Origin of the sequence: Falsiroseomonas sp. E2-1-a20 (assembly GCF_051433195.1) — a bacterium.
Classification (GTDB): domain Bacteria; phylum Pseudomonadota; class Alphaproteobacteria; order Acetobacterales; family Acetobacteraceae; genus Falsiroseomonas.
In genome coordinates this window covers 1-109,218 of record NZ_JBHMFT010000017.1, presented here as the reverse complement: position 1 = coordinate 109,218, position 109,218 = coordinate 1, and the positions used below count along the sequence as shown (strand labels likewise).

Here is a 109,218-nt window from a genome sequence, read left to right as displayed (position 1 = left end):
ATCAGCACGCGGTCGGGGTAGGCATCCAGCACCGCGCGCATCTCGGCCACGACTTCATGGATCTCGGGCTGGTCGGCGGAATGCACCTGCAGCAGGCGGTCGATGCCGGCGTTGTGCGGCTGCCAGGCCGGGTTGGGCGGGTTGTCGCGGAACTGCGCGTCCTTGATGAGATGCCAGATGACATCGACGCGGAAGCCATCCACGCCGCGGTCCAGCCAGAAGCGCAGCGCGTCATGCATGGCATGGCGCACCTCCGGGTTGCGCCAGTTCAGGTCGGGCTGCTCCGGCAGGAAGGCGTGGTGGTAGTACTGGCCCGTCGCCGCATCGAGGGTCCAGGCGCTGCCGCCGAAATTGGCCAGCCAGTTGTTGGGCGGCCCGCCATCCGGCGCGGGGTCGCGCCAGATGTACCAGTCCCGCTTCGCACTGGCGCGCGACGCGCGGCTTTCGCGGAACCAAGGGTGCTGGTCCGAGCTGTGGTTCGGCACGAAGTCCAGGATGACCTTCAGCCCGCGCGCATGCGCCTCGGCCACCAGCCGGTCGAACTCGGCGAGCGAGCCGAAGATCGGGTCGATGCCGCAGAAATCCGCCACGTCGTAGCCGAAATCCGCCATCGGCGAGGGGTAGATCGGCGAGATCCAGATGGCATCGACGCCGAGCCAGGCCGGATGATCCAGGCGCCGGCGGATGCCGCGCAGATCGCCGATGCCGTCCCCGCTCTCGTCCTGGAAAGATCGTGGGTAGACCTGGTAGACGATCCCGTGCTTCCACCAGACGGCGTCGGCCATGCCTGCATCTCCTCGATTTGCGTCGTCGCGTGTATCGCGGATCAGCGAGGCCGGGCGTTCCGGGTTCCGCCGCTACTCCGGCTGCGTCGCGTTCGGGAAGAAAAGCTGCTCGCCGTTGATCCGGTAGGAGGCGATGGCGTCCTGGCCTGCGGGCGAGATGATCCAGTCGATGAAGCGCTGCCCCTCCGCCGCCTTCACATGCGGGTGCCGCTGCGGGCTGACCAGCATGACGCCGTAGTGGTTGAACAGCCGGGCATCGCCCTCGACCAGGATGCGCAGCCCCTGCCGGTTGCGGAAGCTGAGCCAGGTGCCGCGATCCGTCAGCGCATAGGCCTCCTGCGCGGCGGCGGTGTTCAGCGTCGGGCCCATGCCCTGGCCAACCTGGCGGTACCACGCACCGCGCCCGGCCACGGGATCGACGCCGGCCATCTGCCACAGGCGAAGCTCGGCGGCATGCGTGCCGCTGCGGTCGCCGCGGCTGATGAAGGGCGCACGGGCCTCGGCGATGCGGCGCAGCGCAGCGTTGGTATCGCGCAGGCCGGCGACACCGGCGGGGTCCGCGGCCGGACCGACCAGGACGAAGTCGTTGAACATCACATGCTGGCGTGGCCCGCCATGGCCGTCCCGCACGAAGCGCTGTTCCGCCACCCGGTCATGCACGAAGACCACGTCGGCATCGCCGCGGCGGCCGACATCCAGCGCCTGCCCGGTCCCGAGTGCGACGACGCGCACCGCGATACCGGTCTCCGCCTGGAAGCGCGGCAGGATATGGCGGAACAGGCCGGATTGCTCGGTGCTGGTGGTGGAGGCGACGGTGATGAAGCGGTCCTGCGCCTGCGCCGAGACCGGCAGCGCGACAGCCAGGGCCAGCAGAAGGCGTCGGGACATGGCGGAGTCCCGGTTCACCAGACCAGTTCGCCGCGCAGGAAGGCCGCGGCTTCGGGCGTGGCGGGCTGGTTGAAGAAGGCGTCCGCCGGCGTCTGCTCCCGCAGCCGCCCGCGATGCAGGAACAGCATCTCGCCGGCCAGGCGCCGTGCCTGGCCGAGGTCGTGCGTGGTCATGACGATCTTGGTGCCGCGTGCGGCCAGCGTCGCGACGATCGCCTCCACCGCACGGGTCGCGGCCGGATCCAGGCTGGCGCAGGGCTCATCGAGGAACAGCACCTCCGGCGCCAGCGCCGCGGCGCGCGCCAGGGCGAGCCGCTGCTGCTCCCCGCCCGAGAGGCTGCGCGCCGGCTGCTGGGCGAGGGCCGCAAGCCCCACCATCTCCAGCGCCGCCCGCGCGCGTGCCTCCCGCGAGGTGGCCGCCACGCCGGCAAGCTTCAGCGGGTAGATCGCATTGGCCAGCACGCTGCGGCGGAGCAGCACCGGCCGCTGGAACACCATGGCCTGCCGCCGCGCCGCCGCCGGCCCGGCCCAGACCACCCGGCCGGCGCTCGGCACCAGCAGGCCGTGCAGCAGCCGCAGCAGCACGGATTTGCCGGCGCCGTTGGGGCCAATGATCAGCGTCGGCGGCCCCGCCTCGATCTCCAGGGTGACCGCGGACAGGATCGGCGTGCCGGCTGCCGTGAAGCCCAGCCCCTCCGCGCGCAGCGGCAGGATGGTGTCGGGCGCGCGCATCAGGCCCCCCTCCGCGCGGCCACGTCGCGCAGCCCCTGCGCCAGCGCGTTCACCACCAGCACGATGGCCATCAGCACCATGCCGAGCGCCAGCGCCAGCGGCAGGTTGCCCGCGCTGGTCTCGAGTGCGATGGCCGTGGTCATCACCCGCGTGAAACCCTCGATGTTGCCGCCGACGATCATCACCGCGCCGACCTCCGCCGAGGCGCGGCCGAAGCCGGCCAGCAGCACGGTCAGCAGCGCGAAGCGGCCATCCCACAGCAGCGTCGGCACGGCGCGCGCCCGGCTGGCGCCGAAGGAGCGGAGCTGTTCGGCATATTCCTCCCACAGCCCCTCCAGCACCTGGCGCGACAGGGCGGCAAGGATGGGTGCGATCAGTACCGCCTGGGCGATCACCATGGCGGCCGGCGTGAACAGCAGCCCGAACGGGCCGAGCGGGCCGGAGCGCGACAGCAGCAGGTAGATCAGCAGCCCCGCCACCACCGGCGGCAGCCCCATCAGCGCGTTCAGGACCGCCAGGATCGCGCCGCGCCCCGGAAACCGCGCCACCGCCAGCAGCGCCCCCAGCGGCAGCCCGACCAGCGCCGCGATCAGCAGCGCCGAGAAGCTGATCCGCAGCGACAGCAGCACGATCTGCGCCACGGCCGGGTCGGCGGTGGCGACAAGCTGCAGGGCGGTGGTGGCGGCGGTGCCGAGATCGTTCAAGGCGGCTTCCTGGGGAGGGCTGCAAGCTGCGGATGGCAGCCACAGGGGTCAACCCGGTAATCCCTTGACGCAACGACGCCGTCTGCCGTTCCCTGCCGGCAGATGCCGGATGTCCTGACCCTGCGCGAGGCGGCCGCCTATCTCCGCCTGTCGGAGCGCTCGCTCTATGACCTGGCGCGGGCTCAGCGCCTGCCCTGCGTCCAGCTGGGCGGCAAGTGGCTGTTCCCCCGCACGAAGCTGGAGCATTGGCTGGCGGCCCAGGCCGAGGGTCCGGCAGGCGAGCACCGCCCGGACCCGCCGCCGATCCTGGCCGGAAGCCATGACCCGCTGCTGGACTGGGCCGTGCGGCAATCCGGCTGCGGCCTGGCGCTGCGGGCGGGCGGCAGCCTGGAGGGTCTTGCGGCCCTGGCGGCCGGCCAGGTGAGGGCCGCCGCGATGCACCTGCGCGACCCGGACACCGGCGCCTTCAACGAACCGGCGGTGCGGGAGGACCTGCCGGGCCGCCCCATGGTCGGCATCATCTGGGCCTGGCGCGCCCAGGGCCTGATCCTGCCCCCCGGCAACCCGCGCGGCCTCCACCGCATCGAGGACCTGGTGCAACCCGGCCTGCGCGTCGCCGGCCGGCAGAAGCGCGCCGGCAGCCATGTGCTGCTGGTGCACCTGCTGGGCGAGGCCGGCATCCGCCTGGAGCAGGTGGGCTTCCTGCCAACCCCGGCACTGGCCGAAGACGAGGTCGCCGCGGCGGTGCAGGAAGGCCGCGCCGATGTGGGCTTCGGGATCGGCGCCGAGGCCTCCGCCCGCGGCCTGCCCTTCGTGCCGCTGTTCCGGGAGCGCTTCGACCTGGTGATGGCCCGCCGGCACTTCTTCGCGCCGCCGATGCAGCACCTGCTGCGCTTCGCCCGCCACCCGGTTTTCGCCGCCCGCGCCGCGCGGCTCGGCGGCTACGAAGTGGCGGAGAACGGCGCCGTCGCGTTCAGCCTGTAGCCGCTACCAGCGCAGCGCGGACAGGGTGGCGACGGGGCGCACCCCCTCCGCCGCCGCTTCCGCCGCCAGGCGCTCCGGGTCCGGTGTGGCGCCATGGGCGTGCGCGACCAGCCCGGTCAGCGCCCAGACCGCATCGATGCCCGCCGCCTGCGCCCCGGCGAGGTCCGTATGCGGGCTGTCGCCGATGGCGACGATGCGGGACCGGTCGCTCAGCCCGAGCAGTTCCAGCACCGGCGGGTAGCAGGCCGGGTCCGGCTTGCCGATCTCGATCGCCGCCGGCCCGCCGAGCGCCACATACAGATCCGCCAGCGCCCCGGCGCACAGCACGCGCTGGTCCCCCACCATCACATGCCGGTCCGGGTTGACGCAGACCATCGGCAGGTGGCGCGCGGCGCAGGCGGTCAGCGCGGCGCGGTACGGCTCGATATCCGTGTTGCCGCGGGCGGGTTCCGGCCCGGTGTTCAGCACGAATTCCGCATCCTCGGCCCGGTCCACCAGCACCAGGCCGGTCTCCGCCGGCACGGACAGGTCGCGTTCCGGCCCGATGTGCAGCGCCCGCATGCCGAGTGCGGCGAAATCCGCCCGGTCCCGGTGCTTCAGGTGGCGCCAGGCGAGCTCGCCGGAGGTCATGGTGCCGTCCCACAGCGCGCGGTCCAGCCCCATCCCGGTCAGCAGCGCATCCACCACGAAGGACCGGCGCGGCGCGTTGGACAGGAAGGCGATGCGCTTGCCGGCCGCCTTCAGCCGGCCCAGCGCATCGGCGACCCCCGGATAGGGCTGGCGGCCATCATGCACCACGCCCCACAGGTCCAGGATGAAGCCGTCATAGCGCTCCGCCAGCGGGGCGACGCCGTCCAGCATCCTCATCGCACGTCGACTCCCACGGCCTCGGCCACATTGGCAAAACCCTCCCGCCGCAATGCGGCCGCGAGGTCGCGCTTCAGGCGCGGAATCAGCGCCGGCCCGCCATAGGCGAAGGCGGCGTACAGCTGGACCAGCGCGGCGCCGGCCTTGATCTTTTCCAGCGCCTCCGCCCCGGTCGAGACGCCGCCGCAGCCGATCAGCACCAGGTCGCGGCCGCGCACCAGCCCCGCCACCCGCCGCAGCAATTCCGTCGAGGCGGCGCGCAGCGGCGGGCCGGACAGGCCGCCGGCCTGCGCCTTCAAGGCGGAGCGCAAAGGCGCCGGCCGGGCGATGGTGGTGTTGGAGACGATGAGCCCCTGGATGCCATGGGCCACCGCCGCCTCCACGATCGGCTCCACCGCCGCCGGCGACAGGTCCGGCGCGATCTTTACCAGGATCGGCGGCCGCGGCCCGCTCAGCGCGGCACGGGCCTCCGCGACGGCGACCAGGATCTCCCGCAGTTGCGACTCGCCCTGCAGGTCGCGCAGGCCCGGCGTGTTGGGGGAGGAGACGTTGATGGCGACGTAGCCGGCATGCGGCGCCACCGCGGCATACAGCGCCGGATAATCCCGCAGCGGCGCCGCGCCATCCTTGTTGATGGCGATGTTCACGCCGAGCACGGCGGGCCGCTTGGCCGGAAGATGCGCCAGCCGGGCCAGGAAGGCGGGCAGGCCGGCATTGTTCATGCCCATGCGGTTGATCACCGCCCGGTCCTCCGCCAGCCGGAACAGGCGGGGCTTCGGGTTGCCGATCTGCGGCTTCGGCGTGACGGACCCGGCCTCGACGAAGCCGAAGCCCAGCCGCATCAGCGGCGCCAGCGCCATCGCGGATTTGTCGAAGCCGGCGGCCAGGCCGATCGGGTTGCGGAAATCGAGGCCCAGCGCGCGCGTCGCCAGCACCGGGTCATCCGGGGATCGGTCGGCGCCGGCCAGGCCGAAGCGCAGCGCGCGCAGCGCCAGGTCATGCGCGCGTTCGGGGTCCATGCCACGCATCAGCGGCATCAGGACGGAGGCGAGTTGCGGGGTCATGGAGGGCGGCTTTTGCACGGGATGCAGGTCAGTGGGAAGGTGGCGCCTCGGCATGGCCGCCCTGCGGTGGACATCGGGACGCGACGCCCCTCATATCTCGCCGCCGCGACGGCGCGGGGGAGGGGTTGATTTGCGCGGTCCCGCGCTGATGCTGGCCGGGATCGGCCTGTTCGGCCTGCTCGACGCCAACAGCAAGCTGCTGTCCGACGGCCATTCGGTCTGGCAGGTGCTGCTGGTGCGATTCGTGACGCTGCTGGTGGTGGTGCTGGCGATGCGCGCGCTGGTGCCAGGCTGGGGCGGCGCCCTGACCACGCGCTTCCCCCGGCTGCATGCGGCCCGCGCGCTGGTGATGCTCGGCAGCGCCATCTGCTTCTTCCAGGCCTTCAGCCGGCTGCCGCTGGCCGAGGGCTACCTGGTGTTCTTCACCTCCCCCTTCATCGTGCTGGCGCTGTCCGCGCTGTTCCTGCGGGAGACACCGGGCCGCGCCGCCTGGGGCTGGTGCGCGGTGGGGTTCGCCGGCGTGGCGGTGGGGCTGGCGCCGGGGCTTTCGGGCATGGCGGGGGGCGCGCCGGTGGCGGGGTACCTCTACGCGCTCGGCGGCACCTTCTGCTATTCGACGGTTTTCACCCTGAACCGGCAATTGCGCGGCGAGCCCGGCATCGCCCGCGTGCTGGTCTGGCCGTCCCTGCTCGGCCTGGCGGTGATGCTGCCGCTGGGGCTGGCGAACTGGTCCACGCCGAGCCTGCTGACCCTGGCACAGATGGTGGGCAACGGGCTGATCGTCGGCCTCGCCACCGTGGCCCTGGCCGAGGCGTTCCGGCACGCCTCCGCCAGCCGGCTGGCGCCCTTCGGCTATTCCGGCCTGGTCTGGTCGCTGACCTGGGACTTCGCCTTCTGGAGCCGCGTGCCCGGCGCCGCGATGCTGGCCGGCGCCGCCGTGGTGGTCTTCGCCTGCATCATGAGCGAACGCGCCGCATCACGCCGTTAAGCCCTCTCCCCCCACTACCGGGGGGAGAGGGTTGGGTGAGGGGGGCCGCCCTACCTCGGCAGGAAAGGATTGGTCCTACGCTCCTCCCCAAAGGTGGAGCCCGGCCCATGCCCGCACAAGAACCGCATCCCGTCCCCCAGCGGCAGCAGCTTGGTGACGATGCCCCGGATCAGCGCCTCGTGGTCGCCATACGGAAAATCCGTGCGGCCGATGGAGCCGCGGAACAGCACATCCCCCACCACCGCGAAGCCGAGCCCCACATTGGTGAACACCACATGGCCGGGCGCATGGCCGGGGCAGTGCAGCACGCCGAAATCCTGCCCCGCGATGCGGACCGTCTCGCCTTCCTCCAGCCAGCGATCCGGCGTGGCATTGGCGAGGTCCGGGATGCCGTATTGCCGCGCCTGGTCGGCGATGCCCGAGAGCAGGAATTCGTCGTCGCGATGCGGACCCTCGATGGGGGCGGGCGCGGCTTGCGCGGCGACCAGCGCATCCCGCAACGCCTCCGCCCCGCCGGCATGGTCCAGATGGCCATGGGTGAGCAGGATGTTGTCGATGGTGCAACCGGCCTTGGCGATGGCGGCAAGGATGCGCGGCACATCGCCGCCCGGGTCGATGACCGTGCCGCGCAGGGTCTCGGCATCCCAGATCAGGGCGCAGTTCTGCTGGAAGGGGGTGACGGGGATTTGGGCGGCTTGGAGCTTGGGCATGGGGGAGAGGTGGTGGAGGGGGAGGTGAGGAGAGTCAACCTCTCGGCTTTAGATCGGCACTAGCGGGCTGCATTAAGATAAGTGGCGACCAATATAACCGACTCGCACTCTGGGCGCTACGTCAACGATACCAAAATAAATTCTCACGCACATATCCGGCGAAGTTCCGTCGGATGGCTTGGCATGATATTCACATTCTACCATTTCCCCGTTTATGATCCTGGTCCGGAAAGCCCGGTCTGCTCTGTTCCGTCGCGACGTCTGTGAATCTATGCTGCAAGTTAATCCATTCTTGCCCAGCCAAATCGGAATAGTATCGCCCAGCGGTTGCCCGGATGCCAGCAAATTAGAAAGCCGGCCAAGAGTTCTCAAGTATCGCAATATTTTCTCAGGAGGGCCTGCTGTTTGATTTAAATTGAGCCACTCTTTTTCTGATTCTGGCGCGATCAGTAGCGAGCCGGCAAGATCCCGTCTTGCAATAGAAACGGCCTCACTAACTGTTTCTGGCGGAAGCTCACGATCCGCGACGCCAACTTGTTCAGATCCCGCTCTCTCCGCAATAATCAAAGCCTCGACGTTCTGTCGAAGATCTTCTATTTCTAGCTTTTGGTCGGCAACCTTTTTTCTAAGCGCGTCATTTTCGACTGCGTATGCATCGGCAAGAGCCTCAAAATTGCCCGAATTTGCGGCAGCGGCACCAGCAACTTCAGTTATTCTTCGCAAACGCACCGCTTCAAAATCGACCACCTGTCTGTCATCGGCCGTGAACGTTGATGCCTCGATCAGTTTTTGGCTTAAGAAGGCAACAAATCTATCGCGTGAAAGTGCTTCCGTTCGACCCTCGAAGAGAATTTGATCGAATGTCCAGAGGGGGTGTGTTCGAAAATTTTGGTCGGGCCGGAAGGGCCAGAAGAGCCGTACTGCGCCGTTGAAGCAGGACCATTCACGGCCCAAGCGGCGTGTTAATTCCCAAGATGCTTCCGTAGAAAGTCGGATTGTGTGGGCAAGGCCACAAGAAAAATTGCCGATTTGCTCGTGTAGGTCGCCTGCCAGCGTCTGTCCGTTGAGTTCAGACACAGCAACAATAGGCAGGCGTCTGTTCGGCGAAGTTAAAAGTTCTTCGAATTCTTCATAATCATTGACGTGAACAGGAAAATTTCGATTAAATACTCGCTCGCTTGTGTTGCTGACGCACCACGAATAAGGAAGAGAAATGATGTCTCGTATGAAACGAGGGGATCGAATTGAGATGTTCGGGGGACTCATGTCGCCGTTAGAGCCGACACTGAGTATGCACTGAAAGCTGATTTTGGTTGGACTTTCCAAAAGTCGAACTGTGGTCATAAGTTCACCACCGCTTACCGGTTCCAGAACTTTAATTTCCGTGAGCCGAAGATCGTCCAAATCTTCACTTTGTTGCTCAACTAAAGCCGGTACACCGCTCCGCAATATCGTAATGTCGCCATCTTTAGACTGAAGAAATTTCCGCTCCCGCCATTGATGGATTACGCGAAGAGCATTAACCTCAGCACCGTTTTCGGCAGAGCACTGAAATTGGAATTTGGCAACCGTGCGCATCTATCGATCCCAACACTACAATTGCTTGTGCGCCACAACTAGACGCCTCAGCATTCAATTGACCTTCGCCGATCTCGGAGATCAGACGCTATCCGTGCCTGAAAAGAACTAACCCAGGCGTGTGCGTGAACGCTATCTCACCTCCCCCGCCACCCGCTCAAACACCCCCCGCGCCTCCGCCGCCGAGGCGCGTGTCACCGCCCCGCCCCGCACATCCTCCCGGCTCCACATCCAGCTCCGCGCCGGGTCGTCCAGCATGTCCCAGTTCGGGAAAAGCCGCGCCGGCGCGTCGCCGACCCACACCAGCGAGACCTCCAGATGCCGGTCATCCCGCAGGATGCGGCCGAAGGTGGCGGTCACCTTGCTGCGCTCGCCTTCCAGCATCTGCATGAACAAATCGGCGCGGCAGATCAGCGCGCCGGTCAGCCCGTTCCGCTGGTTGTTGCGCCGGGCGGCCATCAGGATGTCGTCCAGCATGTCGCCGGAGAAGCCGAAGGGGCGGGAGGTGTAGATCAACTGCATCAGGGGCATCGGCGGCGCATCCATCCAGGGTTGGCGCCATCCTGCCCCGGATCAGCGCCGGCCGAACAGCCTCTCCAGCTCCGCCTTTCCGAAGCGCAGCACGGTGGGGCGGCCGTGGGAACAGGTGGCGGCGCGCGGCGTCGCCTCCATCTGGCGCAGCAGCGCCGCCATCTCCGCGGACCCGAGCCGCCGCCCGGCGCGGATGGATCCGTGGCAGGCCAGCCGCGCCACCGCCGCATCCAGCCGCGCCTCCAGCGCTAAGGCCTCGTCCATCTCGGCCAGTTCCTCGGCCAGGTCGCGCAGCAGCGGCGCCGGGTCGGGTGCACCGAGCAGCGCCGGCATGGCGCGCACCAGCACCGCGCCGGGGCCGAAACCCTCGATCTCCAGGCCGAGCCGCGCCAGCGCCGCCGCCTGGTCCAGCAGCCGCGCCGCATCGGCGGCCGGCATCTCCACCACCGCCGGCAGCAGCAGCGGCTGGGCGCGGACGCCGCCTTCCACCAGCTGCGCCCGCAGCGCCTCATGCGTCAGCCGTTCATGCGCCGCATGCTGGTCCACCAGCACCAGCGACCCATCCGCCGCCTCCGCCAGCACATAGGTCTCGAGAATCTGGCCCAGCGGCCGGCCGAGCGGGCCGTCCTGCGGGAAGTCGGGCAGTGGGGCGGGCAGCGGCGCGGCGGCGAAGCCGAGCGGCAGGGACGGCCCGCGCGGCCGCTGCGGCAGGGGCCCGGAAGGCGGCCGCCAGCCGGGGAAGATGCCAGGTGCCGCGGCCTCGGCGAAACCGGGCGGCGCCGCGAAGGCCCCGGCGCCGAGGTCCTCCGGCGCCGCCCCGGGCGCGCCCACCGCCACGGCGCGGCGCAGCGCGGAGATCATCAGGCCGCGCACCGACTCCGCATTGCGGAAGCGCAGCTCAGATTTCATCGGGTGGACGTTCACGTCCACGGTCTCCGGCGGCACCTCCAGGAACAGCGCCGCGGCCGGGAAGCGCTTGGCCGGCACCAGGTCGCGATAGGCGACGCGCAGCGCCGTGCGCAGCAGCGGGTCGCGCACCGGGCGGCGGTTCACCACCAGGTGCTGCGCGGCGGAGGTCGCGTGGTGATGCGTCGGCAGCCCGGCGAGGCCGGACAGGGTCGCGCCGTCGCGGGACGCCTCCACCGGCACCGCCGCGGCGGCGAAATCCGGCCCGAGCAGCCCCGCGATCCGCGCCGTGCGGTCGGCGGGGGGCAGGGACAGGGCGACGCGGCCCTCGACCTCGACCCGGAAGGCGACTTCCGGCCAGGCCATGGCGAGGCGCCGCACCGCCTCCACCGCCTGTTCCGCCTCGTGGCGGGGGCTCCGCAGGAAGGCGCGGCGGGCCGGGGTGGCGAAGAACAGGTCGCGCACTTCCACGCGCGTGCCGGGCGCGCCGGCGGCCGGCGCGACATCCCCCTTGCGGCCGCCCTCCACCTGGATCGCATGCGCGGCCGCGCCGCCAGGGCGGGAGGTGAGGGTGAGGCGGGAGACCGCGCCGATGGAGGGCAGGGCCTCCCCCCGGAAGCCGAGCGTCGCGATGCGGAACAGCATCGCCTCCTCCGCCAGCTTGGAGGTGGCGTGGCGATCCATCGCGAGGCTGAGGTCCGCGGCGTCCATGCCATGGCCGTCATCCTCCACCAGGATGCGGCCGATGCCGCCGTCTTCCAGCGTCACGGCGATGCGGGTGGCGCCGGCATCCAGCGCGTTCTCCACCAGCTCCTTCACCGCCGCGGCCGGGCGCTCCACCACCTCGCCGGCGGCGATGCGGTTGGCGGTGGTCTCGGACAGCAGGCGAATCCGGGGCGCGACGGCCATGCCATCGATGTGCGGCGGCAGCGGCGGGAAGTCCAGCATCGACCCAAACTCAGTGCTGGCGGCCCGCCACTCCGCGGGCCGAGGCCGCGAAGGCGGCCCGCGCCCAGACCAGCCGCGCCGCCGGGCCTGTCAGTGCAAGGCGCGCAGGCAAGGCCGCGGATGCGGCCGCCCGCCGCTTGAGGGCAAAAATCTACGCATGCCCGGCGCTGCCGGACAAGGCCGAGGGGTCGATGCCGAGCTTGGCCATCGCAGCCCGCCACAGGTCGCCCGGCTGTTCGGCGAACAGCAGGTCCTCATCCGCGGGCACGGACAGCCAGGCATTCTGCTGCAACTCGTTGTCGAGCTGCCCAGGCCCCCAGCCGGCATAGCCGAGCGCCAGCAGCCCCTCGCGCGGCCCGCCGCCGGTGGCGATGGCCTTCAGGATCTCGACGCTGGCGGTCAGCGCCAGGTCCGGCATCACCTTGAGGCTGCCCTCCGTCTCCCAATCCGCGGTGTGCAGCACGAAGCCGCGGCCGCCTTCCACCGGGCCGCCCTGGGTCAGGCGGATGCGGCGTGCCGGGGGCACCGGGTCCAGGCCGAGTTGGCCGAGCAATTCGTCGAAGGACAGATTGTCCAGCGGCTGGTTCAGCACCAGTCCCATCGCCCCATCCGCCGAATGCGCGCAGAGGCAGATGACGCTGCGGGTGAAGCGCGGATCGGCCATGCCCGGCATCGCGACCAGCAATTGCCCGGTCAGGTAGCCTTCGGCTTCGGTCGGTGGGTTGGGATCGCGGCTTACCATCGTGCCCATCTACATGGCGCCGTCGGCGGGCTCCCGCAAGCACGCCCCTGCATGGACGCCGTGGTCCTTCTTGATCTAATCAGGTCAAGGATTCAGGAGACCGCGTATGACCATCCAGCCAGGCGACAGCATCCCGGCCGCCACCCTCATGCAGGCCACCGCGGAGGGACCGAAGGAGGTCTCGACCGAGGCGCTTTTCAAGGGCAAGACCGTGGTGCTGTTCGGCGTCCCCGGCGCCTTCACGCCGACCTGCTCGGCGAAGCACCTGCCGGGCTTCGTGACCCAGGCGGATGCGCTGCGCGCCAAGGGCGTGGACACCATCGCCTGCATGTCGGTCAACGACGCCTTCGTGATGGGCGCCTGGGCCAAGGACCAGGGCATCACCGACCAGGTGGTGATGCTGGCCGATGGCTCCGCCGCCTTCACCCGCGCCATGGGCCTGGAATTCGACCTGACGGCGCGCGGCCTCGGCGTCCGCAGCCAGCGCTTCGTGCTGGTGGCGAAGGACGGCAAGGTGAGCCACGTGGCCGTCGAGGCGCCGGGCGCCTTCGAGGTCTCCAAGGCCGAAGCGGTGCTGGCCCACCTGTCGTGATGAACCCGGGCGCCTACGCGCTGTTCGCCTGGCAGGCGGGCTGGGTCTTCACGCTGCGCAGCATGCAGCTTGGCACCGATCCGGTCGGCGCCAGCGCGGCGCTGGCCGAGATGGTGGCGGAGAAGCAGAAGGCCTTCACCGATGGCGCCTTCGCCGCCGGCCGCGCCGCGCTGGGCGGCGCCTCGATGGATGCGGTGGCGGAAGCGGCGCTGCGCCCGGCCCGCCGGCGGGTCTCCGCCAACATGCGGGCGCTGCACCGCAAGCCGTAGGCGCCGCCGCGGATCGGTGCCGGACGACCAACGGCCGATCCGCCGCGGGCGGATCGGCCGGCGACACGCGCAGGGGGCGGGCATGGCACGGCATGATCGCGTTCAGGGGCTCATCGGCCAGCGGCTGCCGCAGCACCTGGACCTTCTGCGCGACTACCTGGCGATCCCGAGCACCCTGGGCGATGCGGCGGGCGTCAGGCGCGCCGCCGGGTTCCTCGCGGCGCAGTATCGCGAACTCGGCTGCCAAGTCGCGGAGGTGGTGGAAACACCGGGCCTGCCGGCGGTCTGGGCCCGCTACGATGCCGGCGCGGCGCGGACCCTCGCGGTCTATGGCTACCTCGATACCAACGGCCTCGGCAGTGGCTGGACGGTCGATCCCTACCAGGGCGTGGTGGCGGCGCATCCGGCCTTCCTGCGCGTGCTCTATGGGCGCGGGGCCGCCAGCAAGGGTGGCGCCCTGGCCTTCCTGCAGGCGCTGCACGCCATCCGCGATGCGGAGGGTGAATTGCCGGTCAACCTGCTGTTCCTGATCGAGGGGGAGGAGTTTCTCGGCAGCCCCTTCATGCCGGACCTGATCAGGCGCCACGAACCCCAGCTGGAGCGCGCCGACGCGGTGATCTGGCCCGGTCCCAGCCAGGCGGCGAATGGCGATGTGGCGCTGTTCCTCGGCAACAAGGGCCTGCTGAAGCTCGAGATCACCTGTTCCTCGGCGTCCTGGGGCAGGGGCCCGATCGGCGCGGCGGCGCATTCCTCGACCCAAGGCGTGCTGGATTCGCCGACCTGGCGGCTGATCCACGCGCTGGCCACGCTCTACGACGCGAAGACCGGGCGCATCCTCGTGGATGGTTTCGCCGAGGGGCTGAGCCCGCCGACGCCGGAGGAGGACGCGCTGCTCGACCAGCTCGCCGCGCTCTACCGGGGGCGGGAAGCCTCGGCCGTGCCCGGCATCGGCCCGCGCGCCACCGCGCCGCATTTCCTCGGCGACGCGGAGGGGCGCGAGGTGTTCCGCCGCTACTGCTTCGAGCCCACGATGAACATCGATGGGCTTGCGGCCGGCATGACGGGACCAGGCACGCCGGCCTGGACGCTGCCGGAGGTCGCGCGCTGCACCATCGACCATCGCCTGCCGCCGGACATCGACCCCGATGCGTGCCTCGCCCGGATCCGCGGCCACCTGGACTGCCACGGCTACCCCGACATCGGGCTCCGGGTCCTGGGCGCCGTCGGGTCGCAGAAGCTTCCGGTCGAACATGACCTGGTGCGCGCCGCCCGCGCGGCGCTGGCCCGCCAGGGCATCGCGCCCACGATCTGGCCCTGCCGGGGGACCAGCGGCCCGACCGGGCATTTCAGCGCCATCCTGGGCAAGGGCGTGCTCGGCGCCACGGGCCTGGGCTATGCGAGCGGGCACTCCGGCCCGGACGAGTTCCTGGTCATCGAGGGCGATGGGCGGGTCGGCGGCTGACGGAGCTGGTGGGGTCGCTCGCCGACCTCGTGCTGGACTACGCCGGCGGAGCCTGACGGCGGGCGCCGCTCCGCGCCTGCGCCAGAGGCGAATGTGGACGACTTGAAACGTTCGCGGGTTTCCCTATTTCAGAAATTCCTGAAATCACGGGAACGACATGAACCTCCCTCCGCTCGTCCAGGCCTTCGTGCTGCATTTCGGTGAGATGGGCAGCCGCTGGGGCATCAACCGGACCGTCGGGCAGATCTACGCCCTGCTGTATGTCTCGCCGGAGCCGCTGAACGCGGAGCAGATCGTCGACGCGCTCGGCGTCTCGCGGTCCAACGTCTCGATGGGGCTGAAGGAGCTCCAGGCCTGGAACCTGGCGATCCCGAAGCACATCCCGGACGACCGCCGCGACCATTTCACCACGCCCGACGACGTCTGGCAGATCCTTCGCACCCTGGCCGAGGAGCGCAAGAAGCGGGAGGTCGACCCGACCCTGTCCGTGCTGCGCGAATTGCTGATGCAGACCCCCGGCAGCGCCGAGGAACGCCACGCCCAGGCGCGGATGGCGGAGATGCACGGGCTGATCGAGCAACTCACCACCTGGTACGACGACGTGAAGCGTCTTGAAACCGAAAGGCTTGCATCGCTCCTGGCGCTCGGCGCCCGCGTGACCAGGTTGCTCGAAGCGAAGGACAAGGTGGTGGGCCTGGTTCGCGGCCGACCGAACGCAAGCCGGGAGGCCTGAGTCGATGGATCCGATCCTGCTGGCGCGCATCCAGTTCGCCGCCAACATCTCCTTCCACATCCTGTTCCCCACCATCACCATCGCGCTCGGCTGGGTGCTGCTGTTCTTCAAGGTGCGCTATGCGCGCACCCGCGACGAAGCCTGGATGGACGCCTACCGCTTCTGGGTGAAGGTCTTCGCCCTGTCCTTCGCGCTGGGCGTCGTCTCCGGCATCACCATGTCCTTCCAGTTCGGCACCAACTGGCCCGGCTTCATGGAGAAGGTGGGCAACATCGCCGGCCCGCTGCTGGCCTATGAGGTGCTGACGGCCTTCTTCCTGGAGGCCACCTTCCTCTCGATCATGCTGTTCGGCTTCAAGCGGGTGCCCGGCTGGATGCACACCGGCGCGACCTTCCTGGTCGCCTTCGGCACCACCATGTCGGCGTTCTGGATCCTCGTGCTGAATTCGTGGATGCATACCCCGGCGGGCTTCGAGATGCGCGACGGCGTGGCGCATGCGACGGACTGGTTTGCCATCGTCTTCAACCCCTCCATGCCCTACCGCTTCACCCACATGCTGACGGCGAGCGGGCTGACCGTCGCCTTCCTGGTCGCCGGCATCTCCGCCTGGCGCTGGCTGCGCGGCGACCGGGCGGAGGGTGTGCGCAAGGCTCTGCGCACCGGCGTGGTGATGGCCGCGGTGCTGGCGCCGCTGCAGGCCTTCCTCGGCGACCTGCACGGGCTGAACACGCTGGAACACCAGCCGGCCAAGGTCGCGGCGATGGAGGGCAACTGGGACACCCGCGGCAACGTGCCGCTGGTGCTGTTCGCCATCCCGGACGAGCAGGCGCGGGAGAACCGCTTCGAGATCGCGATCCCGAACGGCGCCAGCCTGATCCTGAAGCACGAGGCGGCCGGCGTGGTGCCCGGGCTGAACGACTTCCGCGGCGAGCACCCGCCCGTCGCGCCGGTGTTCTTCGCCTTCCGCATCATGGTGGGCATCGGCCTGCTGATGATCGCCATGGGCTGGGCCGGAGCCTGGTACCTGTGGCGCCGGGGCGCCCTGCCGCGGCCCCTGCTGTGGGGCTTCGCGGTGATGAGCTTCGGCGGCTGGGTGGCGACGCTCGCCGGCTGGTACGTGACCGAGATCGGCCGCCAGCCCTGGCTGGTGACCGGCGTGCTGAACACCGCCCAGGCCGCCGGGCCGCTGCCGGCCTCCAGCATCGGCACCACGCTGGTGATGTACCTGGTGCTCTATGGGCTGCTGCTGGTCGCCTACATCACCACGATCTTCCGCCTGGCCCGTGCCGGCCGCGTGGCGGAGAAGGTGGACGGCGCCATGATGAAGCCGGGCAGCGCACCCGGCGACACGGCCCAAGACAAGATGGGCCAGGACAAGATGGTCCAGGGGACGCCGGCATGACCCCGTTCCTGCCCGGCGAGTGGCTGCCGCTGATCTTCGCGGTGCTGATGGCGGTGGCCATCCTCGCCTATGTCGTGCTCGATGGCTTCGACCTCGGCGTCGGCATCCTGCTGGAAACCGCGGCGGAGGAATCCGAGCGCGACCGCATGATCGCCGCCATCGGCCCGTTCTGGGATGCCAACGAGACCTGGCTGGTGCTCGGCGTCGGCCTGCTGCTGGTGGCCTTCCCGGTGGCGCACGGCATCATCCTGACGGCGCTTTACATGCCGGTCGCCATCATGCTGGTGGCGCTGACATTGCGCGGCGTCGCCTTCGAGTTCCGCGCCAAGGCCCGCGACACCGCGCATAAGCGGCGCTGGGACCGCTGGTTCTTCGTGGGCTCCCTGGTCTCGGCCCTGGCGCAGGGCTGGATGCTGGGGCGCTACGTGCTGGGCTTCGCCGAGGGCTGGGCCGCGACCGGCTTCGCGGTGATGGCCGCGATCGGGCTCGCCATCGCCTATGCCTTCATCGGCGCCTGCTGGCTGGTCTGGCGGACCGAAGGCGCGTTGCAGGCGCATGCCATCACCTGGGCACGGCGCGCGCTGTGGCCGGTGGCGCTCGGCATCCTGCTGGTCTCGGCGGTGACGCCGCTGGTCTCCGCCCGCATCGCCGCGCGGTGGTTCGACTGGCCGGGCATCCTGATGCTGGCGCCGCTGCCGCTGCTGACGGCGGCCCTGCTGTTCGGCCTGTACCGGCTGCTCGCGCGCATGCCGCTGCGCGAGGATGCCTGGCACCAGCTGCCCTTCTGCGGCGCCACGGCGCTGTTCGTGCTGTTCTTCGCCGGCCTCGCCTGGTCCTTCTTCCCGTATGTCGTGCCGGAACGCATGACCATCTGGGAGAGCGCCAGCGCGCCGGAGAGCCTGTCCATCATCCTGGCCGGCGCCGCCTTCGTGCTGCCGGTCATCGTGCTGTACACCGTGTTCGCCTGGCGCGTCTTCGGCGGCAAGGCGCGCGACCTGACCTATTACTGAGGATCCCTGGATGCCCGAGCGCGTCGCCGACTACCCGCGTCCGCCGCGGCTGGAGCCAAGTTCGCGGCTGGTCCGCATCCGCCTCGGCGGCGAGTGGGTGGCGGAGACGCGGAGCGCCTTCCGGGTGCTGGAGACCTTCCACCCGCCAAGCTGGTACCTGCCGCCGGAGGCCTTCCGCCCCGGCGCGCTGCACCCGGCGGCGGGGTCCAGCTTCTGCGAGTGGAAGGGCGTGGCGGCGTACTGGGACATCGCCTGGAACGGCCGGACCGCAGGGCGCGCCGGCTGGAGCTACCCCGAACCCACGCCCGGCTTCGCCGCGATCCGCGACCATGTCGCCGTCTATGCCGGGCTGATGGAGGAATGCCGGGTGGACGAGGAGGTGGTGCTGCCGCAGCCCGGCGGCTTCTACGGCGGCTGGATCACCTCGGAACTGGTCGGGCCGTTCAAGGGCGGGCCCGGGACCATGGGGTGGTAGCCTTGGGGTCGTGAGGCCGGCTCAGGCCGGCAGCGCCCGGCGCGCGGCCCGGCGGCGCAGCAGGTTGCGCGCCACCAGCAGGCCGAGGAGGCCAAAGACGACGGCGCAGATCAGGTAGAAAAGCCTCTCCGTGCCCAGCCAACTGCCGAGGAACCAGCCCGCCGCCACGAAGCTGCCGGCCCAGACGCCGGCGCCGATGAAGTTCAGGATGGCGAAGCGGCGATACTCCATCCCCTCCAGGCCGCAGGCGGCGGCGGCGACGTTGCGGATGCCGTAGAGGAAGCGGAAGCCCAGCACGAACAGCGTGCCGTGCTTGTGCAGCATCTCGGTCGCGCGCGCGGCGTTGGCCTGGCAGCGCGGAAAACGCGCCAGCGCGGCGGGTCCGTAGCGACGGCCGACGAAGAACCAGGTCTGGTCGCCCGCGAAGGACCCGCCCCAGACGACGACCATCAGCAGCCAGGGGTCGATCCCGCCCGCCGCGGCGCCCACCGCGGCAGCGGCCAGGACGAAGGTCTCACCCTCGAAGAACGCCCAGAGCGCCGCGATGGCATAGGGATAGCCGCCCCACTCCGCCCAAAGCTCAGCCACCGGCGGCAGCCGGGACCGATCGTTCAGGGTTCAGCGGCGGGACGGTGGCGATCTCGGACATCGGGAGCATTCCCAGCTTCTGAGCCCAGGATGCCATAAAGTTGATGAATGACCAGCCTGTGATTCAATTCGGTTGTTTCGCGGCGTCGTTGCGCATCATCAGGGCCCCAGCCCCTCCCGCGCCTGCGTCGCCAGCACATCCGCGCGTTCGTTCATCACGTCGCCAGCATGGCCACGCACCCAGCGCCAATCCACCTCATGCGGCTTCGCCGCCGCCAGCAGGCGCTGCCAGAGGGGGTAATTTGCCACAGGCTGCTTCGCCGCGTTGCGCCAGTTGTTGCGGACCCAGCCCTTGATCCAGCGCTCCATCCCGTTGCGGACGTATTCGCTGTCCGTGTGCAGGGTGACGCGGCAGGGCTTCTTCAGGGCTTCCAGCGCGGCGCAGGCGGCGGTCAACTCCATGCGGTTGTTGGTGGTGGCGGGGTCGGCGCCGGACATTTCCTTCTCCAGCGCCCCGAAGCGCAGGATCGCGGCCCAGCCGCCCGGGCCGGGGTTCGGCTTGCAGCCGCCATCGGTCCAGATCTCGACGAGCGGCCGCTCATCAAGGCGGGCGGCATCCTCAGGCTCCGATGGCACCGGCCGTCTCCACCTGCGCGAAGAAGCGCAGTTTCCGCAGGTATTCCAGGGGGTCCTTCCGGGTCACCAACGCATCCGCCGGCGTGTGGGTCCAGTCGAACAGGCGGGTCAGCAGGAAGCGCAGCGCGGCACCGCGGCACAGCACCGGCAGCGCCGCGGCCTCCTCCGCCGTCAGCGGCCGGATGGTCTGGTAGGCGGCCAGCATGGCGCGCGCCTTGGTCAGGTTGAAGCCGCCATCCGGCTCGAAGCACCAGGCGTTCAGGCAGACGGCGACGTCGTAGGCCAGCAGGTCGGTGCAGGCGAAGTAGAAGTCGATGACGCCGGAAACGCGGGGCCGTCCCTCCGCATCCGGCAGGAAGAACACGTTGTCCGGGAACAGGTCGGCGTGGATCTGCCCGACCGGCAGCGCCCCCGGCCATGCGGCCAGGATCGCCGCGTGCTGCGCCTCCAGCTGCGCCATCAGCCCCGGCTGCACCTCGTCGCCGCGGGCGTGGCAGGCCTCCAGCAGCGGCGCCCAGCCGGCCGGCCCCAGCGCGTTCGGACGCCGCCCCGCGAAATCCGCCCCCGCCGCATGCAACCGCGCCAGCGCCAGGCCGAGGGGGGCCATGTGCTCCGGCCGCACCCGGCGCGGCCAGACGCCTTCCAGGAAGGTGCAGATCGCCGCCGGCCGGCCCGCCAGGTCGCGCAGCGCCTGCCCGTCCCGCCCGCGCACCGGCGTGGGACACGCCAGGCCACGCCCGGCCAGGTGTTCCATCAGCCCGAGGAAGTAGGGCAGCTCCGCCCGGTCGACGCGCTTTTCGTACAGCGTCAGCACGAAGTCGCCGCCCGTGGTGCGCAGCGCGTAGTTGGAATTCTCCACCCCTTCCGCGATGCCGCGGAAGGCGATCAATCCGCCGATGTCATAATCGCCCAGGAAGGCGCGCAGCGCCTCGTCCGAGACTTCCGTGTAGACCGCCATGCAGCTGGATCTATTCGGCGGCGAGGCCGGCCGGCAGGCGGAACACCACCTTTTCCTCGGCCACCACCACCTCCTCCACCGCCAGGTCGAAACGGGTGGCGAGGCGGGCCAGCACTTCCTCCACCAGCACCTCCGGCGCGCTGGCGCCGGCTGTGAGCCCGATGGTGGTGCAGCCATCGGCGATGGCGGGGTCCAGCGCCGAACCGCGCTGCACCAGCAGGGACCGCGCCGCGCCGGCACGCTGCGCGACCTCCGCCAGCCGCACGGAATTGCTGGAATTCGGCGCGCCGACCACGATCACCAGCTCCGCCCCCCGCGCCGCGATCGCCTTGACGGCGGCCTGGCGGTTGGTGGTGGCGTAGCAGATATCCTCCTTCGCCGGCGCCGCGATGCCGGGGAAGCGGCGGGCGAGGATGGCGACGATGCCGGCGGTGTCGTCCACCGAAAGCGTGGTCTGCGTGGTGAAGGCCAGCGGCTTGTCGCCGGGCGGGATGACGGTTTCCGCCTGCGCCGCATCCTCCACCAGCGTCACGGCGCCGGGCGGCAGTTGCCCCATGGTGCCGATCACCTCGGGGTGTCCGGCATGGCCGATCAGCAGGATGTGGCGGCCGCGGGCGTGGTGGCGCTCGGCTTCCCGGTGCACCTTGCTGACCAGCGGGCAGGTCGCATCGAGGGCGAACATCTTCCGGGACGCGGCTTCCTGCGGCACTGCCTTCGGCACGCCATGCGCGGAAAACACCACGGGCCGGCCATCGTCCGGAATTTCCGAAAGTTCCTCGACGAAGACGGCGCCCTGGCGTTCCAGGCTTTCCACCACGAAGCGGTTGTGGACGATCTCGTGCCGGACATAGACCGGCGCGCCGTGGCGGCGCAGCGCCTCCTCGACGATCTTGATCGCGCGGTCGACGCCGGCGCAGAAGCCGCGCGGGCCTGCGAGCAGCACGTTCAGCCGGGGCTTGGTCTCGGGCATCGTGGTCCTTGGCGGCTTGGACCCGGGAGGTCCTCCGGGGCGGGGATGGTCGGACGGCGCCGGCGATGCGATAGACGCGGCCTGCGCATTCGGCCGGCATCCTAACGCCCGGCGGCGCGCGTTCAAAGGGGGAGGGTGGCATGGCGCGCATCAACCGGTCATCTGGCCTGCTGGCGGGGCTGCTGCTGCTGTCCGGCTGCGCCGCGCTGACCACCCCGGTCGACAACAGCCAGGCGCCGTGCCCGCGCATCGCCATCCTGGCGGAGGGCGCGGACCTCACCCGTTTCCGCCCTGGCGCCGGGCGTGGCGACCTGACGGCGATGGTGGCCGATGCCCGCATCTCCGGCTTCGACGCCACCTGCGACTACGCCGACCGCGCCCGCACCACGCTGAACGTCCGCGTCACGCCGCGCTTCGAGTCGGAACGCGGCCCAGCCGCGGAGGGCCGCGCGCTGGACCTGCCCTGGTTCGTCGCCCTGACCGATGCCGCGGACAGCGCGGTGCTGGACCGCCAGGCCTTCGTCACCCGCGTCGCCTTCGGCCCCAACGTGGCGCGCAGCAACGCCACCGGGCAGACGGCCCGGCTGGCCCTGCCGCTCGGCGAGGGGCGCAGCGCCGCCACCTATACCGTCCGCCTCAGCCTGCAACTGACGCCGGAGGAACTGGCGCTGAACCGGGCGCGCGGACCGCGCTGAATCAGCCTTCCCGCTGCTTCCGTGCCGCCAGCGCGGCGGGGCGGGCGAGGCAGGCATCGAGCCAGGCCTTCACCCGCGGGCAGGGGCCGAAGTCGAAGCCGTTCATCGCCGCGCCGTACAGCACGCCGGCCAGGTTGCAATCCGCCATGGTGAAGCCGGCGCCGAGCAGCCAGGGGCCGCCGGCGGCCAGATGCGCCTCCAGCACCTGCAGCCGCGCCGCCAGGGCCTCCGCGCCGGCGGCGGCCTGCGCCGGGTCGCGCTGGTCGGCCGGGCGGATGAAGGTGTTGTAGGCCCATTGCATGGCAGCCGGCTCGGCCTCCGTCGCCGCCCACAGCGTCCATTGCAGGACGCGGGAGGCATCGTCGCCGGCCGGCATCAGCGGCGCGCCGGCCTTGGCACCCAGGTGCAGGTTGATCGCCAGGCTCTCGAACAGCAGCAGCCCGCCATCCTCCAGCGCCGGGATCTTGCCGTTCGGGTTGATGCCGGCCATCGCCGCCTTCAGCCCGGGGCCGAAGCCCGTCGGCACCACCTCATAGGCCAGCCCGGCTTCCTCCGCCGCCCAGATGCAGCGGAAGGCGCGCGAGCGCGCGATGCCATGGATACGAAGCATGTTCTGTCGAGTCTCTTGCGGTTGCGGCGCGATCCTTGCCCCGCAGCCCCCAGGACGCAATCAGGCCGCAGTCAGGCCGCGTCGCCGGTATCCGCCATGAGGCCCGCCGCCTGGATGCCGGCGACGGCGCAGACCTCGTCCTTGTCCGACGCATCGCCGGAAACCCCCACGGCCCCCAGCACCGCGCCATCCGCTGCCCGCACCAGCACGCCGCCCGGCACCGGCACGGCACGCCCGCCGGCGAGGTCCGACAGCGCGTTCATGAAGCCGGGCATGGATTGGCTGCGCCGCGCCAACTCCCGCGAGCCGAAGCCCAACGCCATGGCGCCGAAGGCCTTGCCCCAGGCGATATCCGGCCGCAGCAGGCTGCTGCCATCCTCCTTCAGCGCCGCCTTCAACTGGCCGCCGGCGTCCAGCACCACCACCGTCAGCGGCGCCAGGCCCAGCTCACGGCCCTTGGCCAGGGTCGCATCGAGGATCTGGCGCGCGGCGGCGGTGGTGATGCCGTGCTGGAAGCCGCCAGGGGGGGAATGGGGTGCGGCATGGGTCATGAACTGTCTCCGGTGAAGCGAGGCTTCCTCTGCCCCGAACCGGCGGCCGCGGGAAGGGGGGTCAGCGGATCGCGAGCTCGACCGGCTCGCCTTCCGTGCCATCGGCCAGGATCGCCCGCAGCACCAGCAGCCGCGCGGAGTCGCTCGCCGGGAACTCCACCAGGATGCGGGCCGGATCGCCGGCCAGCAGCGCCGCGTCGGTGACGCCGACCGGCGCGCGCTGCGGCCTCGGCTCCGCATCCGTGCGCCATTCCACCGCCGCGAGGCCGGCGCGGAGGTGCCCCGGGATCGGCAGCGGGTTGAGCCGGCCCGGCTCGATCCAGCCCGGCTGGTACAGCGCGAAGGGATGCTGGCGCGCCAGGCTGCGCAGCGCCTGGGCCCGCAGCGCCGCGACCGGGTCGAAGCGATGCGCGACCTCGGCGGAGGCGACGCCATCGCGGTCCAGGTAGCGCAGGCGGAGCGTCGTGGGGCGGAAGGGGCGCGGCAGGCGGAGGGTCGGCGGCGGCGGCTCCGCCCCGACGGCGACCCAGGCGTCATCCTGCCAAAGCTGGACCGCGCTCGCCGGCTCCGGCGCGGCCAGGCGCAGCAGCGCCGGCTGGTCCGGCATTCCAGGTGGCGGCAGCAGGGTCGCGACCTCCAGCCGCCGCCCGGCCACCTCCCGCACCCAGCCCAGCGCCGCGACCCCCTGCCGCAGCGCGGCGCCGCGGCCGGTATCGAGGAAGCTGGACTCGAAGGCGGCCAGGCGTTCCGCATCGTCGAAGGGTGCGAGCAGCGCGGCAATGCTGCCGGCCTCGGCGATGGTCGGGCCCTGCGGCAGCATCGCCGCGATGCGCGCATGGGCCAGCGCGGCGGCGGCCACCAGATTGTCCGGCTCCGCCGCCACCAGCGGGTCCAGCGCCGCGACGCGGGCGGCGGGTTCGGGCAGGGCCAGGGCGTGCAGCAGTGCGGGCAGCGGAGACGGCAAATCGTCCGGCAGCGGCGGCGCGCCCGGCCGGCGCAGCAACTCCGCGCCCAGCAGCAGCGCATCCGGGCGCGGGGCAGGGTCGAGCCGCAGGGACTGGGCGAGTGCGGCGGCGGCGCCCGGCACATCCCGCCGCGCGTGCAGCAGCAGGGCGTTGAACAGGGCCTCATCCGCCGATGCGGGCTCCGGGCGGGGCGACGCAGTGGGATCCGAAAGGGCCGCGCGCAGCCGATCCGCGTCCCAGGGATGCGGCGCCAGACGCAGCACGCGCTGCTGCCACACAGCGAGTTGCGGGACGGACCCGGCGAGCAGCCCGCGCGGCGGGTCTGCCACCGTCTGCACCAGCGCCAGGATACCGAGGCCCGCTGCCAGCCGGGCCGCGCCGTGCGTCCAGCTTGAGGGTCGGACCAGCGTGATGGCGAAGCCCGCGGCAGCCAACAGCGCCAGCAGGCGCAGCGCTGGGACCGTAGGCTCCAGCAGATCCGCCGCCACGGCCAGCCCGGCCGCCGCGCCGAGGCCCGCCATCCGCCACAGCGGCGCCGACCGGCCGGGCGCCGTCCGGAGCGGCGGCGCAACCGGCGCCGGGATGACGACAGCCGGGAGGCGTGGGCCGTCCGCAACCCGCCGCAGGGGCCGGATCGCGTTCATGCCGATGCCGGCCCCGGTGCCGTCCGGCCGGGGCTACATGCCGCCGATGTAGTTCGGGCCGCCGCCACCTTCCGGGGTCTTCCAGTCGATGTTCTGGGTCGGGTCCTTGATGTCGCAGGTTTTGCAGTGGACGCAGTTCTGCGCGTTGATCACCAGGTGCATCTCACCCTCCCCGTTGCCGGCTTCGGCGCCCACCGCCTCGTACACCGCGGCCGGACAGTAGCGGCTTTCGGGGGAGGCGAACTGGTCCCAGTTCACGCCCTTCCAGCGGGCCGGGTCGCGCAGCACCAGGTGGCTCGGCTGGTGTTCCTCGTGGTTGGTGTTGGAGATGAAAACCGAGGAAAGCCGGTCGAAGGTCAGCACGCCGTCCGGCTTGGGGTAGACGATCTTCTTGGCCTGCGCCGCCGGCTTCAGCGTCTCGTGGTCCGCATGATGGCCCCAGGTCCAGGGCGCCTTGCCGCGCAGCACGTAGGTATCCAGCGCCGCCGCCGCCATGCCGCCCCAGAAGCCATACTTCGCGAAGCCGGGGCGGATGTTGCGCACCCCCTCCAGCTCCGTCCACACCCAGGAGGTCTTGAGCGCCGCCGGGTAGCTCTCCAGCACCGGGGCCGGGGCATCACCGGCCAGCGCCTCGGCGATGGCGTCGGCGGCGACCATGCCGGACTTCATCGAGGTATGCGTGCCCTTGATCTTCGGCACGTTCAGGAAGCCGGCCGCGTCGCCCACCAGCATCCCGCCCGGGAAGACCAGCTTCGGCACCGCCTGGAGGCCGCCCTCGTTCAGCGCCCGCGCGCCGTAGCTGATGCGCTTGCCGCCCTCGAGGAAGCCGCGCACCGCCGGGTGGAGCTTGAAGCGCTGGAACTCGTCGAAGGGCGACAGCCAGGGGTTCGGGTAGTCCAGCCCGATGACGAAGCCGATCGAGACCAGGTTGTCCCCCAGCATGTACAGCCAGGACCCGCCATAGGTGTCGGAGGCCAGCGGCCAGCCGGTGGAATGCCACACCAGGCCGGGCTTGTGCTTCTCCTTCGGGATTTCCCACAGCTCCTTCATCCCCAGCGCATAGGTCTGCGGCGCCACGCCGTCCCGAAGGTTGAAGGTCTCGAACAGGCGCTTGGACAGGCTGCCGCGGCAGCCCTCCGCGAACACCGTGTAGGTGGCGCGCAGCTCCATCCCCGGCTCGTAGGACGGTCCCTTGCTGCCGTCCTTCTGGATGCCGGCGACCCCGGCGACGACGCCGCGCACCTGGCCATCCTCGATGATCGCCTCCGATGCGGCGAAGCCGGGATACAGCTCGACACCCAGCGCTTCCGCCTTGGCGCCGAGCCAGCGGCAGACATTGCCGAGGGAGACGACGTAGTTGCCCGCGTTGTGCATCTGCGGCGGGGTCGGCAGCTTGAAGCCGCGGGTCTCCGTCAGCAGCATGAAGCGGTCGTCGGTGACGGCGGTGGTCAGGCCGGGCGGGTCGTCGCGCCAATCCGGGAACAGCTCGTCCAGGGCGCGGGGCTCCAGCACGGCGCCGGACAGGATGTGGGCGCCGATCTCGCCGCCCTTTTCCACCAGGCAGACATTGGTGTCGGGGCGCGCCTGCTTCAGCCGGATCGCGGTGGCGAGGCCGGCCGGGCCGCCGCCCACGACCAGCACGTCGAATTCCATCGATTCCCGCTGTTCGGCTCCGTCACCCGACATGGCTGTTCCTCCGGCGTTCCTGGTCGCCACGGATGTAGCGTCGCCGCCCATTGCGCGGAACCCCGAAGCGGCCCGATATCGCGCCCATGCAGGCAGGATTGCGCGAGGCGCTGCTGGCCGCCCTGCGGCTGCAGATCGAGTTCGGGGCGGATGAGGCGCTGGAAGCGGCGCCGCTGGACCGCCTGGCCGCCCGCGCGCCGACGCCCGCCCTGGCGGAGCCACCTCCCGCCGCATCGGCGAAAACGGCCCTGGCGCAACCGGCCCTCCGCAGCGCGCCGACCCTGCCGCTGGTCACCACCCCGGCGGCCGCCACCGCCGCCCTGGCCGCCACCGCGCAGTCCCTGGCCGAACTGCGGGAGGCGATCGCCAATACCGACAGCCCGCTGCGCGACACCGCCACCAACCTGGTCTTCGCCGATGGCGTGCCCGACTCCGGCCTGATGATGATCGGCGAGGCGCCGGGCGGCGACGAGGACCGCCAGGGGAAGCCCTTCGTCGGCGTCTCCGGCCAGTTGCTCGACCGCATGATGGCCAGCATCGGCCTGGACCGGCGGCAGGACTTCTACCTGGCCAACATCCTGCCCTGGCGCCCGCCCGGCAACCGCACGCCGACGGATGGGGAGGTGGCGATGTTCCTGCCCTTCCTGCTGCGCCACGTCGCGCTGGTCCGCCCGCGCCACGTGGTGCTGCTCGGCGGGGTCTCGGCCAAGGCGCTGCTGCGGGCGAAGGACGGCATCACCCGGCTGCGCGGCCGTTGGCACAGCCTGCCGGAGACGGGCGGGGAGGGGGTGGCCGGCCTGCCCGCGCTGCCCACGCTGCACCCGGCCTACCTGCTGCGCACGCCCTCCGCGAAGCGGGAGGCCTGGGCCGACCTGATCCTGCTGCGTCGCACCCTGGATGGCGAGGTCCCGCCAGGCTGAAGAATCTTGTGTGAGCAGAACGAGACAACTGCCTGATTCCAGGTCAAATGCCTCACGCCACGAGATTCACTTTTCATTAAGGGGTTGCCACCACCCTGAAGCCGCCGCTAGGGGTGGCGCGCCATGCAAGCGCTCTGCCACAAGGCCCCGCGCCCACGACCGGCGACCCGCCTGCGCCTCACCGCGCGGGCCCTGCTGTTCGGGGCGACGTTGACGTTGGGGGCTCAGGTCCCTGCCGTCGCGCAAGGGTTCGACCAGACCGCCATGAGCGTCCCGCGTCCCACGCTTCGGGGCCAGGCCGCCGGGTTCCCGCAACCGCTCGCCCCCTCCGATGCGGAGAGGCTGCAACGCGTTTTCGAGCTGCAGTCCCGTGGCGAGGCCGCCCAGGCCGCGCGCGAGACCGAGCGGCTGGAGGATCGCCGCCTGCTCGGCCATGTCCTGGCCGATCGCTGGCTGCGCCGGCCGGAGGCCGCGCCGCTGCCCGAGGTGGTGGCCTGGCTGACCGACCATGCGGACCACCCGGACGCCGCCGCGCTGCACGCCCTGCTGGAACGCCGCGCCCCGCGCGGCACCGTCCTGCCCGCCCTGCCGCGGCAGGAGGCGCTGAGCGACGGCACCGACGTGGTGCCGGAGGAGCGCGAGCCGTTCTCCCGCAGCATCACCCGCAACCCGTCGCTCGACCGCAGCGTGCGGGAGCGGGCGCGGGAGGATGCGGCCGACGCGCTGGCCCTGATCGAGCGCAGCCGGGCCTCCGGGGCCTATGCCGCGCTGCTGCGGGCGGAGGTGGCGCAGGCACAGTTGCAGCAGGGCCGCGACGAGGAAGCCTTCGCCATCGCCTCCGCCGCCGCGCGGCAATCCGGCGGCAGCGCCATGCCGGGCTACATCGCCGGCCTCGCCGCCTGGGCGCTGAACCGGCCGGAAGCGGCGCTGGCCTATTTCGAGCACGCGGCGCGATCCGAACTCGCCGCCCCCGCCACCCGCGCGGCGGCCGCCTTCTGGACCGCGCGTGCCGCCGTGCGCGCCCGCCGCCCGCAGGCCTATGTGCCCTGGATGATGCAGGCGGCGCAGGAGCCGCGGACCTTCTACGGCCTGGTGGCGCGGCGCGCGCTCGGCCTGCCGATGGGCTTCGCCTGGCAGAGCGAGGTGGCCGGCAGCGGGGAGGCCGCGGCGATCGCCGAGACCGCCGCCGGCTGGCGCGCCCTGGCGCTGCTGCAGATCGGCCAGGCGGGGCGGGCGGAGGCCGAACTGAGGTCGTTGTGGCCGCGGGTGCAGGGCAATGCGGGCGTGGCGCGGGCCATGCTGCTGGTCGCCTCCCAGGCCGGCATGTCCGACCTCGCCTCGCAGATCGCCAGCCTGTCGCAATCCGCCGATGGCCGCCCGCGCGACTTCGCCCGCTTCCCGCTGCCGCGGCTGGAGCCGATGAACGGCTTCCGCATGGACCCGTCCTTGGTCTATGCGCTGGCGCGGCAGGAATCGAACTTCAACCCGCGCGCGGTATCGCCTGCCGGGGCCCGCGGCATCCTGCAGATCATGCCGGCAACGGCCAGCTACGTCACCGGCGACCGCAGCCTGGCCGGCGCCAACGTGGCCCGGCTGCACGACCCTGGCTTCTCGCTGGAGGTGGGCCAGCGCTACGTCCATTACCTGGCCAGCCACAACCAGGTGGATGGCGACCTGATCCGGCTGCTGGCGGCCTACAACAACGGCCCCGGCAACCTGTCCCGCTGGCTGCCGGCGGTGCGCCACCGCGGCGACCCCTTCCTGTTCATCGAGAGCATCCCGGTCGGCGAAACGCGGCTTTTCGTGCAGCGCGTGCTGGCCTATTCCTGGATCTACGCGACCCGGCTCGGCCTGCCCTCGCCTTCCCTGGATGCCATGGCGACAGGGCGCTTCCCGCAGTTCCAGGGGGCGCCGGCGGTGGCGGCGATGCTGGTCTCGCGCTGAATTTCTGGGCGGGTGCCACCATGCCTTTGGATGAGACGCGCAAATTCGTGCCGGTGAACATCGCGGTGCTGACGGTGTCGGACACGCGCGACCTTGCCTCCGACCGCAGTGGGGAGACCTTGGCGGGGCGGATCACGGCGGCCGGCCACCGGCTGGTGGCGCGTGAGATCCTGAAGGACGAGGCGGCGCTGATCGAGGCGCAGCTGCGCGCCTGGATTTCTGATGCGCAGGTCGATTGCGTCATCACCACCGGCGGCACCGGCATCACCGGCCGCGACGTGACGCCGGAGGCCTTCGCCCGGGTGCTGGAGAAGGAGATCACCGGCTTCGGCGAGCTGTTCCGCATGCTCAGCTACGCCAAGATCGGCACCTCCACCATCCAGTCCCGCGCCATCGGCGGCGTCGCCGGCGGCACCTACCTGTTCGCGCTGCCGGGCAGCACGGGCGCCTGCAAGGATGCCTGGGACGACATCCTGGCGCACCAGCTCGACAGCCGCTTCCGGCCCTGCAACCTGGTCGAACTGATGCCGCGCCTGCAGGAACACCTGCGCGCCGCTTGAGCCCCCGAAAGCCCTCTCCCCCTTGGGGGGTTCAACGCATGCGTTGAACGGTTGGGTGAGGGGGAGCCCAGCCCCGGTCGTCAGCCCCGCTTCAGCTCCTGCTCCACCATCCCGGCGAAAAAGCTTGCCCCGATCGGCAGCAGGTCGTCGTTGAAGTCGTACTGCACCGTGTGCACCGGCGCGCTGCCCTTGGCGCCGGCGGACTGGCCGAGCTTGATGTAGGCACCCGGCTTCTCCAGCAGCATGAAGGAGAAATCCTCCCCGCCCATCACCGGCGGCATGTCGCGGCGGACCTTGCCCTCGCCCAGCACGTTGGTGGCGATGCGGGCGGCGAGGCGGGCCTGCTCGGCATGGTTCACCGTGGCGGGATAGCCGCGCTTGTAGGTGAACTCCGCCACCGCATCATGCGCCGCGGCCGTCGCCTCCACCACGCGCCGCATCGCGGCCTCCACCAAATCCTGCACCGCCGGGTTCAGCGTACGCACGGTGCCGTTCAGCATCGCCTCGTCCGGGATGATGTTGCTCGCGGTGCCGGAGTGGAACTGGGTGGTGGAGATCACCGCGGATTCCAGCGGATCCACGCGCCGCGCCACGATGGTCTGCAGCGCCATGACGATCTGCGCGCCGACCACCACCGGGTCGATGCCGCCATGCGGCCGCGCCGCGTGGCCGCCCTTGCCGCGCACGGTGATGCTGAACACGTCGGAGGCCGCCATCATCACGTCGTCGCGGATGTCGGCCTCGCCGATCGGCAGGGAGGGGTCGTTGTGCATCCCGTAGACGCTGTCGCAGGGGAAGCGGCTGAACAGCCCCTCATCCATCATCACCTTGGCGCCGGCGCCGCCTTCCTCCGCCGGCTGGAAGATGAAGTTCACGGTGCCGTCGAAGTTGCGCGTCTCCGCCAGGTACTTGGCGGCGCCGAGCAGCATGGTGGTGTGGCCGTCATGGCCGCAGGCATGCATCACGCCGGGGGTCTTCGAGGCATAGGGCAGGCCGGTCGCCTCCGTCATCGGCAGCGCGTCCATGTCCGCGCGCAGGCCGATGCTGCGGCCGGAGCTGCCCTGGCCGCGCAACACGCCGACCACGCCGGTGGTGGCGATGTTGGTGTGGACCTCGATGCCCCAGGAGGCGAGCAGCTTCGCCACCTGCGCCGCGGTGCGGTGTTCCTCGTAGCGCAACTCCGGATGCGTGTGCAGGTCGCGGCGCCACGCCTCCATCTCGGGCTGCATGTCGGCGAGGCGGTTGATGATGGGCATGGGGTGTCCGTTCAAAGCGCGATGGCGGTGTCGGGATTGAGCACGCGGACCACATAGGCGTCCACCAGCGGCGCGTATTCGGCCCACAGGTCGCGCAGCGCCGGGATCGGTGCCGCGTGGCCATCGGCGCGCAGATCCACCAGGGCGAAGTCGTGCGCGCCGAAGACCAGCAGGCTGGCGGAGCGCACCGCTCCATGCTCGCCGCCCGCTTCCTCCCCGGCCTCCAGCCCGCGCAGCAGGCGCTCAGTGAGCGGCAGCGATGGGTCGGCGGCGAAGGCCGCGGCCATGGCATCCGGCACCTGGGCGCTGGACAGGATGTTGCCGATGGCGACCACGTCCGGCCCATGCGCCGCGCCGAATTCGCGCTTCACATCGGCGCCGTGGAAATGCGCGGTGCGGCCATCCCGGTCGATCGCCGCCAGTTGCCGCCAGCCATGGTCGGGGGTGGAGGCGACCAGCGCCGCCACCGTCTCCGCCGCCGTGCAGCCGGACCGCAGCAGCCCGATGCCGCGCGGGCCGAGCCGCGGGTCCGTGCGATGCTGCGTCAGCACCGCGCCCACGCCAGGCGCCACGGCATGCACGCGCGCACCGACGGCGAGGGAGGAGGTGGTGGCCGCCGCCCCGAACTGGCCGGTGCGGGCGCAGCGGCCGATGAGGGAGAAGGTCATCCGACGACGCTCAATCGAAGGCCGGGACGTGCCGGGCGAGGCCGCCATGCAGGTCCAGCATCCGCTGCCGCCAGGCCTCCACCGGGTCATCCGCGGCCAGCACCTTGAACGGGCTGACGCAGCGGGCCCATTGGAAGCTGCCGAAGACGATGCAGTCCGCATAAAGCGGCGCCGCGCCGCCGAGGAAGGGCTGCGCGCGCAGCGTCATGCGCAGCGGGTGCAGGTCGCGCCGGAACCCCTCCACCGCCTGGTCCCGATCCGCCGTCACCGCCTCCAGCGCCTGGCCGAAGCGGGCCTCCCGGCTGCTGCGGAAATACGCCGCGTCGACCTCGGCCAGCACGCCGGGGATGTCGGAGACCACCAGCCGCACCAGCCCGGCATTCACCACGGCATCGGTCCAGGTGTTGACGAAGCGCGCCAGCGCCCGGCCGCCCGCACCGCCGAACAGGCTGGGGCGGTCGGGGTAGGTGTCCTCCAGGTACTCGGCGATGGTCCAGCTATCCGTCACGGCACGCTCGCCATCCAGCAGGACCGGCACCTTGTCGCCGCCATGCGCGCCGATCGCCTCGCGGTCGGTGAAGCGCCACGGGATCGTCTCCACCGGCAGTCCCTTCGCCGCCAGCGCCATCCGGGTGCGCCAGCAATAGGGGCTGAAGCGGCGGGCCGGATCGGCTCCGGCCAGGTCATACAGGCGCAAGGCGGTCATGGGGCTTCCTCATCCTCGCCACGGCGGATCGCCGCGGCGCCGGCGGCATCGCCGAGTTGGTCGAGCCGCAATGCGATCTCCTCCCGCTCCGCCAGGTCGGCGAGGGCGGCGCGGGCGCGGAGCGCGGCGATCAGTTCGGCGCGGCGACCCTGCCGGGTCAGCACGGATTCGTAGCGGCGCCGCCAGCCGGCCCCGAGGGTCTCCTCCGCCACGCCGCGCAGCGCCGGCTGCATCGCCTGCGGTGCGGAGGCCAGCGACAGGAACAGCACCTGTTCCTGCTGCGGGCGGGACAGCCTCGGCAGCAGGCCGCGCAGCCCCTCGACGCCGGCACCCATGCCCTCCGCGCGCAGCCGGGCCAGCACCAGGGCGGCGCCGAAGCGAGCGGGCTCGGACTCCGCCCGCGCCGCCAGCAGCGGCGTTGCCTCCTCCGGCGCCAGCACCGCGAGCAGTGCCAGCCGCGCGGTCCCGGCTTCTCCGGACGCCCCGGCCTCCCGCTTGAGGCGCGGGATGGCGGGATGCTGGATCCCGGAAAGCTGCGCCGCGGCCGCGCCGGCTTCCGGCGCCGAGGCCAGCAGCAGCACCACGCGGTCGCGTGCCGCGGCCTCCGCCGCCCAGGCCAGCAGGTTCAGCGCGGCGGACAGGGTGGTGGGGTTCAGCGGTCGGGACAGCGCGGCGGCCACCGCCACTTCCTCGGTCGTCCAACCTTCGGGCAAGGCGGGCGCGGCGCGCAGCGCGGCGGCGGCGGCTTCCGCCAGCGCCGGGTCGCGCTGCTGCGCCGCCATGGACAGCGTGCCGGCCAGCGCGGTGGGGGAGGCGGTGCCGCCGCCGCGCAGGAACATCGCCGCATCGGCGAGGCGCCCCTCCGCCAGCGCCAGCCGCAACCAGGCCTCCCCCGCCACCGGCCCCTGGCCGCGCCAGCGTTCCAGCAGCGGCAGCGCGGCGGCGCGGCGTTCGGGCAGGGCGGCGAGTTCGGCGAACAGGCGGATGCTGCCGGGGTCCGGGTTCTCGCCCTGCACCACGCGGCGCAGGCGGTCATGCGCCGCCTGGTCCTGGCCGAGTTCGCGCAGCACGGCGGCGACGCCGCGGGCACCCTCCACCGAATCCGGGGGCTGTTCCAGCGCCGCCTGGGCGAAGCGGCGCGCCGCCACGCGGTCGCCGCGCGCCAGCGCCACCACGGCGGCGGCATCGGGCCGGGCGGCCAGGCGCTGCGGGTCGATCTGGCGGAACAGCCCGGATTGGCCGCCCGCGTCACGGGTTTGGGCGCGGGCCGCCTCGTGCAGCCGCATCGGCAGGTCGGCCGGCCAGGCGTCCGGCGGCAGCAGCGCCGCGACGGCGAAGGCTTCCTCGACCTGCCCCTCGCGCAGCGCCAGTTCGACCAGCAGGGCGCCGCCGCCGGGCGGCAGGCCCTCCGTCGCGCGCAGCGCCATCAGCCGGGTGAGCGCCGCGCCCGCCCAGCCGGCCCGCGCCTCCGCCTGGGCCAGCAGCAGCCCGGTGGCGGGGCGGGACTGGTCCTCGGGCGGCAGGCCTTCCAGCAGGTAGAGCGCGAGGTCGGGACGGCCATCGCCCATCAGCACGCGGCGCAGCGCCTCCGCCAGGTCCGGCGCCACCTCCGCCAGCAGCCCGCCGAGCGGCCGCATGGCGAGCGACGGGTCGGGCAGGCGGGCGGCGGCCTGCATGGCGCGCAGCGCCAGTTCCGGGGTCGGGGTGCGGCTGGTGGCGGCGAGCAGCCCGGCGAAGGCCCCGGCGGCGTCGCCGGCCTCGATGCGGAGCGCCGCCAGGCGCAGCGCCTCCTGCTCCGTCGCGGCGCCGGTGGCGGAAAGCCGGTCCAGCGCGGCGCGCGCCGCGGCCGCATCGCCGAGTTCGGCGCGGAGCTGCATCGCCTCCCGCAGCGGCTCCGGCTCGCCGGTCAGGCCGTGCAGGCGCTCCAGCGCGATGGCGAGTTGCAGCGGGCGGTGGCTGGCGCGAAGCTGGTGCACCAGGCGCCGCAGCGAGTCAGCGTCCGCGGGATTGGCGGCGGCCAGGCGTTCCAGGCTGGCGGCCAGCCGGTCCTCCGCCGGGCGCAGGATGTCGATGCTGCGGGCGGGTGGTGGTGCGGCAGGCGGCGGCAGCAGCGTCGCGGCGGCGAGGGCGGCGAGGGTGGCGGCGCCGAGGGCGAGGCCGAAGCGGCGCGCCTCCGGCCCGGCCCGGAGAGGGTCGTGGGAGTCCGGCTCGGGGAGGGCGGTGGTGGCGGACATCGCGATGCAACTGGTAGCGGGGTGGCGTCCGGCCCGCCAGGGGTTTGGCCAGGGGCGGTGCCCGATCCCGCGCTGCGGCGGCGTCGGGCGGGGCGTGCCAGGGCTGGTCCTGCGGGTGGAGTGTCGATATGTGGTTGAGATGGGGGCTGCGGACGCGGCGGGGCCGGCGACAGGATCGGGGATGCAGGGTTGAAGATGCCGACCGCCTCGGCTGGCCGTCGCCCGGAGGCCGCGTCGCCGCAGCCTGACGCCCGGACGGATGCGCCGCCCGCGCCGCCGCGGCGCCGGATGCCGCCTGCGGTGGAGCCGCCGGCATCCGCGGAGGCCGGGCGGCCCGCTCAGCCCACGGCGTTTCAGACATCCGGGGCCCAGGCGCAGGATGATCGCAACCCACGGCCCGTTCGGCGGCGGCGACGCTGGCCGTGGTCGCGCCCGGACCGCCCCGCGGATGCCGCGGTCGCCCGTCTGCGGGCCATGGCGCCGGAGGCGCCGAAGCCTGTTGCTCCGCCGGAGGCGCCGAAGCCTGTTGCTCCGCCGGAGGCGCCGAAGCCACTGGCGCCGCCCGCAAGGCCTGCCGTGACGGTCGAGGCGCCGCCGCAGCCGGCCGCTCCACCCGAACCGGCCGCCACGCCGGTCCGCGCCGCGCCGGTCCTCCCCGGCCTGCCGCTGCCGAACCTGCCGCCGCTGGACCTGCCGCTGCGGCCGCTGCTGGAGGGGTTCCTGCTGCTGGCGCTGCTAGCCGGGCTGGATGCGGTGGTCACCGGCGGCACCGGCTTCGCGAACTGGCCGGGCTCCCCCTTCATGCTGCCGGTGCTGTATGTCGCGGCGCGCTACGGCCTGCTGCCCGGCATCGCGGTGGCGCTGGCGGCGGGCATGCTGCGGCTCGGCCTCGCCGTCGCCTCCGATGTCTGGAATGCCGGCGCCTGGGCGCTGCCGTTGGCCTGGCCGCTGATGGCCGGTCTGGTGGGGTACTTCACGGACCGTGCACGCCGCCAGCTCGGCGCCGCCCGCGCCGCCGCCGCCGCAGCGCAGGCGGACCGCGATGCCATCGCCGATTCGAACGAACGCCTGGCCGAACGGGCGTTGGAACTGGATGCCCGGCTTGGCGCGCGGCTGCAGGCCACCACCGCGGTGTTCGAGGCCGCCCGCATCCTCGGCACCGGGACGGAGGGCGTGGTGCGCGGCGCCACCGGCCTGCTGCGCGCGGCCACCGGCTGCACCGCCTGTTCCTTCTGGCTGGCCGAGGACAACACCCTGCACCTGGTCGCAGCCGAGGGCTGGCCGGCCGGCAGCCGGCTGGCGCAGACCCTGCTGCCCGGCCCGCTGACCGATGCGCTGGGCCAGGGCCGTGGCGCGCTGGTGGCGACCAGGCTGGCGGACCGGCTGGCGCTGGGCGGCGAGGGCATCCTGGCCGCGCCGGTCTTCTCGCCCTGGGACGACACGCTGCTGGGCATGGTGAGGATCGAGGATATCGGCTTCGCCGACCTCGCGCTGGAGACCATCGCCGCGCTCGAATCGGCCGCCACCTGGATCGGCGCGGCGCTGGCCGAGGCGCGGGCGCGGGAGGCGGCGGAACAGGCCGCCGGCGTCGCGCCGCAGGGCCATGCCGCGGGTCTCGCGGGTGGCGGACTGATGGTGCCGGGCGACGAGGCCGCGCGGGCCATCGCGGTGATGACCGGCATGGCACGGCGGCTCGGCTTCGAACTGGCGCTGCTGTCCGCCGAGATCCCCGCCGGCCCGCGCGGCGCGGCGGCGCTGGAGGCGACGCGGGCGGCGATGGCGGAGGCGTTTCGCGGCTCCGACCTGCTGCTGGAATCGCGGCTGGAGGAACGCCGCCTGTCCATCCTGCTGCCTGGCTCCGCCGTGGCGGGGGCGGAGATCGCGGCGGCACGGCTGCGCGGGCTGCTCGCCGAACGCGCGCCGGCGGCAACCGCGCAGGTGGTGGTGGGCGTGGCGTTGCTGCATCGCCCTCAGCCGGCACGGCCTGCACCGATGCAGCCCGGACAGGAGCCGCCGGCCGGTGGCCATGGCCGATAGGCGGCGGACGCTGCGCCGGGCGGTCGATGCCGGCCGGCCGGCGGCGCCCTATTCCGGCCCGGAGCGGCGCGTGGCGGAGCGTCGCCGCGCCATGCCGGCCCCCGGCGAGGCGGGTGCGCGGCAGGCGCTGCTCGGCCTGGTGCTGGCGCAGGCGGTGGTGGTGGCGGCGCTGTCCTTCGGGCTGTGGCTGGCGGCCCTGGTCCTGCACCTCGCCTGCTGCCTGGCCCTGCCGTTCCTGCTGCGGCGCGAGGAGGTTGGCGCCGCGGGCTGGCCCGGACTGGTGCTGCGGCTGCTGGCGCCGCTGCTGCCCGCGCTCGGTCCGCTTGCAATCGCTGGCGCGGTGGCGGCGCTGATCGGCGGCGTGCCGCGACGGCTGCGCGACGTGCCGGCGCCGCTGCCGGAGGACCCACTGGATGCGCGGCTGGCCGCCATCGCCGGGGCGCGCGGTGGCAGCGCCCTGCCGGCCGGGCTTTTGCTGGAATCACTCGGCGACGTGCTGCGCTGGGGCCATGCCCGGCAGAAGGCGCAGGCGCTGGAACTGGCGGTGCAGCCGGGGCGGTCCGGCGGCGCGGCGCTGCTGCGCCTGGCGCTCGGCGACCCCGATCCGCAGGTCCGCGCCCGCGCGGAAGCGCTGCGGCCGCAGGCGGAGCGCCGGCTGCTCGAGGCGGTGGAGGCGCTGCGGGGCCGCGGGCGATCCGCCGCCGCCAGCCGGCCGCTGCAAAGGCAGATGGACCGGGACCTGGCCCGCGCGCTCGACCGCGCCGCGTTTTCGGGCCTGCTGGAGCCGCCGCGCGCCGATGCCTGCCGCGCCGAGGCCGCCGGCCTGTGGCAGGCGCTGGCCGAGCCCGGTCCCGAGGGCCCGGATGCCGAGGCGGAGGCGGCGCTGGGCCGCAACCTGCTGGCGCTGGGCGATCTTCCGTCGGCTCGCCTGGCGCTGGAATCGGCGGTGGCGCAGGGCAGCGCGGGATTCGAGGCGATCGGCTGGCTGGCGGAATGCCTGTTCCGCGCCCGCGACTTCGCGGCGCTCGAGGCCCTGGTGCTGCGCTGGCGGCCGCTGCTGGAGGCCGAGGCGCTGCATGAGGGTGCGGCACCTTCGCAGTCCCTGGCCTCGGCCGGTCCGCATGCCGCCGCCTGGCGGCTGTGGCTGGCGGAGGCCCCGGCATGATGCACGGTCCGCAACCCGTGATCCTCGGCCCGGCCGGGGCGCTGGCGGCGGGCGCCTGGCTCGGGCCTGGGCTGGCCGCGCTGGTCGGCCTGCTGCTGCTACGGCTGGCCGGGGCGGGCGGCGAATTCCTGGCAATGTTCATGGTGGTGGCGCTGTCCCTGCTGCTCGGCGCGCCGGTGGCGCTGCTCGCGGCGCTGCGCGGCACCGTGGCCCTGCCACTCGGCCTCGCGGCGGCGGGTGCGGCGGCGGCGGCCTTCGCGCTGCTGTACGGGCTGGACCGGCTGCCGATGGCGCAGGCGCTGCCGGGGGCCATGGCGGCGGCGGCGCTGTGCCTGCTGTGGGTCGGGCTCGGAATCGCCGCGGCCTATGGGCTGCCGCCTCTGGCCGCGCTGGCGGCGGGACTTGGCCTCGGCCTGCTGCTGGCGCTGGGCATCGGCGGCCTCGCGGGGGCCTTCTGGGGGCTGGGCGCGGGTGCGGCCGTGGCCGGGTTCCGCGCTGCCGTGCCGGTGCTGGCGACGCCGCGACGCCATGGGCGGCCGGCGCTGCGCCGGGGCCTGGGCCCCGCTTTCGCGGGCCTGGCGCTGGCGCTGGCGGTGCTGTCCGGGCCGGTCTCGGCGCATCTGCTGCAAGGCCGGCTGATGGGCACCTCCCTGGCGCTGCTGGTGGCGCTGCCGGGCTTGGCGCTGGTGGTTCTGGCGCGCGGGCTGACGCCCTTCGGCCTCGGCACCCGGCTGCTGGCCTTGCAGGCGCTGGCGGTGGGGCTGGGGCTGGCGATCGGCTCGGCGCCGGCCGCCGCCGGGCTGATCCCGGCCGAGGGGCTTCCCGGATTCCGCCTGGCCCTGCTGGGCGCCGCCTTCCTGCCGGCCTTCGCGGTGTTGCAGGCAACGCTGCTCAGCCGTGCCGCCCTGGCGCCCGCCATCCTGTCGGCGCTGCTGCTGGCGGGGCTCTCGGCCGGGCTGGGGCCGCTGCTGGCGCTGGCCGGGCCACACCTGGCCCGGGCCGGCGGCTTCGCCGCGCCGGTGCTGGCGACCGCCTTCGCCTTCCTGCTGGTGCTGCGACATCCGGAGACCAAGGGATGAAGGGCCTGCTGCTCGCCATCGACCAGGGCACCACCTCCACCCGCAGCATCCTGCACGGGCCGGATCTGGCGCCGCGCGCTGCGGCGCAACGCGAACTGCCGCAGCATTTCCCGGCCTCCGGCTGGGTGGAGCACGAGCCGGAAGACATCTGGCAGGCCACCGTGGCGACGATGCGCGAGGCCCTGGCCCGGGGCGGCGCCAGCGCCGACCACCTGGCCGGCATCGGCATCACCAACCAGCGCGAGACCACCCTGCTGTGGGACCGCGCCACCGGCCGGCCGATCCACCGTGCCATCGTCTGGCAGGACCGCCGCACCGCGGCGCATTGCGCCAGGCTGGCAGCGGAGGGCGCCGGCGCGCTGATCGCGGAGCGCAGCGGGCTGCTGCCCGACCCGTATTTCTCCGCCACCAAGCTGGCCTGGCTGCTGGAGAATGTCGGCGGCGCGCGGGCGGCGGCGGCGCGCGGCGACCTCGCCTTCGGCACCGTCGACAGCTTTCTTCTGTGGCGGCTGACCGGCGGGCGGGTGCATGCGACGGACGCCACCAACGCCGCCCGCACCATGCTGTTCGACATCCGCCGCGGCTGCTGGGACGCCGACCTGCTGCGGCTGTTCGACATCCCGGACTCGGTGCTGCCGGAGGTGCGCGACAACGCTGCCGAATTCGGCACCACGGAACCTGGGTTGCTGGGCGTCGCCGTGCCGGTGCGCGGCATGGCGGGGGACCAGCACGCGGCGATGCTCGGCCAGGCCTGCTTCGCGCCGGGCATGGTGAAATCCACCTACGGCACCGGCTGTTTCCTGCTGCTGAACACCGGCGACGTGGCGGTGCCGTCGAAGAACCGGCTGCTGACGACACTGGCCTGGCAACTGGGTGGGCAGCGGACCTATGCGCTGGAAGGCGCCATCTTCATTGCGGGCGCGGCGGTGCAATGGCTGCGGGACGGGCTCGGCCTTATCAGGGACGCTGCCGAAAGCGGCGCGCTGGCCGCGCGGGCGGACCCGGCCCAGGCCGTGTATTTCGTACCCGCCTTCACCGGCCTCGGCGCGCCGCATTGGGATGCGGAGGCGCGCGGCGCGATTTTCGGCCTGACGCGCAACACCGGCCCGGCCGAGATCTGCCGCGCCGCGCTGGAAAGCGTCGCCTTCCAGACCCGCGACCTGGTGCAGGCGATGCAGGCGGATTGGGGCGCCGCGCGTGGCCAGACGGTGCTGCGGGTGGATGGCGGCATGACCGCCTCCGACTTCGCCATGCAGGCACTGTCGGACCTGCTCGGCGCGCCGGTCGACCGGCCGGAGGTGCAGGAAACCACGGCGCTCGGCGCTGCCTACCTCGCCGGCCTGCAGGCCGGGCTGCTGCCGCCGCCGGGGCCGGCGGTCGCTCACTGGCGACTGGATCGCCGCTTCCAGCCGGCCATGCCGCGCGCCGAAGCGGATCGCCGCCACGCCGGCTGGCAGGACGCGGTGCGGCGCGTGCTGACGCGATGAATGCGCTGGCCGAACTGGGCCTGGTGCCGGTGATCAACGCCGCCGGCACCGTCACGCGCCTGTCCGGCGGGATCATGGCGCCGGAGGTCGCGGCGGCGATGGCGGAAGCCTCCGCTGCCTGCTTCGACATGCTGGATGTCCAGGCCGCGGCGAGCCAGGAGATCGCGGCGGCAACCGGGGCGGAGGCCGGCATCGTCACCGGCGGCGCCTCCGCCGCGCTGCTGCTGGGGGCGGCGGCCTGCCTCGCCGGGATGGACCCGATGGCGATGAACGCATTGCCGGCGCCAGGGGCCTGCCGGGCGTTCGTCATGGCCCGCAGCCAGCGCAACATGTACGACCGCGCGCTGGAAGTGGCCGGCGGATGCATCGTCGAGGTCGGCATCCCGGACCGCTTCTCCGGCGCCGGCGTGCGCGATGCCTCGGTGGGCGAGATCGCCGCGGCGATCGGGCCGGAGACCGCGGCGGTGTTCTGGGTGGCGCAGCCCTGGTCCGAACCCGCCCTGGCCGAGGTGGTGCGCGTGGCCCATGCGGCGGGCGTGCCGGTGCTGGTGGATGCGGCGGCCCAGCTTCCGCCGCTGGCGAACCTGACCGCCTTCATCGAGGCCGGCGCCGACCTGGTGGCCTTCTCCGGAGGCAAGGCGATCGGCGGGCCGCAGGCCAGCGGGATGCTGGCGGGGCGGCGACCCCTGGTCGCCTCGGCGCTGTTGCAGATGCTGGACCTGGATCTGCCGGACGCACAGTTCCGGCTGCCGGTGGAGTTCGCCGGCAACGAGATGCTGCCCTTCCTGCCGCGCCACGGCATCGGCCGGTCCTGCAAGGCGGGGAAGGAGGAGGTGGTGGGCCTGCTGGTCGCGCTGCGGCGCTTCGTGGCGGAGGGCGATGCGGCGCGGGGCGCGCGGATGCTGGCGCGGCTGCGGGCCGTGCGGGATGCGATGGGCGACCGGCCGGGCGTCGAAATCCTGCCCGGCCCGACGCCGCTGCTGCTGCTGCGCTGCGCCGATGCGCAGGCCGCGCGCCGGGCGGAGGCCGCGTTGCGCGCCCGCCGCCCCGCCATCCATGTGAACCAGTCCCGGTTGCGCGACGGCGTGCTGGTGGTGCATCCGGCGGCGCTTGCCGAGGCTGATCTGGTGGAACTTGGTCGCGGATTGGCGGCTGTGCTGGGCTGAGCTTCAGCCGGCGCGCATCCGCCGCGCCAGCGCCTCCCCGATCAGCACGCAGGTGAAGTGCAGGTTGGCGCGGCAATCCGTTGGCATGATGGAGGCATCCGCCACCCGCAGCCCGGTCACGCCGCGCACCGCGAGATCCGGGTCCACCACGCCGCGCGGGTCCTCGTAAGCCGTCATGTGGCAGGTGCCGGCGGCGTGCTGGATGTCGCCGGCCTCGGCCAGCATCAGCGCATCCAGCGCATCGTCGTCGAGCGCCGCGGCCTGATCCATGGACAGCGCGCTCTCGCCGAAATGGATGCGCTCGGCCAGGTGGGCCAGCGGGTCCAGCGCCGTCAGCCGCGCCAGGCGACGCACGCCGTCGCGCAGCCGCAGGCGATCGCGCGCATCCGCCAGCATGTTCTCCTCCACCACCGGCTGCGCCTCCGGGTCGGCGGAGGTCAGCGACAGCTCGCCGCGGGAGAAGGCATCGTACAGCGCGACGCCGACCGCGCCCTGTGCCGCCGGTTCGCCATCCGGCGACAGGCCGCGGTGGTTGTAGGCGATCAGGATCATGTCGCGCTCGCCGCCGCCGGCCAGGCGGCTGCTGTAGGTGACGCAGCAATTGGTGTGGCGTGCATCGGCGCCGCGCGCGCGGTGTTCCGGCTTCAGGACCAGGCTTGCCCGCAGGATCGGGTGGTCCATCAGGTTGCGGCCGACCGCCGGCAGGTCGTGCAGGACCCGGATGCCGAGGCGTTGCAGCGATGCGGCCGGGCCGAGGCCGGAGCGCATCAGGATGGTCGGGCTGTGGATCGCGCCGGCGCAGAGCACGATTTCTGGCGCCAGGATCTCCTGCCAGCCGTCATCCAATCGTACCCGGACTCCGCGGGCGCGAGATCCCTCGAACAGCACGCGGTCCACCAGCGCGCCGCCGCGGATCACCAGGTTCGGCCGGCTGCGTGCGGGTTCCAGGTAGCCGTCATTGGTGGTGATGCGCTGGCCGTCGCGCAGGTTGATCGGGTTGCAGGAGACGCCCTCGCCCTCCGGCGCGTTCAGGTCCGGCTTCCAGGGATGCCCCGCCGCCAGCGCCGCGTCGCGCAGCCCGAGATCGACGGCGCCCCATTCCGCCACCGGCATTCGGAACACCGGCAGCGGGCCGCCCTGGCGGAGGCCGGGGGCGACGCCGGTATCGGCATCATCCTCGATCGCATCCTGGAACGGCCGCAGGTCGCGTCCGGACCAGCCCTCGCAGCCGGCTTCCGCCCAGGCATCGAAGGCGGCTGGCACGCCGCGGATGGCGATCTGTGCGTTGACCGCGGAGGACCCGCCCATCGCCTTGCCGCGCCAGTAGAATTTCGGCGCCTGTACGGCGGTGCGGCGCGTCATCAGCCCGGGCCATTGCCAGGCCGCCTGGTGTGCCGGGTCGTGCATGAAGGGGATGATGTTGGCACTGCGCAGCGCTGGCGGCGCTTCCGCCGCGCGCCAGTCGCGCCCGGCCTCCAGCAGCAGCACGCGGCGGTGGCCATCCTCCGACAGCCGGGCGGCGAGCGGTGCGCCGGCGGAGCCGGCCCCGACCACGATCACGTCGAAGGGCTGCATCGTCTGGCTCCGCTGGTGGCGACCCGCAGGCAACCAGCTTGCGGCCCCGCCGACAAGCTACTCCGCCGGTGCCGGTGCGCCGCGTGGCCGGAAGCGGCGCGCGATCCAGCCCTCCGCCTGGTCGATGTAGACATAGGCGACCGGCACGAAGATCAGGCTGAGCAGGGTGGAGGTGATGAGCCCGCCGATCACCACCAGCGCCATCGGCGAGCGGAATTCGCTGTCCGCGCCGATGCCGAGCGCGATGTGCGTCATGCCGGCCACCATGGCGATGGTCGTCATCACGATGGGCCGGGCGCGCTTGCGTGCGGCCTCGACGATCGCGGCCTCCCGCCCCACGCCGTCGCCACGGATCATGATGGCGTATTCGACCAGCAGGATGGAGTTCTTGGCGACGATGCCCATCAGCATCAGCACGCCGATGACGGCGGAGACGCCGAGCGATTTCTGTGCCAGCAGCAGCGCCATCAGCGCCCCGCCGAGCGACAGCGGCAGCGCGCTCATGATCGTCAGCGGCTGCAGGAAGCCGCCGAACAGCAGCACCAGCACCAGGTAGACGAGCAGCACGCCGGACCCGAGCGCCATCAGGAAGCCGCCGAACAGCTCCGCCATCACCTCCGTGTCGCCGGTCGGCTGTTCGCGCACGCCGGGTGGCAGGTTCTGCATGCTGGGCAGTCCCGCGATCAGCCTGGTGCCCTCGCCGAGCGGAAGGCCGTTCAGCTCCGCCTCCACCGTCGCCTTGCGCAGCCGGTCCAGCCGGTCGATCTGGGCGGGGCCGGAACCGTGGCGGATTTCGGCCACCGTCTCCAGCGGCACGCCGATGCCGGCGCGGCCCTCCACGCGCAGGGATCGCAACTGGTTCAGGTCGCCACGGGCGCGCTGGTCCAGCATGACGCGGATCGGGATCTGCCGGTCCGGCAGGTTGAAGCGCGCCAGCGCCTGGTCCACGTCGCCCACGGTTGCCAGCCGCGCCGTGCCGGCGATGGCGGTGACGGACACGCCGAGTTCGGCGGCGCGCGCCTGCATCGGCAGGATCTGCAATTCGGGCCGGGCGAGGGAGGCGGTGGAGCGTGCGCCGGCCAACTCCGGCAGCGCCCGCATCTCCGCCTCCACGGCGCGGGAGGCCGCGGCCAGCGCGACGCTGTCGGTGCCGACCAGCGTGACCTGCAGCTTCGAGCCGCTCTGGCCATCCGCGCCGAAGCGGATGCGGGCGCCGCGAAGGCGTTCCAGCTCCGGCCGCAGCGCCGCTTCCACCTGCGCCTGGCTCAGCGCGCGCTGCGACATCGGCACGAGGGAGACGATGAGGTTCGCCGTGCGCGGGTCGCCGGCGCGGGTCACGGTGCCGAGGCCGGGCGGGCCGCCGCTGGTCAGCGTGCCCATGCTGGCGAAGACGGAGGTGACCTCCGGCCGCGCCAGCATGATCCGCGTCGCCTCCTGCACCACCGCCTCGGTCTCGGCGAGCGAGGCGCCGGGCGGCAGTTCAATGGCGAGCGAGGCGCGGCCGCGGTCGGCGCCAGGCACGAAGTCGCGCGGGATGTAGGGCACCAGCGCGATCGACAGCGCGAAGAACAGCACGCCGCCCGCCAGCGTGGTCAGCTTGTGGCGCAGGCACCAGCCGAGCATGGCCATGTAGCCGCGCGTCACGAAGCCATCCGGCCGCGCCGGCGTGTCGTCCGCCTTGAGGAAGTAGGCGCCCAGCAGCGGGGTCAGCAGCCGCGCCACGACCAGGGAGAAGGCGACGGCGGCCGCGACGGTCAGGCCGAACTGGCGGAAGAACTGCCCGGGGATGCCCGGCATGAAGGCGACGGGCACGAAGACCGCGAGGATGGTCGCCGTCGTCGCCACCACCGCCAGCCCGATCTCGGAGGAGGCATCCAGCGCCGCGCGGTAGACGCTGATGCCCGGGGTCTGGCGGATGTGGCGGACGATGTTCTCGATCTCGACGATCGCATCGTCCACCAGCACGCCGACCACCAGCGTCAGGCCGAGCAGCGTGACGTTGTTCAGCGAGAAGCCGAGCATCTGCATGACGAAGAAGGTCGGGATCAGCGACAGCGGCATGGCGATGGAGGCCATGATCGTGGCGCGCCAGTCGCGCAGGAACAGCCAGACCACGATCATCGCCAGGATCGAGCCGATGACCAGCGCCTCCACCGCCGCGTGGAAGCCGGCGCGGACGAAGACGGCGGTGGAGGTCACGGGGGTGATCGTCACCTCCGGATGCTCGGCCATGAGGCGCTGGGCGCGCGCCATGACGCCGTCGGCGACACGGACCTCCGACGATCCGCGGGTGCGCAGGATCTCGAAGGCCACCACCGGGCGGCCATCCAGCCGCGCCGCGGTGCGCACCTCCGCCGTGCCGTCCTCGACCTCGGCCAGTTCGCCGAGCCGCGCGGTGCGGCCATTCGGCAGGATGATGCTGCGCTCGCGCAGCGCCTCCACGCTGGGCGCGGAGCCCAGGGTGCGGATGGTCTGCTCGCCGCTGCCCACGGTGCCGCGGCCGCCGGGCAGGTTGATGTTCTGCTCCCGCAGCTGCTGGTTCACCTGGTTGGCGGTGATGCCGAGCGCCAGCAGGCGGTCCGGCCGCAGCGCCACGCGGATCTCGCGCTCCACCCCGCCGACGCGGTTGACCTGCGCCACGCCGCTGACCGACAGCATGGATTTGGCGATGGTGTCGTCGACGAACCAGCTGAGTTCCGCCACCGTCATGCGCGGGGAGGCGACGGTGAAGGTGACGATGGCGCCGCCGGTCGCCTCCACCCGCGTGATGACCGGGTCGCGGATGCTGGCGGGCAGGTCGCTGCGGATCTGCGCGATCTTGTCGCGCACATCGTTGGTCGCGCGGTCGATGTTCTTGCCGAGCGCGAATTCGATGACGGTGGTGGAACTGCCATCGACGACGGTCGAGGTGATGTGCTTGACGTCGCCGAGGCCGGCGACCGCATCCTCCACCCGCCGCGTCACCTGGCTTTCGAGTTCCGAGGGCGCGGCGCCGGACTGCACGACGGAGACGACGACGGCCGGCAGGTCGATGTCGGGGCTGTTGTTGATGCGCAGCATCGGATAGGCGAACAGCCCCGCCACCGTCAGCAGCAGGAAGATCACGGCGGTGGCGACCGGGTTGCGGATCGCCCAGCCGGAGATGTTCCGGTGCTTCTCCTCGATCATGGGGAGACGCGCACCAGGTCGCCATCGGCCAGGAAGCCGGCGCCGGTGACGACGACCCGTTCGCCGGGCTCAAGCCCCTCGCGGATCTCCACCATCCCGTCCTGCCGTTCGCCGGCGACCAGGCGGCGGATGCGGACGCGGTCGGTGCCGTCGGGCAACACGAAGGCCTGCGGCGCGCCGTCGCGGAACACCACGGCGGCGGCGGGCACCATCACCACCTGCCGCACCGGGCCTGCGATCTCGGCGGCGGCGAACATGCCGGGGCGCAGGCCTGAATCCGCCGGCAGCGCGACATGGACGATGCCGAGCCGAGTCTCGGGCGCCACCAGCGGGGCGATGGCGCGCACCTCGGCGGCGATGCTGGCGCCGCCATGCCGCACCGTCACCGCCTGTCCGGGGCGGATCGCGGCGAGGTCGAGTTCGGGCACGCGGGCATCCAGTTCCAGCCGCCCGTCGCGCAGGATGCGGAACATCTCCTGCCCCGCGCCGGTGACGGCGCCGATGCGGGCGGTGACACGGGCGACGATGCCATCGGTGGGCGCCAGGATGCGGGTCTGCGCCAGCCGCGCCACCGCCTCGTCCCGCCGGGCGCGGGCGGAGGCGAGGCGGGCCTCGGCCTGCAGGGCGGCCGCGCGGCGCTGTTCGGCCACCTGCACGGAGGCGCTCTGCGTGCGGACCAGGGATTCGGCGCGGGCGAGGTCGGCCACCGCCAGATCCCGTGCCGCATCGGCCTCCAGGATCGCGGCCTCCGCCTGCGCCGCCTGGGCGGCCAGCACGCCGTCATCCAGGCGCGCCAGCAGGTCCCCGGCGCGGACGGACTGGCCTTCCTCGACCGGGGCTTCCACCAGGCGCAGGCCGCCGATCTCGGCGCCGAGCGCCAGTTCCTGCCACGCCACCACGGAGCCGTCGGCGGTGACGGAGGTGGCGACGGGGCGGGTGGCGGCGGTGGCCAGGGCGATGGTCAGCACGGGTGCAGGGCCGGCTGCCTGTGTTGCGGCAGGAACGTTGGCAGGCGCACGCTCGCGCAGCGCCCAGATCCCGCCGGCGGTCAGCAGGGCCAGCAGCAGGCCGAGCAGCAGCCAGCCGCGGCGGCGCCCCCGAGGGGCTGTGGCGCGGGCGGTCGGGTCGGGGGTGATCCTGCTGTCGAACATATCGGATTCCGGCACGCCGTGCCGGGGAAGTCCAGCCGCGTGCCCTGTGTGCCGGCTGCCCGGCGCATCGCCTATCTGGTGCGGTGCGGCAGGGTGGTCAACGACAGCCTTGGTATCGGATGGCAACGGTCGGTGGCGGCCTCAGGGCAGCAGGTGGATTTCCGCGCGCCGGCTGAACGGGTCGATCCGGCTGCGCAGATCGCGTTGCTCGGCCGGCGGGGTCACCGCCTCGATGCGGCCGGGCGGCACGCCGAGGCCCTCCAGCGCCTCCGCCACCGCCACGGCGCGGCGCCGGCTGAGCAGGCCATCGAGCCGCGGCCCCTGCTGGTCCTGGGCGTGGCCCTCCACCCGGATGCGGCCAGGCGCGGCCTTCCAGGCCTCGGCGAGGCTGCCCAACAGCTCCAGGCAGGCGGCATCCGGCGTGTCGCCGCCGCGCGGGAACAGGCAGGCGGGCGGGCGCGTCTCGGCCAAGGCGGGCGCGGCCAGCAGGACCAGGAGGCAGGCGAGGCGGGCGGGCGACATGGGCGGGACATCCCATGTCCGGCGCCGCCTGGCGAGGCGTGGCTTGACGTTCCGCCTTCGTTCGCCCTAATCCCTGCGCAGGCCGCCACGCCGGGAAGACCCATCTGACCCCCGCCCCCACGCTGCGCCTGACGCGCCTCCGCCTGACGGATTTCCGGTCCTACCCCAGCTTCGAACAGCGGTTCGAGGGTCGCATCGTGGCGATCGCCGGGCCGAACGGCGTCGGCAAGACCAACCTGCTGGAGGCGATCAGCCTGCTCGGCCCCGGCCGCGGGTTGCGCGGCGCGCGCGCCACCGAGATCGGCCGGCGTGGCGGCGGGGAGGCGTCCCGGCCCTGGGCCGCCTTCGGCGCCTTCGAGGGGCCGGACGGCCCGACCGAGATCGGCACCGGGACCATCGGCGACGCCGCCGACCCGACCCGGCGCCGCTATCTGGTGGATGGCGAGCCGGCGAAAAGCCAGGCGGACCTCGCCGGCCGCGCCGCCGCCGTCTGGCTGACCCCGCAGATGGACCGCCTGTTCCAGGAAGGTGCCAGCGGCCGCCGCCGCTTCCTGGACCGCCTGGTCTGGGCGCTGGACCCCGGCCATGCGCGGGAGGTCGCGGCGCATGACACCGCCATGGCCGGCCGCAACCGCCTGCTGGGGGAGGGCAGACGGGATGCGTCCTGGCTGGCGGCGCTGGAGGATGCCATGGCGCGCCACGGCATCGCCGCCATCGCCGCCCGCCGGTCCCTGGCGCAGCGGCTGAACCTGCTGCTGGCGGCCGGCACCGCCACCGGCGCCTTCCCGGCGGCGCGGCTCGACCTGGTCTGCCCGCTGGCCGCCGCACTGGATGAAACACCGGCCCTGGCGCTGGAGGACCGGCTGCGCGCCGACCTGGCCGCCAGCCGGGCGCGGGATGCCGCGGCCGGCGGCGCCGCGCATGGCGCCCACCGCACCGACATGGACCTGGTCCACCTGCCCAAGGGGCTGGAGGCGGCGCTGTGCTCGACCGGGGAGCAGAAGGCGCTGCTGGTTTCGGTGGTCCTGGCGCATGCCGCGCTGATCGGCGCCGCGCGCGGTTTCGCCCCGCTGCTGCTGCTGGACGAGGTCGCGGCGCATCTGGACCTGGCGCGGCGGCAGGCGCTGTATGCGGCGCTGGCACAATCGCCGGCCCAGGTCTTCCTGACCGGGACGGAAGCGGATATTTTCAGCCCTCTCCAGGGCGTTGCCGAGGTTTTCGCGGCGACGCCCGAGGGCCTGGACCCGATGCCGAATTACCCCGTGCCCCAACCCGCGTGAATCCCTATATAGGCAGGGTTTCAAGCCGCATTTCAGGAGCCTCCGCCGGCATGTCCGACGCCGCCGCGCGCGCCACCCCGCCGAACCCGCCGGTTCCCGGGCAGGCGAACCCCCCGTCTTTCGGGAATGGCGACCCTAATCCGGGCGCCGACACCTATGACAGCGCCTCGATCACCGTGCTGCGTGGCCTGGAGGCCGTGCGGAAGCGGCCGGGCATGTATATCGGCGACACCGATGACGGCTCCGGCCTGCACCACATGGCCTTCGAGATCATCGACAATGCGGTGGACGAGGCCCAGGCCGGCTTCGCCTCCCGCTGCGACGTGGTGCTGAACGGCGATGGCAGCGTCACCGTCACCGATGACGGTCGCGGCATCCCGGTGGACATGCATGCGGAGGAAGGCGTCTCCGCCGCCGAGGTTGTGCTGACCCGCCTGCATGCGGGCGGCAAGTTCAACCAGAACAGCTACAAGGTCTCCGGCGGCCTGCACGGCGTCGGCGCCGCGGTGGTGAATGCGCTGTCCGAGTGGATGGAAGTCCGCATCTGGCGCGACGGGCGGGAACACTTCATCCGCTTCGAGCATGGCGACACGGTGCAGCCGCTGACCATCACCGGCGAGTCGGCGCACATGCACGGCACGCAGGTGACCTTCAAGCCGGCCGCCAGCACCTTCACCAAGACCGAATACGAATACCCGATCCTGGAACGCCGGCTGCGGGAACTCGCCTTCCTGAACTCCGGCCTGAAGATCTCGCTGCGCGACGACCGGCACGTGCCGGCGGTGGAAGCGCATTTCGAGTTCAAGGGCGGCCTCGTCGCCTTCGTCGAATGGCTGGACCGCAGCAAGGAGCCGATCTTCAAGCCGCCGATCAGCCTGGTGACCAAGGCCACCGAGGGCATCCGCGTCGAGTTGGCGATGTGGTGGAACTCGAGCCCGCATGAAGTCGCGCTCTGCTACACCAACAACATCCCGCAGCGCGACGGCGGCAGCCACCAGGCTGGGTTCCGGCAGGCGCTGACCCGCATCGTGATGAAGTATGCCGAGGACCTGGCGAAGAAGGAAAAGGTCGAGCTGATCGGCGACGACATGCGGGAGGGGCTGACCGCTGTCCTCTCCGTGAAGGTGCCGGACCCGAAGTTCAGCTCCCAGACCAAGGACAAGCTCGTCAGTTCCGAGGTGCAGCCGGTGGTGCAGATGGCGGTCGCCGATGCGCTGTCGCACTGGTTCGAGACGCATCCGAAGGAAGCCAAGCTGGTGCTGGAGCAGGTCGTGCTCTCGGCCGCCGCCCGCAAGGCGGCGCAGCTGGCGCGCGACAAGGTCGGCCGCAAGAACGCGCTGGACATTTCGACCCTTCCCGGGAAATTGGCCGACTGCCAGGAAAAAGACCCGGCAAAATCGGAAATCTTCCTGGTCGAGGGTGACAGCGCGGGTGGCTCCGCCAAGCAGGGCCGCGACCGGCGCTTCCAGGCCATCCTGCCGCTGAAGGGCAAGATCCTGAACGTCGAGCGGGCGCGGATGGACAAGATGCTGTCCTCCGCCGAGATCGGCACGCTGATCACGGCCCTCGGCACCGGCATCGGGCCGGGACCGGAGGATCGGGGCGGCTTCTCGGCCGACAAGCTGCGCTACCACCGCATCGTCATCATGACGGACGCGGATGTCGACGGCAGCCATATCCGCACCCTGCTGCTGACCTTCTTCTTCCGCCAGATGCCGTCCCTGATCGACCGGGGCCACCTGTATATCGCGCAGCCGCCGCTGTACCGGGCCAAGCGCGGCAATGACGAGCGCTACCTGAAGGATGACCGGGCGCTCGAGGATTTCCTTCTCGAGAAGGCGCTGTCCGGCGCGCGCATCCGCTTCGCGGATGGGCGCCTGCTGGCCGGCGACGAACTGGGGGAGGAGGTGGAGCGGCTGCGCCAGGTGGCGTCCCGCATCCGGCGGCTCGCGACCCAGGTGCCGGCCGGCATCATCGAGCAGGCCGCGGTGGCTGGCGCGCTGACGCCCGACGTGGACCGGGCGCTGGCAGGCGCCGCCCTGCTGGCGCAGCGGCTGGACGCGCTGGCGGCACCCTCCGAACGCGGCTGGAAGGCAACGGCGGATGGCTCCGGCCTGAACCTGTTCCGCGTGGTGCGCGGCGTGACGGAACGCCACGCGCTGGACCCGGCGGCGCTGCGCAGCGCCGAGGCGCGCTGGCTGGATGAGCGCCGCGACGTCTTCGCCCGCGACTACGCCGCCGGCCCGGCGATGCTGGCCTTCGATGCGAACGAGACGACGCAGCACGGCCCCCTGCTGGCCTTCGACCGCGTGCTGGCGCAGGGCCGCCGCGGCCTGACCATCCAGCGCTTCAAGGGCCTCGGGGAGATGAACCCCGACCAGCTCTGGAAGACCACGCTGGACCCCGCCGTCCGCACCCTGCTGCGGGTGCGGGTGGAGGATGTGGAGGATGCGGAGCAGGTGTTCTCCACCCTGATGGGCGACGTCGTGGAACCGCGGCGCGAGTTCATCGTCGGCAACGCGCTGAAGGTGGCGAACCTGGACGTCTAGCAGGCTGCGGAAAAAGCCCTCTCCCCCATAAGAAGTGGGGGAGAGGGCTTTTTCGGCGAATTTCGCAGCCTGCTAGAGCCTGTCAGGTGCTGACAGAAGCACCAGACAGCCTCTAGCTTATTGTTTTTGCGTGTGATTCACGCCTTTCGGCGATTCCACCTCAGACGATCACACTCCAGACCAGTGGCGGCACGCTTCCGGCGTGCCGCCGCCCGGCTGCTCAGCCGCTATAGGCGTTCCGGCCCGCCATCACGCCGCCATCGACATCCCAGATCGCCCCGGTGACCCAGTCCGCGCGGCCGGACAGGAAGAAGGCGATGACGCCGGCGACATCCCCCGGCGTGCCGATCCGCCCGATCGGGTGGAAGCCGTTGAAGCCCTGCAGCGCGGCATGGACCTGCTCGCGCGGGATGAAGCCCTCGTAGATCGGGGTTTCCACCACGGCGGGGAGACCGCTTTGACCCGGATGCGGTGGGTCGCGAGTTCCATCGCCAGGTGCTGCGTCATGGCATGCAGTCCGGCCTTGGCCATCGAATAGGCCGAGGACGGCGTCGCCGCCACGGCCTGCCGCGCCCACATCGAGCCGATGTTCACGGTGCTGCCGCCCTGGCCCCGCGCGACCATGGCCCGCGCCACGGCCTGGGTCAGGAAGAAGGTGCCGCGGTTGAGCGCGAGATACAGGTCGTAGTCGGCGGGCCCATGGTCGAGGAACGACTTCGGCAGGAACACCCCCGCCGCGTTCACCAGGCCGGTCAGGTCGCCATGTTCGCCGGCGATGCGCGCCGCGAAGGCCTCGACTGCGGCGGGATCGGCAAGGTCGAGAACGGTGATGGCGACGGCGCCCAGGGGGCGGAGTTCCGCGGCGGCGGCCGCCAGCCGGTCCGTGTTCCGGCCCAGCAGCAGGACCTTCCCGCCGCCTTCCAGCAGCAGGCGCGCCGTGGCCTTGCCCATGCCGCTGGCGCCGCCGGTGATCAGGGTGTGGGTGTTCGTGAAGTCAGGTATGGTGTCTCCCTACTGGTTGGTAGATTCAATGGACAAGGCGAAGTCAGCCTCGGAGCGAGGCGAGCAGGTCCTCGACGGCACGGGCAGCAAGGTCCGGGTTGCCGGTTCCCCAGCCGACCAGGCTGGCGCCCTGCAAGGTGGACAGGACATGTTCAGCCGCACGCCGCGCGGGGCCACGCAACGTCACCTCCCGCGCCGTGTGGCCCTGGGCCAGGACTTGCTCGAGCCAGTCGAGCTGTGCGGCGAAGAAGGCGCCCATGCGATGACGAACCTGCTCGGGCAGCACGGTCGCCTCCGCGGCCAGCATGCCGCAGAGGCACAGCATGCCGTCCCGCAGACCCGCCTCGTAGATCGCGCCGTAGCGGGCGAGCCGGCCGGGCGCGGTCTGCTCCGCATCGATGATGTCGGCGAGCAGGTCGCAGAAGCGCGCGATGTAGTCCTCGACCAGCGCCGCGCCGAGGTCGGCCTTGGCCGGGAAGTGGTGGTGGATGCTGGCCTTGCGCAGGCCCACCGCCTCCGACAGGTCGGCATAGCTGAAGGCGCTGTAGCCGCGGCTGCGGATGATCCGCTCCGCCGCCAGCATCAACCGGTCCCGTGTCGTTTCGGCGCTCATGAACAGAATCTACCTTCTGGTAGGTAGCTCATCAATCGCTGAAGCCGGCCGCCGCCCATCTTCAAGCAGCCGTGTTCAGCCAGGACTGGACGGGCGCCCTGCTGTATCCCTATGCTTAACCAATTAGTTAATTATAGGGATGATCCTATGAACGACGTCGATGGCTTCCTGGCCGCCGTGCCTGCCGCCAATCGCCAGGCCTTCCTGGACCACGCCACCGCGGCCCTGCCGCTGTTCAAGGAATACGGCGCGCTCCGCGTGGTGGAATGCTGGGGCGACGACGTGCCGGATGGCAAGGTCACCGACTTCAGGGGCGCCGTGCAGGCCAAGGCGGATGAGGTCGTCGTCTTCTCCTGGATCGAATGGCCCTCCAAGCCAGTGCGTGATGCCGGGATGAAGCGGATGATGGAGGATCCGCGGATGCGCGACATGACGATGCCCTTCGACGGGCAGCGCATGATCTTCGGCGGCTTCCAGCCCATCCTCGACGCCTGAGCGGGAGCGCGCGCCATGCCGAACCCCCATGGCAGCTTCATCTGGTATGAGCTGCTGACCAGCGACACCGCAGCCGCGCGGCGCTTCTATGGCGGCCTGCTCGGCTGGCATGCCACCGGCCATGAGGGCCAGCCGGGCTACGAGATCCTGACCCATGGCGAGGACGGAATCGCCGGGCTGATGCAGGCGCCGGCGGGCGTCGCGCCGGTCTGGCTCGGCTATCTCGGCGTCGCGGATGTGGACGCCACGGTGGCGGCGATCGTCGCGGATGGCGGGGCGGTGCAGATGCCGGCGCGGGATTTGCCGGGCGTCGGCCGCATCGCCATGGTGGCGGACCCGGATGGCGCGCCCTTCTACGTCATGCGCGGCGCCAGCGACCGCGCCAGCACCAGCTTCGCCCCCGACGCCATCGGCCATTGCGCCTGGAATGAGTTGGGTGCCGCCGACATGGACCGGGCGCTGGCCTTCTATGCCCGGCATTTCGGCTGGACCCGCGGCGAGACACTGCCGATGGGCGCCATGGGCACCTACCAGCTCATGGAGCTGGAGGGCCGCGCCTTCGGCGCCATCATGCAACGCCAGGCGGATGCGAAGCCGATGTGGCGCTTCTACTTCCAGGTGCCCGGCATCGATGCCGCGGTGCGGCGCATGGCGGAAACCGGCGCCACCCTGCTGCATGGCCCGGTGGAGGTGCCGGGCGGCGACCAGATCGTCATCGGCCTGGACCCGCAGGGGGCGATGTTCTGCTTGGTCGGCAAGCCCGGTTGAGGCGCCTCACACCACAGGGCTGCGGCCGCCGTCCACGTTGATGGCGGTGCCGGTGATGTAGCCGCCCTGGTCGGAGGCGAGGAAGGTCGCCATCGCCGCGAATTCCTCCGCGCGGCCGATGCGGCCGAGCGGCACGGCCTTGCCCTGCTCGGCCTTCCAGTCCTCCCAGGAAATGCCGCGCGGGTCGGCGGCGTGGCGGCGGACCCACTGGTCGCTCTCGATGATGCCGACCAGCATGCCGTTCACCAGGATGCCGTGCGGCGCGCCTTCGCCGGCCAGCACCTTGGTCAGCGCCATGCCGGCGGCACGCGACACGGCGGTGGGCGCGCCGCCGGCGGCGGGGGCCTTGGCGCCGGTGTTCAGCACGTTGATGATCCGGCCCCAGCGGCGCGACTGCATGCCGGGCCAGACGGCGCGGGTCAGGCGGATGGCGGCGAACAGCTTCAGGTCGAGGTCGGCCTGCCACAGCGCGTCATCCACTTCCATGAAGGGGCCGCGCTGGCTGGTGCCGGCATTGTTCACCAGGATGTCGATCGGCCCGAGCTCGGCGGCCGCCTGCCGGGCCGCACGGGCGCAGCCTTCCGCGGTGCCGACATCGGCGGAGATGGCCGCCACCCGCGCGCCCTGGAACCTGCCCGCGATGCGCGCCTTGGCCGCTGCCAGGGCGTCCTCGCCCCGCGCCACCAGCGCCACGGCCGCGCCGGACTCGCAGAAATGTTCGGCGATGGCGAGGCCGAGGCCCTTCGAGCCCCCGGTGATCAGGGCGACACGGCCATCGAGGCGGATCTGCATGGATTTTCTTTCCTGGGACGTGTGGACCCCCGGGTGAGGGGGGATGGGCGATCGACGGGGCTCGAACCCGCGACATCCAAGACCACAACCTGGCGCTCTACCTGCTGAGCTACGACCGCCACACGCCTGCACCGGGGTTGCCCCCGGGCGCGGGGTGATACGGCGAGCCGGGGCTCGGCGTCAACCTGCCGCGCTGCGCGCGGCACCTGTGCGGCTGGAGATCCAGGCCTCCAGCCGCGCAAGGGCGGCATCGATCACCTCATCGCCCTTGCAGAAGGCGAAGCGGGCGTAGTGGCTGGGTGCGTCGGTACTGGCGTAAAATGCCGTGACGGGAATCGCCGTGACCTTCGCCTCCACCGTCAGCGCGCGGCAGAAGGCCACGTCGTCGCCGTTGAAGCCGAGCGGGCGGAAATCCGTGGTGATGAAGTAGCTGCCCTGGGTCGGCAGCACGCCGAAGCCGAGCCGCGCCAGCCCCGCCGCCAGCCGGTCCCGCTTCGCCTCCAGGCTGGCGGACAGGCCGGCGAAATAGGCATCGTCCTTCGCCAGGCCGACGGCGATGCCGCGCTGCAGGTTGGGCGGCGTGGTGAAGGTCAGGTTCTGGTGCGCCTTGGTGACATTGCCGGCCAGCGTCCGGTCGCAGGTGACGTAGCCGATCTTCCAGCCGGTCAGGCTGAAGGTCTTGCCGGCCGAGCCGATCCGCATGCAGCGCGGACGCATCCCCGGCAGGGTCATCAGCGGCACGTGCTTCCAGCCGTCGAAGGTCAGGTGCTCATACACCTCGTCGCAGATGGCGTAGCAGTCGTGGCGCTCGACCAGGTCCGCGATGAAGGCGAGCTCGGCATGGGTGAACACCTTGCCGGTCGGGTTCATCGGCGTGTTGAGCAGGATGGCCTTGGTCTTCGGCCCGAAGGCGGCGGCCAGTTCGGCGCGCGGCAGTTCCCATTTCGGCGGCGTCAGCCGCACCAGCTTCGGAATCGCGCCCAGCAGCTTCACCACCGGCAGGTAGGTGTCGTACAGCGGCTCGATCAGCACGCATTCGTCGCCCGGATTCAGCACCGCCATCAGGCAGGCGGTGATCGCCTCCGTGGCGCCGGAGGTGACGATGACCTCCGCATTCGGATCGACCTCCAGCCCGTAGAAGCGCCGGTTGTGCGCGGCGACGGCCTGGCGCAGGTCCGGGTGGCCCGTCATCGGCGGGTACTGGTTGCGGCCGTCCTTCAGCGCGGCGGCGGCGGCCTCGATCACATCCTCCGGCCCGTCATAATCCGGGAAGCCCTGGCCGAGGTTGATGGCGCCATGTTCCGTGGCGAGCGCCGACATCACCGTGAAGATGGTGGTGCCGGTGGCGGAGAGCAGGTCGTTCTGGGGCTTCACGTGGGGTTTCTCGCGAGGAAAGGGCTCAAGACGGCGCCGCGGCGATGATGGGGGCCCCGTGCCGGGGGCGCAACCTGCCGCCGCGCCATTTGCCGCAGCCGGGCCTTTCCCGGGCGCCGCAGGCACGCTATGAGGATCGCGGCAAGGACCCGTAGCTCAGCTGGATAGAGCGCTGCCCTCCGAAGGCAGAGGTCGAAGGTTCGAATCCTTTCGGGTCCGCCACCCATCTGATCCTGTTCGGTCCCGTCCCGATGGCCGAGCGCCGGCAACCGCGGCATCCGGCGCGCGCTTGGCGCCCGAGGAGACCCGATGCCGGCCGACCCGTCCGATGCCATCCCGACCGACGACAGCCTCGATGAACTGGCCCGGGACGCCGGGCTGACGCTGGCGGCCGCCGAGCGTCCGGCGCTGCTGCGTGCCCTGGGCGGCACCGCGCCTTCCTCCGCCGAGGTGCTGCGCGAGGCGGTCTTCGCGCTCCGCCGCCGGACCTGGCGCCGCCGGATCGGCGAGCTGGCGCGCCAGGCCGCTGCCCTGCCGGCGCGCACCGAGGACCTGGACGCCGCCGCCGCCTCCATCACCGATCCGGACCCCGACGAGCCCGCGCTGCGGGAGGCGCTGCGCCAGGCCGTGCTCGCCCGCCTCGGCGGCCATGGCACCGCCGCAACCGCGCTGGCCGTGGCGCTGGAGGATCTGCCGCGACCCGCCGGCGGGGAGCCGACGCTGGACGCCATCGGGCACTGCGCCATGCTGGTGTCCGAGGCCGTCGCCATGCCGGCCGCCGAGGCCGAAGCCTTCGCCCGCCGCGCTGTCGCCGCCGAGCGCAGCGCCCGCACCGCGCGCCGCGAGGCGGCCCGCGCAGCGCGGGAAACCACGGTGGCGGAGGAAGCGCGGCTCAAGGAGTGGGAGGCCTCCCTGGTCGGCGCCGAGGCGCTGCCCGCCCTGCTCGGCTGCTCGCCCGCCGAGGCGGAGGCCTGGGTCGCCGAGGGCCGCCTGCCGATCGCACGCCACGTCCTGGTCCGCCGCCGCGGCCGCCGCATCCGCGTACCGGAATTCGACCCGGCGGTACTGCGCGCCCTGGCCCCCACGACGCGGTCCTGGCGCGCGCCCGCGGCGCCGCGCGGCCCCGCTGGCGTGCCGGCCGCACCGCGGGAGGACCTGCGCCGCACCAGCCACGCCACCATCGCCCGCATCGCCGGGCTGGACCGCTACGCCGCGCATTTCGCCACCGCCCGCGCGCTGGACCGCCGCATCCTCGCCTGCCTCGGCCCGACCAATTCGGGAAAGACCTATTTCGGCCTGTCCCGCCTGGCGGAGGCCGAGTCCGGCGTGGCGCTCGGCCCGCTGCGGCTGCTGGCGCATGAATACCGGGAGGCGCTGGAGGCGCTCGGCGTGCCCACCGCCCTGTCCACCGGCGAGGAACGCATCGAAAGCCCCGGCAGCCGCCACACCGCCGCGACGGTCGAGATGTGCCCGTTCCGCACGCCGGTCGACGTCGCCGTGGTGGACGAGGCGCAGATGCTGGCGGACCCGGACCGTGGCCCGGCCTGGACGGCGGCGATCATGGGCGTGCCGGCGCGCACCGTCATCGTGCTCGGCGCGCCGGATGCGGCGCCGATGCTGCGGCGGATCGCCGAATTGTGCGGCGACCCGCTGGAGGAGATGCGGCTGGAGCGCATGGGGCCGCTGACGGCGGCGCGCACCCCGGTGCCGCTGGCGGAGATCGGCCGCGGCGACGCGCTGATCGCCTTTTCGCGGCGGGAGGTCTTCGCGCTGCGGGCCGAATTGCTGCGCCGCGGGCGCAGCGTCGCGGTGGTCTACGGCGCGCTCGGCCCGACCGTGCGGCGGGCGGAGGCGCGGCGCTTCCGGGACGGGGAGGCGGAGGTGCTGGTGGCGACGGATGCCATCGGCATGGGGCTGAACATCGGCCCGCTGCGCCGCGTGGTGTTCTCCGCGCTCAGCAAATGGGACGGCACGCAGGACCGGCCGTTGACGGTGCAGGAGATCAAGCAGATCGGCGGCCGCGCCGGGCGCTTCGGCGGCGCCCATGCGGAAGGCGTGGTCGCGGTGCTGGCCGGCGGCGGTGATCCGGCGCTGATCGGCCGTGCCCTGGCGGCGGGCGCAACCCCGCCGGTGGATCTGCGCCCGCCGGTGGCGCCCGATGCCGACATCGTCGCGGCCGTCGCCGCCGAGATCGGCACGGAGAGCCTGTTCGGCACGCTGCGGCGCATCGAACGCTCCGTGCTGCGGCGCGACGACCCGAACTACCGCCTCGGCGACCTTTCGACGCAGATCGAGATCGCGGCGGCCGTCGATGGCGTGCGGGAATTGCCGCTGCTGGACCGCTGGACCTATGCGCTGTGCCCCGTGGACACGCGGGACCAGGGCGTGGCGCGGCTGGCGGACTGGGCGGTGGCGCAGGGCATGGGGGTGCCCGTGGCGCCGCCACTCGCCGGCCGCCTGCCGGCACCGGACCGTGCCGGGCAGGATGCGCTGCAACTGGCGGAACGCGTGCATCGCCGCCTGGTCGCCTGGCGCTGGATGGCGATGCGCTTCCCGCAGACCTTCCGGGACCTTGACGGCGCGCTGGCGGAAAGCCGGCGGCTCAATGAATGGATCGAGGCGGTGCTGTCGGCGCAGCCCTCTGACCGTGTTCGCGCGGTGGCCGGCGGCGGGGAGATGCCGCGGCCGAAGTTCAAGGGCCGCAAGCAGCACGGCCGCTAGAGCATTTTCAAGTCAGGCGGATACGCCTGACGGCTCGGAAAATGCGCCAAATCAACAGCTAGGGCCGTTTCATCTGTGCACGGCGCAGGTGAAACGGCCCTAGACCGCGTCGACCACCGCCTCCGCCTCGATCTCCACGAGGTAGGGTCCGACCAGCCGCGCCACCTCGACCAGCGTGTTGGCCGGTCGCGCCGTGGCGAAGGCGCGGCCATGCACGCGGCCCACGCCCTCCCAGTCATTCGCGTCGCGCAGCCAGATGCGGGTCTGCACCACGTCGTCCAGCGTGCCGCCGAGTGCCTCCAGCGCGGCCGCGACCTTGTCGAGGACATAGACCGCCTGGCCCGCCGCATCGCCGGGGCAGACGACGCTGCCATCGGTGTGGGTCGCGGTGGTGCCGCTGACCAGGATGCGGGCGCCGACGCGCACCGCGCGGCTGTAGCCGCAGAGCGATTCCCAGGTGCTGCCGCTGTCGACGCGCAGGCGTCCGGGGCGGAACTCCGTGGCGGTGTAGGCCTTCGGCAGGGAATCCAGGTGATGGCTGAGATCGCCGGAGGCGGTCAGGAACGGCGGCCGGCGGTATTCGTCGCCGCAATCGCCGGGGATCGGCGTGGTGGCGGCGAAGGCGTGGCCGAGCCGTTCGTGGTCCTCCGCATCCAGCGCGAAGGAGAACAGGCGCAGATTGTCGGCGCGGTGTTCCGCCTCCGTCAGCCGTGCGCCCAGGATCACCGCGCCGACCGCCGGCTGGTCCAGCACCCAGCGCGTCGCGACGTTGCTGAGCGAGACGCCGTGCCGCCGCGCGATCTCGCCCGCCGCGCGCAGCACGCGCTGGAACGCATCCCAGCCGCCCATCGCCGCGATGAAGCGGCGGTATTTCATCTTCGACCAGTCGGCGATCTCCGCCGGCGCCTCCCGCCCCAGCCAGCGTTCGGACAGGAAGCCGCCGCCGAGCGTGCCGTAGGCCAGCAGCTTCACGCCATGCGCCAGGCAGAATGCCGACATGTCGCCCGCCGCGCGGCGATCGAGCAGGGAGAAGGAGAGCTGGTTGGTGGCGACGGGAATGCCCTGCTTCACCGCGACGCGCAGGTGGTCGGTGTCGAAGTTCGTCACGCCGATGTGGTGCAGCGCGCCTTCCGCGCGCATCGCCGCCATCTCCCGCAGCGCGTCGAGCCAGGCGGGGTGGTGGAAGGACCACCAGTGGAACTGCATCAGGTCCGGGATGCAGCCGAGGCGCGCGATGCTGCGGCCGACGCCCTCGCGCACCACCTCCCGCGTCATCGGCCCGGGCGTCGGCACCCATTTGGTGAAGACCTGCGCCTGGCCGTCCGCGAGGCGGAAGCGGGAGAAGATCTGCTCGGCGCCGCCATAGTGGTCGGCCATGTCGAAGCTGTCGAAGCCGGCATCGGCGTATTCGGCCATGGCGGCGGCGGCGGCGGCGTGGTCCAGCACGCGGCCCTCGCGTTCCTGGTCCGCCACCTGCCACAGGCCGGTGACGATGCGGCTGGCCTCCAGGCCGGGGGCCAGCAGGATGCGGGGTAGCTTTGTCATCGTGTGCAGGACTGCGCCTTTCTGCTCCTCTCGGGGGGAGAGGGTCGGGGTGAGGGGGATCTCGCCGCCTTATGTCACCGTGCCGGCAACTGCCGCTGCACCGCCTGCACTTCCTCGACCGTCATCTGCCCGACCGTGGTGATCTCGCCGTTCTGGATGCGCCACTTGCGGAACGGGCCAGTGATGTCGCCGTTGCCGTCGAACTCCACCGCGCCGATGACGCCGACATAGCGGATGGCGCGCCCGGCTCGCAGCTCCGCCAGCCCACGCGCGAAGCCTTCCGGCCCGGCATGGATTTCCGTCCCGCCAGGTGCCGTCACGTCGCGGATGGCATCGCGGATCGCGGGGGCCGCAAAACTGCCGGCCTTGGCGATGGCAAGGCCGAGGATCGCCGCCGCATCGAAGGCCCGGTCCGCCGCCGGCGCGCCGGCGCCGAAGCCGCCGGACATGGCGGGGTAGGCGCGGGCGAAATACTCGGTCGACGGCGTGGTGACGGTGCCGGAGGAGGTGCCGAAGGCGTTGTTCAGGAAGCGCGGGCCGACGTCGCGGATGAAGTCGGCGCTGTTCATGCCGTCATTCAGCAGGAAGGTGGCGGGGCCGCCCTGCTGGATCCAGGTGCGCGCGATGGTGGTGCCATCGCCGGGGTAGCTCACCAGGTACAGCGCCGGCGGGTCGCTGCGCAGCGCATTGGTAACCTCCGGCGCGTAGCTCGCCTGGCCCTGGTTGTAGGGCGTGGTGGAGATGATCTCGCCGCCGAGTGCCACATAGGCGCGGCGGAATTCCGCCACCATGTTCACGCCGAAATCGTTGTTCACATGGATGATGGCGAGCTTGCGCAGCCCCTGGTCCATCGCGTAGCGCGCCGCCGCCGTGCCCTGCAGCGCGTCCGAGGTGATGGTCCGGAAGAACCATCCCCTTGTCTGCCCCTCCGTCGCCATCCGCGTCAGGGTGGGGGAGGACGAGGCCGGCGAGACCTGCACCACGCCCGCCGGCCCGGTCACGCTGGTGACGATCGGGATGGAGACGGAGGAGATGATGCCGCCGATGATGGCCGGCACGCGCCGCAGATCCACCAGCTGCCGCGCCTGGTCCACCGCGACGCTGCCCTGGGACTGCGCGTCCCGCAGGTCGAAGCCGAGCCGGCAGCCGGCGATGCCCTGGGCCCCGGCTGCGGCGTTCAGCTCGTTAAAGGCGAGTTCCACCGATTTCGCCGCCGCCTGCCCGAAGCGCCCGGCCGGGCCGGTGAGGGAGACGACCATGCCAACATTATGGGTGCAGGCGGGCGCCTGGGTTTGAGCCTGGGCTGGGGCCGGCACAGCCAGCGCGGTGGTGGCAAGGGCTGCGGCCAGCGCGGTGCGGCGGAGGATCGGCATTATGGTGGGTCTCCCGGATTCGCCGCACTGTCCGGGCAGCGTGAAAATCTGTCCAGCATCAAACCGGTGGTGTGATCCAGGTTTCCTGCACGAACAGCCAGCGCGGGCCCTCCGGGCCGGTCCGGAACAGCGCCGCGGCCCGGCGGGCGGTCTCCTGGCCGCGCAGCCATTGCCGCTCGACATAGTGCATCAGCACCAGGCCGGGGGCTTCGTGCAGGGCGAAGCAGTCCTCGATGGCGATGCGGAAGCCCTCGCCCCTTCCGCCGCGGGCGCCTTCCAGGAAGGCCAGCACCGCCGCGCGGTCGAGCCGCGCGCCGCCCGGCATCACCATGGCGAAGCCGGGCGCGAAGGCGGCCTCAAATCGTGAAAAATCGCCATGGCCGGGGGCGCCGAGCCAGGTCTCGAAAAGCCGGTGCAGGGCGACGATCTCGCCAGTGCAGGTCTCGGCGTCAGTCACGGTTCAGGTCGTATTTCATGATGCGGCCATGCGGTCCTTCGCGGTCGCGCTCCAGCGCGTAGGTATCGCCGGCGGGTCCGGGCGCCTGGGCCAGCACGGCGTCCAGCGCGGCATGGTCGTCGGCATCCAGCGCGAAGTCGAAGACGGTGAGATTGTCCGCCAGGTGTTCCGCGTAGCGCGCGCCGACGATGGCGCCGGCGACATGCGGCTGGTCCAGCACCCAGCGCGTGGCGACGGCGGTGATCGAGACGCCGTGCCGGCGCCCGATGCCGTCCATCGCCCGCAGCAGCGCCTGGAACGCGTCCCAGCCGCCGAACTCCTCGATGATCAGGCGATATTTCACCAGGCTTCGGTTCGCCAGCGGCTCGGCCGGTGCCGGCTGTCCGAGCCAGCGCGCGGACAGGAACCCGCCCGCGACCGTGCCGTAGCACAGCAGCTTCGTGCCGCGTTCCGCGCACAGCGCCGAGAACGCGCCCGCCGGCCGCCGGTCCAGCAGCGAGTACTGCGTCTGCATGGAGACGATCGGCACGCCCGCATCCAGCATCGCCGCCGTGGTCGGCGTGTCGAAGTTGGTGCCGCCGATGTGGCGGATCTTTCCCGCGACCTGCAGCCGGTGCAGGTGCTGCGCCGCCTCGATGCAGCCGGGCACCGCGTAGTTCCACCAGTGGAACTGCACCAGATCCAGCGCGTCGACCCGCAGCCGCGAAAGGGACCGGTCGATGATGCGCGTGACATAGACGAGGTCCACCCGCGGCAGGTCGGACCAGTCCGGCACGAATTTGGTATGCACCTGCAATTCGCCGCGGCGGGAGTGGGCGGCGCGGAACTCACCGATCATCTCCTCGACGCCAGTGTAGATGTCGGCGCAGTCGAAGGTGGTGACGCCGGCATCGACGAAGGCCTGCATGTCCGCGATGGCGCGCGCACGCTCGACCTCGCCATGCCCGCCGGCCAGTTGCCAGCCGCCGCGCAACAGGCGGGAGATGGTGTAGCCCGGCGCCAGTTCGAAGCGCTCGACGCTCATGGCGCCGGCACCGCGGTGGTGTCGCCATGCCGGAAGCGGCGCAGCGCCGTGCGGGTGATGCGGAAGCGGGAGGGGCAGTTGGGGTCGGGGCAGGCGACCTCCGCATCCGTGGTCATCCAGTCCTGCGGATGGCTCGGCCGCTGCTTCGCCGGCAGCAGGGGCAGCAGGGCGGCGAGGGAGTACAGGGAAAAACCCTGGCCGGGCGGCAGGTGCAGCATCTCGCCATGAACCTCGAAATGATCGCCGGGCGCGGCGCCGCACCACAGCTTCGCACCCGGCGGCGCCACCACCTCCACCCGCAGATCCCAAAGCTCGAAGCTGTCGTCCATCCCGCCCATCCCGGTGCCTGGCGCCATATCAGGGGGAAGGGCGGCGTGCCGCAAGTCGGACCCCAAAGGAATGGGCCTTGACCGGGAAGCGGCCGGCAGGTTGATGCGAGGCGCAGCGGGAAGGGCGGCTGGATGCTGGTGGCGCAGGGCGTGGGAAAGGCGTTCGGCGGGCCGCCGGTGGTGCAGGACGTGTCCTTCACCCTGGCGCAGGGCGCCATCACCGGCCTGATCGGCCCGAACGGCGCCGGCAAGACCACGCTGTTCAACTGCCTGGCCGGAACGCTGCGGCCAACTGCCGGAACGATCACGCTGGAAGGCCGCCGCATCGACGGCCTCCGCCCCGACCAGATCTTTGGCCGCGGCCTGGCACGAACCTTCCAGATCCCGCGCCCCTTCGCGGCCATGACGGTGCTGGAAAACGTGATGCTGGCACCCGCGGCGCAGGCCGGAGAGCGGTTCTGGGCCAACTGGCTGCGCCCCGGCGCCGTCGCGGCCGAGGAACGCCGCCTGCGGGAGCGCGCGCTGCACTGGCTGGATTTCGTCGGCCTGACCCGCCTGGCGCAGGATCCCGCCCGGGTGCTGTCCGGCGGCCAGCGCAAGCTGCTGGAACTGGCGCGCGTGCTGGTGGCGGAACCACGCCTGATCCTGCTGGACGAACCCGGCGCCGGCGTCGCACCGCCGCTGCTCGCCACCATCATGGAGAAGATCGCGGCGCTGAACGCGGCCGGTACCAGCTTCCTCATCATCGAGCACAACATGGACCTGGTCTCCCGCCTCTGTCGCCCGGTGATGGTGCTGGCACAGGGAAGGCTGCTGATGCAGGGGGCGCCGGAGGAGGTGCAGCACGATCCGCGCGTCATCGAGGCGTATCTCGGCGCATGACCGCCGCGCTGGAATTCGCCGCCGTCGAGGGTGGCTACGAGCCCGGCCTGCCGATCCTGCGCGGCGCCTCGCTGGCCGTGGCACCGGGGGAGATCGTGGCGCTGCTCGGCCCCAACGGCGTCGGCAAGTCCACGCTGGTGAAGGCGGCGGCAGGGCTGGTGCCGATCTGGTCCGGCCGCGTGCTGCTGGGTGGCCGCGACATCACCCGCGTGCCGGCGCATCGGATGGTGCAGGAGGGCCTCGGCTTCGTGCCGCAGACCGACAACATCTTTGCCAATCTCAGCGTGCTGGAAAATCTGCAACTCGCCGCCGCGCTGGTGCCGAAGGCGCGGCGCGGCGATCTGGACCGGATGTTCGAGCTGTTCCCGGACTTGCAGCGACAACGGAAACTCCCGGCCGGGCGTCTCTCGGGTGGCCAGCGGCAGATGCTGGCGGTGGCCCGCGCGCTGGTAGCGACGCCGAGCGTGCTGATGCTGGACGAACCCTCCGCCGGCCTGTCGCCGCTGCTGGTCGGCGTGGTGTTCGAACGGCTGCGCGCGGTGCGCGAGGCCGGCGTCACCATCCTGCTGGTCGAGCAGAACGTGAAGGCGGCCCTCGCCATCGCCGATCGCGCCGTGGTGCTGGTGGAGGGCCGGGAGAGGCTGGTCGGCCGCGCCGCCGACCTCGCCGATGATCCGCGTCTCGCCAGCCTCTATCTGGGGGTCCATTGATGCTGCAACTGCTGGCGGATGGGCTGGTGGTGGGGTCCGTCATCGCGCTCGGCGCGGTCGGGCTGACGCTGACCTACTCCATCCTGCGCTTCGCCAATTTCGGCCAGGGCGAGTTCCTGACCTGGGGCGCCTACCTCGCCGTGACCGCGCTCGGCTTCGTCGTCGCGGTAACCGGCGGCGGCGTGATGCAGCCGATCGGGCCGTTCTCCTTCGGCTGGGAATTGCTTGTGGCCATGGTCATCGCGGCGGCACTGACCGCGGGGCTGGCGCTGGCGGTGGACTGGCTGCTGTTCAAGCGGCTGCGCCAGAAGGGGGCTGCCATCACGCTGGTCATCGCCAGCTTCGGCGCCGCGCTGGCGCTGCGCAACCTGCTGCAGTTCCTGTACGGCACGCTGCCCGAATACTACACGCGGGAGATCCAGATCGCGATCCGGCTGGTGCCGCGCGACGTGATGGGCGGGCTGCGCATCACGCCGGACCAGTTGCTGGTCATCGGGATGACCGGGGCGGTGGTGGTCGGCCTGCACATCCTGCTGACCCGCACCACGCTCGGCCGCGCCATGCGCGCCACGGCGATGAACCCGGCGCTGGCGCGCGTCGCCGGCGTCGATGTCGCGGCGGTGGTGCGCGCCACCTGGATCATCGGCGCGGCGCTGGCTGCCGTCGCGGGCGTCTTCGCCGGGCTGGTCGGGCAGATCCGGCCGGGCCTCGGCTTCGAATTGCTGCTGCCGCTGTTCGCCGCCGCCATCCTGGGCGGCATCGGCAGCGTCTGGGGCGCGGTGCTCGGCGGCTTCATCGTGGGGCTGGCGGAGAGCCTCTCCGTGCCGCTGTTCGGCGCGGAGTACCGCGCGGCCACCGCCTTCCTGGTGCTGATCGCCATCCTGCTGCTGCGACCGAACGGGCTGTTCGGGGAGAAGCCCTGATGGACCTTCTCGCCTATGCCACCTTCTTCCTCGCCTTCGCCGGCATCTTCGCGGTGATGGCGCTGGGGCTGAACCTGCAATGGGGGTTCACGGGGCTGTTCAATGTCGGCGTCGCCGGCTTCGTCGCGATCGGTGCCTATGCCTCCGCCCTGCTGACCACATCGGGCGGGCTGCCGGTCGCGGTGGGCTGGCTGGGTGCGATGGCGGCGTCGGGGTTCGCCGCCTTCGTCGTCGGCCTGGCGGCGCTGCGGCTGCGGGAGGATTATCTCGCCATCACCACCTTCGGCATCGCCGTGGTGATCCAGCTCGTCGCGCTGAACGCGCAGTGGCTCACCGGCGGACCCTTTGGCATCCAGTCCATCCCGCGGCCCTTCTTCGCGGCGCTCGGCTCCGGCCTGGCCTGGAACCTGGCCTATCTCGGCCTGGTGCTGGCGGTGCTGGGCCTCGCCTGGTGGGCGCTGGAACGGCTGGTCGCCAGCCCCTGGGGCCGCGTGCTGCGCGCGATCCGGGAGGATGAGGTCGCCGCCGCCTCGCTTGGCAAGCGCGCCATGGCGTTCCGGCTGCAGAGTTTTGTTCTCGGCTGCATGCTGATGGGCCTCGGCGGTGCGCTGTACGCGCATTTCGTCGGCTACATCGCGCCGGAGGATTTCCTCCCGGTGCTGACCTTCCAGATCTGGGCCATGCTGATCGTCGGCGGGTCCGGCCGCAACCTCGGCGCCGTCACCGGCGCCGTGCTGGTCTGGGGCATCTGGACGGTGTCCGGCGGCCTGCTGCGGGATTTGCTGCCGCAGGCCGAACAGGCGCGCGGCGCGGCGTTGCAGGTGGTGCTGATCGGCGTGCTGATCGCCGCCATCCTGGTCGCCCGTCCGCGTGGGCTGTTCGGCGAACGCGCGGGCGTGTCCCGCCATGCCGGGAGGCAGGGCTAGGCCATGCAGCCGCGCCAGCAGACCGAGCTGGAAAAGGTCAAGGCCCGCATCCGCGCCTTGGCCGCGAAGACCACGGATCGCGGCTGCTCCGAGGCCGAGGCCATGCTCGCCGCGCAGAAGGTCGGCGAGCTGCTCGAGGTCTACGGCCTCGGCATGTCCGAAGTCGAGCTGCGCGAGGAAGCCTGCATCCAGCGCGAGGTCGTCATCACCGGCGCGCGCCTCCAGGCCGTCGGCATCATCTTCATGGCGATCCTGCGGCTGACGGAAACCCGCGGCTGGATGGTCGGCCGCAGCCAGTTCGTCGTCTTCGGGCTGGAGCCCGACGTGCTGATGGGCGAATACCTGCTGCATGTCGTCGCCGGAGCCGTGGACCACGAGGAGGCGCTGTTCCGCGCCAGCGAGGCCTATCGCCGCTCCCGCCTCGCCCCGCAGCAGCGCCTGCGCAGTTTCCGCTATGGCTTCGCGGAGCGTGTCTCCGACCGCCTCGACGAACTCGCGGCGCATCGCCGGCAGGCGGAGGAAGCGGCGCACGCAGCCTCCGGCGCCGGCACCGCGCTGGTGGTGGCGAAGGAGGCGCGGCTGAGCGAGGCGTTCCGCGGCCTCGGCATCCGCCTGCGCTCGCGCACCACCACGCGGCGCGTCAGCGACGGCGCGGCCTTCCGGCAGGGCGTGGCGGCGGGCGGCCGGGTCGGGCTGGAACGGCCGGTCGGTGCCGGCGCGGGAGCCCCGGCGCTGCCGCGCGCCCGGCGTTGACCGACGCCCGCGCCCGCCGGGTCTATGCCTGGGAGGACCGGGTGGTGGCGCCGCTCGACAGGTCCGAGGTGCCCTTCGCGCAGATGCAGGCGCTGGTCGACCATGTCTGGGCGTCCGAGGGCCTGCGCTGGCCGCCAAGGGTGCGACACCGCCGGGCGACGCGCGCCACGCTCGCCACCGGCAGCCGCCTGGCCATCGAGGCGCCCGATGCGCTGCCGAGCTGGGTGCTGCTGCACGAGATGGCGCATGCGCTGACCGACCCCGGCGACGGCACGCCGCATGCCGGGCACGGGCCGGATTTCCTCGGCGTCTACGTCAAGCTTCTGGTCCGCCATGCGCGGCTGGACCAGGCGATGCTGGCGGAGTCGCTCAAGGCGGCCGGGCTGTCCTGGAATCCCCAGGCCCGGCCGGTGCTGCTTTAGCAGGCTGCGCAAATTCGCCGAAAAAGCCCTCGCGCCCACTTCCTGTGGGTGAGGGGGAGGTGCAAGCGTCTGAACAGGCTCACAACCTTCACGCCCCCCTCACCCCAACCCTCTCCCCCCTGCGGGTGGAGAGGGCTTTTTTCGCGGCCTGTCAGCCGCCGCCGATCCCCTTGTCCACCTTGCCGGACCCGCCGCAGGTCTCGCAGCGGCGCTGGCCGATGCGGCCGGTGCCCTCGCAATCCGGGCAGATGTCCTCGCCGGTGCCGGGCGTGCCCGGCGGGGCGTCGTCGCCCGGGCGCGGAGTGGTTGCCGACATCATCGCCTCCCTTGCCTGACCTGCCGCCTCAACGCCGCGCCGCCGCCGGGCGTTTCACGGCGGCGCCGCCGCCGGGCGTTTCAAGGCGGCACATGCAGGTGGCGCGTCACCACCGGCGGGCGGCGGTCGCGGTGCAGCGCCGCGGCGGCGGCAAGCGCGGCGTGGTCCGCCGCGTCCAGCCGCGCCGCCTCCCGCAGGTGGTCGGTCCAGCTTTCCATCGCCCACAGCTCGGTCCAGAGATCCGGCCGCGCCACATCCTCGTACAGCCGCCAGACCAGCGCGCCGGACCGCAGCCGCACCTCCCGCACCTCCCGCATCGCCGCCAGGAAGGCGGTCCGGTCGCCAGCGTCGATGCGGTAGCGCACGGCCTCCAGCACCCGGCCGGAATCCTCGTGCAGCAGGCCGTGCAGGTGCTCGGCCGGCGCCTCCGGGTCCGGCAAGGCGGCCTTGGCCGCCTCGGTGCGCCCGCGGCGCATGAAGCGCGCCAGCCGCCAGGGGCGTACCAGCAGGGCGGTGGCGGCTCCGGTCGCGGCACACAGCAGCAGCGCCGCCGGCACGCTCAGACGCATGCCGACCCAGCCCCACAGGGCGGAGCCCACCGCCAGCGCGCCGAAGAAGGACAGGTGGTAGATGCCGAGCGCCCGCGCCCGCGCCCGCGCCCAGCCCGGCGCGCTGACCTGCGCCGCGGCGCCGAGCGTGCTGCCGGCCAGCAGCCAGTCGGCGCCGAAGACCAGCAGCGCCGGCCCCGCGACCGACCAGTGCCGCGCCAGGCCGAGCCCCGCCATCGCCGCGTAGGCGGCCAGCGAGGCGAGGAACACCAGCCGCCCCTCCGGCACCCGCGCGCGCAGCCAGGGCAGCGCCAGCCCGGCCGCCACCGCCCCGGCGCCGGCCCGGCCGAGCATGGTGCCGAAGGCGGCCGGCCCCAGGCCCAACCCCTCCCGCACCAGCAGCGGCAGCAGGGCCCAGACGGCGGCGGCGAAGAAAAAGAAGGCGCAGGCGCGCAGGATCGCGGCGCGCAGGCCGGGGGAGGCGGCGGCGAAGCGCAGCCCGGCCCGCACCGCCGCCGGCAGGCGTTCCGGCGGCAGGCCGGTGCTCGGCGGTGCCGGCCGGCGCCAGGCCACCAGCGCCCACAGCAGCGCCAGGAAGGCCAGCGCGTTCAGCCCGAAGGCCGCCACGGGCCCAGCCGCCGCCAGTACGAAGTCGCCGAGCGCCGGCCCCAGGGCGCGGGCCAGGTTGAAGCCGACGCCGTTCAGCGCCACCGCCTGCACCAGGTCCTCCGGCGGCACCAACTCCGGAGTCGCCGCCGCCCAGGTCGGGAAGATCACCGCCGTGCCGGCGCCGATGGCGAAGGTCAGCGCCAGCAGCCCCCAGGCCCCCAGCATGTCGAGCCAGGCGAGCCCCGCCAGCGCCAGCCCGGCGAGCGAGATCCAGAGCTGCGCGCCGATCAGCGTCATCCGCCGGTCCAGGATGTCCGCCAGCGCGCCGCCGGGCAGGGCGAACAGGAACACCGGCAGCATCGCCGCCGCCTGCACCAGGCTGACCATGATGGGGGAGGGGGCGAGCGAGGTCATCAGCCAGCCGGCCCCGGGTTCGTCGCACCACACCGGAATGGAATTTGCGGCCCGGGCGAACCCACGCCCCTTCGCCGGACTTTACCAGGGGAGGAGACCCCATGGCACGAGATACCCAACCCGCTTCCGGCTGGCTGCCGGTGGAGGCGCTGGACGACCTGGCGGACAGGCAGGCGGCCGCGAGCCGGGAGGAGGCGGAGCGCCTGGTCGCGCTGCCGCCCCGCGAACGTGTGCTCGACCTGATGCGGCTGGTCGCGAGCGGGGCGAAGGAGGAGGCGAAGCTGCGCCCCGCCGACCTCGCCACGGTGCTCGCCAGCTTCGAGGGCTCGGCGTCGCCCGACGCCGCGGCGCTGGCCGCGATGTTTCCCGCCCTGCCTGAAGACTGACCGTGCAGGCCGAGGGCGCGGTGCTGGACCTGCCGCTGCTGGCGCTGGAGGCGATGGAGGTCGGCGTCTGCTGCACCGACCGCGCCGGCGCCTGCACCTTCGTCAACCAGGCCGCGCTGCGCCTGCTGGGCTACGAGGATGCCGCCGGCCTGGTGGGCCAGGACCTTCATGCCCGCATCCAGCAGAGCCGCGCCGATGGCAGCCCGCAGCCGGCCGCGGACGGGCCGCTGCGCCAGGTGCTGACCAGCGGCCGCGGCGTGCGGCTGGCGAACGAGGTGCTGTGGCGCCAGGACGGCAGCTTCCTCGTCGCGGAATTCGCCGCCAGCCCGATCCGTGCGCCGGGCGGCGGGGAGGTGCTCGGCGCCATCGTCACCTTCCGCGACCAGGCGGACCGCGCGGATGTCGAGGCGCGGCTGGCGGTGCAGTATGCCGTCAGCCGGGTGCTGGCGAGCGAAGCCGGACTTGATGCCGCGCTGCCGCGCATCCTGCAGGCCATCGGCACCGGCTTCGGCTGGAACATCGGGGTGTTCTGGACGGCGGATCTGGAGGAGGCCGCCCTGGCGCCTGCCGCCACCTGGACCGCACCCAACGTCCGCGCCCCCAACCTGGCGGAACAGACCCCGGTGCTGCGCTTCGCGCGCGGGGAAGGCATGCCGGGCCGGGTCTGGGCGGAGGGCCAGCCGGAACTGGTGCCGGTGCTGGCCGCCGACCCCTCCATCGCCCGCCGTGCCGCGGCGCTTGCCGATGGCTGCCAGGCCGCGATCGGCGTGCCGGTGAAGGCGGGGGAGGAAACCCTCGGCGTGCTGGAATTCCTCGACCGGGAGCCGATCCGGCTGGATGCGGAGCTGCGCGATGCGCTGGCGACGCTCGGCCAGCAGATCGGCCAGTTCATCCGCCGCCGCCACGCCGAACAGGCGCTGCGGGAGCGCGAGGAACAGTACCGCTTCATGGCCGATTCCATCCCGCAGTTGATCTGGACCGCGGCGCCGGATGGCGGGCTGGACTACGTGAACGCGCGCTGGGTGCAGTATTGCGGCCTGCCGGCGGAAGCAGCCCTCGGCCACCGCTGGGCGGAGGTGATCCACCCCGAGGATCGCCCGACGATGCAGGCCGATTGGCGCGCGGCGCTGAAGCGCGGCGAGACCTACACCACGGAAGCCCGCATCCGGTCCCGCGACGGCAGCTTCCGCTGGTTCCTGACCCGCGCCGTGCCGCTGAAGGGCCGCGGTGGCCGCGTGCTGCGCTGGTTCGGCAGTTCCACGGACATCGAGGACGCCAAGCGCGCCGAACGCGAGGTGCGGCGCAGCGAGCAGCGCTTCCGCTCCCTTGTCGAGGCGACCTCCGCCATCGTCTGGACCACGCCGGCGTCCGGCGCCTTCACCGGCGACCAGGCGAGCTGGTCCAGCTTCACCGGCCAGGCGCCGGCGGCGTACGAGGGCAATGGCTGGCTCGCCGCGGTGCATCCGGAGGACCGGGAGGCGACGATCGCGGCGTGGCGGGAGGCGCTGGGTGGGCGCGCCATGTACGAGGCGGAACACCGCCTGCGCCGGCACGACGGCCTCTGGCGGCACATGATGGCGCGCGCCGTGCCGATCCTGGCGCAGGATGGCAGCCTGCGCGAATGGGTCGGGCTGCACATGGACGTGACCGAGACCCGGCGCACCGAACGCGCGCTGCGCGAAAGCCAGGACCGGCTGCGCGCCGCCCTGCTCGCCTCCCGCACCGGGACCTTCCGCTGGGACATCTTCTCGAACGCGTTCGAGATGGATGAGGGATTTCTCCGGCTGGTCGGGGCCGCCGGCACGTCGCCGCGGCGCGGCGTGCAGGCGGCGGTGGCGGATTTCGTGCATCCGGAGGATCGCGACCGCGTCGGCGTCGAGATGACGCGCATCGCGGCGGAAGGCGGCGATGTCGATCTCGAATTCCGCGTGATCCGCGCCGATGACCGCGCGGTGCGCTGGATCTCCGGCAAGGGCGAGACCACGCGCGGTCGCGGTGGGCAGCCGCTGCACATGATCGGCGCCATCGTCGACATCACCGACCGCCGCCGCTTCGAGGAGGAGCTGGTCTCCGCCAAGGAAGCGGCGGAGGAAGCCAACCGGGCGAAGAGCCAGTTCATCGCGAACATGAGCCACGAGCTGCGCACGCCGCTGTCCGCCGTCATCGGCTACACGGAATTGCTGGAGGAGGAGGTCGAGGATCTCGGCGTCGAGACCGCGGAGGCGGTGCTCGAGGACATCCGCAAGATCCGCGGCAATGCCCGCCACCTGCTCGACCTCATCAACGACGTGCTCGACCTGTCCAAGGTCGAGGCCGGCAAGATGGAGGTGCAGGCGGAGGATTTCGACGCCGACGCGCTGGTGGCGGAGGTGGCGGAGACGGTCGGCTCGCTGATCCAGCGCAACGGCAACGAGCTGGTGCTGGACCTGGCGGAGGGTGGCCTGGGCGCGATGCACTCGGACCCCGTCAAGCTGCGGCAGTGCCTGTTCAACCTGCTGAGCAACGCCGCGAAGTTCACCGAGGGCGGCCGCATCACGCTGTCCACGCGCCGCCTGCCCGGGGCGCCCGCGCGGCTGCAACTCCGCGTGCGCGACACCGGCATCGGCATGACGGAGGCGCAGCTGCAGAAGCTGTTCCGCCGCTTCAGCCAGGCGGATGCCTCCACCACGCGGCGCTTCGGCGGCACCGGCCTCGGCCTCGCGCTGACCAAGGCGCTGAGCCACCTGCTCGGCGGCGACATCGCGGTGGAGAGCGTGCCGGACCAGGGCTCCACCTTCACCCTGACGCTGCCCGCCGACCTGCGCCGCGTCGCCGCCACGCCGGTCGAGGAGCCGGCGCCGCAGCAGGGCGAGGGCGCGACGGTGCTGGTGATCGACGACGACGCGCCGACCCGCGACCTGCTGTCCCGCTTCCTGCTGCGCGAGGGATTTTCCGTGCGCACCGCGATCGACGGCGCGGAGGGCCTGCGCGTCGCCCGCGCCATCCGGCCCACCGCCATCCTGCTGGACGTGATGATGCCGCGCATGGATGGCTGGGCGGTGCTGTCGGCGCTGAAGGCGGATGCCGAGTTGCGGGAGATCCCCGTCATCATGGTCAGCTTCGTGCAGGAACGCAGCCTCGCCTTCTCGCTCGGTGCCGCCGACTACCTGCCGAAGCCGGTGGACTGGCAGCGCCTGAAGCGCGTGGTCGAACCGTTCCGCGCGCCACAGGGCCTTGCCCTGGTGGTGGAGCACGATGCGGCGACGCGGGACGAGCTGCGCCGGATGCTGGAGCCGGAGGGCTGGTCCGTCGTCGAGGCGGAGAGCGGGCCGGAGGCGCTGCGCCGCATGGCGGAGACGCTGCCGCAGGTGGTATTGCTGGACCTGCAGGCGCCGGAACCCGGCGGGCTCGATTTCCTGCAGGCGATGCGCCGGCGGGCGGAGTGGCGCGGCATCCCGGTGATCGCCATCGCGGACCGCGAGCTGCGCCCGGGTGAACGCGAGCGGCTGCGCGGCCAGGTGCGCCGCATCGTGCAGGCGGAAGACGGCGTGCCGGAGGAGTTGCTGCACGAACTCCGCCGCATCGCCGGGAAGGGAGAACAGGATGCCGAAGCTGCTGCTGGTCGAGGATCATGAGGAGATCTGGGACTTCCTGTCCCGCCGCCTGCGCCGGCGCGGCTTCGACGTGGTGCTGGCGCATGACGGCCAGGCGGGCGTCGACATGGTGCGCAGCGACCGGCCGGACCTGGTGCTGCTCGACATGAACCTGCCGGTGATGGATGGCTGGACCGCCGCGCGCGCGCTGAAGGCGGACCCGGGCACCTCTGCCATCCCGATCATCGCGCTGACCGCGCATGCGCTGGCGGGTGACCGCGACAAGGCGCTGGAGGCCGGCTGCGACGACTACCACCCGAAGCCGGTCGATTTTTCCCGCCTGCTGGACCAGATCGCGGCGCGCCTGCCCTCCGGCACCGCGCCATGAAGGTGTCCGAGGTGATGAGCCGCGACGTCGAGTTCCTGGCCGCGGATGTGCCGGTCAGCGAGGCCGCGGTGATGATGGGCGAGCTGGAAGTCGGCGCCGTGCCGGTCGGCACCGCGGACCGGCTGGAAGGCGTGGTGACGGACCGCGACATCCTGTACCGCGTCGTCGCCAAGGGCCTGGATTGCAGCGTGGTGCGGGTGCGGGAGGTGATGACCCGCCCGGTCTTCGCCTGTGGCGAGGATGACAGCGTGCAGGCGGCCATGGACCTGATGGCCTCGCACCACATCCGCCGCATGCCGGTGCGCGACGCGCAGGGCCTGGTGGTGGGCTGGATCACGCTCGGCGACCTGTCGCGCCGCCTGCTGCTGGACAGCGGCCACCTGCAGCAGGCTCTGCGCGAGGTGACGGAGGAGCCTGCCTGAGGTCAGGCCCGGTAGCGCCGGTTCAGGCTGGCGGTGACCTCCTCCGGCAGCGCCAGCCGGGCGGCGAGGTAGTCCAGCCAGGCCTGGTTCACCCGGCTGCGCCGGTCCAGTGCCAGCAGCGACGCGGCGTAGGCATGCGGGCCGAGCCGCGCCTCCATCACCTGGTGCAGCAGCGCGCCGAGCGGCAGGGGCGTGGCAATGGCCTCCGCCAGCAGGCCCCGTTCCGCCTTGCCGCCGCCGATCGCCTCCAGCGCCGCCGCGATGCGGTCCTGTTCGGCCTCGTCGATGCCGCCATCCGCATCGGCGGCCGCGACCATCATCCGCACCAGCAGCGCACGGCCGGCGGCATCCAGCGTGCCGAGGTTCAGCGTCAGCGGGAACAGCGTCTGGTGCCGGTTCTGAAGCCAGGCGCCGAGTATCTTGGCGGCCAGCGCCTCCTGCACGATGCGCTGCGGTTCGGGGCCGTGGCGGTGGCGGCGGGTCGGCGGTTCCGGCGGCGCGGCCTCGGCCAGCGCTTCCTCCTGCAAGGCGTGGAACTGGCCGTCGCGGTTGCGGCCGAAGCCCATCAGCCGGCCGATGAATTGCTGCGCGCTGGTCATGCCGATCCCCTGTCCGGGCTGCAACGAAATGGTGCGCGCGGCGTTCCCGCCCGGCCCACAGGAAGCCCACAACCATGACGACCGCCGCATGACGCTGGACCAGGGGCTCGCCTTCGGCATCATCGGGGTCACCATCCTCGCCTTCATCTGGGGCCGGCTGCCCTATGACCTGGTGGCGCTGTCGGCGCTGCTGGCCGGGCTGGTCGCCGGCATCATCCCCTACGACCAGGCCTTTTCCGGCTTCAGCGACGACGTGGTGGTGATCGTCGCCGCGGCGCTGCTGGTCAGCGCCGCCGTCTCCCGCTCCGGCGCCGTCGAGACGCTGATGCGGCCGGTGCTGCCCTACCTGAAGACCACCGGCACGCAGGTGCCGGCGCTGGTCGGCGCGGTGATGGTCGCCTCCGTCTTCACCAAGAACATCGGCGCGCTGGCCATCTTCATGCCGGTCGCCATGCAGCTGGCGCGGCGCACCGGCACCTCCGCATCCAGCCTGCTGATGCCGATGGCCTTCGCCTCGCTCACCGGCGGGCTGATCACCATGATCGGCACCTCGCCCAACATCCTGGTCTCCCGGGTGCGGGAGGAGGTGACGGGCCAGCCCTTCCAGATGTTCGACTATGCCCCCGTCGGCATCGGCGTCTGCCTCGCCTCCTTCGTCTTCCTCGCCCTTGGCTGGCGCCTGCTGCCGCAGGGCCGCCGTGGCGCGTCCATGGACGCCGCCTTCAGCATGGAGGCCTACACCGCCGAGGCCCGGCTGCCCGCCGACGCCCCCGTGGTCGGCAGGACGGTGGCGGAGCTGGAGGCGATGGGGGAGGGCCATGTCACCGTCGCCACCATCATCCGCGAGCGCTTCCGCCGCTACGCGCCGACGCCCGACTGGGTGCTGCTGGCGGAGGACGTGCTGCTGCTGGAAGGCGCGCCGGAGGATCTGGAACGCCTGGTGGCGCGCGCCAGGCTGCGCCTGGCCGGGGAGAAGCCCGCGGAGGGCGACGCGGCGGAGGAGATCAGCGTCATAGAGGGCGTGGTCACCGCCGAATCCTCCCTCATCGGCAGCACCGCCCTGCAATCCGACCTGCGCCGGCGCTTCGGCATCAGCCTGCTGGCGGTAAGTCGCAGCGGCCAGCGCATCACCCAGCGCCTGAACGCGGCGCGCATCCGGGCCGGGGACGTGCTGATCCTGAAGGGTGCCACGACCGACATGCCGGAGGCGCTGGGCAGCCTCGGCGTGCTGCCGTTGACCGAGCGCGACGTGGCGCTCGGCCGCCGCAAGCGCAGCTGGGTGCCGGTGATCGTGCTCGGCATCGCCATGGCGGTGGTGGCGCTGAACATCGCCCCGGTCGGCGTGACCTTCTTCGCCGCAGCCGTGGTGCTGATGCTGCTGCGGGCGCTGAGCACGCGGGAAGCCTATGACGCCATCGAATGGCCGGTGCTGGTGCTGCTCGGCGCGCTGATCCCGGTGAGCGAGGCGATCCGCACCACGGGCGGGACGGAACTGATCGCCGCCTGGCTGTCCGGCATGGTGGAGGTGCTGCCGCCGTCCGGCGCCTTGGCGCTGATGATGGTCTTCGCCATGGCCATCACGCCCTTCCTGAACAACGCCGCGACGGTGCTGATGCTGGGGCCGATCTCGGCCGCGGTCGCGGTGAAGCTGGGGCTGAACCCGGACCCCTTCCTGATGGCGGTGGCGATCGGCGCCGCCTGCGACTTCCTGACCCCCATCGGCCACCAGTGCAACACGCTGGTGATGGGACCGGGCGGCTACCGCTTCGGCGACTATTCCCGCCTCGGCCTGCCCTTGTCCGTCATCGTCGTCGCGGTCGGCGTGCCGCTGATCGCGCTGGTCTGGCCGCTGTCCGGGGGGTAAGCCTGCGGGATGAGCAAGACACCCCGCATGCTGTTCGTGCCGCCCGGCAGCGGCGACCAGCACTGGCAGCCGCAGCCCGCCAATGGCTGGATCGAGGTGCTGACCTCGCCACGTCATGCCGGCGCGCCGGAAGGTTTTTCCGCCGGCCTCCAGGAACTGCCGCCGCTCGGCAAGATCCGCGAACATGCACATCCGGCGCAGACCGAGATCTTCTGGGTGGTGGCGGGCCGCGCGCTCGGGCGGCTGGATGGCGTGGTGCGGCGGATCGAGACCGGCACTTTCATGGTCGCGCCGCCGCATGTGCGGCACGGCTTCATCAACGACGGCGACGCGCCATTCCGCTTCCTGTGGCTGCTGGTGCCTGCGGGGCTTGAGGATTTCTTCATCGGCATCGGCCGCCCGAAGCGCGCTGACCTGCCCGACCCCACCCCCTATCCCCGCCCCGCCGAGACCGGCGCCATCGAGCAGGCGACGGTGTTCGAGACGCTGGACCCGCCGCCCGAACCGCCCTGGGATACCACGCCCATCGCCGACCCGGCGGTGCTGCGGCGGCAGGCGGGCGAGGCCGGCTGACGGAATCGGGGTCGCGACCGCGAACGAATGAACCGCCCGCCGCGTTGCACCCACAACCCAGCGCAAGCGGAGCAACCGGAATGACCTTCATCCTCGTGGCCCTGTTCGACCGGCCGACGGACGCCGAGCAGGCGGCGGACGACCTGCCCCGCGCCCTCGGCACCGACCCGCAGGAACTGGCGCTGTTCGGCGATACGCCGGTGCCCCGCACCCGCGCCCTGCAGCCGATCGACCGGCTGAACCTGCCGGCTGAGGAGGATTTCGTGTTCCGCCAGGGCATCCGCCGCGGCGGTGCCGTGGTGGCCGCCTGGCTGGCGGAGGGCCAGACCGAGGCCGCCATGGCCGTGTTCATGCGCTGCGGCGCCGCGGACCTGGACGTGCGGGAGGAGGATTGGCGCGGCGACGCCCCGGAGGAGGATACGGGTGCGCCGGGCCGCCGGGGCTACACCGGGCATGACGAGGATATCGGCTTCGCCACCTTCGGCGGCGATGCCGTGCTCGGCCCGATTCCGCGCCGGCACCAGGACGATGCGCCGGCCGGCCTGCTCGGCCGCTTCGCGATGTCGGCGATGCAGCGCGACCCGGACCGCAGCCGCGCCCACGCGCGCGCATTTGCGGTGACGCCACGCCCCTGACGCGCGCAGGATCACGCCGGGAGGATCAGCCCATGCCAGAGATGCCCCACGACATCGAGCGCGCGATCCAGCAGCGCGCCTACGAGATCTGGATGCAGGAAGGCTGTCCGGACGGCCAGGCGGAGGCGCATTGGCATCAGGCCCGCGCCGAGGTCCAGGCCTAGTACCAGGAGCAGCAACTGGACGCGGAAGTGGCGGACAGCTTCCCGGCCAGCGACCCACCGTCGCATTCGGGGATCACCGGGGAGCGTCGGTAGGAGACGGGCGGTTCAGGCGCCGTCCGGCTCATCCTCCGTCGGCGCCTCGCAGCGGTTGTGGATGTGGGTCGCGGCGGTGGCGGCGTGGCCCATGCCGACCACGATCTGGTCCAGCCCCCGCACCACGTCGCCGGCGGCGTAGAGGCCCGGCACCGTCGTCTGCGCGTGCTCGTCCACCAGCAGCGCGCCGGAGGGGTCCTGCGCGGCCCCGAGCTTTGCCGCTAGCGCGTTGCGGTACTCCAGGCCCAGGGCGGAATACAGTACTTCGAAGCGGAGCGCCGCGCCGTCGCCGAAGCGCAGCGCCGCGATCTGGCCATCCGCCATCTCCAGCCCGGCGATCGGATGCTCCACCAGCCTGATGCCGCGCTCGGCGGCCATCTCGCGTTGTCCGGCATCCAGTTCCAGCGTCGCGCCGAGGGTCAGCAGCGTCACATCCCGGGTATAACTGCGGGCGATGAAGGCGGCTTCCGCCAGGCCATGCGCGCTGCGGGCGCCGCCGGGGGCGATCACGGCGATGCGGCGATCCCGCGATTCATAGCCGTCGCAGATCGGGCAGTAGCGCACCAAGCCGCGGCGCACCGCATCCGGCAGGTCGGGCAGCGCCGGTTCGACATCCACCGCGCCGGTCGCCAGCAGCACGCGCCGCGCCCGCAACTTGTGCGACACGCCCTCCGGCGTCTCCAGCAGCGCCAGGAAGCCTCCGCGCCGGCGCGCCAGCATGCTGATCCGGCCTTGCTGGACCACCATGCCGTAGCGGCCGATGTGGTCGCGCTGGCGGGCCAGCATCTCGGGGCCGGGAATGCCATCGGCGAAGAAGGGGATGTTGTGGCTGGCGGGAATCCAGGCGGCGCGAGGCTCCCCGGCATCCACCACCAGCGTGCGGCGGCGGAAGCGCGCGAGGTACAGGGCCGCGGTCAGGCCGGCGGGGCCGCCGCCGATGATCAGGCAATCCAGGGCATCCTCCTCGGTCATGACCGCTACCGTTCCTGTTCCTCCGCGGCGATGCCAAAGGCGGCGAGCCCCTCCGACAGCAGGTCGCCCAGCAGCTCCATCTCTGCCAGGTAGACCGGCGCCGAGCTATCCGCGTTGCGCTCCCGCGCCAGACGCTGCGCTTCCTTCCACTCCGTTGCGTCGTAATCGCCGCGGCCGATCCAGGCGAGCGCGATCAGTGCCGCCTGCTCGTCCTCGTTCAACTCCGCGATCAGGCCCTTCAGCGTATCGGTCATGCCATCCGGATCGACCTCGTCGGGCGTCTCCGGGTCCTGCACGTCCTCATTCGTCGCTTCCTCCTGCAACTCGCCGGCGGCGCGGGCGAGGTCGATGATGGCGACGATGGTGGGCAGGCTGACGACGAGGTCGATCTCGCCATCGGGGTCGTTGGCGTGGCTCATGCTTCACATCCTTGATCCGGCGCGTGCGGCTGCAACGCGGAAAGGCAGGAAGGACCCCCCCGCATCGCCTCAACTGGTCGCGATTGCGCGGGCGACGCGAATGGGCGGAAGCCCTGCGGCGACGGCCGGTTTCCGCTGTCGGTGTCCGCACCGCGCAACGGTCTTGCGCGAACCGTCTTCGCGCCGCCGACGTTGGCCGCCGGGTCCACACCTTCCACGGAGGTTCCAGGCGATGTTCTACATGGATGGCAAGCTGCAATACCCGGTGCGCGTCGAGCGTCCGAACCCGGTCTTCGCGCGCGCCCTGCAGCAGGCGATCGGCGGGGTCGAGGGCGAGATCCGCGTCTGCCTGCAATACATGTTCCAGGGCTGGGGCGCGCGCGGCCCGGCCAAGTACCGCGACATGCTGCTGAACACCGGGACGGAGGAGATCGGCCACATCGAGATGCTGGCCACCGCCGTCGCCCTGAACCTGGAAAAGGCGCCGCTGTCGTTCCAGGAGGAAGCGGCGGCGAACCCGGTGGCCGGCGCGGTGCTGAACGGCATGAACCTGCGGCACATCCTGTCCGCCGGCCTGGCGGCGACGCCGGAGGATGCCAACGGCGTGCCGTTCAACTGCAGCCATGTCTATGCCAGCGGCAACATCGCCGGCGACATGCTGGCGAACGCCATGGCGGAGGCGACCGGCCGGGCGCTCGCGGTGCGGCTGCATGGCATGACGGATGATCCCGGCATGAAGGACATGCTCGGCTTCCTGATCGCGCGCGACACCATGCACCAGCAGCAATGGCTTGCGGTGGTCGAGGAACTCGGCGGCTACCAGGCGCAGCTTCCGATCCCGAACTCGCACAAGGACACCGAGCCGCACGCGCAATACGCCTACGCCTATTTCGGCCACGACATGTCGGGCCTGGTGCCCTCCGGCCGCTGGACCGAAGGCGCGACACTGGACGGCAAGGGCCGCTTCACCTCGATGCGCAGCGAGCCGCTGGGAGAGAAGCCGGTGCTGGCGCCGCCGCGTCCGGACAGCGGCGCGCAGACGGACCAGGTGAACGCCCCGGCCGCCGCCAACGACCCCGCCATGGCGCAGCGCGGGCGATCCGCCTGATTTCATCCCGGCGGGGGCTCAGTCCTCCGCCGGCAACCGCACCTCCGTCTCGCCGTGCTCGGCCAGCAGCGCGGCGAGGCGGCGGCGCATCTCGATGCCGGGCTTGTCGGCCGGCATGTGCAGCTCCGCGCCCATGGCCAGCGGCACGTCGTAGGTGGTGGTCTCCAGCACGCCGCGATCCTCGGTGGTCACGGCGCGGTCGAAGGCGATGACCTTCCCGGCCGGCGCGTCGGCCTCGGTGTCATTTCGGAGGACCCATTGGCAGATCATGCTGTGGGCATCGTCGATCGGCGTCGCGCCGGTGCACAGGATGTGGGTCAGGCCGGTCGGGTAGTCAATGCGGCTGACGCGGAAGAAGGGCAGGAACCAGCGGCCCTCGATGATCCGCACGGTGCGGTCGCTGTCCGATTTCACCAGCTCCTTGCTGATGCCGCGGTTCGAGACCGGCGCCTCCGACCGCATGATGAAGCCCCAATCCGTGTGCTCGATGGTCGAAGGGGCGGGGCGCGGGTCCTCCGGGATGCCGAAGGTCGCCGCGTGGACGTAGGAGAAATGCGCGGTGTCGAAGCTGTTCTCCATGATCCGCAGGCCGGCCGCGGCCCAGGGCTCGTGGAATTCGTCGATGCGGCGGAAGCGCGGGTCGGCGGCCTCGGGGATGTCGGGGATTCCGGCCAGCGGCGTCTCCAGCGCCACCCAGATCCAGCCATGGCGGCTGGCGGCGTGGTGCGGCCGGGCGCCGCCCTTCAGGCCACGCAGCGGGTCGGCCGCCTGCGGCACCTTCACGCAGCGGCCATCGGCGCCATAGGCCCAGCCATGGTAGCCGCAGGCGAGCGCCGGGCCGTCCGGCACCGCCTCGTCGATGAAGCCGGTGGAGAGCTTCGCGCCGCGATGCGGGCAGCGATCCGCCAGGGCCGCCGGCGCCCCGCCACGCCCGCGCCACAGCACGATGTCCTGGCCGAGCAGCCGGAACGGCACCGGCTTCGCCGCCGGCAGCGCGGCCTCCGGCATCACCGGGTACCAGAAGCGGCGGAGGATTTTCTGGCGCGTGACGAGCATACGGGGCGGTTCCGGCAGGTTTGCCGCACACATCGCAACCGGCGTGCCAGGGCCGGGCGCGGCGGTCACGGTGGCCGACCGCCTGGGACGGCGGCAGGCCGCCTGAAAAGATGGCACTTTGGCCCCGCGTTGGGTGCAGGTCAGCCACGATTGCACGGCATGGCGGTTGCTTGGTTCGAGGTCGGAATCAACGTCGCGCGCCCTGGAGGCGCGCACCAGGAAAGGCCCGACCGATGACGACGACCCGCCGCATCCTCCTCACCGCCGCCGGTGGCCTGCTGGCCACGCCGCACCTGGCCCGGGGCCAAGCGGCGCTGACGCCGGTGAAGTTCTCCCTCGACTGGGCCTTCCAGGGGCCGCAATCCTGCTACCTGCTGGCGCTCGACCGCGGCTTTTTCCGCGAGGAAGGGCTCAACGTCACCATCGACCGCGGCTTCGGCTCGGGCGACGTGCCGGTGAAGGTGGCGAGCGGCGCCTATGAATTCGGCGTCGGCGACGTCTCCTCCACCATGCGGATGCGGCTGACGCAGCCGAACACCGATGTCATCACCCCCTTCGTGCTGCAGCAGGGCAGCCCGCTGGCGGCGATGACGCTGCGCCGCACCGGAATCCGCGTGCCGAAGGACCTGGAGGGCAAGCGCCTGGCGGCGCCGGAGACCGATGCCGGCCGCCAGTTGTTCCCGGCCTTCGCCCAGGCCACCGGCGTCGATGCCAGCAAGGTCACCTGGATCACCGTGACGCCGCCTCTGCGGGAGCCGATGCTGGCGCGGGGCGATGCGGATGCCATCACCGGCTTCGAGACCTCCGGCGTGTTCAGCCTGCGGTCGCTGAACGTGGCGGCGGAGGATATTCTCTCCATGCGCTACTCCGCCTTCGGCGTGACGCTGCTGTCCACCGCGCTGCAGGTGCGCCGGCCCTATGCGGAGGCCAATCCGCGCATCGTCACCGGCATGATCCGCGCCATCGTCCGCGGCCATGCGGAAGCGGCGCGCGACCCGGATGCCGCCATCGCCGCCCTGGTGCGGCGCGATGCGACGGCACCGGCGGCGCTGGAGCGGGCGCGGCTGGTGGCGAATTTCGAGTTCATCCGCACGCCGGAGGTGATGTCCGGCGGCCTCGGCAACCTGCCGATGGCGCGGATGCAGGCCGCGATCGAGACCATCCGCACCGCCTTCGCCATCCCGGCCCCGCTCGCGGCGGCGGATTTCTACCTGCCGCAATTCCAGCCGCCGGCGGACCAGCTGCGCTTCCCCGCTGCGACCTGAAAGCCACACAGGCGGCCTCTGGCAGGGGGGCCGCCTTTTTCTTGCCTGGATCATGGCGAGAAAAAGGCGCATGTCTTGGGGACTACAATGTTTCCCTATGACCTGCTGGAGGACCAAGCATGCTGATCGCCCTCTGCATCCTCGCCGCCGGATCGGCCCTGCTCGGCATGTCGACGGTTGCGCTGGCGCTGGTGCCGGCGGTGGGCCTGGGCCTGCTGGGCCTCAGCGCGGCGGCCGGCTTCGCGGTGGTCTCGCTGGGCGCCGGGCTCGCCGCGGCGGTGCTGGCGCTGGGGCAGGAGCGCCGTGCCTAGAAGGTCGCCTTCACAGCCCGCGTTCGAGCAGGGGCAGCAGGGCCGGGTCCATATAGCGGATTTCCTGCAGCATCACCTCGGGCTCGACCTGGGCGTTGCTCAGCGTGACCGTCAGGCACAGGCAGGCGCCCATCAACTCCAGCCGCTTGTGGCCGCGCAGCGGCAGCGGGATGCGGTTGCGCCGGCAGGATTGCAGCAGCATCGTCAGCATGTCCCCGGCATTGAAGCACCAGTCGCGCCGCCGCCCGAGGCGCGGCTGCCGCGGCACCAGCCGGGCCATCACCTCCCCGGATGGCGCGATGGCGAGGTCCAGCCGCACCGGGCCGGCCGCACTCTCCCATCCCGGATCGGCCAGGGTCAGACCCTCGACCAGCGCGCCCTGCACTTCGTCGGGTGAGAACAGGACGTAGCGGACTTCCTTCGGCATGGACGGCTCTCAGGGCTGGCGGCGGGCGAGCAGGGCGGAAGCGGCCTCGGCCAGGGCCGCCAGCGCGGCGGCCGCCTCCGGGCTGAAATCGGGGCGCGGCACCGTATCGATGACGCAGAGCGTGCCGAGCCGCGCCCCCTCCGGCAGGGTCAGCGGCGCGCCGGCGTAGAAGCGGATGTTGGGGGCACCGGTGACCAGCGGGTTGTCGGCGAAGCGCGGATCGGCCGCGGCATCCGGCACCACCAGCACCGCGGAATCCCGGATCGCATGGTCGCAGAAGGCCTGGGCGCGCGGGGTCTCGTGGCTCGCGGGCAACCCCACCGCCGCCTTGAACCACTGCCGGTCCGCATCGACGAGCGAGACGAGGGAGATCGGAACCTCGAAATGCGCCGCGGCGCGCTGCACCAGCGCGTCGAACTCCGCCTCCGGCCGTGTGTCGAGCACATCCACGCCCATCAGCGCCGCCAGGCGCCCCACCTCCCGCCGCGCGTGCCCGAGCGCCAGGTCCCAGCCGATCTCCTCCGCCGGTTCCACGCGCATGGCTCCTTCCGTCATCACGGCCTCCTCGATCCGGTCGCAACCTGTCAGGCGCGGCTGAAGGAAGTGCTAAGGCCAGGCTGGCCGGCACCGGGCCTGGGTGCAGCGCAGCACACGTCACTCAAGCTTCACGTCGCGGGCCGGCGCCGCGCGATACAGCCCGCCCACGAAACGGGATCGGCCGAATCGCGGCCCGGCACCTCCCGGACGAGATTGGCGGGACGAGACCATGAACAGCCCCGACTTCCTGCGACCTTCCCGGCGCCGCTACCGGACGGTGTTCCTGTCCGACACCCACCTCGGCACCAAGGGCTGCCGCGCCGATTTCCTGGTGGACTTCCTGCGCCGCACGGATTGCGATCGGCTGTACCTGGTGGGCGACATCATCGATGGCTGGCGCCTGCGGAAATCCTGGTACTGGGATGCCGACCACGACGAGGCGATCCGCCTGGTGCTGCGCATGGCCCGCGAGGGGACCGACGTGGTCTGGATTCCCGGCAACCATGACGAGATGTTCCGTGACTGGCTCGGCCTCGAAGTCGCCGGCGTGCGCCTGGCGAAGGAGGCGGTGCACGAGGCCGCGGATGGCCGCCGCTTCCTGGTGATCCATGGCGATGAATTCGACAGCGTGGTGCGCTACGCCAAGGTCATCGCCCATCTCGGCGACTGGGCCTACGACGCCGCCCTGGCCGCGAACCGCCACTTCAACGCGCTGCGCCGCCGCTTCGGCTACCCCTACTGGTCGCTGTCGCAATGGCTGAAGCGCCAGGTGAAGGGGGCGGTGAAGGCGATCGACCGCTTCGAGGTGGCACTGGCCCAGGAAGCCCGCCGGCGCGGCCTGGACGGCGTGGTCTGCGGCCACATCCACCATGCCGAGATGCGCGACGTGCAGGGCATCCTGTACATGAACGACGGCGACTGGGTGGAAAGCTGCACCGCGCTGGTTGAACACGCGGATGGTTCGTTCCAGCTGGTGGACTGGGCGCGCGAGAACCGCTTTAGCTTCTTCCGGACCGGGGAAGCCTCCCCGGTTGCGGAAGTGGCCCCGGTGGAGACGCCGGAGGCGGTCTAGGCGAAGGGCGCGGGTTGGACGCAGGTCAGGTCTGGGGAATGGGGGCTCTTCCGGCTGCGGAGGTGACCATGGCGACGGGACCGCTGCGCATCCTCGTCGTCTCCGATGCCTGGACGCCGCAGGTGAACGGCGTGGTGCGGACCATGCAGATCGTGGTCGAGGAGCTGCGCGCCGGCGGCGACGTGGTGGAGGTGATCGGCCCCGACGGCTTCGCCACGCTGCCCACCCCCGGCTATGCCGAGATCCGGCTGGCGCTGGCGCCGCGCCGGCGGCTGGCCCGGCTGGTCGAGGCGTTCCGGCCGGATGCGGTGCATGTGGCGACGGAAGGGCCGCTCGGCTGGGCCATGCGGGCGCTGTGCCGCAAGCGCGGCTGGCGCTTCACCACCTCCTTCCACACCAAGTTCCCGGACTACCTGCACGCCCGCACCCGCATTCCGAAATCCTGGTCCTGGGCGCTGATGCGGCATTTCCACGCGGCCGGCGGCGCCACCCTGGCGGCCACGCCCACCCTGGCCGAGGAACTTGCGGCGCGGGGCTTCGCCCATGTGGTGCCGTGGTCGCGCGGCGTGGATCTGGAGCGCTTCCATCCGCGCGCTGCGGACCAGGGCGAGGCGGAGCCGTGGGAGGCGCTGCCGCGGCCGATCTTCCTGTATGCCGGACGGGTGGCGGTGGAGAAGAACCTGGAGGCGTTCCTGGCGCTCGACCTGCCCGGCAGCAAGGTGGTGGTGGGCGATGGGCCGCAGCGCGCCGCGCTGATGCGACGCTTCCCCGCCGTGCATTTCACCGGCTGGCGCACCAACGGCCCGCTGGCCCGCGCCTATGCCCGGGCCGACGTCTTCGTCTTTCCGTCGCGCACCGACACCTTCGGGCTGGTGCTGCTGGAGGCGCTGGCCAGCGGCACGCCGGTGGCGGCTTATCCGGTGACGGGGCCGCTGGATGTGATCGGCCAGGCGCCGGTGGGCGCGTTGCAGCAGGATCTGCGCGCCGCCTGCCTCGGCGCGCTGGCGGCGGACCGGGCGGCCTGCCGCGCGCATGCCACCCGCTTTTCGTGGGCCGCCTGCGCGCACCGGTTCCGCGACAGCCTGCTGCCGATTCCGGCACCACCCCACGGCTGAACGGCCGCCGAACCCGCTCGGTTTCCTAACTCCGGCGGGGCGTGCTACCGCCGTTGTCATGGCGTGCGTCCAACCTGGCCCATGATGCGAAAGCTGATCCGGCATCCAGCGGTCCAGGGCGGGCTGGCGCGGCTTGTCGGGCTGTACCTGACGCTGGTGGTCCGCACCACGCGCTGGCGGCTGCTGGGGGCGGAGCCGGCGCTGGCGCTGGTGGCGCAGGGGCAGCCGCTGATCCTGGCCTTCTGGCATGAACGCCTGCCGCTGATCCCGCCGCTGTTCGACCTGGCCGGCGCCGCCGAACCGGCCGTGCGTGCGCTGCGCCCGCATGTGCTGGTCAGCCGGCACCGGGATGGCCGCTTCATCGGCGCGGCGGTGGCGCGGTTCGGCGTCGCCATGGTCTACGGCTCCTCCCGCCGCGGTGGCGCCGGGGCGCTGGCGGGGCTGCTGCGGGCGCTGCGCCAGGGCCAGCCGGTGCTGATCACGCCGGACGGCCCGCGCGGCCCGCGCCGGCAGGCGGCGCCGGGTGTGGCGCAGCTGGCGGCGGTGTCGGGCGCGCAGGTGGTGCCGCTGGCCGGCGCGACCAGTGCGCAGCGGCGCCTGGGGTCCTGGGACCGCATGATGTTTCCGCTGCCCTTCGGCCGCGGCGTGCTGGTGTGTGGCGCGCCGATCGCGGTGGCGCGGGACGGCGCGGAGGCCGCGCTGCCCGCCATCGCCGCCGCGCTCAGCGCCGCCTGCGACGAGGCGGACCGGCTGTGCGGCACGGTGGAGCCGGCCCGCGCATGACGCTGCCGGCTGCGATGTGGCGGCTGGCCGCGAACCTGGCCGCGCCGCTGCTGCCCTGGCACCTGTCCCGCCGCGTCGGCCGCGGCAAGGAGATCGCCGCGCGGCTGCCCGAACGCCAGGGCCACGCGGCCATGCGCCCACCCGGCCGCCTGCTGTGGCTGCACGCCGCCAGCGTCGGCGAGGCACGGTCCGTGCTGCCGGTGATCGAGGCGCTGGCCGCCGCCGACCCCGCCCTGCACCTGCTGGTCACCACCGGCACCGTCACCGGCGCGGAGACGCTGCTGCGCCACCTGCCGCCGGCCCTGGCGCGGCCCGACGCGCCGCACGTCACCCACCGGTTCCTGCCGCTCGATGTGCCGCGCTGGGTCGGGCGGTTCCTGGATGGCTGGCGGCCGGATGCGGGGGCGCTGGTGGAAAGCGAGCTGTGGCCCAACCTGCTGGAGGCGGCGCGACGGCGCGGCGTGCCGATGGCGCTGGTCAATGCCCGCATCAGCCCGCGCTCCTTCGCCCGCTGGCGCCGCTTTCCGGCCACCGCCCGGGACATCCTCGGCGGCTTCCGCCTGGTGCTGGCGCGGACGGAGGAGGACCGGGCGCGGCTTCAGGCCCTGGGCGCCGCGGGGCCGCTGAGCTGGGGCGACCTCAAGGCCGCGGCGCCACCGCTGCCGGTGGACGAGGCCGCGCTGGACCGGCTGCGCCGGTTGCTCGGCGACCGGCCGGTGTTCCTCGCGGCCTCGACCCATCCGGGGGAGGAGGCGCTGGTGCTGCAGGCGCATGCACGTCTGGCCATGGTGCGGCCCGACCTGCTGACGGTGCTGGTGCCACGCCATCCGGACCGCGGCACCTCCGTGGCCGAACTGGCCGAGCGGCAGGGCCTGGCGATGGCGCGGCGCAGCGCCGGCGGCGCCCCCGGGGCGCAGGTCGCGGTCTATGTCGCGGATACGCTGGGCGAGCTGGGGCTGTTCTACCGGCTGGCCAGCGTGGCCCTGGTCGGCGGCAGCCTGGTGCCGCATGGCGGGCAGAACCCGCTTGAGGCGGCGCGGCTTGGCTGCCCGATCCTGCTCGGGCCGCACACCACCAACTTCACGGAACCCGTGGCACGGCTGCTGCAGTCTGGGGGCGCCCTGCGGGTCGCGGCCGATTCCGGGGCGCTGGCGGAGCAGGTGGAGGCCGTGCTATCGGATCATGGCAGGACGCGGGCAATGGTGGCGGAGGCCGCCTTGGTTGCGGAAGGCCAGGCCGGCCTGCCGGGGCAGGTGGCCGCGGCGCTGCTGGAGTTGATGCCGCCGGCCCGATAGGGCGTGCGGCCATGGCAACTGGGTCCGGGCGGGGGCGGCCAAGGCGGCTCGCGTCACGGACGGCGCCCGAGATCGGGCGGATGCGGTCCTGCCCGGCCGTGCGCGCCCCTCGGGTCGTGCTGTCGGGACGGCGGGGGTCTGAACGGAACAACATGGTCGAGGCCTGATGCGAGCACCCGCCTTCTGGGCGGGCAGTGGGGGGGTCATGCCCCTGCTGCTGTCCCCCTTCTCCGCGCTGTATGCGCAGGCCACCGCCCGCCGCATGGCGCGGCCGGGCTGGCAGGCGCCGATTCCCGTCATCTGCTGCGGCAACGCCACCGCCGGCGGCGCCGGCAAGACCACAGTCGCCATGGATCTCGGCCGGCGCCTGGCGGATCGTGGCGTCGCCGCGCATTTCCTGCTGCGCGGCTATGGCGGCACGCAGAAGGGCCCGCTGCGGGTCGACCCCGCCAGCCATGACAGCACCATGGTGGGCGACGAGGCGCTGCTGCTGGCCGATGTGCGGCCGACCTGGGTTTCCGCGGACCGTGCCCTGGGGGCCCAGGCCGCCATCGCGGCCAACGCGCAGGCACTGGTGATGGATGACGGGCTGCAGAACCCGGGCCTGCACAAGGACCTGTCGCTGCTGGTCATCGATGGGAGCTTCGGCTTCGGCAACGGCCGCGTGATTCCGGCCGGCCCGCTGCGCGAACCGGTCGCCGCCGCCGCCGCACGCAGCCACGCCGCCGTGCTGATCGGGGAGGATGAGACCGGCGCGCTGGACCAGTTGCCGCCCAACCTGCGCGTGCTGCATGCGCGGCTGATACCGGGGCCGGAGGCGGCGATGCTGGCCGGACAGCCGGTCTTCGCCTTCTGCGGCATCGCCAATCCGCGCAAGTTCTTCTCGACGCTGCAGATGGCCGGCGCCGTGCTGGCCGGCCGCGAAGCCTTCGCCGACCACTATCCCTTCGATGCCGGGGACATGCAGGACCTGCTGGCCCAGGCGGATTCGCTGCGTGCGCTGCCGGTGACGACCAAGAAGGATTTCGTCCGCATCCCGCCGCAGTTCCGGTCCCGCGTCACCGTGGTGACGGTGGCGCTGGAATGGGCGGAATCGGCGCAGATCGAGAGCCTGCTGGACCCCCTGGCCGGGCGCGTGCCGATCCCGGCCTGAGCGGCGGAGAGTGCGCCATAAGCCCTCTCCCCCCAGCGGGGGGAGAGGGCTTTACTGCCCGCAGGTCGCCAGCGCGTCGCCGAACAGGTCCAGCAATGCCAGGGTGAAGGCCCGCATGTTGGCCTCCCGGTCGGTGCTGCCGGTCTCCAGCGTCACCACCCGTTCGACGGGGCCGCTGATGGCCAGGCAGCTATGCCCCGCCGCGTCGCCGTAGCGGTTGCCGGAAGGCCCGGCGGCGCCGGTTTCCGCGATGCCCCAATCCGTGCCGAAGCGCACCCGCACCGTATGCGCCAGCAGCATGGCGTAGGGCTCGGAGGAGGATCGCATCCCCGCCATGTCGGCCGTCGTGATGCCGAGCAGCGCGGTGCGCGCCTGCGCCGTGTAGACAACGGCGCCGCCGGCGAAATACGCACTGGCCCCCGGCACGGCGAGCAGCCCGGCCGAGACCAGCCCGCCGGCGGAGGATTCGGCCACGCCGACCGTCTCCCCGCGCGCCTTCAGCCGCGCGCCGACGGCCGCGGCGCGGGCGAAGACCTCGTTCACTCGGCGGCCTGCGCGTAGGCCTCGAGCGGCGCGCAGGTGCAGACCAGGTTGCGGTCGCCATGCACGTTGTCCACCCGCTTCACCGGCGGCCAGTACTTCTGGCGCGCCACATAGGGCAGCGGGAAGGCGGCTTCCTCCCGCGTGTAGGGGTGGGTCCACTCGCTGGCCATGACTTCCGCCGCGGTGTGCGGCGCGTTCTTCAGCGGGTTGTCGGCACGGTCCATCCGGCCCTGCTCGATGGCGCGGATCTCGGCGCGGATCGAGACCATGGCGGCGATGAAGCGGTCGAGTTCGGCCATCGTCTCGGATTCGGTCGGCTCCACCATCAGCGTGCCGGTGACGGGCCAGGACATGGTCGGCGCGTGGAAGCCGTAATCCTGCAGCCGCTTGGCGATGTCCTCGACGCTGGCGCCGCCATTCTGCTGGAAGCCGCGGCAATCCAGGATGCACTCATGCGCCACCATGCCCTGGCGGCCGCGGTAGAGCACCGGGAAATGCTCCGACAGCTTCGCCGCCATGTAGTTGGCGTTGAGGATGGCGACCTCCGTCGCGCGCTTCAGCCCATCCGGCCCCATCATGCGGATATAGGCGTAGGAGATCGGCAGGATGGAGGCGCTGCCGAAGGGCGCGGCGGCGACCGGCCCGTGCGACGTTGCCTGCGGCCCGGCCTCGGCGAGCATCGGATGCGCCGGCAGGAAGGGGGCCAGGTGCGCCGCGACGCCGATCGGGCCCACGCCCGGCCCGCCGCCGCCATGCGGGATGCAGAAGGTCTTGTGCAGGTTCAGGTGGCAGACATCGGCGCCGATGGCGGCGGGCGAGGTCAGCCCGACCTGCGCGTTCATGTTGGCGCCATCCATGTAGACCTGGCCGCCCTTCTCATGGATCAGCGCGCAGATCTCCCGGATCGCCTCCTCGAACACGCCATGCGTCGAGGGATAGGTCACCATCAGCGCGGCGAGGCGGTCCGCATACTGGTCCGCCTTGGCGCGCAGGTCCGCGAGGTCCACGTTGCCGTCGCGGTCGCAGCCGACCACGACCACCTTCATGCCGGCCATCACGGCAGACGCCGGGTTGGTGCCATGCGCGGAGGACGGGATCAGGCAGATGTCGCGGGCCATGTCGCCGCGGGCGCGGTGCCAGCCGCGGATCGCCAGCAGCCCGGCATATTCGCCCGCGCTGCCGGCGTTCGGCTGCAACGACACGGCGGCGAAGCCGGTGACGGCGCAGAGCCAGGTTTCCAGCCGCCGGATCATCTCCAGGTACCCGGTCGCCTGGTCGATCGGCGCGAAGGGATGGATGTTGCCGAAGCCCGGGAAGGTGACGGGGATCATCTCCGCCGTCGCGTTCAGCTTCATCGTGCAGGAGCCCAGCGGGATCATGCTGCGGTTCAGCGCGACGTCCTTGTCTTCCAGCTTCTTCAGGTAGCGCAGCATCGCATGTTCGGCGTGATGGCTGCGGAAGACCTCGGCGGTCAGGAAGGGGCTGCCGCGGCCAAGTGTGTTGGGGATGCCGCCTTCCGGGTCGATCCCATCCAGCTGTGGCGCCGCCATGCCGGCGGCCTCGCCGATCGCATCCAGCAGGGCCAGCAGATTTTCACGGGTCACCGTCTCGTCGCAGGCGATGCCGACGCCGCCGCCTTCGTGGCGCGCCAGGTTGAAGCCGCGCTTCAGGGCGGCCGCGACCAGCGCCTCCGCCTTGCCGCCGGCCTCGATACAGATGGTGTCGAAGATGTCGCGGTGGCGCAGGCCGAAGCCGGCGCGCTTCGCCGCGCCCGCCAGCAGCCGCGCCTGCAACGCCACGCGCTTGGCGATGCGGGTCAGCCCCTCCGGCCCGTGCCACACGGCGTACATGCTGGCCATCACCGCCAGCAGCACCTGCGCGGTGCAGATGTTGCTCGTCGCCTTCTCGCGGCGGATGTGCTGCTCGCGCGTCTGCAGCGCCAGCCGCATCGCCGGATGCCCGGCGGCGTCGAGCGAGACGCCGACGAGGCGGCCCGGCATCAGGCGCTTGTGCGCGTCCTTCACCGCCATGTAGCCGGCATGCGGCCCGCCATAGCCCATCGGCACGCCGAAGCGCTGCGTCGAGCCCACTACCACATCCGCGCCCATCTCGCCCGGCGGCTTCAGCAGCACCAGCGACAGCGGGTCGGCGGCCACCACGGCGAGGCCGTTCGCCTCATGCACCGCGGCGATCTCGCGCGTCAGGTCGCGCACCTCGCCGGTGGCGCCGGGATATTGCAGCAGCAGGCAGAACGGTTTTTCCGCCTTCACCGTCGCGACCACATCGGCGGGCTTCGCGATCAGCACGCGGAAGCCGAGCGGCTCCGCCCGTGCGGCGACCACGGCACGTGTCTGCGGCAGCACGTCGGCGGCGATGACGATGGTGTCGGATTTTCCGCGCGTCGCGGCATGGGCCAGCGCCATCGCCTCGGCCGCCGCCGTCGCCTCGTCGAGCAGGGAGGCGTTCGCCACCGGCAATCCGGCGAGGTCCGTCACCAGCGTCTGGAAATTCAACAGCGCTTCCAGCCGGCCCTGCGCGAGTTCGGCCTGATAGGGCGTGTAGGCCGTGTACCAGCCCGGATTTTCCAGCACGTTGCGGAGAATGACGGGCGGCGTCAGCGTGCCATGGTAGCCCAGGCCGATCAGCGACTTGATGTCGGCGCGGTTCTTCCCGGCCAGCGCGCGCAACTCCGCAATCGCCTCGGCCTCGGTCGCCGCGGGCGGCAGCGGCAGCGGCTTGTCGCTGCGGATGTCGGCGGGCACGGTGCGCGCCGCCAGCGCCTCCAGGCTCTCGGCGCCGACCACCTTCAGCATGGCGGCGATCTCGGAGTCGGAAGGCCCGATGTGACGGCGGGCGAATTCGCCCTTGTCCTCCAGGGCGGAGAGCTCGGCGATCGCGTTCATGCCAGTTCGTCCACGAAGGCGGCGTAGGCGGCTTCGTCCATCAGCCCGGCGACGGTCGCGGCCTCGACGCCGGACAGCTTGAAGAACCAGCCCTCGCCGGTCGGCGCGCTGTTGATCAGCGCCGGGTTTTCCGTCAGCGCGGCGTTGGTCTCCACGACCTTTCCGGCGACCGGCGCGTAGACGTCGGACGCCGCCTTGACGCTCTCGACCACGGCGATCGCCTCGCCTTCCGTCACCTCGCGCCCCGGCTCCGGCAGGTCGACGAACACCACGTCGCCCAGCGCGTTCTGCGCGTGGTCGGTGATGCCGACGGTGGCGACATCGCCCTCCAGCCGCACCCATTCATGGTCCTTGGTGAATCGCAATTCGGCCATGTCGGAAATCCTTCTCAGCGGGCGTAGCGGTGGGGGGTGAAGGGCAGGGGGCAGATGCGGGCGGGCAGCGCCTTGCCGCGCACCGAAAGCGCGATCGCCGTGCCATCGGCCGCCGCTGCGCGCGCGACATAGCCCATGGCGACGGGCGCGTTGACGGAGGGGCCGAAGCCGCCGGAGGTCACCTCGCCGACCGTCTCGCCGGCCCGTTGCACCGGCGTGTGGCCGCGCGCGGGCTGGCGGCCTTCCGGCTGGATGCCGACGCGCAGGCGCGAGGGGCCGCCATCCAGTTCCGCGCGGCAGCGTTCGGCGCCAAGGAAATCCCAGGCGGTGCGGCGGCGCTTGCCCATGGTCCAGACCAAATTCGCCTCGACCGGGCTGGTGGTCTCGTCCAGGTCGTTGCCGTACAGGCACAGCCCGGCCTCCAGCCGCAGCGAATCGCGCGCGCCGAGCCCGGCGGGCAGCACGCCGGGCAGCGCCAGCAGCGCCTTCGCCAGCGCCGTCGCCTGCTCGGCCGGTACGGAAATCTCGACGCCGTCCTCCCCGGTGTAGCCGCTGCGGCTGACCAGGCAGGCGATGCCGGCGATCTCGTGCTCGGCAAAATCCATGAACTTCATGGCGGCGATGCCGGGTGCCAGCGTCGCCAGCGCCGGCACCGCGGCCGGCCCCTGCAACGCGATCAGCGCCCGGTCGGCCAGCGGCCGCAGGGTGACGCCGGCGGGAAGCACCGCCTCGATGGCCGGGATGTCCAGGTGCTTGCGGGAGGCGTTGAGCACCAGGAACAGCCGGTCGCCGCGATTGGCCACCATGAAGTCGTCCAGGATGCCGCCCTGTTCCGTCATCAGCAGGCCGTAGCGCTGCCGCCCCGGCTTCAGGATCTGCACATCCGCCGGCGTCAGCTTCTCCAGCGCCGCCGCGGCGCCCTCGCCGACCAGTTCGGCCTGGCCCATATGGGACACGTCGAACAGGCCGGCGCCGGCCCGGGTGTGCAGGTGTTCGGCCATGACTCCGGCGGGGTATTGCACCGGCATCGCATAGCCGGCGAAGGGCACCATGCGGCCGCCCAGGTCGCGATGCAGCGCCGCGAGCGGCGTCTCGAGCAATTCGGTATCGGCCACGGTGCCCCCAAAGGCTTCCCGTCGCCAAAGCGGCGCCGGGTCGATCCGTGGCCCCCCTCTGTCCGGTGACCTGAGAGATTCGGTCCGTGCCATCGGCGCGAGCCTTACTCCGTCGGTGCCGCACCCCGTTCGGGGGGCGAGCTTTCCAGAGTCCCGTCGCCGCCTTTCGGAGACATCCCGCGCGGCCCTTTTGCCTGAGCGTTTCCGGGGGCCGGTTGCGCCTTCGGCGGCGGCGCCACCACCCCGAGGGGTTGCGGCACCACTCTCTCCCGCGCGGAGGTACGGGAGAGGCGGGTATGCCCGAGCGCCCGGCCGCGCGCAACGGCGCCTTGACCGCCGCGCGCGGGTCGCGGGACGGAAGCGCCTTCGAATCACGCAGAGGCGGCCTGGACCTGCCGCAAGCCGGGGCAGCCCTGGCCGGCGCAACCAGCTGCACCGCGGCACGTTGGTTGAGCGGCAGCCCCGGAACCCATTCCATGTCCCGAATCCCTCGTCCTCGCCAGGCCTCGGCCGGCACCTGGCTGGCCGGTGCCGCCGCCGTGCTGGCCGGCGCCGCGCTGGCCAATCACCTGGTGGCCCGGCGCAGCGAAAGGCGCAGCCCACCGACCGGGCGCTTCGTCACCGTCGATGGCGTGCGGCTGCATGTGGTCGAGGCCGGGGAAGGCACGCCGGTGGTGCTGCTGCACGGCAACGGCGCCATGGCGGAGGATTTCGTGCTCAGCGGCGTGTTCGATGCGCTGGCACGCCGCCACCGGGTGATCGCCATCGACCGCCCCGGCTTCGGCCACAGCGACCGGCCGCGCAGCCGCGTGTGGAGCGCCGCGGCGCAGGCCCGGCTGATCCATCGCGCCCTGGCGCAGATGGATGTGCGGCGGCCCGTGCTGGTCGGCCATTCCTGGGGCACCCTGGTGGCGCTGCGCATGGCGCTGGACCATCCCGCCGATGCCGCGGCGCTTGTGCTGCTGTCCGGCTACTACACGCCGACGCCTCGCACGGACGTGCTGCTGTTCACCGGGCCGGCCATCCCGGTGCTGGGCGACGTCCTGCGCTACACCATCGCGCCGCTGGTCAGCCTGATGATCCTGCCGATGCTGCTGCGGACGATGTTCGCGCCGGCGCGGGTGCCCGGGCATTTCCGCCGTGGCTTCCCATTCGGCCTGGCGCTGCGCCCCTCCCAGCTGCGCGCCAGCGCCGCGGACACCGCGCTGATGATCCCGGGCGCCTTCGCCATGCGCCATCGCCACGGCGAGCTTGCCATGCCCGTCCTCATCATGTCCGGCGACGGCGACCGGATCGTCGATCTCGGCCGCCAGGCCAAGCGGATGCACCGCGAGGTGCCGGGCAGCGAGCTGCGCATCGTGCCGGGCGCCGGGCACATGATCTATCACACGGCGCCCGATGCGGTGGTCGCGGCGATCGAGGACACCGCCGCCCGCGCCGCCGCCTGATCCCACCCGCCGCCGCGTCGCGTCACCGTGATCGGCGATCGGCCGAACCCACCCCGGGCGGCGGCTTTCCATGCTGAACGCGGCGCTGAAATCCGAAGGGAACACCTGATGCGAGCCCTCGTCTGGCACGGCAAGGAAGATATCCGCTGCGACACCGTCACGGACCCCGCCATCGAGGATCCGCGCGACGCCATCATCAAGGTCACCAGCTGCGCCATCTGCGGCAGTGACCTGCACCTGTTCCACAACATGATCCCCGCCATGATGCCCGGCGATATCATGGGCCACGAGACGATGGGCGAGGTGGTGGAGGTCGGCGAGGCGGCGAAGGGCAAGCTGAAGAAGGGCGACCGCATCGTGGTGCCCTTCACCATCACCTGCGGCCAGTGCGACCAGTGCAGGCGCGGCAACTGGTCCGCCTGCGAACGCTCGAACCGGAAGGCGGAGGCGGCGGAGAAGCTGTTCGGCCACGCGCCGGCCGGCCTGTTCGGCTACACCCACCTGACCGGAGGCTATCCAGGGGGTCAGGCGGAGTACCTCCGCGTGCCCTTCGCGGACGAGACTCACATCAAGGTGCCGTCGGGCATGACGGATGAGCAGGCGCTGTTCCTGTCGGACATCCTGCCGACCGGCTGGCAGGCCGCGGTGCAGTGCGACATCGGGCCGGATGACACGGTCGCGATCTGGGGCTGCGGCCCGGTCGGGCAGATGGCGATCCGCAGCGCGGTGCTGCTCGGCGCGAAGCAGGTCGTCGCCATCGACCGCCTGCCGGAACGCCTCGGCATGGCCGCCGCTGGCGGTGCCATCACCATCAACTTCGAGACCGAAAGCGTCATCGAGCGCCTGAACGACCTGACCGGCGGCAAGGGGCCGGAGAAGTGCATCGATGCCGTCGGCATGGAAAGCCATGTCGGCCTGGCGCAGCCGGACACGCTGTACGACCGCGCCAAGCAGGTGGTGATGATGGAGAACGACCGCCCGCATGTGCTGCGGGAGATGATCTACGTCGCGCGCCCCTGCGCCACCCTGTCCGTGCCGGGCGTCTATAGCGGCCTGATCGACAAGTTCCCGATGGGCATCGCCATGAACAAGGGCCTGAGCTTCCGCATGGGCCAGACCCATGTGCGGCGCTGGACCGACGACCTGCTGCGCCGCATCGAGGAAGGCCAGATCGATCCCTCCTTCGTCATCACCCACACCGTGGGGCTGGAGGAGGGGCCGGAGATGTACAATGTGTTCCGCAACAAGCAGGACGGCTGCATCAAGGTGGTGCTGAAGCCATGAACCCCCTCGCCAACGTCACTCGGTCCCGCGGCGACCCGCGCATCCTGCGCAGCGGCCCCGGCTCGCTCGGCAATGCAGACCGGCTGGCGCGGGCGCTGGGCTGGTTCAGCATCGGCCTCGGGCTCACCCAGATGCTGGCGCCGCGGCGCCTGACCCGGGCGCTCGGCATGCGGGGACAGGAGAACCTGATGCGGGCCATGGGCGCGCGGGAGGTGGCGAGTGGCGTGCTGTCGCTGTCCGTCGACCGCGGCCTCGGCATGCGGGCGCGGCTGGCCGGCGATGCGGTGGATGCCACGGTGCTGCTGGCGGCGATGCGGGGCGCCGGCCTGAAGCGGGACAATGTGGCGCTGGCCCTGGCCATGGTCGGCGGCATCGCGCTGCTGGACTTCGTCGCGATGCAGGCGCTGGAGGCCCGGCACAGCCGCGAGCGCGCGATGCCGCGCAGCCACGCGCCGCTGCGCCGGCACCGCGGCGACCGCAGCGGCTTCCCGCAGGGCCTCGCCCGAGCCCGCGGCGCGGCGCAGGATTTCGAGACGCCGGCCGACATGCGGACCTGGCCGGAGACGCCGGCTTCGGGTGGCCCTCCACCGAAGGCGGAGGCGTAGCCGCTCAGGCCGCTCGCTTGGCCTCCGCGGCGCGCAGCAGGGCGCGCCGCAATTCCTCCAGTCCGAACGGCTTGCGCAGCAGCGGCAGCCCGGCCGCGGCCACCCGCAGCGGCGCGCCGCTGAAGCCGCTGCACAGCAGGATCGGCAGGTCCGGCCGCTCCGCCCCCAGCCGTCGCGCCAGGTCCAGCCCGTCCTGCCCCCCCGGCATCACCACGTCGGTCAGCACGAGGTCTGGCGCCGGGCCCTGGTTGATGGCGGCGATCGCCAGCGCGGCGGAGGCGACGCGCACAACCTGGTGGCCGAGGTGGCGCAGCATGTCCTCGGTCAGCGCCGCGACATCCTCGTCATCCTCGACCAGCAGCACGTGCAGCGGCGCTGCCTTGGGCTGCGGCTCCGACCGCTCGGCGGGCCGCTCGGCGACGGCATGCCGGGCGCGGGGCAGCAGCAGGGTCACGGTCGTGCCACCAGCCGCCGCGCTGGAGATGCGCGCGGCGCCGCCGGATTGGCGCACGAAGCCGTAGACCTGCGCCAGGCCCAGCCCGGTGCCGCGGCCGGCCTCCTTCGTCGTGAAGAAGGGCTCGAAGGCGCGTGCCAGCACTTCGGGGGGCATGCCGGTGCCGCTGTCGGTCACGGACAGCGACAGGAATTCGCCCTCCAGCTGGTCCGGGTCGGTGGCCCGGCGCAGCGTGGCATTGGTCGCGGCCAGGCGCAGGCTGCCGCCGCGCGGCATCGCATCCCGCGCATTCACCGCGAGGTTCAGCAGCGCCAGCTCCAACTCCCCGGAATCCGCCATCACCGGCCAAAGGTCCGGGCCGGCCTCGATCTCGATGGTGATGTCGCCGCGCAGCGTCCGCGCCAGCAGGTCGCGCATGTCGACCAGCCAGCCGCCGAGGTCGAGCGGCTCCGCGTTCAGCGCCTGGCGCCGGGCGAAGGTCAGCAGCCGGCGGGTCAGCTCCGCGCCGCGCTTGGCGGCCTGGCCCATGGCATCCACCAGCCTGTCGCGTCGCGCCGGGTCGTTGGTGGTGCGCAGCAGGGCGACGCCGCTGGTGATGACGGACAAAAGATTGTTGAAGTCGTGCGCCACGCCGCCGGTCAGCTGGCCCAGTGCCTCCAGCTTCAGGGTCTGGAACAGGCGCGCCTGGGCGGCCTCGCGCGCCCGCACTTCCTGCTCCACTTCGCGCCGCAGGCCGCGATTGGCGTCCTCCAGCTTCATCTCGGCGGTCTTGCGGTCCGTGATGTCCATGTTCAGGCCGATCAGGCGCACCGGCTCCCCGGCCTCGTCGAACACCATGCGACCGCGCCCGGACAGCCAGCGCAGGCCGCGGCGGGGGTGCATGATGCAGTACTCGGTATGGAAATCGGGCGCCTTCTGCTTGATGCAGGCACTCAGCGCCGCTTCCGCCCCCACGCGATCCTCCGGCAGGATGGAGGCGGCCCATGTGGCATAGGACGGATGGGTGGTGCTTGGGTCCAGGCCATAGAGGTCGAAATACTCCTCCGACCACTCCACCCGGTCGTTCCTGATGTCCCAGTCCCAGGTGCCGGCGCCGGCATGGCTTTGCGCCAGGCGCAGACGCTCCTCGCTTTCACGCAACCGTGTGTTCGCGGCCTCCAGGTCCGTGGTCCGCGCGGCGACGCGCTGTTCGAGCTGGCTGTTGGCATCCGCCAGGGCGGCATTCGCCTGCTCCAGCTCCTCCGCGATCACGCGCAGTTCTTCCAGCGCGACGCGCAGATCCTCAGCAGTCGCCATCTCCAAACCGAGGGCGGCCGACCCGGCCGCTGCGACTCGATCGACTTCAAGCTTGTAGGGGCGCAGGCGATGCGGCGCCGCCGCCGCCGCGGCTTCCCGCCGCGCCAGCTGGGCCTCGACCTCGCGAAGCCGGTCGGTGCGCGCCGCGAGTTCGGCCTGTAGGCGCAGCCGCTCGGCGGCCAGGTCCGCCGCCTCCTCGCGCGCATCCTCCAGCGCGACGCGCAGCTGTTCCTGCTCGTCCTCCCGCTGCGGCATGGAATTGCCCGTCCCTGTCGCGTCCGTCATCCGGCCGTCCTTCACTTGCGCGACTTTTTGAATGATTTAGCGTTACATCCCCGGCAAAGGGAATAGGAAGAAGCGGCGGCTCGGCAGCGAAGTTTAGTCTGGCTCATTGGCAGGCCGCATTTTGGGGCAAAGGCGCTGGACCTGCACGACACGATCGTTCTCGGAGCTTCAGCCGGCGGTGTCGATACGCTGGTCGGCGTCTGTCGCGGGCTGCCGGCGGATTTGCCGGCGGCGGTCCTCGTGGTGCAGCACATCGCCCCCACCTCGCGCAGCGCCATGCCGGAGATCCTGGCCCGTGCCGGAAGGTTGCCGGTGCTGCCGGCCGTCGATGGCGCGCCGATCCGCCGCGGCACCATCGTGGTGGCGCCGCCAGACCTGCATCTGCTGGTTGCGCCCGATGGCGAGCACATCAACCTGCGCCGCGGGCCGCAGGAGAACCGCACGCGCCCGGCGATCGACCCGCTGTTCCGGTCCGCCGCCGTGGCGCGCGGGCCGCGCGTGATCGGCGTGGTGCTCAGCGGCATGCTGGATGACGGCACGGCGGGGCTGGTGGCGGTGAAGGCGCGCGGCGGGATCAGCGTGGTGCAGGACCCGGCGGATGCCGCCTGGCCGGACATGCCGCGCAACGCGCTGCTGGGCGACAGCCCGGATTACTGCCTGCCTGCCGCCGAACTGCCAGGCCTGTTGTCCCGCCTGTCGCGCACCGCCGCTGCCGCATCGTCCCCCGTCTCCCCACGCCTGCTGGCCGAGGCCCGCATCTCGCAACAGGAGTTCGCCGCCATGCCGCCCAGCAGTGGTGCGATCGGCCAGCCGAGCCGGATGGGCTGCCCGGCCTGCGGTGGCGTTCTGAACGAGATCGCGGATGAGAAGCTGCCGCGCTTCCGCTGCCGGATCGGCCACGCCTACGGCCCGGAATCCCTCGCCCTGACGCAGCAGGAGGCGTTGGAGGAGGCGCTTTCGGTGGCGATCCGCACGCATCACGACCGCCAGCAATTGTTCCTGCGGATGCAGCAGCAGGCCGACGAGCGCGGCATGCGCCACGCCTCCCGCCGCTGGCGGATGGCGGCGGAGGAGGCGGAGCGTGCCGCGAGCCTGATCTCCGGCGCCATCGGCATCCTGCGCAGCGGCGAGGCGGAGGCCGTGCCGGATGGCATGGACCCGCCGAAGTGAGGCCGCAGGCTGCGCAGGCCAGCTTCTGCCGCTCCGCGATGTCGTGCAACATGGCGATCAGGATCGGCGGATCCTCCTTCGGGAAGTGCTGCAGGCACAGCTCAACCGGCCGGTCCTCCCCGTCCGGGCGGCGCATCAGCGCCTCGATCACCAACTAAGGCCGGGTTCCCTCCAGCACCGGGGCCAGCATGGCGCGGAAGGCCTGCGGGGCGACGTCGACCAGCAGGTCCGGCAGGGCGATACGCCCCAACTGCGCGATGGAATGGCCCAGCTTGTGCTCGCCGCCGTGGTAGCGCGCATGGTCCTGGTCCTGCCGCGCCTCCGCCACATCCTCGATTATCAGCACCACCCCCTGGGAGGCCTGGCTTCCGTAGCGCAGCGGTGAGATGCGGACGCGGCAGGTCAGGCTGCGGCCGCGGCGGTCGACTGCCGTCACCACCTGTTCGACATGTTCCGTATCGCGGCCCAGCACGCGCAGCATTTCGGCGCGCAGGCGCTCCAGCGGCAGGCCGATGTCGAGGCCGAACACGTCCAGGCCCTGCACCTCCTCCGGCCGCAGGCCCCACACGCCTTCGTTCCAGCGGTTCCAGGACTTCACCAGCAGGGACGCATCGAGGACGAGGATGCCGGCATCCATGCTGCGCAGTACGCCATCGGCAGAGCGGCGGTACTTGCCGGCTTCGGCCTGCCGCAGGTGCAGCCGCGGAAATCGGCCCCGCGATGCTCCTGGATCTAGCGGATGAGCGCCTGGAGTTCGGGCTCAAACGTCTCGCCGTCGGCCATCTTCGGTGCTGTCTGCAACGTGACCGGTCTAGCAATTCATCCATCGTCTCGCACGCGAAAGCCTGACCGGGCGGGACGCCCAACCTGCCTATTGCAGCGGCGAGGCGTCTTCGTCCGGACCCTCGGTCCAGGCACCGGCCGGGGCTGCCACCTCGGGCGTCGGGTTGTCGGCCAGGATGGCGGCGGTGTCGTCGTCGAAGGCGGTCACCACGGCGCCGTCCTCCGCCGCTTCCGCCAGCCCCAGCGCCGCCAGGCTGGCCGCCACCACCCGCGCGGCGAGCGCGGCGGTGCGCTCGTCGCGGCATTCCACCACCACCTCCGCCTCCTCCCCGTCATCCTGCACCAGCTCCACCAGGAAGAACTGCGCGCCCTGGCGTTCGGAGGTTTCCCAGACGCCCTCCGCGGTCCGGCGCATCGGCGTCACCGCGATCGAGATCGATTCGTCCTTGATGGTAGCGGCCTTGCTGTCCGACATGATGCGACTCTCCTGCGCGACCCGCCACGTTGCGCGGGACATTCGACAGAACGCAGGCGCGCGCCCGTGTGCGGCAGGCCTTTCCGCCGGCGCAAGATCGCCATGCCGCACCACGAAACGCGGGGAAGCTCCGGATGCGCAAAGAACCTTTGCGGGTGTGCGCTGTTGGAATGATCACAGGCGAAGGCGCGGCTTTATCGAAGTCGGGCGGTCTGAGGCAATTACAGCAACAGCAGCCGAGGTGGGCAAATGAGCGACACGCGAATGCCGGGACACACCGGCCCGACGCCGGCAGGCAACACGCCGGGCCACATGGGCGGCACCAGCATGGGTAGCCAGTCCGACGACGCGATGCGGCGCACGGCCGATGAGGCGCGCGCCGCCGCCGGCACGATCCGTGAGGAAGCCGCGGGCGCCGCGAGCGACATCAAGAAGGAAGGCGCCGAGGTGATGCGCGCCGCGCGCGAGCGTGCCGAGGGCTTCGCCGAGGCGCAGCAGCAGGCCGGTGCGGAGCATGTGGACAGCGTCGCGCGGTCCGTCCATGGCGCCGCCGACAAGCTCGGCGAGACATCGCCGCAGGTCGCCCACTACGTGCATGAGGCGGCAAACGCGATGGAGGGCATCGGCCGCACGCTGCGCGAAAGCACGCCGGGCGAGCTGCTCGGCCGCGTCGAGGACATCGCGCGCCGCCAGCCGGTCGCCTTCTTTGGCGCGGCGGTGCTGGCCGGCTTCGCGCTGGTGCGCTTCGCAAAAAGCTCCGCCGACGCCTCGCGGCGCCGGACCGGCAGCGACGCGGGTGAATACGCCGGCGGCTACTCGGACTACACGGGCCGGCGAGTCGAGCACGACAACGATCATCGCGCGGGCGCCGTGAGCCAGCGCCCGGTCGGCGCGGGCGGCGCGCCAGGCTGGGTGCCACCGGCGACACCGGGTGCCAATGATGCGCATGCCGGTGGGCACACCGGTGACGCCTCCGCGCCGGCACGCCCGGCGACGCTCGCCGCCGCATCGCTGGGTGGCGCGGCCGCCTGGCCGGGTGGCAAGGCGCGCGACACCGATTTCCCGGAACGGGCTGGCTGAGGAGATACGGGCATGCCATCCGAGAACTATCAACCGACGCAGCCCACGGACCGCCCCACGGACCGCTACGTCGCGGATCGTCCGGCGAATGACCGTTCGCTGCCGGAGCTGTTCAGCAGCGTCATCGGGCAGATGTCCACGCTGTTCCGCCAGGAGATCCAGCTGGCGCGGGCCGAGATGGGCGAGAAGGTCGGCCACGCGGCCGGCGCCATCACGCCGATCGCGGCGGGTGCCGCCATGCTGCTCGGCACCCTGATCCTGATGCTGTTCGCGCTGGTCTCGCTGCTGGTCTACTTCGATATCCCGGTGGGCTGGTCGCAGCTCATCGTCGCGGTATTCGCCGCGCTGGTCGGCTACCTGCTGATCCGCAGCGGCCTGAACCGCCTCAACACAGCCAACCTCGTCCCGAACCGCACGGCCGAACAGCTGTCGCGGGACGCCCAGGTCGCAAAGGAGCAGGTGCGATGAGCAGTGCAACGGATCCCGGCAACCGCACCAGTGCGCAGATCGAGAACGAGGTCGAGGCGACGCGGGCGAACCTGACGGAAACGCTGGAACAGCTGCGCGACAAGGCCTCGCCTGGCCAGTTGTTCGAGCAGGCGATCGACTATGCGCGGAGCTCGGGCGGCGCGGAGTTCACCCGCAACCTCGGCGCCTCCGTGCGCGACAACCCGCTGCCGCTGCTGCTGATCGGCGCCGGGATCGGCTGGCTGATGATGTCCGGCAACCAGACCGGCGGACGCCGCGGCGTCGCCCGCGCCTATGATCATGAGGACGACTACGCGGACAGCTACGGCAGCACCTATTCCGGCCGCCGCGTTGGTGTCTACGAGGCGCCGTCGCGCGGCATCGGCGAGCGGGCCAGCGGTGTCGGCGGGTCGGTGAAGGGCGCGGTGTCCGGTGCGGCCGGCAGCGTCTCCGACGCCGCCGGCCGGGCCGGCGAAGCGGTGGGCGATGCGGCGGGCGCGGTGCGCGACAGCGTGGCCAGCGCCGCGAGCAGCGCGGCGGACGCCGCCAGCGCCGCCTATCGCAGCGTCACCGGCGCGGTCGGGTCCGCGGCCGGTTCGGTGCGCGGTGGTGCGCGGCATGCGGGCGACCGCGCCTCGCGTTTCGCCGGCGGATCGCGCGACCGCTTTGGCAACTATGTGGGTGAGTCGCGTGAGCGGCTCGGCCATTACGCGGAGGATGCGCGCGACCGCTTCGGCCACTATGCCGACGACGTGCAGCATGGTGCGTCGCGCGTGATGCAGGAACAGCCGCTGGTGATCGGCGCCGTCGGCCTCGCCCTCGGTGCCGCGATCGGCGCGCTTCTGCCGGGCACGGAGACCGAGGACCGGCTGATGGGCGAGACCCGGGACGACCTGGCCGAGCGGGCGCAGGAGATGGCCCAGCAGGGCTACGAGCAGGCCCGCGAGAAGGTCGGCGAACAGGCCGACCGGGCGCGCGAGGCGGTCAGCGGTGCCGCCGCGGGCCTGGTGCCGCAGGTGCGTGAGGCGGTGCGCGAGACGGCGAAGGACATTGCCGGCCAGGCGCATGGCGCGATGGGCAAGGCGGAGGAGGCCGCGAAGGATCAGTCCGCCACGCCGGGCACCTCCGCCCCGTCGACCGCCGGCGGCACCCCGCCCGGCAGTTCCACCCCCGGTGGCGCCACCGGCAGCGGCTCGTTGGCCACGCCGTATGTCAGCCCCACCGCGACGCATTCGGGTTCCACCACCACGCCGAATGCGACCGGCACGGGAACCGGCTCCGGCCGGGTCTGAGGCCTAGTCCAGCAGGACCAGGCCCTGACGGGCGGCGCCCTCCAGCAGGGCGCGGTCCGCACGGCCGCGGGACAGGACGCGAAGGCCCATCACCAGGGCCACCAGCAGCCGCGCGAGGTCGTCCGGATCCCGCGCGGCGCTGACGCTGCCGTCGCGCTGCCCACCCCGGATGGCGCGGCCGAAGAATCCCTCCAGCTCCGCGAGCCGCGCCGCCACCACCTGGCCGACCTCCCGGTCATGCGGCGCCAGTTCGAGCGCCGAGTTCACCAGCAGGCAGCCCAGCCTGTCGCGCAGCGACCGGGCGACGATCTCCTGGAGCATCGTCTCGATCGCCTGCCGCGGCGCAAGCTCCGCCTCCAGCCGCGCGATGCGCGCGCGCATCCCCATGTCGAGGTAGCGATCCAGGCAGCGGGCGAACAGCCGGCGCTTGTCGCCGAAGGCGTTGTAGAAGCTCGCCTGGCCGATCCCCATGACCTGCCCGAGGTCGCGCACGGAGGTCGCGGCATAGCCGTGCTGCCAGAAGCGGTGCATCGCCGCCTCCAGCACCCGATCCTCATCGAAGGCGCGCGGACGGGGCATCGAGGGGCGGACCTTTCACGCTCGCCAACGCGGCGTTGCGGCTGACGCCGCATCTTGCCCGATCTGGAGCATACGGTCCATAATACCGGAACGTAATGTCATCCGGGGGTCGCCTGCCATGCTCACTCGCCTTGCCGCGCTAGCCGTGGGCGCAGCCCTCGGCGCCTGGGTGGCCGCAGCGCCACTCCAGGCCCAGACGGTTCCGCCCGAGCGCGTGCTGCGCATGGTGCCGAATGCGGACCTGCAGACGCTGGACCCGATCAACACCACCGCCGGCGTGGTGCAGTCGCACGCGCACATGATCTACGATCAGCTGTTCGGCCGCGACGCGCAGCAGCGCCCGCAGCCGCAGATGGTGTCGGAGTACAGCGTGTCCGCCGATGCGCTGGTCTGGCGTTTCACCCTGCGCGAGGGTCTGAAGTTCCACGATGGCGCGCCGGTGACGGCGACCGACGTGGTCGCTTCCCTGCGTCGCTGGGGCGCGCGCGACCCGCATGGCCGGCAGATCATGGCCATCACCACGGGGATGGAAGCGCAGGCCGATGGCCGCACCGTGGTCTGGACGCTGAACCGGCCCTACGGCCTGATGCTCGACGCGCTGTCGAAGCCCGCCGGCAACATGCCTGCCATCATGCCGGCGCGCATTGCCGCGACCGACCCCTTCACGGCCATCCGGGATACCATCGGCAGCGGCCCCTTCATCTTCGTGCGCGAGGAATGGGTGCCGGGCAGCACGGTGGTCTATCGCCGCAACCCGGACTACGTGCCGCGCAGCGAGCCGGCTTCCGGCACCGCCGGCGGCAAGGTGGCGCATGTGGACCGCGTGGAATGGCTGAACATCGCCAATGCGCAGACCTCGGCGCTGGCGCTGATCCAGGGCGAGATCGACTATGTCGAGAGCCCCGGCGTGGACTTCCTGCCGATGCTGCGGCGGCGCGGCGTGCAGATCATCCGCACCAACACGCTCGGCGCGCCGGGCATGATCCGCATGAACCACATCCACCCGCCCTTCAACGATGCCCGCGCACGCGAAGCGCTGATGCTGCTGGTGAACCAGGAGGAGTTCCTCCAGGCGATGTTCCCGGACCCGTCGCTGTACCAGGTGTGCCACGCCTTCTTCATCTGCGGCTCGCCGCAGGAAACCAATGCCGGCGTGCCCGAAGGCCTCGGCACGCCCGCGGCGCGCGAGAGGGCGCGGCAGTTGCTGCGGGAGTCGGGCTATGACGGCAGCCCGATCGTCATCATGGACCCGACCGACAATCCCTTCGTGCACGCCGCGACGCTGGTGCTGGCGCAGCAGATGCAATCCGTCGGCTTCCGCACGGATGTGCAGGCCACCGACTTCGCCTCCATGGCCGGCCGCCGCGCCAACCGTCGCCCGCCGAGCGAAGGCGGCTGGCATATCGGGCTCACCTTCTGGAACGGCCTCGGCGCGTCCGACCCGGTGGGCAACGTGCCGATGCAGGCGAGCTGCGAGCGGGCCTGGCCGGGCTGGCCCTGCGACCCGGCGCACCAGGCGCTGATCGACGCCTTCCCCTATGCCGCCGACGCCGCCGAGCGGAAGCGCATCCTGGACGAGCTGCACGCCAGTGCCTACCGCCTGGTGCCCTATGTTCCCTACGGCCAGTGGTACCTGCCGAGCGCGGTGACGCCGCGCATCAGCAACGTGCTGGCGATGCCGGGCATCATCATCGCCTGGAACATCCAGAAGACCGCGCGC

The 109,218-nt window shown here is 72.0% G+C and carries 105 protein-coding genes, 2 tRNA genes and 2 riboswitches (1 of these 109 only partly in view); of the genes, 54 read left to right on the top strand and 53 right to left on the bottom strand.

The window, feature by feature from the left end; all coding sequences use genetic code 11:
- The 4 genes from ACFHPP_RS19990 to ACFHPP_RS19975 form a co-directional block, all read right to left on the bottom strand.
- On the bottom strand, positions 1-785 hold the start of the coding sequence (locus ACFHPP_RS19990; protein WP_437164995.1) for an alpha-amylase family glycosyl hydrolase. It extends 814 nt beyond the left edge of the window; only the first 785 of its 1,599 coding nucleotides appear in the window; its start codon is at positions 783-785; its stop codon lies off the left edge, out of view.
- 72 nt (positions 786-857) lie between these two features.
- Positions 858-1,673, bottom strand: a complete 816-nt coding sequence (locus ACFHPP_RS19985; protein WP_437164994.1) for a substrate-binding domain-containing protein — start codon at positions 1,671-1,673, stop codon at positions 858-860.
- Between the two features lie 14 nt (positions 1,674-1,687).
- Positions 1,688-2,404 carry an ATP-binding cassette domain-containing protein gene (locus ACFHPP_RS19980; RefSeq protein WP_437164993.1) on the bottom strand — a complete coding sequence of 239 codons (717 nt, stop codon included), beginning with the start codon at positions 2,402-2,404 and terminating at the stop codon, positions 1,688-1,690.
- Positions 2,404-3,108 carry an ABC transporter permease gene (locus tag ACFHPP_RS19975; protein ID WP_437164992.1) on the bottom strand — a complete coding sequence of 235 codons (705 nt, stop codon included), beginning with the start codon at positions 3,106-3,108 and terminating at the stop codon, positions 2,404-2,406. The genes ACFHPP_RS19980 and ACFHPP_RS19975 overlap by 1 nt, the downstream gene beginning before the upstream one ends.
- A 102-nt stretch (positions 3,109-3,210) precedes the next feature.
- On the opposite strand from ACFHPP_RS19975, the gene ACFHPP_RS19970 reads away from it, so the two are divergent.
- On the top strand, positions 3,211-4,092 hold the full coding sequence (locus tag ACFHPP_RS19970) for a substrate-binding domain-containing protein (protein ID WP_437164991.1): 882 nt from the start codon (positions 3,211-3,213) through the stop codon (positions 4,090-4,092).
- A 3-nt stretch (positions 4,093-4,095) separates the two neighbouring features.
- Here ACFHPP_RS19970 and ACFHPP_RS19965 read toward each other — a convergent pair whose 3' ends face one another.
- Positions 4,096-4,959 carry a TIGR01459 family HAD-type hydrolase gene (locus ACFHPP_RS19965; protein ID WP_437164990.1) on the bottom strand — a complete coding sequence of 288 codons (864 nt, stop codon included), beginning with the start codon at positions 4,957-4,959 and terminating at the stop codon, positions 4,096-4,098.
- Positions 4,956-6,023, bottom strand: coding sequence for a quinone-dependent dihydroorotate dehydrogenase (locus ACFHPP_RS19960; protein WP_437164989.1), 1,068 nt, complete (start codon positions 6,021-6,023; stop codon positions 4,956-4,958). Before ACFHPP_RS19960 ends, ACFHPP_RS19965 begins: the two co-directional genes overlap by 4 nt.
- Positions 6,024-6,153: 130 nt before the next feature.
- Here ACFHPP_RS19960 and ACFHPP_RS19955 point away from each other — a divergent pair, with 130 nt between their 5' ends.
- Positions 6,154-7,011 (top strand): DMT family transporter, encoded by an 858-nt coding sequence (locus ACFHPP_RS19955; protein WP_437164988.1) that lies wholly within the window; start codon positions 6,154-6,156, stop codon positions 7,009-7,011.
- A gap of 50 nt (positions 7,012-7,061) precedes the next feature.
- Here the strand turns inward: ACFHPP_RS19955 and ACFHPP_RS19950 are convergent, their stop codons facing one another.
- The 5 genes from ACFHPP_RS19950 to ACFHPP_RS19930 form a co-directional block, all read right to left on the bottom strand.
- Positions 7,062-7,721: an MBL fold metallo-hydrolase gene (locus ACFHPP_RS19950; protein WP_437164987.1), complete on the bottom strand. Its 660-nt coding sequence runs from the start codon at positions 7,719-7,721 to the stop codon at positions 7,062-7,064.
- Between the two features lie 72 nt (positions 7,722-7,793).
- The gene (locus ACFHPP_RS19945; protein WP_437164986.1) at positions 7,794-9,299 is read right to left on the bottom strand and encodes a hypothetical protein; all 1,506 of its coding nucleotides are present in this window, start codon (positions 9,297-9,299) and stop codon (positions 7,794-7,796) included.
- A gap of 132 nt (positions 9,300-9,431) precedes the next feature.
- Entirely contained in the window at positions 9,432-9,830 is a 399-nt protein-coding gene (locus tag ACFHPP_RS19940; protein ID WP_437164985.1) for a BLUF domain-containing protein, read from the bottom strand.
- Between the two features lie 42 nt (positions 9,831-9,872).
- Positions 9,873-11,684: a DNA mismatch repair endonuclease MutL gene (gene mutL, locus ACFHPP_RS19935; RefSeq protein ID WP_437164984.1), complete on the bottom strand. Its 1,812-nt coding sequence runs from the start codon at positions 11,682-11,684 to the stop codon at positions 9,873-9,875.
- A gap of 151 nt (positions 11,685-11,835) precedes the next feature.
- Positions 11,836-12,426 (bottom strand): YqgE/AlgH family protein, encoded by a 591-nt coding sequence (locus ACFHPP_RS19930; protein ID WP_437164983.1) that lies wholly within the window; start codon positions 12,424-12,426, stop codon positions 11,836-11,838.
- Between the two features lie 106 nt (positions 12,427-12,532).
- Here ACFHPP_RS19930 and ACFHPP_RS19925 point away from each other — a divergent pair, with 106 nt between their 5' ends.
- The 7 genes from ACFHPP_RS19925 to ACFHPP_RS19895 all read left to right on the top strand — a co-directional run bounded on the left by ACFHPP_RS19925 (position 12,533) and on the right by ACFHPP_RS19895 (position 18,369).
- Entirely contained in the window at positions 12,533-13,018 is a 486-nt protein-coding gene (locus tag ACFHPP_RS19925; RefSeq protein WP_437164982.1) for a peroxiredoxin, read from the top strand.
- Entirely contained in the window at positions 13,018-13,287 is a 270-nt protein-coding gene (locus tag ACFHPP_RS19920; protein ID WP_437164981.1) for a hypothetical protein, read from the top strand. Before ACFHPP_RS19925 ends, ACFHPP_RS19920 begins: the two co-directional genes overlap by 1 nt.
- Positions 13,288-13,369: 82 nt before the next feature.
- A complete protein-coding gene (locus ACFHPP_RS19915; protein WP_437164980.1) occupies positions 13,370-14,749 on the top strand; it encodes a M20/M25/M40 family metallo-hydrolase in 1,380 nt (459 codons plus the stop codon).
- Positions 14,750-14,906: 157 nt separating this feature from the next.
- Positions 14,907-15,482 (top strand): GbsR/MarR family transcriptional regulator, encoded by a 576-nt coding sequence (locus tag ACFHPP_RS19910; protein WP_430671763.1) that lies wholly within the window; start codon positions 14,907-14,909, stop codon positions 15,480-15,482.
- 4 nt (positions 15,483-15,486) lie between these two features.
- On the top strand, positions 15,487-16,884 hold the full coding sequence (locus ACFHPP_RS19905; protein ID WP_437164979.1) for a cytochrome ubiquinol oxidase subunit I: 1,398 nt from the start codon (positions 15,487-15,489) through the stop codon (positions 16,882-16,884).
- Positions 16,881-17,894 (top strand): cytochrome d ubiquinol oxidase subunit II, encoded by a 1,014-nt coding sequence (locus tag ACFHPP_RS19900; RefSeq protein ID WP_437164978.1) that lies wholly within the window; start codon positions 16,881-16,883, stop codon positions 17,892-17,894. Before ACFHPP_RS19905 ends, ACFHPP_RS19900 begins: the two co-directional genes overlap by 4 nt.
- A gap of 10 nt (positions 17,895-17,904) precedes the next feature.
- Complete coding sequence (locus ACFHPP_RS19895; protein WP_437164977.1) at positions 17,905-18,369, top strand: DUF427 domain-containing protein; 465 nt, start codon at positions 17,905-17,907, stop codon at positions 18,367-18,369.
- Between the two features lie 21 nt (positions 18,370-18,390).
- Here ACFHPP_RS19895 and ACFHPP_RS19890 read toward each other — a convergent pair whose 3' ends face one another.
- The 4 genes from ACFHPP_RS19890 to ispH all read right to left on the bottom strand — a co-directional run bounded on the left by ACFHPP_RS19890 (position 18,391) and on the right by ispH (position 21,521).
- Positions 18,391-18,957: a DedA family protein gene (locus ACFHPP_RS19890; protein WP_437164976.1), complete on the bottom strand. Its 567-nt coding sequence runs from the start codon at positions 18,955-18,957 to the stop codon at positions 18,391-18,393.
- A 159-nt stretch (positions 18,958-19,116) separates the two neighbouring features.
- Positions 19,117-19,593 carry a ribonuclease HI gene (gene rnhA / locus ACFHPP_RS19885; protein ID WP_437164975.1) on the bottom strand — a complete coding sequence of 159 codons (477 nt, stop codon included), beginning with the start codon at positions 19,591-19,593 and terminating at the stop codon, positions 19,117-19,119.
- The gene (locus ACFHPP_RS19880) at positions 19,577-20,551 is read right to left on the bottom strand and encodes a homoserine kinase (RefSeq protein WP_437164974.1); all 975 of its coding nucleotides are present in this window, start codon (positions 20,549-20,551) and stop codon (positions 19,577-19,579) included. The genes rnhA and ACFHPP_RS19880 overlap by 17 nt, the downstream gene beginning before the upstream one ends.
- Before the next feature lie 10 nt (positions 20,552-20,561).
- Positions 20,562-21,521 carry a 4-hydroxy-3-methylbut-2-enyl diphosphate reductase gene (gene ispH, locus ACFHPP_RS19875; protein WP_437164973.1) on the bottom strand — a complete coding sequence of 320 codons (960 nt, stop codon included), beginning with the start codon at positions 21,519-21,521 and terminating at the stop codon, positions 20,562-20,564.
- Positions 21,522-21,661: 140 nt separating this feature from the next.
- Here ispH and ACFHPP_RS19870 point away from each other — a divergent pair, with 140 nt between their 5' ends.
- Complete coding sequence (locus ACFHPP_RS19870) at positions 21,662-22,216, top strand: hypothetical protein (protein WP_437164972.1); 555 nt, start codon at positions 21,662-21,664, stop codon at positions 22,214-22,216.
- Between the two features lies 1 nt (position 22,217).
- On the opposite strand, the gene ACFHPP_RS19865 is transcribed toward ACFHPP_RS19870, so the two are convergent.
- The 4 genes from ACFHPP_RS19865 to ACFHPP_RS19850 form a co-directional block, all read right to left on the bottom strand.
- Positions 22,218-22,826: a glutathione S-transferase family protein gene (locus tag ACFHPP_RS19865; RefSeq protein ID WP_437164971.1), complete on the bottom strand. Its 609-nt coding sequence runs from the start codon at positions 22,824-22,826 to the stop codon at positions 22,218-22,220.
- A gap of 71 nt (positions 22,827-22,897) precedes the next feature.
- Positions 22,898-23,377 carry a GlcG/HbpS family heme-binding protein gene (locus ACFHPP_RS19860; protein WP_437164970.1) on the bottom strand — a complete coding sequence of 160 codons (480 nt, stop codon included), beginning with the start codon at positions 23,375-23,377 and terminating at the stop codon, positions 22,898-22,900.
- A 61-nt stretch (positions 23,378-23,438) separates the two neighbouring features.
- Entirely contained in the window at positions 23,439-24,986 is a 1,548-nt protein-coding gene (locus tag ACFHPP_RS19855) for a hypothetical protein (protein ID WP_437164969.1), read from the bottom strand.
- A 33-nt stretch (positions 24,987-25,019) separates the two neighbouring features.
- A complete protein-coding gene (locus tag ACFHPP_RS19850) occupies positions 25,020-26,672 on the bottom strand; it encodes a 4Fe-4S dicluster domain-containing protein (RefSeq protein WP_437164968.1) in 1,653 nt (550 codons plus the stop codon).
- Positions 26,673-26,758: 86 nt separating this feature from the next.
- Between ACFHPP_RS19850 and ACFHPP_RS19845 the strand changes: the two genes are divergently transcribed.
- From ACFHPP_RS19845 to moaB, 3 genes are all read left to right on the top strand, one after another.
- Entirely contained in the window at positions 26,759-27,592 is an 834-nt protein-coding gene (locus ACFHPP_RS19845) for a uracil-DNA glycosylase (RefSeq protein WP_437164967.1), read from the top strand.
- A gap of 264 nt (positions 27,593-27,856) precedes the next feature.
- The gene (locus ACFHPP_RS19840) at positions 27,857-29,536 is read left to right on the top strand and encodes a lytic transglycosylase domain-containing protein (RefSeq protein WP_437164966.1); all 1,680 of its coding nucleotides are present in this window, start codon (positions 27,857-27,859) and stop codon (positions 29,534-29,536) included.
- Between the two features lie 20 nt (positions 29,537-29,556).
- Positions 29,557-30,096, top strand: a complete 540-nt coding sequence (gene moaB, locus ACFHPP_RS19835) for a molybdenum cofactor biosynthesis protein B (RefSeq protein ID WP_437164965.1) — start codon at positions 29,557-29,559, stop codon at positions 30,094-30,096.
- A gap of 80 nt (positions 30,097-30,176) precedes the next feature.
- Here the strand turns inward: moaB and ACFHPP_RS19830 are convergent, their stop codons facing one another.
- The 4 genes from ACFHPP_RS19830 to ACFHPP_RS19815 are packed head-to-tail and all read right to left on the bottom strand — an operon-like array spanning position 30,177 to position 34,960.
- On the bottom strand, positions 30,177-31,352 hold the full coding sequence (locus ACFHPP_RS19830; protein ID WP_437164964.1) for a M20 aminoacylase family protein: 1,176 nt from the start codon (positions 31,350-31,352) through the stop codon (positions 30,177-30,179).
- Positions 31,353-31,363: 11 nt separating this feature from the next.
- Positions 31,364-32,020: a DUF1028 domain-containing protein gene (locus ACFHPP_RS19825; protein ID WP_437164963.1), complete on the bottom strand. Its 657-nt coding sequence runs from the start codon at positions 32,018-32,020 to the stop codon at positions 31,364-31,366.
- A gap of 10 nt (positions 32,021-32,030) precedes the next feature.
- Positions 32,031-32,726 carry a glutathione S-transferase family protein gene (locus ACFHPP_RS19820; protein ID WP_437164962.1) on the bottom strand — a complete coding sequence of 232 codons (696 nt, stop codon included), beginning with the start codon at positions 32,724-32,726 and terminating at the stop codon, positions 32,031-32,033.
- Positions 32,723-34,960: a hypothetical protein gene (locus ACFHPP_RS19815; RefSeq protein ID WP_437164961.1), complete on the bottom strand. Its 2,238-nt coding sequence runs from the start codon at positions 34,958-34,960 to the stop codon at positions 32,723-32,725. The genes ACFHPP_RS19820 and ACFHPP_RS19815 overlap by 4 nt, the downstream gene beginning before the upstream one ends.
- A 576-nt stretch (positions 34,961-35,536) precedes the next feature.
- On the opposite strand from ACFHPP_RS19815, the gene ACFHPP_RS19810 reads away from it, so the two are divergent.
- The 5 genes from ACFHPP_RS19810 to ACFHPP_RS19790 are packed head-to-tail and all read left to right on the top strand — an operon-like array spanning position 35,537 to position 41,894.
- Positions 35,537-36,997 (top strand): hypothetical protein, encoded by a 1,461-nt coding sequence (locus tag ACFHPP_RS19810; RefSeq protein ID WP_437164960.1) that lies wholly within the window; start codon positions 35,537-35,539, stop codon positions 36,995-36,997.
- Complete coding sequence (locus ACFHPP_RS19805; RefSeq protein ID WP_437164959.1) at positions 36,981-38,162, top strand: hypothetical protein; 1,182 nt, start codon at positions 36,981-36,983, stop codon at positions 38,160-38,162. Before ACFHPP_RS19810 ends, ACFHPP_RS19805 begins: the two co-directional genes overlap by 17 nt.
- Positions 38,159-39,241 carry a hypothetical protein gene (locus ACFHPP_RS19800; protein WP_437164958.1) on the top strand — a complete coding sequence of 361 codons (1,083 nt, stop codon included), beginning with the start codon at positions 38,159-38,161 and terminating at the stop codon, positions 39,239-39,241. Before ACFHPP_RS19805 ends, ACFHPP_RS19800 begins: the two co-directional genes overlap by 4 nt.
- Positions 39,238-40,728 (top strand): glycerol kinase GlpK, encoded by a 1,491-nt coding sequence (gene glpK / locus ACFHPP_RS19795; RefSeq protein WP_437164957.1) that lies wholly within the window; start codon positions 39,238-39,240, stop codon positions 40,726-40,728. Before ACFHPP_RS19800 ends, glpK begins: the two co-directional genes overlap by 4 nt.
- Positions 40,725-41,894 (top strand): hypothetical protein, encoded by a 1,170-nt coding sequence (locus ACFHPP_RS19790; protein WP_437164956.1) that lies wholly within the window; start codon positions 40,725-40,727, stop codon positions 41,892-41,894. Before glpK ends, ACFHPP_RS19790 begins: the two co-directional genes overlap by 4 nt.
- Before the next feature lie 3 nt (positions 41,895-41,897).
- Here ACFHPP_RS19790 and ACFHPP_RS19785 read toward each other — a convergent pair whose 3' ends face one another.
- The 4 genes from ACFHPP_RS19785 to ACFHPP_RS19770 all read right to left on the bottom strand — a co-directional run bounded on the left by ACFHPP_RS19785 (position 41,898) and on the right by ACFHPP_RS19770 (position 48,310).
- Complete coding sequence (locus ACFHPP_RS19785) at positions 41,898-43,469, bottom strand: GMC family oxidoreductase (RefSeq protein WP_437164955.1); 1,572 nt, start codon at positions 43,467-43,469, stop codon at positions 41,898-41,900.
- Between the two features lie 57 nt (positions 43,470-43,526).
- A complete protein-coding gene (locus tag ACFHPP_RS19780; protein WP_437164954.1) occupies positions 43,527-46,637 on the bottom strand; it encodes an efflux RND transporter permease subunit in 3,111 nt (1,036 codons plus the stop codon).
- Positions 46,634-47,788 (bottom strand): efflux RND transporter periplasmic adaptor subunit, encoded by a 1,155-nt coding sequence (locus tag ACFHPP_RS19775; RefSeq protein ID WP_437164953.1) that lies wholly within the window; start codon positions 47,786-47,788, stop codon positions 46,634-46,636. The genes ACFHPP_RS19780 and ACFHPP_RS19775 overlap by 4 nt, the downstream gene beginning before the upstream one ends.
- A gap of 141 nt (positions 47,789-47,929) precedes the next feature.
- A complete protein-coding gene (locus ACFHPP_RS19770) occupies positions 47,930-48,310 on the bottom strand; it encodes an OmpA family protein (RefSeq protein WP_437164952.1) in 381 nt (126 codons plus the stop codon).
- Between the two features lie 104 nt (positions 48,311-48,414).
- Between ACFHPP_RS19770 and recF the strand changes: the two genes are divergently transcribed.
- Both recF and gyrB read left to right on the top strand, forming a co-directional pair.
- Complete coding sequence (gene recF / locus ACFHPP_RS19765; RefSeq protein ID WP_437165010.1) at positions 48,415-49,590, top strand: DNA replication/repair protein RecF; 1,176 nt, start codon at positions 48,415-48,417, stop codon at positions 49,588-49,590.
- A gap of 50 nt (positions 49,591-49,640) precedes the next feature.
- Complete coding sequence (gyrB, locus tag ACFHPP_RS19760; protein WP_437164951.1) at positions 49,641-52,139, top strand: DNA topoisomerase (ATP-hydrolyzing) subunit B; 2,499 nt, start codon at positions 49,641-49,643, stop codon at positions 52,137-52,139.
- Positions 52,140-52,388: 249 nt separating this feature from the next.
- Here gyrB and ACFHPP_RS19755 read toward each other — a convergent pair whose 3' ends face one another.
- Complete coding sequence (locus tag ACFHPP_RS19755; protein ID WP_437165009.1) at positions 52,389-53,111, bottom strand: SDR family NAD(P)-dependent oxidoreductase; 723 nt, start codon at positions 53,109-53,111, stop codon at positions 52,389-52,391.
- Positions 53,112-53,184: 73 nt separating this feature from the next.
- Positions 53,185-53,754, bottom strand: coding sequence for a TetR/AcrR family transcriptional regulator (locus tag ACFHPP_RS19750; protein ID WP_437164950.1), 570 nt, complete (start codon positions 53,752-53,754; stop codon positions 53,185-53,187).
- 147 nt (positions 53,755-53,901) lie between these two features.
- On the opposite strand from ACFHPP_RS19750, the gene ACFHPP_RS19745 reads away from it, so the two are divergent.
- Together ACFHPP_RS19745 and ACFHPP_RS19740 are read left to right on the top strand one after the other, a co-directional pair.
- Complete coding sequence (locus ACFHPP_RS19745) at positions 53,902-54,249, top strand: DUF1428 domain-containing protein (protein WP_437164949.1); 348 nt, start codon at positions 53,902-53,904, stop codon at positions 54,247-54,249.
- 15 nt (positions 54,250-54,264) lie between these two features.
- Entirely contained in the window at positions 54,265-55,017 is a 753-nt protein-coding gene (locus ACFHPP_RS19740; protein ID WP_437164948.1) for a VOC family protein, read from the top strand.
- Positions 55,018-55,023: 6 nt separating this feature from the next.
- Here the strand turns inward: ACFHPP_RS19740 and ACFHPP_RS19735 are convergent, their stop codons facing one another.
- The 3 genes from ACFHPP_RS19735 to ACFHPP_RS19725 form a co-directional block, all read right to left on the bottom strand.
- The gene (locus tag ACFHPP_RS19735) at positions 55,024-55,809 is read right to left on the bottom strand and encodes an SDR family oxidoreductase (protein WP_437164947.1); all 786 of its coding nucleotides are present in this window, start codon (positions 55,807-55,809) and stop codon (positions 55,024-55,026) included.
- A 46-nt stretch (positions 55,810-55,855) separates the two neighbouring features.
- A tRNA-His gene (locus ACFHPP_RS19730) sits at positions 55,856-55,928 on the bottom strand.
- 61 nt (positions 55,929-55,989) lie between these two features.
- Entirely contained in the window at positions 55,990-57,183 is a 1,194-nt protein-coding gene (locus ACFHPP_RS19725) for an aminotransferase (RefSeq protein ID WP_437164946.1), read from the bottom strand.
- A gap of 145 nt (positions 57,184-57,328) precedes the next feature.
- Between ACFHPP_RS19725 and ACFHPP_RS19720 the strand changes: the two genes are divergently transcribed.
- Together ACFHPP_RS19720 and ACFHPP_RS19715 are read left to right on the top strand one after the other, a co-directional pair.
- A tRNA-Arg gene (locus tag ACFHPP_RS19720) sits at positions 57,329-57,405 on the top strand.
- 87 nt (positions 57,406-57,492) lie between these two features.
- Positions 57,493-59,904 (top strand): helicase-related protein, encoded by a 2,412-nt coding sequence (locus ACFHPP_RS19715; protein WP_437164945.1) that lies wholly within the window; start codon positions 57,493-57,495, stop codon positions 59,902-59,904.
- A 99-nt stretch (positions 59,905-60,003) separates the two neighbouring features.
- Here ACFHPP_RS19715 and ACFHPP_RS19710 read toward each other — a convergent pair whose 3' ends face one another.
- From ACFHPP_RS19710 to ACFHPP_RS19690, 5 genes are all read right to left on the bottom strand, one after another.
- Positions 60,004-61,449, bottom strand: coding sequence for an aldo/keto reductase (locus tag ACFHPP_RS19710; protein WP_437164944.1), 1,446 nt, complete (start codon positions 61,447-61,449; stop codon positions 60,004-60,006).
- A 74-nt stretch (positions 61,450-61,523) separates the two neighbouring features.
- Positions 61,524-62,822: an ABC transporter substrate-binding protein gene (locus tag ACFHPP_RS19705; protein ID WP_437164943.1), complete on the bottom strand. Its 1,299-nt coding sequence runs from the start codon at positions 62,820-62,822 to the stop codon at positions 61,524-61,526.
- A 58-nt stretch (positions 62,823-62,880) separates the two neighbouring features.
- Positions 62,881-63,279, bottom strand: coding sequence for a DUF4440 domain-containing protein (locus tag ACFHPP_RS19700; RefSeq protein ID WP_437164942.1), 399 nt, complete (start codon positions 63,277-63,279; stop codon positions 62,881-62,883).
- Entirely contained in the window at positions 63,272-64,303 is a 1,032-nt protein-coding gene (locus ACFHPP_RS19695) for an aldo/keto reductase (RefSeq protein ID WP_437164941.1), read from the bottom strand. The genes ACFHPP_RS19700 and ACFHPP_RS19695 overlap by 8 nt, the downstream gene beginning before the upstream one ends.
- Positions 64,300-64,632, bottom strand: a complete 333-nt coding sequence (locus tag ACFHPP_RS19690) for a TIGR04076 family protein (RefSeq protein ID WP_437164940.1) — start codon at positions 64,630-64,632, stop codon at positions 64,300-64,302. The genes ACFHPP_RS19695 and ACFHPP_RS19690 overlap by 4 nt, the downstream gene beginning before the upstream one ends.
- A 132-nt stretch (positions 64,633-64,764) precedes the next feature.
- On the opposite strand from ACFHPP_RS19690, the gene ACFHPP_RS19685 reads away from it, so the two are divergent.
- Genes ACFHPP_RS19685 through ACFHPP_RS19660 form a run of 6 tightly spaced genes read left to right on the top strand, consistent with a single transcriptional unit; the run spans position 64,765 to position 69,248 of the window.
- A complete protein-coding gene (locus tag ACFHPP_RS19685; protein ID WP_437164939.1) occupies positions 64,765-65,514 on the top strand; it encodes an ABC transporter ATP-binding protein in 750 nt (249 codons plus the stop codon).
- Positions 65,511-66,224 carry an ABC transporter ATP-binding protein gene (locus tag ACFHPP_RS19680; protein ID WP_437164938.1) on the top strand — a complete coding sequence of 238 codons (714 nt, stop codon included), beginning with the start codon at positions 65,511-65,513 and terminating at the stop codon, positions 66,222-66,224. The genes ACFHPP_RS19685 and ACFHPP_RS19680 overlap by 4 nt, the downstream gene beginning before the upstream one ends.
- Positions 66,224-67,147, top strand: coding sequence for a branched-chain amino acid ABC transporter permease (locus ACFHPP_RS19675; protein WP_437164937.1), 924 nt, complete (start codon positions 66,224-66,226; stop codon positions 67,145-67,147). Before ACFHPP_RS19680 ends, ACFHPP_RS19675 begins: the two co-directional genes overlap by 1 nt.
- The gene (locus ACFHPP_RS19670) at positions 67,147-68,073 is read left to right on the top strand and encodes a branched-chain amino acid ABC transporter permease (RefSeq protein ID WP_437164936.1); all 927 of its coding nucleotides are present in this window, start codon (positions 67,147-67,149) and stop codon (positions 68,071-68,073) included. The genes ACFHPP_RS19675 and ACFHPP_RS19670 overlap by 1 nt, the downstream gene beginning before the upstream one ends.
- Before the next feature lie 3 nt (positions 68,074-68,076).
- Entirely contained in the window at positions 68,077-68,826 is a 750-nt protein-coding gene (locus tag ACFHPP_RS19665) for a DUF2786 domain-containing protein (protein WP_437164935.1), read from the top strand.
- Positions 68,823-69,248, top strand: a complete 426-nt coding sequence (locus ACFHPP_RS19660) for a hypothetical protein (RefSeq protein ID WP_437164934.1) — start codon at positions 68,823-68,825, stop codon at positions 69,246-69,248. The genes ACFHPP_RS19665 and ACFHPP_RS19660 overlap by 4 nt, the downstream gene beginning before the upstream one ends.
- Positions 69,249-69,399: 151 nt before the next feature.
- On the opposite strand, the gene ACFHPP_RS19655 is transcribed toward ACFHPP_RS19660, so the two are convergent.
- A complete protein-coding gene (locus ACFHPP_RS19655; protein WP_437164933.1) occupies positions 69,400-69,567 on the bottom strand; it encodes a hypothetical protein in 168 nt (55 codons plus the stop codon).
- Positions 69,568-69,644: 77 nt separating this feature from the next.
- Entirely contained in the window at positions 69,645-71,174 is a 1,530-nt protein-coding gene (locus tag ACFHPP_RS19650) for an MFS transporter (RefSeq protein ID WP_437165008.1), read from the bottom strand.
- A gap of 62 nt (positions 71,175-71,236) precedes the next feature.
- Here ACFHPP_RS19650 and ACFHPP_RS19645 point away from each other — a divergent pair, with 62 nt between their 5' ends.
- Genes ACFHPP_RS19645 through ACFHPP_RS19630 form a run of 4 tightly spaced genes read left to right on the top strand, consistent with a single transcriptional unit; the run spans position 71,237 to position 75,903 of the window.
- Positions 71,237-71,521 carry a hypothetical protein gene (locus ACFHPP_RS19645; RefSeq protein ID WP_437164932.1) on the top strand — a complete coding sequence of 95 codons (285 nt, stop codon included), beginning with the start codon at positions 71,237-71,239 and terminating at the stop codon, positions 71,519-71,521.
- 2 nt (positions 71,522-71,523) lie between these two features.
- Entirely contained in the window at positions 71,524-75,135 is a 3,612-nt protein-coding gene (locus ACFHPP_RS19640) for a PAS domain S-box protein (protein WP_437164931.1), read from the top strand.
- Entirely contained in the window at positions 75,104-75,481 is a 378-nt protein-coding gene (locus tag ACFHPP_RS19635; protein WP_437164930.1) for a response regulator, read from the top strand. Before ACFHPP_RS19640 ends, ACFHPP_RS19635 begins: the two co-directional genes overlap by 32 nt.
- 14 nt (positions 75,482-75,495) lie before the next feature.
- Positions 75,496-75,903, top strand: a complete 408-nt coding sequence (locus ACFHPP_RS19630; RefSeq protein WP_437164929.1) for a CBS domain-containing protein — start codon at positions 75,496-75,498, stop codon at positions 75,901-75,903.
- Positions 75,904-75,905: 2 nt separating this feature from the next.
- On the opposite strand, the gene ACFHPP_RS19625 is transcribed toward ACFHPP_RS19630, so the two are convergent.
- Entirely contained in the window at positions 75,906-76,502 is a 597-nt protein-coding gene (locus ACFHPP_RS19625) for a DUF533 domain-containing protein (protein WP_437164928.1), read from the bottom strand.
- On the opposite strand from ACFHPP_RS19625, the gene ACFHPP_RS19620 reads away from it, so the two are divergent.
- The 4 genes from ACFHPP_RS19620 (at position 76,501) to ACFHPP_RS19605 (ending at position 79,738) form a co-directional block, all read left to right on the top strand.
- Positions 76,501-78,366, top strand: coding sequence for an SLC13 family permease (locus tag ACFHPP_RS19620; protein ID WP_437164927.1), 1,866 nt, complete (start codon positions 76,501-76,503; stop codon positions 78,364-78,366). The genes ACFHPP_RS19625 and ACFHPP_RS19620 overlap by 2 nt on opposite strands.
- Positions 78,367-78,375: 9 nt before the next feature.
- The gene (locus ACFHPP_RS19615; RefSeq protein WP_437164926.1) at positions 78,376-78,939 is read left to right on the top strand and encodes a cupin domain-containing protein; all 564 of its coding nucleotides are present in this window, start codon (positions 78,376-78,378) and stop codon (positions 78,937-78,939) included.
- Positions 78,940-79,019: 80 nt separating this feature from the next.
- Positions 79,020-79,574 carry a hypothetical protein gene (locus ACFHPP_RS19610; RefSeq protein ID WP_437164925.1) on the top strand — a complete coding sequence of 185 codons (555 nt, stop codon included), beginning with the start codon at positions 79,020-79,022 and terminating at the stop codon, positions 79,572-79,574.
- Between the two features lie 32 nt (positions 79,575-79,606).
- On the top strand, positions 79,607-79,738 hold the full coding sequence (locus tag ACFHPP_RS19605; RefSeq protein WP_437164924.1) for a DUF2934 domain-containing protein: 132 nt from the start codon (positions 79,607-79,609) through the stop codon (positions 79,736-79,738).
- Positions 79,739-79,843: 105 nt separating this feature from the next.
- Here the strand turns inward: ACFHPP_RS19605 and ACFHPP_RS19600 are convergent, their stop codons facing one another.
- Both ACFHPP_RS19600 and ACFHPP_RS19595 read right to left on the bottom strand, forming a co-directional pair.
- The gene (locus ACFHPP_RS19600) at positions 79,844-80,803 is read right to left on the bottom strand and encodes an NAD(P)/FAD-dependent oxidoreductase (protein ID WP_437164923.1); all 960 of its coding nucleotides are present in this window, start codon (positions 80,801-80,803) and stop codon (positions 79,844-79,846) included.
- A gap of 5 nt (positions 80,804-80,808) precedes the next feature.
- Positions 80,809-81,222: a DUF3775 domain-containing protein gene (locus ACFHPP_RS19595; RefSeq protein WP_437164922.1), complete on the bottom strand. Its 414-nt coding sequence runs from the start codon at positions 81,220-81,222 to the stop codon at positions 80,809-80,811.
- Positions 81,223-81,454: 232 nt separating this feature from the next.
- Here ACFHPP_RS19595 and ACFHPP_RS19590 point away from each other — a divergent pair, with 232 nt between their 5' ends.
- A complete protein-coding gene (locus tag ACFHPP_RS19590) occupies positions 81,455-82,330 on the top strand; it encodes a manganese catalase family protein (protein ID WP_437164921.1) in 876 nt (291 codons plus the stop codon).
- 18 nt (positions 82,331-82,348) lie between these two features.
- Here ACFHPP_RS19590 and ACFHPP_RS19585 read toward each other — a convergent pair whose 3' ends face one another.
- Positions 82,349-83,386, bottom strand: coding sequence for a Rieske 2Fe-2S domain-containing protein (locus ACFHPP_RS19585; protein ID WP_437164920.1), 1,038 nt, complete (start codon positions 83,384-83,386; stop codon positions 82,349-82,351).
- Positions 83,387-83,619: 233 nt separating this feature from the next.
- On the opposite strand from ACFHPP_RS19585, the gene ACFHPP_RS19580 reads away from it, so the two are divergent.
- Positions 83,620-84,651: an ABC transporter substrate-binding protein gene (locus tag ACFHPP_RS19580; RefSeq protein ID WP_437164919.1), complete on the top strand. Its 1,032-nt coding sequence runs from the start codon at positions 83,620-83,622 to the stop codon at positions 84,649-84,651.
- 119 nt (positions 84,652-84,770) lie between these two features.
- Positions 84,771-84,962: a hypothetical protein gene (locus ACFHPP_RS19575; protein ID WP_437164918.1), complete on the top strand. Its 192-nt coding sequence runs from the start codon at positions 84,771-84,773 to the stop codon at positions 84,960-84,962.
- Positions 84,963-84,972: 10 nt separating this feature from the next.
- Here ACFHPP_RS19575 and ACFHPP_RS19570 read toward each other — a convergent pair whose 3' ends face one another.
- Both ACFHPP_RS19570 and ACFHPP_RS19565 read right to left on the bottom strand, forming a co-directional pair.
- Entirely contained in the window at positions 84,973-85,389 is a 417-nt protein-coding gene (locus ACFHPP_RS19570; protein WP_437164917.1) for a hypothetical protein, read from the bottom strand.
- Between the two features lie 9 nt (positions 85,390-85,398).
- Positions 85,399-85,944, bottom strand: a complete 546-nt coding sequence (locus ACFHPP_RS19565) for a GAF domain-containing protein (RefSeq protein WP_437164916.1) — start codon at positions 85,942-85,944, stop codon at positions 85,399-85,401.
- Between the two features lie 211 nt (positions 85,945-86,155).
- Between ACFHPP_RS19565 and ACFHPP_RS19560 the strand changes: the two genes are divergently transcribed.
- The 5 genes from ACFHPP_RS19560 (at position 86,156) to lpxK (ending at position 91,344) form a co-directional block, all read left to right on the top strand.
- Positions 86,156-86,998 carry a UDP-2,3-diacylglucosamine diphosphatase gene (locus tag ACFHPP_RS19560; protein WP_437164915.1) on the top strand — a complete coding sequence of 281 codons (843 nt, stop codon included), beginning with the start codon at positions 86,156-86,158 and terminating at the stop codon, positions 86,996-86,998.
- A 68-nt stretch (positions 86,999-87,066) separates the two neighbouring features.
- Positions 87,067-88,113, top strand: coding sequence for a glycosyltransferase family 4 protein (locus tag ACFHPP_RS19555; RefSeq protein WP_437164914.1), 1,047 nt, complete (start codon positions 87,067-87,069; stop codon positions 88,111-88,113).
- 81 nt (positions 88,114-88,194) lie between these two features.
- The gene (locus ACFHPP_RS19550; RefSeq protein ID WP_437164913.1) at positions 88,195-88,896 is read left to right on the top strand and encodes a lysophospholipid acyltransferase family protein; all 702 of its coding nucleotides are present in this window, start codon (positions 88,195-88,197) and stop codon (positions 88,894-88,896) included.
- Positions 88,893-90,191, top strand: a complete 1,299-nt coding sequence (locus tag ACFHPP_RS19545) for a 3-deoxy-D-manno-octulosonic acid transferase (RefSeq protein ID WP_437164912.1) — start codon at positions 88,893-88,895, stop codon at positions 90,189-90,191. The genes ACFHPP_RS19550 and ACFHPP_RS19545 overlap by 4 nt, the downstream gene beginning before the upstream one ends.
- Positions 90,192-90,357: 166 nt before the next feature.
- Positions 90,358-91,344: a tetraacyldisaccharide 4'-kinase gene (gene lpxK / locus ACFHPP_RS19540; RefSeq protein WP_437164911.1), complete on the top strand. Its 987-nt coding sequence runs from the start codon at positions 90,358-90,360 to the stop codon at positions 91,342-91,344.
- A 51-nt stretch (positions 91,345-91,395) separates the two neighbouring features.
- Here lpxK and ACFHPP_RS19535 read toward each other — a convergent pair whose 3' ends face one another.
- Genes ACFHPP_RS19535 through gcvT form a run of 4 tightly spaced genes read right to left on the bottom strand, consistent with a single transcriptional unit; the run spans position 91,396 to position 96,279 of the window.
- Positions 91,396-91,887, bottom strand: coding sequence for a CinA family protein (locus ACFHPP_RS19535; protein ID WP_437164910.1), 492 nt, complete (start codon positions 91,885-91,887; stop codon positions 91,396-91,398).
- Positions 91,884-94,790 carry an aminomethyl-transferring glycine dehydrogenase gene (gcvP, locus tag ACFHPP_RS19530; protein ID WP_437164909.1) on the bottom strand — a complete coding sequence of 969 codons (2,907 nt, stop codon included), beginning with the start codon at positions 94,788-94,790 and terminating at the stop codon, positions 91,884-91,886. The genes ACFHPP_RS19535 and gcvP overlap by 4 nt, the downstream gene beginning before the upstream one ends.
- On the bottom strand, positions 94,787-95,164 hold the full coding sequence (gcvH, locus tag ACFHPP_RS19525; protein ID WP_437164908.1) for a glycine cleavage system protein GcvH: 378 nt from the start codon (positions 95,162-95,164) through the stop codon (positions 94,787-94,789). The genes gcvP and gcvH overlap by 4 nt, the downstream gene beginning before the upstream one ends.
- 14 nt (positions 95,165-95,178) lie before the next feature.
- Complete coding sequence (gene gcvT, locus ACFHPP_RS19520; RefSeq protein WP_437164907.1) at positions 95,179-96,279, bottom strand: glycine cleavage system aminomethyltransferase GcvT; 1,101 nt, start codon at positions 96,277-96,279, stop codon at positions 95,179-95,181.
- 48 nt (positions 96,280-96,327) lie between these two features.
- Positions 96,328-96,438: riboswitch (glycine riboswitch) on the bottom strand.
- Positions 96,439-96,451: 13 nt separating this feature from the next.
- Positions 96,452-96,561, bottom strand: a riboswitch (glycine riboswitch).
- 194 nt (positions 96,562-96,755) lie between these two features.
- On the opposite strand from gcvT, the gene ACFHPP_RS19515 reads away from it, so the two are divergent.
- From ACFHPP_RS19515 to ACFHPP_RS19505, 3 genes are all read left to right on the top strand, one after another.
- Positions 96,756-97,727 carry an alpha/beta fold hydrolase gene (locus ACFHPP_RS19515; protein WP_437164906.1) on the top strand — a complete coding sequence of 324 codons (972 nt, stop codon included), beginning with the start codon at positions 96,756-96,758 and terminating at the stop codon, positions 97,725-97,727.
- 108 nt (positions 97,728-97,835) lie between these two features.
- On the top strand, positions 97,836-99,011 hold the full coding sequence (locus ACFHPP_RS19510; protein WP_437164905.1) for a zinc-dependent alcohol dehydrogenase: 1,176 nt from the start codon (positions 97,836-97,838) through the stop codon (positions 99,009-99,011).
- The gene (locus tag ACFHPP_RS19505; RefSeq protein WP_437164904.1) at positions 99,008-99,616 is read left to right on the top strand and encodes a hypothetical protein; all 609 of its coding nucleotides are present in this window, start codon (positions 99,008-99,010) and stop codon (positions 99,614-99,616) included. Before ACFHPP_RS19510 ends, ACFHPP_RS19505 begins: the two co-directional genes overlap by 4 nt.
- 4 nt (positions 99,617-99,620) lie before the next feature.
- Here ACFHPP_RS19505 and ACFHPP_RS19500 read toward each other — a convergent pair whose 3' ends face one another.
- The gene (locus tag ACFHPP_RS19500) at positions 99,621-101,651 is read right to left on the bottom strand and encodes an ATP-binding protein (protein WP_437164903.1); all 2,031 of its coding nucleotides are present in this window, start codon (positions 101,649-101,651) and stop codon (positions 99,621-99,623) included.
- 105 nt (positions 101,652-101,756) lie between these two features.
- On the opposite strand from ACFHPP_RS19500, the gene ACFHPP_RS19495 reads away from it, so the two are divergent.
- The gene (locus ACFHPP_RS19495) at positions 101,757-102,821 is read left to right on the top strand and encodes a chemotaxis protein CheB (RefSeq protein ID WP_437165007.1); all 1,065 of its coding nucleotides are present in this window, start codon (positions 101,757-101,759) and stop codon (positions 102,819-102,821) included.
- Between the two features lie 154 nt (positions 102,822-102,975).
- Here the strand turns inward: ACFHPP_RS19495 and ACFHPP_RS19490 are convergent, their stop codons facing one another.
- Both ACFHPP_RS19490 and ACFHPP_RS19485 read right to left on the bottom strand, forming a co-directional pair.
- The gene (locus ACFHPP_RS19490; RefSeq protein WP_437164902.1) at positions 102,976-103,458 is read right to left on the bottom strand and encodes a PAS domain S-box protein; all 483 of its coding nucleotides are present in this window, start codon (positions 103,456-103,458) and stop codon (positions 102,976-102,978) included.
- A gap of 234 nt (positions 103,459-103,692) precedes the next feature.
- Positions 103,693-104,079: a hypothetical protein gene (locus ACFHPP_RS19485; RefSeq protein WP_437164901.1), complete on the bottom strand. Its 387-nt coding sequence runs from the start codon at positions 104,077-104,079 to the stop codon at positions 103,693-103,695.
- A 249-nt stretch (positions 104,080-104,328) separates the two neighbouring features.
- Between ACFHPP_RS19485 and ACFHPP_RS19480 the strand changes: the two genes are divergently transcribed.
- Genes ACFHPP_RS19480 through ACFHPP_RS19470 form a run of 3 tightly spaced genes read left to right on the top strand, consistent with a single transcriptional unit; the run spans position 104,329 to position 106,919 of the window.
- The gene (locus tag ACFHPP_RS19480) at positions 104,329-105,159 is read left to right on the top strand and encodes a hypothetical protein (RefSeq protein WP_437164900.1); all 831 of its coding nucleotides are present in this window, start codon (positions 104,329-104,331) and stop codon (positions 105,157-105,159) included.
- 12 nt (positions 105,160-105,171) lie between these two features.
- Positions 105,172-105,627 carry a phage holin family protein gene (locus tag ACFHPP_RS19475; RefSeq protein ID WP_437164899.1) on the top strand — a complete coding sequence of 152 codons (456 nt, stop codon included), beginning with the start codon at positions 105,172-105,174 and terminating at the stop codon, positions 105,625-105,627.
- Complete coding sequence (locus tag ACFHPP_RS19470) at positions 105,624-106,919, top strand: DUF3618 domain-containing protein (protein ID WP_437164898.1); 1,296 nt, start codon at positions 105,624-105,626, stop codon at positions 106,917-106,919. Before ACFHPP_RS19475 ends, ACFHPP_RS19470 begins: the two co-directional genes overlap by 4 nt.
- Before the next feature lie 3 nt (positions 106,920-106,922).
- Here the strand turns inward: ACFHPP_RS19470 and ACFHPP_RS19465 are convergent, their stop codons facing one another.
- Entirely contained in the window at positions 106,923-107,498 is a 576-nt protein-coding gene (locus ACFHPP_RS19465; protein WP_437164897.1) for a TetR/AcrR family transcriptional regulator, read from the bottom strand.
- Positions 107,499-107,616: 118 nt separating this feature from the next.
- Here ACFHPP_RS19465 and ACFHPP_RS19460 point away from each other — a divergent pair.
- Positions 107,617-109,218: ABC transporter substrate-binding protein (locus ACFHPP_RS19460; RefSeq protein WP_437164896.1), on the top strand; the 1,602-nt coding region annotated here is incomplete at its 3' end.

What these genes read in the sequence shown, in the direction of transcription:
- ACFHPP_RS19665 (WP_437164935.1), top strand. Translation starts at nt 68,077, where the DNA reads ATGCAGCCGCGCCAGCAGACCGAGCTGGAAAAGGTCAAGGCCCGCATC.
- ACFHPP_RS19970 (WP_437164991.1), top strand. Translation starts at nt 3,211, where the DNA reads ATGCCGGATGTCCTGACCCTGCGCGAGGCGGCCGCCTATCTCCGCCTG.
- ACFHPP_RS19815 (WP_437164961.1), bottom strand. Translation starts at nt 34,960, where the DNA reads ATGTCCGCCACCACCGCCCTCCCCGAGCCGGACTCCCACGACCCTCTC.
- ACFHPP_RS19600 (WP_437164923.1), bottom strand. Translation starts at nt 80,803, where the DNA reads ATGACCGAGGAGGATGCCCTGGATTGCCTGATCATCGGCGGCGGCCCC.
- ACFHPP_RS19690 (WP_437164940.1), bottom strand. Translation starts at nt 64,632, where the DNA reads ATGGACGACAGCTTCGAGCTTTGGGATCTGCGGGTGGAGGTGGTGGCG.
- ACFHPP_RS19515 (WP_437164906.1), top strand. Translation starts at nt 96,756, where the DNA reads ATGTCCCGAATCCCTCGTCCTCGCCAGGCCTCGGCCGGCACCTGGCTG.
- ACFHPP_RS19550 (WP_437164913.1), top strand. Translation starts at nt 88,195, where the DNA reads ATGATGCGAAAGCTGATCCGGCATCCAGCGGTCCAGGGCGGGCTGGCG.
- ACFHPP_RS19920 (WP_437164981.1), top strand. Translation starts at nt 13,018, where the DNA reads ATGAACCCGGGCGCCTACGCGCTGTTCGCCTGGCAGGCGGGCTGGGTC.
- ACFHPP_RS19945 (WP_437164986.1), bottom strand. Translation starts at nt 9,299, where the DNA reads ATGCGCACGGTTGCCAAATTCCAATTTCAGTGCTCTGCCGAAAACGGT.
- ACFHPP_RS19800 (WP_437164958.1), top strand. Translation starts at nt 38,159, where the DNA reads ATGATGCACGGTCCGCAACCCGTGATCCTCGGCCCGGCCGGGGCGCTG.
- ACFHPP_RS19985 (WP_437164994.1), bottom strand. Translation starts at nt 1,673, where the DNA reads ATGTCCCGACGCCTTCTGCTGGCCCTGGCTGTCGCGCTGCCGGTCTCG.
- ACFHPP_RS19630 (WP_437164929.1), top strand. Translation starts at nt 75,496, where the DNA reads ATGAGCCGCGACGTCGAGTTCCTGGCCGCGGATGTGCCGGTCAGCGAG.
- ACFHPP_RS19670 (WP_437164936.1), top strand. Translation starts at nt 67,147, where the DNA reads ATGGACCTTCTCGCCTATGCCACCTTCTTCCTCGCCTTCGCCGGCATC.
- ACFHPP_RS19625 (WP_437164928.1), bottom strand. Translation starts at nt 76,502, where the DNA reads ATGACCAGCGCGCAGCAATTCATCGGCCGGCTGATGGGCTTCGGCCGC.
- ACFHPP_RS19895 (WP_437164977.1), top strand. Translation starts at nt 17,905, where the DNA reads ATGCCCGAGCGCGTCGCCGACTACCCGCGTCCGCCGCGGCTGGAGCCA.
- ACFHPP_RS19840 (WP_437164966.1), top strand. Translation starts at nt 27,857, where the DNA reads ATGAGCGTCCCGCGTCCCACGCTTCGGGGCCAGGCCGCCGGGTTCCCG.
- ispH (WP_437164973.1), bottom strand. Translation starts at nt 21,521, where the DNA reads ATGCCCGAGACCAAGCCCCGGCTGAACGTGCTGCTCGCAGGCCCGCGC.
- ACFHPP_RS19645 (WP_437164932.1), top strand. Translation starts at nt 71,237, where the DNA reads ATGGCACGAGATACCCAACCCGCTTCCGGCTGGCTGCCGGTGGAGGCG.
- ACFHPP_RS19820 (WP_437164962.1), bottom strand. Translation starts at nt 32,726, where the DNA reads ATGACCGCCTTGCGCCTGTATGACCTGGCCGGAGCCGATCCGGCCCGC.
- ACFHPP_RS19470 (WP_437164898.1), top strand. Translation starts at nt 105,624, where the DNA reads ATGAGCAGTGCAACGGATCCCGGCAACCGCACCAGTGCGCAGATCGAG.
- ACFHPP_RS19695 (WP_437164941.1), bottom strand. Translation starts at nt 64,303, where the DNA reads ATGAGCGTCGAGCGCTTCGAACTGGCGCCGGGCTACACCATCTCCCGC.
- ACFHPP_RS19745 (WP_437164949.1), top strand. Translation starts at nt 53,902, where the DNA reads ATGAACGACGTCGATGGCTTCCTGGCCGCCGTGCCTGCCGCCAATCGC.
- ACFHPP_RS19505 (WP_437164904.1), top strand. Translation starts at nt 99,008, where the DNA reads ATGAACCCCCTCGCCAACGTCACTCGGTCCCGCGGCGACCCGCGCATC.
- ACFHPP_RS19865 (WP_437164971.1), bottom strand. Translation starts at nt 22,826, where the DNA reads ATGCTTCGTATCCATGGCATCGCGCGCTCGCGCGCCTTCCGCTGCATC.
- ACFHPP_RS19915 (WP_437164980.1), top strand. Translation starts at nt 13,370, where the DNA reads ATGGCACGGCATGATCGCGTTCAGGGGCTCATCGGCCAGCGGCTGCCG.
- ACFHPP_RS19710 (WP_437164944.1), bottom strand. Translation starts at nt 61,449, where the DNA reads ATGACAAAGCTACCCCGCATCCTGCTGGCCCCCGGCCTGGAGGCCAGC.
- glpK (WP_437164957.1), top strand. Translation starts at nt 39,238, where the DNA reads ATGAAGGGCCTGCTGCTCGCCATCGACCAGGGCACCACCTCCACCCGC.
- ACFHPP_RS19620 (WP_437164927.1), top strand. Translation starts at nt 76,501, where the DNA reads ATGCCGATCCCCTGTCCGGGCTGCAACGAAATGGTGCGCGCGGCGTTC.
- ACFHPP_RS19980 (WP_437164993.1), bottom strand. Translation starts at nt 2,404, where the DNA reads ATGCGCGCGCCCGACACCATCCTGCCGCTGCGCGCGGAGGGGCTGGGC.
- ACFHPP_RS19685 (WP_437164939.1), top strand. Translation starts at nt 64,765, where the DNA reads ATGCTGGTGGCGCAGGGCGTGGGAAAGGCGTTCGGCGGGCCGCCGGTG.
- gyrB (WP_437164951.1), top strand. Translation starts at nt 49,641, where the DNA reads ATGTCCGACGCCGCCGCGCGCGCCACCCCGCCGAACCCGCCGGTTCCC.
- ACFHPP_RS19960 (WP_437164989.1), bottom strand. Translation starts at nt 6,023, where the DNA reads ATGACCCCGCAACTCGCCTCCGTCCTGATGCCGCTGATGCGTGGCATG.
- ACFHPP_RS19930 (WP_437164983.1), bottom strand. Translation starts at nt 12,426, where the DNA reads ATGGTAAGCCGCGATCCCAACCCACCGACCGAAGCCGAAGGCTACCTG.
- ACFHPP_RS19510 (WP_437164905.1), top strand. Translation starts at nt 97,836, where the DNA reads ATGCGAGCCCTCGTCTGGCACGGCAAGGAAGATATCCGCTGCGACACC.
- ACFHPP_RS19775 (WP_437164953.1), bottom strand. Translation starts at nt 47,788, where the DNA reads ATGTTCGACAGCAGGATCACCCCCGACCCGACCGCCCGCGCCACAGCC.
- ACFHPP_RS19860 (WP_437164970.1), bottom strand. Translation starts at nt 23,377, where the DNA reads ATGACCCATGCCGCACCCCATTCCCCCCCTGGCGGCTTCCAGCACGGC.
- ACFHPP_RS19750 (WP_437164950.1), bottom strand. Translation starts at nt 53,754, where the DNA reads ATGAGCGCCGAAACGACACGGGACCGGTTGATGCTGGCGGCGGAGCGG.
- ACFHPP_RS19740 (WP_437164948.1), top strand. Translation starts at nt 54,265, where the DNA reads ATGCCGAACCCCCATGGCAGCTTCATCTGGTATGAGCTGCTGACCAGC.
- ACFHPP_RS19925 (WP_437164982.1), top strand. Translation starts at nt 12,533, where the DNA reads ATGACCATCCAGCCAGGCGACAGCATCCCGGCCGCCACCCTCATGCAG.
- ACFHPP_RS19590 (WP_437164921.1), top strand. Translation starts at nt 81,455, where the DNA reads ATGTTCTACATGGATGGCAAGCTGCAATACCCGGTGCGCGTCGAGCGT.
- ACFHPP_RS19850 (WP_437164968.1), bottom strand. Translation starts at nt 26,672, where the DNA reads ATGTCGGGTGACGGAGCCGAACAGCGGGAATCGATGGAATTCGACGTG.
- ACFHPP_RS19715 (WP_437164945.1), top strand. Translation starts at nt 57,493, where the DNA reads ATGCCGGCCGACCCGTCCGATGCCATCCCGACCGACGACAGCCTCGAT.
- ACFHPP_RS19560 (WP_437164915.1), top strand. Translation starts at nt 86,156, where the DNA reads ATGAACAGCCCCGACTTCCTGCGACCTTCCCGGCGCCGCTACCGGACG.
- gcvH (WP_437164908.1), bottom strand. Translation starts at nt 95,164, where the DNA reads ATGGCCGAATTGCGATTCACCAAGGACCATGAATGGGTGCGGCTGGAG.
- ACFHPP_RS19605 (WP_437164924.1), top strand. Translation starts at nt 79,607, where the DNA reads ATGCCAGAGATGCCCCACGACATCGAGCGCGCGATCCAGCAGCGCGCC.
- ACFHPP_RS19830 (WP_437164964.1), bottom strand. Translation starts at nt 31,352, where the DNA reads ATGCCCATCATCAACCGCCTCGCCGACATGCAGCCCGAGATGGAGGCG.
- mutL (WP_437164984.1), bottom strand. Translation starts at nt 11,684, where the DNA reads ATGCTGGACTTCCCGCCGCTGCCGCCGCACATCGATGGCATGGCCGTC.
- ACFHPP_RS19490 (WP_437164902.1), bottom strand. Translation starts at nt 103,458, where the DNA reads ATGGATGCCGGCATCCTCGTCCTCGATGCGTCCCTGCTGGTGAAGTCC.
- ACFHPP_RS19655 (WP_437164933.1), bottom strand. Translation starts at nt 69,567, where the DNA reads ATGATGTCGGCAACCACTCCGCGCCCGGGCGACGACGCCCCGCCGGGC.
- ACFHPP_RS19680 (WP_437164938.1), top strand. Translation starts at nt 65,511, where the DNA reads ATGACCGCCGCGCTGGAATTCGCCGCCGTCGAGGGTGGCTACGAGCCC.
- ACFHPP_RS19790 (WP_437164956.1), top strand. Translation starts at nt 40,725, where the DNA reads ATGAATGCGCTGGCCGAACTGGGCCTGGTGCCGGTGATCAACGCCGCC.
- ACFHPP_RS19900 (WP_437164978.1), top strand. Translation starts at nt 16,881, where the DNA reads ATGACCCCGTTCCTGCCCGGCGAGTGGCTGCCGCTGATCTTCGCGGTG.
- ACFHPP_RS19610 (WP_437164925.1), top strand. Translation starts at nt 79,020, where the DNA reads ATGACCTTCATCCTCGTGGCCCTGTTCGACCGGCCGACGGACGCCGAG.
- ACFHPP_RS19905 (WP_437164979.1), top strand. Translation starts at nt 15,487, where the DNA reads ATGGATCCGATCCTGCTGGCGCGCATCCAGTTCGCCGCCAACATCTCC.
- ACFHPP_RS19475 (WP_437164899.1), top strand. Translation starts at nt 105,172, where the DNA reads ATGCCATCCGAGAACTATCAACCGACGCAGCCCACGGACCGCCCCACG.
- ACFHPP_RS19870 (WP_437164972.1), top strand. Translation starts at nt 21,662, where the DNA reads ATGGCGCGCATCAACCGGTCATCTGGCCTGCTGGCGGGGCTGCTGCTG.
- ACFHPP_RS19965 (WP_437164990.1), bottom strand. Translation starts at nt 4,959, where the DNA reads ATGAGGATGCTGGACGGCGTCGCCCCGCTGGCGGAGCGCTATGACGGC.
- ACFHPP_RS19785 (WP_437164955.1), bottom strand. Translation starts at nt 43,469, where the DNA reads ATGCAGCCCTTCGACGTGATCGTGGTCGGGGCCGGCTCCGCCGGCGCA.
- moaB (WP_437164965.1), top strand. Translation starts at nt 29,557, where the DNA reads ATGCCTTTGGATGAGACGCGCAAATTCGTGCCGGTGAACATCGCGGTG.
- ACFHPP_RS19570 (WP_437164917.1), bottom strand. Translation starts at nt 85,389, where the DNA reads ATGCCGAAGGAAGTCCGCTACGTCCTGTTCTCACCCGACGAAGTGCAG.
- ACFHPP_RS19735 (WP_437164947.1), bottom strand. Translation starts at nt 55,809, where the DNA reads ATGCAGATCCGCCTCGATGGCCGTGTCGCCCTGATCACCGGGGGCTCG.
- gcvP (WP_437164909.1), bottom strand. Translation starts at nt 94,790, where the DNA reads ATGAACGCGATCGCCGAGCTCTCCGCCCTGGAGGACAAGGGCGAATTC.
- ACFHPP_RS19825 (WP_437164963.1), bottom strand. Translation starts at nt 32,020, where the DNA reads ATGACCTTCTCCCTCATCGGCCGCTGCGCCCGCACCGGCCAGTTCGGG.
- ACFHPP_RS19950 (WP_437164987.1), bottom strand. Translation starts at nt 7,721, where the DNA reads ATGCCCAAGCTCCAAGCCGCCCAAATCCCCGTCACCCCCTTCCAGCAG.
- ACFHPP_RS19465 (WP_437164897.1), bottom strand. Translation starts at nt 107,498, where the DNA reads ATGCCCCGTCCGCGCGCCTTCGATGAGGATCGGGTGCTGGAGGCGGCG.
- ACFHPP_RS19770 (WP_437164952.1), bottom strand. Translation starts at nt 48,310, where the DNA reads ATGTCGCCCGCCCGCCTCGCCTGCCTCCTGGTCCTGCTGGCCGCGCCC.
- ACFHPP_RS19910 (WP_430671763.1), top strand. Translation starts at nt 14,907, where the DNA reads ATGAACCTCCCTCCGCTCGTCCAGGCCTTCGTGCTGCATTTCGGTGAG.
- ACFHPP_RS19595 (WP_437164922.1), bottom strand. Translation starts at nt 81,222, where the DNA reads ATGAGCCACGCCAACGACCCCGATGGCGAGATCGACCTCGTCGTCAGC.
- ACFHPP_RS19480 (WP_437164900.1), top strand. Translation starts at nt 104,329, where the DNA reads ATGAGCGACACGCGAATGCCGGGACACACCGGCCCGACGCCGGCAGGC.
- ACFHPP_RS19485 (WP_437164901.1), bottom strand. Translation starts at nt 104,079, where the DNA reads ATGTCGGACAGCAAGGCCGCTACCATCAAGGACGAATCGATCTCGATC.
- lpxK (WP_437164911.1), top strand. Translation starts at nt 90,358, where the DNA reads ATGCGAGCACCCGCCTTCTGGGCGGGCAGTGGGGGGGTCATGCCCCTG.
- ACFHPP_RS19635 (WP_437164930.1), top strand. Translation starts at nt 75,104, where the DNA reads ATGCCGAAGCTGCTGCTGGTCGAGGATCATGAGGAGATCTGGGACTTC.
- ACFHPP_RS19500 (WP_437164903.1), bottom strand. Translation starts at nt 101,651, where the DNA reads ATGACGGACGCGACAGGGACGGGCAATTCCATGCCGCAGCGGGAGGAC.
- ACFHPP_RS19615 (WP_437164926.1), top strand. Translation starts at nt 78,376, where the DNA reads ATGAGCAAGACACCCCGCATGCTGTTCGTGCCGCCCGGCAGCGGCGAC.
- ACFHPP_RS19705 (WP_437164943.1), bottom strand. Translation starts at nt 62,822, where the DNA reads ATGCCGATCCTCCGCCGCACCGCGCTGGCCGCAGCCCTTGCCACCACC.
- ACFHPP_RS19880 (WP_437164974.1), bottom strand. Translation starts at nt 20,551, where the DNA reads ATGGCGGTCTACACGGAAGTCTCGGACGAGGCGCTGCGCGCCTTCCTG.
- ACFHPP_RS19855 (WP_437164969.1), bottom strand. Translation starts at nt 24,986, where the DNA reads ATGAACGCGATCCGGCCCCTGCGGCGGGTTGCGGACGGCCCACGCCTC.
- ACFHPP_RS19845 (WP_437164967.1), top strand. Translation starts at nt 26,759, where the DNA reads ATGCAGGCAGGATTGCGCGAGGCGCTGCTGGCCGCCCTGCGGCTGCAG.
- ACFHPP_RS19585 (WP_437164920.1), bottom strand. Translation starts at nt 83,386, where the DNA reads ATGCTCGTCACGCGCCAGAAAATCCTCCGCCGCTTCTGGTACCCGGTG.
- ACFHPP_RS19675 (WP_437164937.1), top strand. Translation starts at nt 66,224, where the DNA reads ATGCTGCAACTGCTGGCGGATGGGCTGGTGGTGGGGTCCGTCATCGCG.
- ACFHPP_RS19580 (WP_437164919.1), top strand. Translation starts at nt 83,620, where the DNA reads ATGACGACGACCCGCCGCATCCTCCTCACCGCCGCCGGTGGCCTGCTG.
- ACFHPP_RS19565 (WP_437164916.1), bottom strand. Translation starts at nt 85,944, where the DNA reads ATGACGGAAGGAGCCATGCGCGTGGAACCGGCGGAGGAGATCGGCTGG.
- ACFHPP_RS19545 (WP_437164912.1), top strand. Translation starts at nt 88,893, where the DNA reads ATGACGCTGCCGGCTGCGATGTGGCGGCTGGCCGCGAACCTGGCCGCG.
- ACFHPP_RS19575 (WP_437164918.1), top strand. Translation starts at nt 84,771, where the DNA reads ATGCTGATCGCCCTCTGCATCCTCGCCGCCGGATCGGCCCTGCTCGGC.
- ACFHPP_RS19555 (WP_437164914.1), top strand. Translation starts at nt 87,067, where the DNA reads ATGGCGACGGGACCGCTGCGCATCCTCGTCGTCTCCGATGCCTGGACG.
- ACFHPP_RS19940 (WP_437164985.1), bottom strand. Translation starts at nt 9,830, where the DNA reads ATGCCCCTGATGCAGTTGATCTACACCTCCCGCCCCTTCGGCTTCTCC.
- ACFHPP_RS19780 (WP_437164954.1), bottom strand. Translation starts at nt 46,637, where the DNA reads ATGATCGAGGAGAAGCACCGGAACATCTCCGGCTGGGCGATCCGCAAC.